Source organism: Streptomyces sp. NPDC006711, from assembly GCF_042869775.1.
Classification (GTDB): domain Bacteria; phylum Actinomycetota; class Actinomycetes; order Streptomycetales; family Streptomycetaceae; genus Streptomyces.
In genome coordinates this window covers 1-110,748 of sequence record NZ_JBIAGO010000008.1, presented here as the reverse complement: position 1 = coordinate 110,748, position 110,748 = coordinate 1, and the positions used below count along the sequence as shown (strand labels likewise).

Genomic DNA, 110,748 nt, shown 5'->3' with positions numbered 1-110,748 from the left:
ACTGGGATTCGTACGCGGTGACCAAGGGCGTGGACCAGATCATCCCGGTCGACGTCTACGTGCCCGGCTGCCCGCCCCGGCCCGAGGCGCTGCTCCAGGGCATCCTCAAGCTCCAGGAGAAGATCGCCCGCGAATCGCTCGGCGAGCGGTACGCCGACGCGGCCACCCCGGCCCAGCTGACCAGCGGGCTCGTCGCCGCGCCGCCCGTGCCCGGGGAGGGGCGGGCGTGAACGCGTACGACACCCTGCCCGACGGCGTCGCCGAGATCTTCGGGGCCGGGGCCACGGCGGCGCGGGCGTACGACCTGCTCACCGTGGACGTGCCCGCCGACTTCTGGATCGCCGCCCTCGAAACCGCCCGCGACCGGCTGGGCTGCACCTACTTCGACTGGCTGAGCGCGGTCGACGAGCCCGGCGCGGGCTTCCAGGTCTGCGCGCATGTCGTCGCCCTGGCCGACGGCGCGGTCCGCCGGCTGCTCCTGCGCACGACCGTTCCGCACGCCGCCGCCGTACTGCCGTCCGCCGTCGATGTGTACGCGGGCGCGGCCTGGCACGAGCGCGAGACCCACGAGATGTTCGGTGTGGACTTCACCGGCCACCCGCACCTGGTGCCGCTGCTCCTGCCGGAGAACTTCGAGGGCCACCCGCTGCGCAAGGACTTCGTGCTCGCGGCCCGGGTCGCGAAGGCGTGGCCGGGCGCGAAGGAGCCGGGGGAGCCGGCGGCGGGGGCGCAGGGCCCCAAGCGCCGCCAGATGCTTCCGCCCGGCGTCCCCGACCCCAACGAGTGGGGCCCTTTGAAGGGCCAGCTCCCCCCGGCCCCGGCCCGCCCGGCCCGCGCGGCTCGTGCGGCGGGGGAGCGTCCGGCCCGCGCGGCGGGAGAGCGTCCGGTGCGGCGCGCGCGCAGCGTGTCGGAGGGCTCGGCGTCCCAGGCGCCGGGCACGGAGACGGCGCGGGGTACTGCTGTGACCCCGGGTACTGCTGTGACCCCGGGTGCGCCGGTGACTCCGGGTGCGCCGGTGTCTCCGGGTACGGCTGCGACTCCGTCGGCCCCGGATGCCCAGGCCGGTCCGGGTGTTTCCGCGACCCCGGCGGCCCTGGATGCCCAGGCCGGCCCGGGTGTTTCCGCGACCCCGGTGGCGCCCTCGGGCTCCGACGCCGCCCCGGCCGTACGCCCGCGCCGCAACAGGAGCGCGAGCGAGGGGTCCGCCTCGCAGGCGGCTCCCGACGCGGCGCCCCGGGAAGCCGACGCGAACGCCGAGGCCGAGCCCGCCCCGCCGGCCAGGACGCGCGGTTCGGACGCCCCCTGGCACAACCCGAAACCGGCCTTCGACGAGACGGACCCGGGCCCGGCGGGCGAACCCCGCCCCCGATCCGCGCCCGAGGCCGCGCCCGAGGCCGCACCGGAGTCCGCGCCCGAACCGTCCGGCCCCGCCGAACCCGACCCCACCAAACGATCCGACCCCACCAAACGATCCGACCCCACCAAACGATCCGACCCCGCCGAACCAACCGACCCCGCCGGAGGCGACCCGCGTGAATGACGCACTCGACGTCGCCCTCCGGATCGTCGTCGTCTTCGTCGTCTTCCTCGTCCTCCCGCTGGTCGTCGGGCAGGCCGAGCACAAGGCGATGGCGCACATGCAGGGCCGGCTCGGCCCGATGTACGCGGGCGGCTTCCACGGCTGGGCCCAACTCGTCGCCGACGGCGTGAAGTTCGCGCAGAAGGAGGACATCGTTCCGGCTGCGGCCGACCGGCGGATCTTCCAGCTCGCGCCCGCCGTCGCGCTGCTGCCCTACCTCCTCGTCCTCGTCGCCGTCCCCATCGGCCCGAGCCAGGGCGCGGTCGGCCAGGCCGTCGACGCGGGCATCTTCTTCGTGCTCGCCGTGATGGGCGTGGGCGTACTCGGCTCGCTCATGGCGGGCTGGGCATCGGCCAACAAGTTCTCCCTGCTGGGCGGGTTGCGCACCGCCGCCCAGCTCCTCGCGTACGAGCTGCCGATGCTGCTGGCCGCCGCCTCCGTGGCGATGGCGGCCGGCACGGTCTCGCTGCCCGGCATCCTCAACGCCTTCCACTGGTGGTGGCTGCCCTGGCAGATCGTCGGCGCGCTCGTCTTCTTCGTCGCGGGGCTCGCCGAACTCCAGCGCCCGCCCTTCGACATGCCCGTCGCCGACTCCGAGATCATCTTCGGCGCGTACACCGAGTACACCGGCCTGCGCTTCGCGCTGTTCCTGCTCGCCGAGTACGCGGGCATCGTCGTCCTGTGCGGCCTGACCACCGTCCTGTTCCTGGGCGGCTGGCACGGCCCTGGCGGCGCCGACGGCCTGGGCTGGGTGTGGACGCTGCTCAAGACGGCCGTACTCGCCTTCGTCGTCATCTGGCTCCGGGTCAGCTATCCCCGCCTGCGCGAGGACCAGCTGCAAAAGCTCGCCTGGACCACGCTCATTCCGCTCGCGCTCGCCCAGATCGCGCTCACCGGCATCGTGAAGGTGGCGATCAGCTAATGGCTGTCCCCGGTTCCGGCCTCGCCAAGGGCCTCGCTGTCACGCTGCGCACGATGACGAAGAAGACCGTCACCGCGCAGTACCCCGACGTCCAGCCCGAACTCCCGCCCCGCAGCCGGGGCGTGATCGGCCTGTTCGAGGAGAACTGCACGGTGTGCATGCTGTGCGCCCGCGAGTGCCCCGACTGGTGCATCTACATCGACTCCCACAAGGAGACGGTCCCGGCGGCGGTCGAAGGCGGCCGCGAACGCAGCCGCAACGTCCTCGACCGGTTCGCGATCGACTTCTCGCTCTGCATGTACTGCGGCATCTGCATCGAGGTGTGTCCCTTCGACGCGCTCTTCTGGTCGCCGGAGTTCGAGTACGCCGAGACGGACATCCACGAACTCACCCATGAGCGCGACAAGCTGCGTGACTGGATGTGGACGGTCCCGGCCCCGCCCGCGCTCGACCCCGGCGCCGAGGAGCCCAAGGAGGTCGCCGCCGCCCGCAAGGCCGCCGACAAGCTGGCCGCCGCGCAGGCCGCGGAAGCCGCCCAGGCTGCGGAAGCAGCCCAGGCCGCGGATGCCGCGCACGGCGCGGATGCGGCGCACGGCGCGGATGCCGCGCACGGCGCGGATGGCGCCCAGGCCGCCGATGCCGCGCAGGCTGCGGAAGCAGCCCAGGCCGCCGATGCCGCCCAGGCCGCCGATGCCGCCCAGGCCGCCGATGGCGCCCAGGCCGAGACCCGCTCCGCCCCGGATGCCACCCCCGGCCCCGACGCCGGCCCCGACTCCGCCCCCGAGGGAGGACAGGCATGAGCGCCGTTCTCGCCCAGGCGGCCCTCACCGCGCCGCACGGCTTCCTGTCGCCGACCGGCGTGGAGATCGCGTTCGTCCTCGTCGGCGTCGCCACCCTCGCCGCGGCCGTCCTGACCGTCACGACCCAGCAGCTCGTGCACGCGGCGCTGTGGCTGGTCGTGGCGCTCGGCGGCCTCGCCGTCGAATACCTCCTGCTCACCGCCGAGTTCATCGCCTGGGTGCAGGTCCTCATCTACGTCGGTTCGATCGTGGTGCTCCTCCTGTTCGGGCTGATGCTCACGCGGGCCCCCATCGGCCGCTCCCCGGACGCCGACTCCGGCAACCGCTGGGCCGCGCTCACCGTGGCCGTGGCCGCCGCCGGCGCCCTGGTCTGGGTCGTCGTGGACGCCTTCCGCACGAGCTGGATCGACCTGGACGGAGCGGCCCAGGGCTCCACCAAGGTGACCGGAGAGATCCTGTTCCGGCACTGGGTGCTGCCCTTCGAGGCGCTGTCCGTCCTGCTCCTCGCGGCCCTGGTGGGCGCGATCGTGCTCTCCCGCAAGAGTGGTCCAGGGGACGCCACGGGCTCACCCGCCGACGACGCTTTCGGCGCGGCCCCCGGTCCCGCCGCCCCCCGTGAGACGGAGACGCGCTGATGCACCTCGCCTATCCCGCCGTGCTCGCCGTCCTCCTGTTCTGCGTCGGCCTCTACGGTGTGCTCGCGCGGCGCAACGCGATCCTGGTCCTGATGTCCGTCGAGCTGATGCTCAACGCCGTCAACCTCAACCTCGTCGCCTTCGACGTCTGGCTGCGTGACAGCCTGCACGCTGGCCAGGCGCTCACCCTGTTCACCATCGCCATCGCCGCCGCCGAGATCGGCATCGGTCTGGCGATCGTGCTCGCGGTGTACCGCAACAGAGGCACCGCCGACATCGACAAGCTCCGCGACGCCGCCGAAGGCCCCGGCCCGGCGGACCCCGAAGACCCCGCCGCCCCGGCGCAGAAGGCTGAGGCCGCCGCGTGACCACCACGACCCTCGCCGTCTTGGTCCCCGTCCTGCCGTTCCTGGGCGCCGCGGCCGCCCTGCTGCTCGGCCGCCGCGTTCCCGGCTTCGTCCGTCCGCTCGCGGTGCTCCCGACGCTCGCCGCGTTCGGACTCGCGATCGCCGTCGCCGTCGACCAGGGCGGCGGCAAGGCGATCGACGCCGTCACCCGGCTCACCCCGACCGGCTCCGTACCGATCGAACTCGCCCTCCACCTGGACGGGTTCGCGGTCCTCGTCGCCGTCCTCGTCGGGCTCGTCGCCACCTGCGTCCAGCTCTACTCGACGGGCTATCTGCGCGACGACCCGCGCTACACCTCCTACGCCGCGCTCGTCTCCCTGTTCACCTCCGCGATGCTCCTCGTCGTCTACTCCGGCGACCTCATGGTGCTCCTGGTCGGCTGGGAGATCATGGGCATCTGCTCGTACTTCCTGGTCGGCCACTACTGGGAGACCCCCGAGGCGCGCGCCGCCTCCCTGAAGGCCTTCCTGGTCACCAAGCTCGGCGACGTCCCCTTCCTGATCGCCCTGTTCGCGCTGGCCACCGACGCCGGTACGTTCCGGATCACCGGCGTCGTGCAGGCCGCCCTGACCGGCGGGATCGGCCACCCCACCCTCATCGCGCTGCTGCTGCTCGCCGGGGTGGCCGGCAAGTCCGCCCAGTTCCCGCTGCACACCTGGCTGCCCGACGCGATGGCCGGCCCCACCCCGGTCTCCGCGCTGATCCACGCGGCGACCATGGTGGCCGCCGGCATCTACTTCGTGGCCCGGCTGCTGCCCGTCTTCGCCGCGTCGGCGGCCGCGATGACCGTGCTCGCCGTGATGGCCGCGATCACCATGGTCGGCTCGGCGCTCGCCGCGCTCGCCCAGGACGACATCAAACGGGTCCTCGCCTACTCGACCATCGGTCAGCTCGGCTACATGTCGGGTGCCCTGGCCGTCGGCGACCGCGGCGCGGCCGTCTTCCACCTCCTGTCGCACGGCGCCTTCAAGGCGCTGCTCTTCCTCGCCGCCGGCGTGATCATCCACGCCTCCGGCACCAACTCCCTGACCGCCATGTCCCGCATGGGGGGCCTGGCCAAGAGGATCCCCGACGCGTACTGGACGATGACCGTCGCGCTGCTCGCGCTCGCCGCGATCCCGCCCTTCGCCGGCTTCTTCTCCAAGGAGGCCGTGCTGTCCGCCGCCGAGCACACCGCGCTCGGCGAGAGCCACCTCGCCCCGTCCGGCGCCGGGTGGACCGTGCTGATCGCCGGCCTGGTCACCGCCCTGCTCACCGCCGCCTACGCGACGCGCCTGTGGCTGCTCGCCTTCCGGGGCAGGGAAGCCGAGGCCCCGGACCTTCCCCACGCTCTCCACTCCGTTCGAGCAGGGGAGACCCCGCGGCGGCAGCCGGTCGTCATGAACGCCGTGCTCTGGGTGCTCGCCGTCCCCTCCCTCGCGTTCGGACTCACCACGGGACGTCTCGCCGGCTGGTTCGACGGGCGGCCCCTCACGCCGGCCCTCACCACCGCCGTGCTGTCCACGGGTGTCGCGCTCATCGGCGCTCTGGTCACCTACGCCGCCTGGCGCCACACCTCGGCGCGGGCCGCCCTTACCCCGATGGGCGCCGTCGCCGCCCACCCCGAGGGCGGCGCCGGCCTGGTCGAGGAGGAGGCCATCGCCAGCCACACCGAGGTCTACGGGTCCATCGCCTCCGCCCCCGACCCCGCCGACCCCGGCCGGCTCCTGCTCGGCCCACTGCACCGCCACGCGGCCAACGGCTTCCACCTGGACGCCGTGTACTCCGCCCTGTTCGTCCGCCCGGTCCTCGCGGCGGCCGGCCTGGTCCGCTTCCTTGACCGGGAAGTCGTCGAGACCTACGTACGCGCCGCGAGCGCCGGGCCACGCGGGCTCGGCTGGGCCGTGCGCCGCGCGCAGAACGGCAATGTGCAGCGCTACCTCGGCGCGCTGCTGGCCGGCTCCCTCGTCCTGGCGGCCGCCGTGGTCGTCCTTGCCAACGTCACCTCGGGGTCCTGAGCCGTGATCGATATCAGCGAGTCCGTGATGCGGTTCCTTCTGGCGTTCATCGTCGTCGTCCCCCTGATCGGGGCCGTGGCGGCGCTGCTGCCCGCGCCGCCCGGCCTGAAGGGCCGCAGCCCCGAGCAGGCCGTGCTGCGCCACGGCGTGACCGTGACCGGCGTGATCCTCATCGCCGCGATCGTCCTCGCGCTGGGCTTCGACCGGGGCCACCCGTCGAAGATGCAGGCCACGACGGACATCCAGTGGATCCCGGCTCTCAACGTCCACATCCATCTCGGCATCGACGGCATCTCCCTCCCCCTCCTCGTCCTGACCGCGCTGTTGACCTTCCTCTGCGCGCTGTACAGCTACGGATCGCCCCCGCGTGGGCGGGGAACGAACCCGAAGGCGTTCGTCGCGCTCCTGCTCGTCCTGGAGTCCGGCACCCTCGCCACCTTCGCCGTCCTCGATCTCGTGCTGTTCTTCCTCGCCTTCGAGATGGTCCTCATCCCGATGTACTTCCTCATCGCCCGCTGGGGCGGGGCCGAAAGGGCCGCCGCCGCCTGGAAGTTCATCCTCTACACGCTGCTCGGTTCGGTCGTCATGCTGCTCGGCCTGCTCCTGATCGGGGTCAAGGCGGGCACGTTCGACATGGTGGCACTCGCCACTGACAACGGCCGGGGACTGACCACGTCGGTGCAGGTCGTCGCCGTTCTGGCGATCGGGATCGGGCTCGCGGTCAAGACCCCGATGTTCCCGCTGCACAGCTGGCTCCCGGACGCCCACACCGCCGCCCCGACCGTCGGCTCGGTGCTGCTCGCCGGCGTGCTCCTGAAGATGGGCACGTACGGGTTCGTACGCATCGTGCTGCCGATCGCCCCGCACGGCATGCACACCTTCGCGCCCTACCTCGCGGCCTTCGCGGTCGCCGGGATCATCTACGGGTCGCTCGCCTGCCTCTCCCTGGCCAAGGAGGGCAACAAGGGCGACCTGAAGCGGCTGATCGCGTACTCCTCCGTGGGCCACATGGGCTTCGTGCTGCTCGGCATCGCCTCGATGACCCCGACCGGCGTCAACGGCGCGCTCTTCGCCAACATCGCGCACGGCCTCATCACCGGCCTGCTGTTCTTCCTGGTCGGCGCCCTCAAGGACCGCTACGGCACCGCCGACCTCGACACCCTGGCCGGGGCCACCGGAGCCGCGCTCTACGGCCGGGCCCCGCGCCTCGGCGGCCTGCTCGCCTTCGCGGCGGTCGCCTCGCTCGGGCTGCCGGGACTCGCCGGATTCTGGGGCGAGATGCTGTCGATGTTCGGCGCCTTCGACCCGGCGGCCGGACTCAGCCGCCCCGCCTACCTCACCTTCGTGGCCATCGCGGCCCTCGGCACCCTGCTCACCGCCGCGTACCTGCTGGTCGTCGTGCGCCGGGTCTGCATGGGCGCCAAGCCCGCCGAAGGGCCCGTGCTCGCCGACATCCAGGGCCATGAGTTCGCCGCCTGGAGCCCGCTCGTCGCGCTCACCGTCCTCGCCGGGCTCTGGCCCGCGGTCCTCCTCGGCCTCACCGACCCGGCCGTCCAGAAGCTCCTCGCAGGAGGCAAGTCGTGACCCCCGACGTCACCACCGCGGCGGCCGGCACCGCGAGCCTGGTCCAGTCCGTCGACTGGACCGCGATCGCGCCACCCCTGATCACGGCGGTCCTGGCCCTGGTCGTGCTGCTCGCCGACCTGTTCCTGCCTGCGCGGCGCAAGCCGCTCCTCGGCTGGATCACCGTCGCCGGGCTCGTCGTGGCGCTCGCCTCGCTCGCGCCGCTGCGCACGGGCAGCCGCTCCACGTTCTGTCTGACCGCCGACCCCGACGCGTGCAGCTACACCGCCGACCAGTTCGCCTTCGTCATCCAGGCGCTGGTCCTCGGCGGCGCCCTGCTCACCGCGCTGCTCGCCATGAAGGACACCGAGGACAGGCTCCCGGCCGGCGAGTTCTGGTTCCTGCTGCTCTCCTCGGCGGCCGGCGCGGCCCTGCTGGCCGCCGCCCGCGACCTGGCCACCCTCGTCGTGGCCCTGGAAGTCGCCTCGCTGCCCGCCTTCGCGCTCGTCGGCCTCAAGAGGGGCGACCGGCTCTCCTCCGAGGCGGCCCTGAAGTTCTTCCTGTCGTCGGTGACGGCGACGGCCGTGATGCTGCTCGGCGTCAGCTTCGTGTACGCGGCGACCGGCACCCTGCACCTCACCGAACTCGCCACCCAACTGGCCGCCGTTCCCGGCCAGTTGGCGACCGTCGCCGAGGTGGGCGTCGTCCTGACCCTGGTCGGCTTCGCCTTCAAGACGGCGGCGGCGCCCTTCCACTTCTGGGTGCCCGACACCTATGTGGGCGCCCCGCTGCCCATCGCCGCCTACCTCTCCGTCGTCGGCAAGGCGGTCGGCTTCTCCGGGCTCATCCTGGTGACGGTCGTCGCCTTCCCCGCGTACGCCGACGTGTGGGGCCCGGCGCTCGCCGTGTTCGCCGCGCTGACCATGACGCTCGGCAACGCGGCCGCCCTGCGCCAGTCCGCCACCCGCGCCCACAGCGCGGTCCGGCTGCTCGCCTGGTCCTCGGTGGGCCAGGCCGGCTACCTCCTGGTGCCGATCGCGGCCGCCGCGTACTCCAGCGACAGCAAGGTCGGCGCGACCGTCGCGTACGCCCTGATGTACGCCGTCGTGAACCTGGGCGCGTTCGCGGTCGCGGCCCTGGTGGCCCGCGAGCGGCCCCTGAACCGCCTCGGCGACTACCAGGGCCTGTACGCCGAGCGCCCCCTGGCCGCGCTCGCGCTCGCCTTCTTCCTGCTGTGCCTGGCAGGGCTCCCGCCGGGCATCATCGGCCTGTTCGCCAAGGTCACCGTCTTCTCGGCGGCCGTCGACGCGGGCCTGGGATGGCTCGCGGTCGTCATGGCGCTCAACGTGGTCGTCGCCCTCTATTACTACCTGCGCTGGACCGCGCTCCTGTTCCGCCCGGCGCGGACCGCCGACGAGTCCGCGAACGCGTCCGCGAAGGAGACCACGAACCCGTCGGTGAACGAATCCGCGCACGAATCCGGGCCCGGGTCCCCGGCCGAGCGGCCCGTCCGCGCCCGTGTCCCCGCCCCCCTCTCGCTCGCCATCGGGCTCACCGCCGTCGCCGGGGTCGTCCTGTCCGGCCTGCCCCAGCTGGTTCTGCACTTCGCCACGGTGGCCCTCTTCTAGGGTCGCCGGGGCCCGGCGACCCTGGCACGGTTTGGCGCCCGCGCCCTGGAGACGGCACTGTCGTACGCGTACATCCCGGCGCGCACGCGCGTGCGACGGCGCGGAACACGACGAGAGACATCAGGGAGCAGAGCGGTGCTGAGCGGGTTCAAGGACTTCATCCTGCGCGGGAACATCGTGACGATGGCGGTCGGTCTGGCCGTCGGATCGGCCTTCACGGCGGTGGTCACGGGCTTCAGCACCGCGTTCATCACCCCGCTGATCGGTATGGCCACCCGCTCGACCGGCGACTTCAGCACGGCGACCTTCACCGCCGACGGCGTGACGTTCCCTTATGGCAAGTTCGTCGGCGCGGCCATCGCCTTCGTGATCACGGCGGCGGTGCTCTACTTCGTCGTCGTCGTGCCCATGATGAAGGTGCAGGCCCGCTTCGACCGCAAGGACAAGCCGGTGGACATCAAGGCCGCGCTGCGCGACTGCCCCGCCTGCTACTCCCAGGTCCCCGGCATCGCGACCCGCTGCGCGCACTGCACGAGCGAGCTGGAGCCCGACCCGAAGGCGCTGGAACTCGCCGGGCTGCCCGCGCCGCGCTGATCGGACACGGACGGCGTAACCGCCCTTCGGCGCGCACAAGGGAACCAGCGTCCCCCGCCTGGCGTTGACCAGTACGGGAGAGTCCACTGGACATCGGAAGGACCACCTGCGAAGGCTCCCCACCGCACCACTTGGAGGGCGTACCGTGCACCGCCGGCACAACGGGCTGAAGACCGCTGTCCTTCTCGGAGGACTGTCCGCGCTCATCATCGTCATCGGCAGCTTCTTCGGGCGCACCGGGCTGATCGTCGCGCTCCTGGTCGCGCTGGGCACCAACGCGTACGCGTACTGGAACAGCGACAAGCTGGCGCTGCGGGCCATGCGCGCGCGCCCGGTCAGCGAGTTCGAGGCCCCGGAGCTCTACCGGATGGTCCGCGACCTCTCGACGCAGGCGCGCCAGCCCATGCCCCGGCTCTACATCTCGCCCACCCAGGCGCCCAACGCCTTCGCGACGGGCCGCAACCCGCGCAACGCGGCGGTGTGCTGCACGGACGGGATCCTGCGGATCCTGGACGAGCGCGAGCTGCGGGGCGTGATCGGCCATGAGCTCAGCCACGTCTACAACCGCGACATCCTCATCTCCTCGGTCGCGGGCGCCCTGGCCTCGGTGATCATGTTCCTGGTCAACTTCGCGTGGCTGATCCCGTTCGGCCGCTCCAACGACGACGAGGGGCCCGGCATCTTCGGCATGCTGCTGATCATGCTGCTGGGACCGCTGGCCGCCTCGGTGATCCAGCTCGCGGTCAGCCGTTCCCGGGAGTACGAGGCGGACGCGTCCGGGGCGCAGCTCACCGGCGATCCGCTGGCCCTGGCCAGTGCGCTGCGCAAGCTCGACGCGGGCACCAAGCAACTGCCGCTGCCGCCGGAGCCGGCGATCGAGACGGCCAGCCACATGATGATCGCCAACCCCTTCCGCCCCGGTCAGGGAGTGTCCAAACTGTTCTCGACCCATCCGCCCATGGCGGAACGCATCGCCCGACTCGAACAAATGGCAGGTCGCCGCCCGTGAAGACAATCCTGAACATCATCTGGCTGATTCTGTGCGGCTTCTGGATGTTCCTCGGCTACCTCCTGGCCGGCGCGCTGCTGTGCGTCACGATCATCGGCATCCCCTTCGGGGTGGCCGCCTTCCGCATCGGCAGGTACGCGCTCTGGCCGTTCGGCTACACCGTGGTGGACCGGCGCGGCGCGGGCGCGCCCTCCTGTGTCGGCAACGTCCTGTGGCTGGTCCTTGCGGGCTGGTGGCTCGCGCTCGGCCACATCGTCACCGGCATCGCGCTGTGCGTCACGATCATCGGCATCCCGCTGGGCATCGCCAACTTCAAGCTCATCCCGGTGTCCCTGCTGCCCCTGGGCAAGGAGATCGTTGCCACGGACGAGCCGTTCGCCGCGCGCTGAGAGCCGCAACCGCGCGGGCCCTTCGGGCGTCTTCCCCGGCGAAGACGTCAGTTGCGGAGTTACGCAACACGGCAAGTGCCCGTGAGCGCGTACGCACGAAAGGCAGGTTCCCGCCATGGGCATGGTCAGCTGGATCGTCCTCGGTCTGATCGCCGGGGTCATCGCCAAGGTCCTGCTCCCCGGTCGCGACCCGGGAGGTCTCGTGGGCACGACGCTCATCGGGATCGCGGGGGCGTTCGTCGGCGGCTGGATATCGGCCCGCTGGCTGGACCGGCCCGTCGCCCACAGCTTCTACGACGGAGCGACCTGGATGGCCGCGATCGGCGGCTCGCTCGTCCTGCTGATCATCTACCGCATCCTGTTCGGCAATTCACGCAGCCGCTGACCAACAGGGGGCGGGCCAGGGTGAATTGGGGCGTTCACCCGGCAAGTCCCGTTTCGCGCAAGGTGATATTGAGCCGCCCACGGACGAGGCCGGCCGCCGGATCGCCGGTGCCCGGGAGCACCTTGGGGACGCCGTGGTACGCGAAACGGGACGGCCCTCCGAAGACGAACAGATCGCCGGAGACCAGCTCCACATCCGTATAGGGCCGGCCCCGGTTCTCGCTGTTGCCGAAGCGGAAGACACAGCTGTCGCCGATGCTCAGCGAGACGACGGGCGCGTCGGACCGCTCGTCCTTGTCCTGGTGCAGGCCCATCGTCGCGGCGTCGTCGTAGAAGTTGATGAGCGCGGTGTCGGGCCGGTAGCGCGCTCCGGCGTCCGGGTCGCCATAGGCGGCGGCGACCGCCGAGCGTCCCAACTCCCGCAGCCACTCCGGAAACGCGGCGACCGCGTGCCCGTTCACGTCCGTCGCCGTGCGCGTGTAGCGGTAGGGCTGCCAGTGCCATCCGACGCACACCGTCCGCACCGACATGACGCCGCCGCCGGGCAGCACGGTGTGCCGGATGGGCACCGGCCCGCGCGCCCACTCCCGGCAGGCGGCGACCAGCTCGCGCCGGCCCTCCAGCGGCAGCCAGTCCGGCACATGGACCGCGCCGGGCGCGATCTCGGCCCGCCCGGGCCGCGGCAGCCGGAACAGCCCCTCGCTCATGACGCGAGCGCGCCCTCGAGCCCGAGCAGCGCCGCCTTGCGCTCCAGGCCGCCGGCGTACCCCTTGAGGGAGCCGTCGGAGCCGATCACGCGATGGCAGGGCCGCACGACGAGCAGGGGGTTGCGCCCGATCGCGGTGCCGACCGCGCGCACCATCACCGGGGAGGCGCCGAGCCGCCGCGCGATCTCCCCGTACGACGTCGTCGTCCCGTACGCGATCGCGTCCAGCTCGGCCCAGACCCGGCGCTGGAAGGCGGTGCCGGGCGCGTCCGCGGCGTACTCGATGTCGAAACGGGTCAGCTCACCGGCGAAGTACGCCCGCAGCTGCGCGGAGATCGCGGCGAAGGCCGCAGGCGCCCGCCGCCACCCGTCCCGGACGACGGCGCCGCCCTTCTGCCCCGGCACGGAGAGCGAGACCAGCGCGGTCCCGCCCGGCGCGGTCGTCGACTCCTGCCCCACGAGCAACAGCGCACCCAGGGGGCTTTCGAGGGTCGCGTAAACAGTCATCGCACTTTCCCTTCTTCGCGTACGACACCGAGTCTGCGACCCCGACTGCCCCTCGCGCTGGCGGAAATCAGACACCACGACCGGACGCCCCGAACGGGGGCGGACCGGGCCGGCGGCAGGGGTCAGCGGTAGTTCACGAACTGGATCGCGAAGTCGAAGTCCTTGCCCTTGAGCAGGGCCTGGACGGCCTGGAGGTCGTCGCGGCTCTTGGAGGAGACGCGCAGCTCGTCGCCCTGGACCTGGGCCTTGACGCCCTTGGGGCCCTCGTCGCGGATGGCCTTGGCGACCTTCTTGGCGTTCTCCTGGGAGATGCCCTCCTCGATGGAGGCGAAGATCTTGTACTCCTTGCCGGACAGCTGCGGCTCGCCCGCGTCCAGCGACTTCAGGGAGATACCGCGCTTGATCAGCTTGGACTCGAAGATGTCGAGGATCGCCTTGACCCGCTCCTCGCCGTTCGCCTGCATGAGGATCTTCTCGCCGGACCACGAGATCGAGGCGTCGGTGCCCTTGAAGTCGTAACGCTGCGAGATCTCCTTGGCGGCCTGGTTGAGGGCGTTGTCGACCTCCTGCCGCTCGACCTTCGAGACGATGTCGAAACTGGAGTCGGCCATGTCCTGTGGCTCCTTGGATCGGGGTGTGTCGGGGGTGCGCACGAGCCGGCGGCCGGGCGCGCGGCGACCCGGCCCCACTGCCGAACCACCGTCCCAAAGCCTAGTCACCCCTCGCGCGGGAGAGCGCTGATCAATGGGGTGGCGAAGCACCCCTGAGCATCAGGTATCGTTTACGTCGTTGCCACGGAGCGCCGCCCCACAGCGGAGATCCGGTGGCGACATCCCATGGCGGTGTGCCCGAGTGGCCAATGGGAACGGACTGTAAATCCGTCGGCTCTGCCTACCCAGGTTCGAATCCTGGCGCCGCCACACTGGGTGAAACCCCCGGTGATCCGCAGTAACGCGGATCACCGGGGGTTTCTTCGTGTTCCGACGTGGTTGTCCCGCCCCCCGGCGTCCACCGGCCGGGTGGCCGGGGCCCGCTCAGTTGCCCGCCACGCCCTTGACCGCGACCGTCACCGGTGTGGAGCCCGCGATGAGTTCCAGGGTCAGGCCGGACGTGGCCGGGGTGTCCACGAGTTCGGCCAGGACCGCCGCCACGTCGTCGCGGGGGATGGCGCCGCGGCCGGTCGAGGCGGCGAGGGAGACCAGGCCCTTGCCCGCGTCGTTGGTCAGCGATCCGGGGCGCAGGACCGTCCAGTCCAGGCTCGCGCGGGAACGTACGGCGTCGTCGGCCGCGCCCTTCGCGCGCAGGTAGGCGTCGAAGACGCCGTCGCCCGCGTGCGAGGCGTCCGCGCCCATCGACGACACGATGACGTAGCGGCGTACGCCCGCCCGCTGCGCCGCGTCGGCGAGCAGGACGGCCGCCGCGCGGTCCACGCTCTCCTTGCGGGCCGCGTCGCTGCCCGGGCCCGCGCCGGCCGCGAACACCACCGCGTCCGCGCCCTTGAGCACGTCGGCGACCTCGTCCACGGAGGCGGACTCCAGGTCGAGCACGACCGGCTCGGCGCCCGCCTCCCGCAGGTCGTCCGCCTGTTCCCGCTTGCGGATGATGCCCGCCACCTCGTCGCCGCGCGCCGCGAGCAGCCGCTCAAGGCGCAGCGCGATCTGACCATGACCTCCAGCGATGACAATGCGCATGGTCACGACGGTACGCGGAGATGGCGCGGTCCGCTGGCGGGACGGGGCGGGGCACGGGCTGCGGCCCGGGTGGCCGCCGGCTCAGCCGGGTTCGCCCCGTGAGGACTCGGCCCGGCCCTGCCGGGGGAGGTCGAGGGCGACGGCCGCCGCCGAGTCGCAGTACTCACGCACCGCGCTGGTACGGGCCACCACGCGGCCCCGGTGGATGACGATGCGGCTGTAGGCGAGGGAGAGGGCGCCGGCGACGCGTTCGCCGCGTACGGCGAGCAGTTCGGCGGGGAAGCCCGCCTCCACGCGCACCTCCGGCAGGCCCATCGTCTCGCGCGCCACCGTGCTGACCGCCGCGTACGCGTCCTCGGGGCGCAGCCCGGCCTGCGAGGCGAGGAGGTAGGCGGCCTCCAGGGGGTCGCCGCGCCCGACCGGGTTGGAGACGTCGCGCAACGCCCCGCTCCCGGCGGCAAGTCGCACCCCGGCCGACCTCAACAGGCGTACTGGCGCCACGGATTGACGGTCCGTCATGCCGCAGCCGCCTTGGGGCAGGCAGGTCACCGCGACGCCAGCCGTGGCGAGTTGGTCGGCGGCCCGGGCGGCGGTCTCGCGCGGGAGGCGGGACAGGCCGCCGCAGGGGCCGATCACGACACCCGGGCGCAGACCGCCGGACATGGCCGCCAGCCGGGCGAGGCGCGCCGGGTCGGTGCCGTCGGTGTGCAGGTCCACCGCGCAGCCGTGCTCGGCGGCGAGCTCGAAGACGGCCTCCGCGTAACCGGCGGGGTCGGCGTCCAGATCGGGGCAGCCGCCGACCACGGAGGCGCCCATCTTGACCGCGTCGCGCAGCATCGCGAGCCCGTCGGCGCCGGCCACCCCGGTCAGGAGCCGGGGCACGGCGACCACGGCGAGCTCGGTGAGGCCGCGCAGGGAGCGGCGGGTCTGGAGCACCGCCTCCAGCGGGTCGAGCCCGCTCACCTCGTCGATGCGTACGTGCGAGCGCAGCGCGGTGGCGCCGTGCCCGAGCTGGAGCAGCGCCGCTTCGGTGGCCCGGCGCTGGACCTCCTCGACCGCGTAGGAGACCGGGCCCTCCGCGCCCAGGGCGGTCAGGGCGGTGTCGCTGTGGGCGTGCGGCTCGGCGGGGGCGGGCAGCAGCAGGAACCCGTTCAGGTCGACGCGCGAGGAGCCGTGGGCGGCCAGGCTGCCGGCCGTGCCCACCGCCTCGATGCGACCGCCGCCGAGCCGCACGTCCACGCCGCGTCCGTCGGCGAGCAGCGCGCCGCACAGCAGCAGCGAGGAGCCGGAGGCGGGGTCGGGGCCCTCGCCGGTGCCGGGGGAGTGGGCCGGCTGCTGGTGGCTGTCGGACATCGCGCTCCTGCGTCGGGCTCGGGCTCGGGTGAGCGGGCTCGGGTGATCGGGCTCGGGCGGGCAGATCACGCAGCGTGAGGCGAGCCTAGGGGTGGCTGCGGCACGCATCGAGGAGGAGCGAAATAGTCGTACCGGTGTGGCCCTGAGTGGCCTACGGGACCGCTGGGAGGGGCCCTCGGGAGACCGCTGGTGCGGCGGCGCGAAACGGATTTGGGCGATCGGCGAGGGACCGTGTAATGTCTTCCTCGCTCGCCCCAATAGCTCAGTCGGTAGAGCGTCTCCATGGTAAGGAGAAGGTCTACGGTTCGATTCCGTATTGGGGCTCTGGTGCGGAAGCCCTCACCTTCGGGTGAGGGACTCCGTGTCAAAGCGGTGTAGCTCAGTCGGTAGAGCAAGCGGCTCATAATCGCTGTGTCACCGGTTCAAGTCCGGTCACCGCTACACACAGTAGCCGATTGTGGGGTCGGTCCTTCGATCGGCTACTCTTTCATGCGTTCATCCGTCAACCCGTCCGTCAAGGAGCACTCACGTGGCTGCCACCGACGTCCGCCCGAAGATCACGCTGGCCTGCGTGGAGTGCAAGGAGCGGAACTACATCACCAAGAAGAACCGGCGTAACAACCCGGACCGTCTTGAGATGAAGAAGCACTGCCCGCGCTGCAACTCGCACACCGCGCACCGCGAGACCCGCTAACAACGGCGTCTGGCATTCAGGCTCGTTCGAGAGGCCGTTCCCCACACCGGGGGGCGGCCTCTCGGCGTTGACGTGCGCGAGGCCGACGTGCGTGAGCTGACGTGTGCGAGGTTGACGTGCGTGAGGCTCACGTGCGCGAGCCGATGTTCCCCTCTCACCCTCATCCGCAGGAGGTAGCCAGCCGATGGCGCTCGACCAGTCCTTCGTGGGGCGGACCTATCCGCCCACCGCCCCGTACGAGGTGGGCCGCGAGAAGATCCGCGAGTTCGCCGTGGCGGTCGGGGACGAGAACCCGGCCTACACCGACCCCGAGGCGGCCAAAGCGCTCGGGCACACCGATGTGATCGCGCCGCCGACCTTCGTGTTCACCATCACGTTCGCGGCGGCGGGCCAGGTCGTCCAGGACCCCCAGCTCGGCCTCGACTACAGCCGGGTGGTCCACGGCGACCAGCGGTTCGCCTACAGCCGTCCCGTCCGCGCGGGCGACCGGCTCACCGTCACCTCGACCATCGAGGCGATCAAGTCCCTTGCGGGCAACGACATCCTGGACATCCGGGGCGAGGTCCACGACGAGGACGGCGAACACGTCGTGACCGCGTGGACCAAGCTGGTGTCCCGAGCGGCCGAGGGGGCCTGAGATGACCGCGAAGATCCGTTACGAGGACGTCGAGCCCGGCACCGAGCTGCCCGCCGCGTCCTTCCCCGTGACCCGTGCCACGCTCGTGCGGTACGCGGGCGCGTCCGGCGACTTCAACCCGATCCACTGGAACGAGAAGTTCGCCAAGGAGGTCGGCCTCCCGGACGTCATCGCCCACGGGATGTTCACGATGGCGGAATCCGTGCGCGTGGTGACGGACTGGGCGGGTGACCCCGGCGCCGTCGTCGAATACGGCGTCCGCTTCACCAAGCCGGTGGTCGTCCCGAACGACGACGAGGGCGCGCTGATCGAGGTCACCGCCAAGGTGGCGGCCAAGCTCGACGACGAGGCGCGCACGGTCCGCGTGGACATCACCGCGATGAGCGCGGGACAGAAGGTGCTCGGGATGTCCCGGGCCGTCGTGCGACTGGCCTGACGACGCGGGCCGCCCTGGTCGCCGTCCCCCGGCGGTCACGGGCGGCCGCGCCGCCCGGGCCCCCGCACCCCGGCCCGCCCGCACCCGTACGCTGGACCCCGTGCAGGAACTCCACGACGCCCCCCTCGCCCCCCTGACCACCCTCCGCCTCGGCGGCCCGGCCGACCGTCTGATCACGGCCACCACCGATGCCGAGATCGTCGCCGCCGTGCGCGAGGCCGACGACAGCGGCACCCCGCTCCTGATCATCGGCGGCGGCAGCAATCTGCTCATCGGGGACAAGGGCTTCGCCGGGACCGCCCTGCGCATCGCCACCCGGGGCTTCGACCTCGACGGCACCCGTCTCGAACTCGCCGCGGGCGAGGTGTGGAGCGACGCCGTGGCGCGCAGCGTCGAGGCCGGGCTCGCCGGCATCGAATGCCTCGCCGGCATCCCCGGCTCGGCCGGCGCCACCCCGATCCAGAACGTCGGGGCGTACGGCCAGGAGGTCTCCAGCACCCTCACGCACGTCGTCGCCTACGACCGGCTCGACCGTGCCACGGTGACGCTCACCAACGCCGAGTGCGCCTTCTCCTACCGACACAGCCGCTTCAAGCAGCACCCCGAGCGCTATGTCGTGCTCCGTGTCGTCTTCGAGCTGGAGGACGCGGGCGGCCTGTCCGCGCCGGTCAAGTACGCCGAGACCGCGCGCACCCTCGGAGTCGAGCCCGGCGACCGTGTCCCGGCCGCCGTCGCCCGCGAGACCGTCCTGAAGCTGCGCGCGGGCAAAGGGATGGTGCTCGACCCCGAAGACCACGACACCTGGTCGGCGGGGTCGTTCTTCACCAACCCGATCCTCACCAACGAGGCGTACGCGGCCTTCCTGGCCCGCGCCGAGGACCGGCTCGGCGCGGACGTGACGCCCCCCGCCTGGCCTGTCGGCGGCGACCGCACCAAGACCTCGGCGGCCTGGCTGATCGACAAGGCCGGGTTCACCAAGGGGTACGGGAGCGGCCCGGCCCGCATCTCCACGAAGCACACCCTGGCGCTGACCAACCGGGGCGGCGCCACGACCGAGGACCTGCTCGCGCTGGCCCGCGAGGTGGTGGCCGGGGTGGAGCGGGCGTTCGGTGTGACGCTGGTGAACGAGCCGGTGGGCGTCGGCGTGGAACTCTGACGCCCCGCGCGCCCTCTAGTACGCCACCCCCACCCCCTGCTTGACCGTGGCCGGGTCGTCCAGGCAGGCCAGCATGGCGTGCGCCACATCGGCCCGCGCGATGGTCCGCGCGGCTCGGGGGGTGCCGCCGACGACGCGGCGGTAGACCCCGGTCAGGGGCTTGTCGGTGAGCTTGGGCGGGCGTACGGAGGTCCAGTCCGTGGCGGAGGCCGCCAACGCGGCCTCCATGGCGCGCAGATCGGCGTACACGTCCTTCAGGATCGCGCTGATCATGGACCGCATGCCCCGGTCGAGCAGGCCGTCGCCGGGTGCCTCGGGCCCGACCGGCGCGGCGCTCACGACGACCAGGCGGCGTGTCCCCTCGGCCTCCATCGCGCCCAGCACCGCCTGGGTGAGCCGGGTCGTGATGCCGGCGTCGGACCGCTTGCGGGCGCCCAGGCCCGACAGCACCGCGTCGCGGCCCGCGACCGCCTCGCGCAGGGGGGCCGGGTCGGTCAGGTCGGCGCGGAAGACCGTGAGGCCCGTGCCGAGGCCCGTGCCGGTGGCGGCGAACCTGGCCGGGTCGCGGACGACCGCCGTGACGTCGTGCCCCGCCGCAAGGGCCTGCGTGACGATTTCCTGGCCGATGCCGCCGGTGGCACCGAAAACCGTGAGCCTCATGGCGTCACTCCACTCCTTGGATGGGTAAGCGTTCACTCACCCCCTAGAGTGAGTAAGTACTCACCCACCCGTCAAGTCCCGATGGAGCGCCCATGCAGTCGTCGCCGTCGCCATCGCCGTCGCCCTCGCCTTCGCAGTCCTCGCGCCCGACCGCGCCCGCCCGCGTCCGCATCGTCGACGCCGCGCACGAGCTGATGCGCACCATCGGGCTCGCCCGCGCCACGACGAAGGAGATCGCCAAGGCGGCGGGGTGTTCGGAGGCGGCGCTCTACAAGCACTTCGCGAGCAAGGAGGACCTGTTCGTCGCGGTCCTCAAGGAGCGGCTGCCCCGGCTCGGGCCGCTGATCGAGGGGCTGGCCGAGGCGCCCGGCGAGCGCACAGTGGAGGAGAACCTGACCGAGATCGCCCGGCAGGCGGCGCTGTTCTACGCGGAGAGCTTCCCGATCGCGGCGTCCCTGTACGCGGACCCCCAGCTCAAACGCCGCCACGACGAGGCGCTGCGGGAGCTGGGGGCGGGGCCGCACATGCCGATCGAGTGGGTCGACGCGTATCTCCGTGCGGAGCGGGGGGCGGGGCGGGTCGGGGCGGACGCGGATACGTATGCGGCGGCGTGCCTGCTGCTCGGCGCGTGCGCGCAGCGGGCGTTCGCGTACGACATGACCCCGTCCGGGGTGGGCCCCCGTGGCCTGGAGGAATTCGCGCGGTCGGTCGCACGGACGGTCATACGTGGCATCGCTTGACCCGCGCGGTTTCCTGCGGCCCTGGGGTATCCGGTGCCGGCCGGGGTGGCGGGCTTGGCCGGGGTGTTGCGCAGTTCCCCGCGCCCCTGAGTGGCTGGTGCTGGCCGGTGCGACAGCCCTGACCCAACCCCGCGCGGTTCCCCGCGCCCCTGAGTGGCCGGTGCTGGCCGGTGCGACAGCCCTGACCCAACCCCGCGCAGTTCCCCGCGCCCCTGAGTGGCCGGTGCTGGCCGGTGCTACAGCCCTGAGCCAACCCCGCGCAGTTCCCCGCGCCCCTGAGTGGCCGGTGCCGGCCGGTGCTACAGCCCTGAGCCAACCCCGCGCAGTTCCCCGCGTCCCTGGGGGGTTCGGGGCTGGCCGGGGTGGCGGGGTGGGGCGTACCCCGGGTCTGGGTGGAGCTCAGGGTGACTACGCGGCCTGCCCGGCCGGCCGCGCCCACCCCCGCCCCGGCGTCACGACGACAGCCACTGATCGACCCCGGCCAGAAGCTTCTCCTGGACGTCACCAGGCGCGGCCGACCCACGGATCGACTGCCGCGCCAACTCCGCCAGCTCCACGTCGTCGAACCCGTGGTGGCGACGCGCGATCTCGTACTGCGCCGCCAAGCGCGAACCGAAGAGCAGAGGATCGTCCGCACCCAGCGCCATCGGAACACCGGCGTCGAACAGGACCCGCAACGGCACGTCCTCGGGCTTCTCATAGACACCGAGGGCGACGTTGGACGCGGGGCACACCTCGCAGGTGACACCCTTCTCGGCGAGGCGGCGCAGCAGACGCGGATCCTCCGCCGCCCGCACCCCGTGCCCCACGCGCCGCGCCCGCAGATCGTCGAGACAGTCCCGCACGGACGACGGCCCGGACAGCTCGCCCCCGTGCGGAGCCGCGAGCAGCCCGCCCTCGCGCGCGATGGCGAAGGCACGGTCGAAGTCCCTTGCCATGCCCCGGCGTTCGTCGTTGGACAGGCCGAATCCGACCACCCCGCGATCGGCGTAGCGGACCGCGAGCCGGGCCAGGGTGCGCGCGTCCAGAGGGTGCTTCATACGGTTCGCCGCGACCACGACCCGCATGCCGAGCCCGGTCTCGCGCGACGCCGCGCCGACCGCGTCCAGGATGATCTCCAGGGCCGGGATGAGCCCGCCGAGCAGCGGAGCGTACGAGGTGGGGTCCACCTGGATCTCCAGCCAGCCGGAACCGTCCTTGACGTCCTCCTCGGCGGCCTCGCGCACCAGGCGCTGAATGTCCTCGGGCGAGCGCAGACACGACCGGGCCGCGTCGTACAGGCGCTGGAAGCGGAACCAGCCCCGCTCGTCGGTGGCCCGCAGCTTCGGAGGCTCCGCGCCGGTCAGCGCGTCGGGCAGCCGCACGCCGTACTTGTCGGCGAGCTCAAGCAGGGTGGCGGGCCGCATCGACCCCGTGAAGTGCAGATGCAGATGGGCCTTCGGCAGATCTCGTACGTCGCGAACGTGCTCCATCCCAAGATCCTGCCGCACGCCTCACCGCACCGGTAGGCCTTTCCCTGAAGGTGGACTCGCTCGTACACAAAAACGGGGCTCACCCACGATTTCCGTAGGTGAGCCCCGGAGCGGAGTGGACCCTAGTCCTTGGCCTCCGCCAGCAGCTTCTGGATCCGCGAGACACCCTCGACCAGGTCCTCGTCGCCGAGCGCGTACGACAGCCGCAGGTAGCCCGGGGTGCCGAAGGCCTCGCCGGGGACGACCGCGACCTCGGCCTCGTCCAGGATGAGCGCCGCGAGCTCCGCGGAGGTCGCCGGGCGCTTGCCGCGGATCTCCTTGCCGAGCAGGCCCTTCACCGACGGATAGGCGTAGAACGCGCCCTCCGGCGTCGGGCAGACGACGCCCTCGATCTCGCTCAGCATGCGCACCATCGTCTGGCGCCGCCGGTCGAACGCCTCGCGCATTTTCGCGACCGCGTCCAGGTTCCCGGTGACGGCGGCGAGCGCGGCGACCTGCGCCACATTGCTCACGTTGGACGTGGCGTGCGACTGGAGGTTGGTGGCCGCCTTCACGACGTCCTTCGGACCGATGATCCACCCGACCCGCCAGCCGGTCATCGCGTAGGTCTTGGCGACGCCGTTGACGACGACGCACCGGTCGCGCAGCTCGGGCAGGATCGCGGGCAGCGAGGTGAACGTGGCGCTGCCGTAGACCAGGTGCTCGTAGATCTCGTCGGACATGACCCACAGGCCGTGCTCGACGGCCCAGCGTCCGATCGCCTCGGCCTCGGACTCGCTGTAGACCGCGCCCGTGGGGTTGGAGGGGGAGACGAACAGCACGACCTTCGTGCGCTCGGTGCGGGCCGCCTCCAGCTGCTCCACCGACACCCGGTACCCGGTCGTCTCGTCGGCCACGACCTCCACCGGGACACCGCCCGCCAGGCGGATCGACTCGGGGTAGGTCGTCCAGTACGGGGCCGGCACGATGACCTCGTCACCCGGGTCGAGGATCGCCGCGAACGCCTCGTAGATCGCCTGCTTGCCGCCGTTGGTCACCAGGACCTGCGAGGCGTCGACCTCGTAGCCCGAGTCGCGCAGCGTCTTGGCGGCGATCGCCGCCTTGAGCTCGGGCAGCCCGCCGGCCGGGGTGTACCGGTGGTACTTCGGGTTGCGGCAGGCCTCGACGGCGGCGTCGACGACGTAGTCGGGCGTCGGGAAGTCGGGCTCACCCGCGCCGAAGCCGATCACCGGGCGCCCGGCGGCCTTGAGGGCCTTGGCCTTGGCGTCGACGGCGAGGGTCGCGGACTCGGAGATCGCGCCGACGCGCGCGGAGACCCGGCGCTCGGTGGGGGAGGAAGGCGGGGGAGTTGCAGCGCTCATACCGGCCATGGTCCCAGACCCGCCCCGAGGGGGGCACGCGCGTTTCACGGACCGGTCAGCATGTGGACAGGCGTCCGACAGCGGCGACGGACGGCGGCGGGCCGACGGCGTTCGCGGGGAAGCTGTTCGACGCCGGGCCGCCGACCACGTACACTCACTGCCTGTTGGCCCTCACCGACCACACCACCACATGCGGTAGGTTGGGGGGAACCACAAAGGGTCGTAGCTCAATTGGTAGAGCACTGGTCTCCAAAACCAGCGGTTGGGGGTTCAAGTCCCTCCGGCCCTGCTACACACACCTTCGCCAGGTTGTGTGCGCATGTACGTACTTCAATGCACCGCCGTGCGGCTCCACCGGGCGCGGCACGGCCATGACCCGGAATCAGGTGAGTAGCGTGACGGACGCCGTGGGCTCCATCGACATGCCTGATGCCCAGGACGAGGCAGCGGAGTCCAAGGATTCGAAGAAGAAGGCCCGCAAGGGCGGTAAGCGCGGAAAGAAGGGCCCTCTGGGCCGTCTCGCGCTCTTCTACCGGCAGGTCGTCGCCGAACTCCGTAAAGTTGTCTGGCCGACACGCAGCCAGCTGACGACGTACACCTCCGTGGTGATCGTGTTCGTCGTCATCATGATTGGCATCGTGACGTTGATTGACTCCGGCTTCTCGCAGGTAGTCAAGTACGTCTTCGGCTGATCCGCGAAGGGCGCCCCTTTTGGCGCCCCTTTCGCATGTTCCACCGCCATCTGTAGCCAGGAAGAAGCAGCCACCGTGTCTGACCCGAACCTGAACGACGCCATCGAGTCGGTCGAGTCCGTCGAGGACGAGCTCGACATCGTCGAGGCGGCCGACGAGGACGAGGCCGAGGCTGCCGACGCCGCTGCGGGCGAAGCGGCCGAAGAGGCTGCCCTGCACGTCGAGTCCGACGACGCCGAGGCCGCCGACGCCGACGCCGAGGCCAACGACGCTGAGGCCGATGAGGCCGAGGCCGTCGAGGCGAGCGCCGCCGCCGACTCCGACGAGGACACCGACTCCCACGAGGACGACGCCGCCGAGTCGGACGAGGAGTCCGCCGACGAGGACGAGTCCGCCGCCGACGAGGCCGAGGAGCCGGCGGAGCCCGCCGCCCCGGTCGACCCGGTCGAGGCCCTGCGCCAGGAGCTCCGCTTCCTGCCCGGCGAGTGGTACGTCATCCACACGTACGCCGGTTACGAGAAGCGCGTGAAGGCCAACCTCGAACAGCGTGCCGTCTCGCTGAACGTCGAGGAGTTCATCTACCAGGCCGAGGTCCCCGAAGAGGAGATCGTCCAGATCAAGAACGGCGAGCGCAAGAACGTCCGGCAGAACAAGCTGCCCGGTTACGTTCTCGTCCGCATGGATCTGACGAACGAGTCCTGGGGCGTCGTCCGCAACACCCCGGGTGTCACCGGCTTCGTGGGCAACGCCTACGACCCGTACCCGCTGACCCTGGACGAGATCGTCAAGATGCTCGCCCCCGAGGCCGAGGAGAAGGCCGCCCGCGAGGCCGCAGAGGCCGAGGGCAAGCCGGCTCCGCAGCGCAAGGTCGAGGTCCAGGTCCTGGACTTCGAGGTGGGCGACTCGGTCACCGTCACCGACGGCCCCTTCGCGACGCTCCAGGCGACCATCAACGAGATCAACGCCGACTCGAAGAAGGTCAAGGGTCTCGTCGAGATCTTCGGCCGCGAGACCCCGGTCGAGCTCAGCTTCGACCAGATCCAGAAGAACTGACGCCTCCGGGCGACGCCTTCGGGCACCGGCTTCTGGAACCCGCACTTCCGAGCAGGTCAGAAGGGCTCTCGCAGCCCCTCTGACCTGCTCGGTTTTTAGCCGCGCAGCTATACCCGTTATCGTTGTGCGGTATGCCTCCATCCGGTTGATCGGATGAAGGCGGTTCACTCTCACTAGGACCCGGAGAGAGCAATGCCTCCCAAGAAGAAGAAGGTCACGGGGCTTATCAAGCTCCAGATCAACGCCGGTGCGGCGAACCCGGCTCCGCCGGTCGGCCCCGCGCTCGGCCAGCACGGCGTCAACATCATGGAGTTCTGCAAGGCCTACAACGCCGCGACCGAGTCGCAGCGTGGCTGGGTGATCCCGGTGGAGATCACGGTCTACGAAGACCGCTCCTTCACCTTCATCACCAAGACGCCGCCGGCCGCGAAGATGATCCTCAAGGCCGCTGGTGTCGAGAAGGGCTCCGGCGAGCCCCACAAGACCAAGGTCGCGAAGATCACCGAGGCTCAGGTGCGCGAGATCGCCACGACGAAGCTCGCCGACCTGAACGCCAACGACCTCGACGCCGCGTCGAAGATCATCGCTGGCACCGCCCGTTCCATGGGCATCACGGTCGAGGGCTGATCTCAGCTCACCCCCGTTTGACCTCCAGTGGTAGGGCCAAGCGCTGGCCCGCACCACGACTCCATGCCTGAACACTTACAGGAGCAGAAGTGAAGCGCAGCAAGACTCTCCGCGCTGCGGACGCCAAGATCGACGCGGAGAAGCTGTACGCGCCGCTCGAGGCGGTCCGTCTCGCCAAGGAGACCTCCACGACCAAGTTCGACGCCACCGTCGAGGTCGCCTTCCGCCTGGGTGTCGACCCGCGCAAGGCCGACCAGATGGTCCGTGGCACCGTGAACCTCCCGCACGGCACCGGTAAGACCGCCCGGGTCCTGGTCTTCGCGACCGGCGACCGTGCCGAGGCCGCGCTTGCCGCGGGCGCCGACATCGTCGGCTCCGACGAGCTCATCGACGAGGTTTCGAAGGGCCGTCTGGACTTCGACGCCGTCGTCGCCACCCCGGACCTCATGGGCAAGGTCGGCCGCCTCGGCCGCGTGCTCGGTCCCCGTGGCCTGATGCCGAACCCGAAGACCGGTACGGTCACCCCCGACGTCGCCAAGGCGGTCGAGGACATCAAGGGCGGCAAGATCGAGTTCCGCGTCGACAAGCACTCGAACCTGCACTTCATCATCGGCAAGGTGTCCTTCGACGACACCAAGCTGGTGGAGAACTACGGTGCGGCTCTGGAGGAGATCCTCCGTCTGAAGCCGTCCGCCGCCAAGGGCCGGTACATCAAGAAGGCGACCCTCACCACCACGATGGGCCCCGGTATCACCCTGGACCAGAACCGCACCCGCAACCTCCTCGTCGAGGAGGACCCGGCCGCCGTCTGATCCCACGGATCACCGGCAGTCGCGGGTTCGCGTACGGAGACGTACGCACGTCCGTCCTGAGACCGGCCCCCGCACCTCGTCAGAGGCGCGGGGGCCGGTTTTTTGTGAGCGGGCTGTCAGTGCGCTGAGTTACTTTGGCAGAACAGTTCATCGATGGATCAATGGGGTGGGGACACATGAGCAGGACCGTCAAGCGCGCCGGTATTTCTTTGGCGGCGGTCGCGGTGCTGGTGGCGGGGGCCACCGCGTGCCAGAGCGGGGGGGACTCCAAGAAGGCCGACGGGGCGCCGAAGCAGGCCGCTCGGCAGGCGAGCCCCAAGGACGCGCGCACGGCGCTCCAGGCGGCGTACAAGAAGACGTCGGCGGCCAAGTCGGCCAAGGTCACCCTGAAGATGTCGATCTCGGGCGTGGCCACGGGCGTCCCTGGCGGCGGCAGTGGCGACATAGAGATGTCCGGCGTCCAGTCGTGGGACCCGGCCGCGATGGACATGACGATGAGCGGTTCCGCCTTCGCGAAGGCGGGTGAAGACGCGCCGGACAAGATCCGGATGGTCCAGCTCGACAACGTCATGTACATGGACATGGGTGCCGCGGCGGCCAAGGACATGGACGGCAAGCACTGGATGAAGATGGACCTCGGCGCCATGGCCGCGGGCGCCGGCCAGGGGGCCACCTCGTCGCTGGCAGGCGGCGCCCAGAAGCAGGACCCGTCCCAGCAGCTCGCGATCCTGACGGACTCGCCGAATGTGAAGCACCTCGGCACGGAGCAGATCGACGGCGCCCCGGCCGAGCACTACAAGGGCACCCTGACCATCGATGAGATGGCCGCCGGCAACCAGGCGCTGGACGGCATGTCCGCCCAGGACCGTCAGAAGCTCATCGACAGCGCGAAGAAGGCCGGCATCTCGGGCTACGACACCGAGCTCTGGCTGAACAAGGACGGCTACCCGGTCCAGATGAACGTCGGCATGACCATGCCGCAGGGCAAGTTGACCATGAGCGCGCACTACTCGGACTACGGCACCAAGGTTGCGGTCACCGCGCCGCCGGCCGGCGAGTCGTTCGACTTCGCCGACATGGTGAAGGGCGCGGGCGCGGGCCAGAGCGCCTGACGGAGCACGCCGGGCCGCAGGGCCGTTCGGGCGGATTTGCCTGACACGGACGACGTAACGTACGCTTTCCCAGAAGCCAAAGACCGCTGGTCGTTGCCGTGCCTTCATTCGAGGGGGCGGTGGCCGAAGGATCCGCTGGATGCGGACGACCCGCGCAGGTGACCGTGGAAAGTTCCCGGATGTCTCTCTTCTGAGTGCAGCTGGTTGAGCTACGCCCCGTGCGCCTGCGCCGGGGCGTTTCGTTTGTTCAGCCCCTTCTGAGCGGTCCTCATCACCCGGAAGGAGGCCGACGCTCTATGGCAAGGCCCGACAAGGCTGCCGCGGTAGCCGAGCTCGCGGACCAGTTCCGCAGCTCGAACGCCGCCGTGCTGACCGAGTACCGGGGTCTCACCGTGGCGCAGCTCAAGACGCTGCGTCGTTCGCTCGGTGAGAACGCCCAGTACGCCGTGGTGAAGAACACGCTGACCAAGATTGCGGCCAACGAGGCCGGGATCACTTCGCTGGACGACCAGTTCACTGGTCCGACGGCGGTTGCCTTCATCACCGGTGACCCGGTGGAGTCGGCGAAGGGTCTTCGTGACTTCGCCAAGGAGAACCCGAACCTGATCATCAAGGGCGGTGTCCTTGATGGCAAGGCGCTGTCCGCCGATGAGATCAAGAAGCTTGCGGACCTCGAGTCCCGCGAGGTTCTGCTCAGCAAGCTGGCCGGCGCGTTCAAGGGCAAGCAGTCGCAGACTGCCTCGCTCCTCCAGGCGCTGCCGTCGAAGTTCGTCCGCACCGCGGAAGCGCTTCGCGTCAAGCTCGCCGAGCAGGGCGGTGCCGAGTAATTCGGCTCGCGCATTGATCGCGGCCCTCTAGGGACGCGGTCGCAGCGGGCCGAACGTACGCCCGCCTACATGTACATCCGGCACCCGCCGAATTAGTGGAAGGATCGCCCATCATGGCGAAGCTCAGCCAGGAAGACCTGCTCGCCCAGTTCGAGGAGATGACCCTCATCGAGCTCTCCGAGTTCGTGAAGGCCTTCGAGGAGAAGTTCGACGTCACCGCCGCCGCGGCCGTCGCCGTCGCCGGCCCCGCGGGCCCGGGCGCCCCGGTCGAGGCCGCTGAGGAGCAGGACGAGTTCGACGTCATCCTCACCGGTGCCGGCGAGAAGAAGATCCAGGTCATCAAGGTCGTGCGCGAGCTGACCTCCCTGGGTCTGAAGGAGGCCAAGGACCTCGTCGACGGCGCCCCGAAGCCCGTCCTCGAGAAGGTCGCCAAGGAGGCCGCGGAGAAGGCCGCCGAGTCCCTCAAGGGCGCCGGCGCCTCCGTCGAGGTCAAGTAACACCTCGCGGGTCCGCACGGTCCCGCACCCGCCCGGCAGGCGCGCTCGCGCGCCGCTGGGCACCGCCAAGGGCGATCACCCATCCGGGTGGTCGCCCTTCGGCGTACCCGCGACGCGTGCCTTGCACGGGCCTCCTCGGGGAGTATGGTGATCTTCGCCGTCTGCTCGGCGAGACGCAGGCGCAGGCTCCGCGACGGCTCCCGCGGCATCTCCGGGGAGCGGAGGGGTCTTGACGAACCGCACGCAGCGCGCAATTCTCAGGACGCGTCGTCACAACGATCCGCATCCGAGGCATGGATCGACGGCGAAGAGGGCAGTACTAATCTGCGTCTGCGCGGCGCACGGCCGACCGAGGTACCGAGGTACTTGAGAAGAGCAACGCGGGTGTCGAAGAATCCGCCCTGGACATCAGTGAGCCGAGTGGCTACACTGACCCTTTGCGCTGCCTGTTAGCTGTCCCCTGCCCGTCACCAGGGACATGCCCTCGCTTGAGCACCTTGGATTGAACCGACCTGACCTGGCCTTTCCGGCCGAATCAGAAACGTCTCTCCCTGTGCCCACGTGGGACCGGTACGCGCGTAGTGAGTCCGAGCCCTCGGAAGGACCCCCTCTTGGCCGCCTCGCGCAACGCCTCGACCGCCAATACGAACAACGGCGCCAGCACCGCCCCGCTGCGCATCTCCTTTGCAAAGATCAAGGAACCCCTCGAGGTTCCGAACCTTCTTGCGCTGCAGACCGAGAGCTTTGACTGGCTGCTCGGCAATGCCGCTTGGAAGTCTCGCGTCGAGGCCGCTCTCGAGAGCGGGCAGGACGTCCCCACCAAGTCCGGTCTGGAGGAGATCTTCGAAGAGATCTCGCCGATCGAGGACTTCTCCGGGTCGATGTCCCTGACCTTCCGCGACCACCGCTTCGAGCCGCCGAAGAACTCGATCGACGAGTGCAAGGAGCGCGACTTCACGTTCGCGGCCCCGCTCTTCGTCACCGCGGAGTTCACCAACAACGAGACCGGCGAGATCAAGTCCCAGACGGTCTTCATGGGTGACTTCCCGCTCATGACCAACAAGGGCACCTTCGTCATCAACGGCACCGAGCGTGTCGTCGTGTCGCAGCTGGTCCGCTCGCCGGGTGTCTACTTCGACTCCAACATCGACAAGACGTCCGACAAGGACATCTTCACGGCCAAGATCATCCCGTCCCGGGGTGCCTGGCTCGAGATGGAGATCGACAAGCGCGACATGGTCGGTGTCCGCATCGACCGCAAGCGCAAGCAGTCCGTCACCGTCCTGCTCAAGGCTCTCGGTTGGACGACCGAGCAGATCCTCGAGGAGTTCGGCGAGTACGAGTCGATGCGCGCCACCCTGGAGAAGGACCACACCCAGGGCCAGGACGACGCGCTGCTCGACATCTACCGCAAGCTGCGCCCGGGCGAGCCGCCGACGCGCGAGGCCGCTCAGACGCTGCTCGAGAACCTCTACTTCAACCCCAAGCGCTACGACCTCGCCAAGGTCGGCCGCTACAAGGTGAACAAGAAGCTCGGCGCGGACGAGCCGCTTGACGCCGGCGTGCTCACCACCGACGACGTCATCGCGACCATCAAGTACCTGGTCAAGCTGCACGCCGGTGAGACCGAGACGGTCGGCGAGTCGGGCCGGAACATCGTCGTCGAGACCGACGACATCGACCACTTCGGCAACCGTCGTCTGCGTAACGTCGGCGAGCTCATCCAGAACCAGGTCCGCACGGGTCTGGCTCGTATGGAGCGCGTCGTGCGTGAGCGCATGACGACCCAGGACGTCGAGGCGATCACGCCGCAGACCCTGATCAACATTCGCCCGGTCGTGGCGTCGATCAAGGAATTCTTCGGCACCTCGCAGCTGTCGCAGTTCATGGACCAGAACAACCCGCTGTCGGGTCTCACCCACAAGCGCCGCCTGTCGGCGCTCGGCCCGGGTGGTCTCTCCCGTGAGCGGGCCGGCTTCGAGGTCCGTGACGTGCACCCCTCGCACTACGGCCGCATGTGCCCGATCGAGACCCCTGAAGGCCCGAACATCGGTCTGATCGGTTCGCTCGCCTCGTACGGCCGCGTCAACGCGTTCGGCTTCATCGAGACGCCGTACCGCAAGGTCGTCGACGGCCAGGTCACCGACGAGGTCGACTACGTCACCGCCGACGAGGAGGACCGCTTCGTCATCGCGCAGGCCAACGCCGCGCTCAGCGACGACATGCGGTTCACCGAGCCGCGCGTCCTGGTCCGCCGTCGTGGCGGCGAGGTCGACTACGTGCCCGGCACCGAGGTCGACTACATGGACGTCTCGCCGCGCCAGATGGTGTCGGTCGCGACGGCCATGATCCCCTTCCTCGAGCACGACGACGCCAACCGTGCCCTCATGGGCGCGAACATGATGCGTCAGGCCGTGCCGCTGATCACGTCCGAGGCGCCGCTCGTCGGCACCGGCATGGAGTACCGCTGCGCGGTCGACGCCGGTGACGTCATCAAGGCGGAGAAGGCGGGTGTCGTCCAGGAGGTCTCCGCGGACTACATCACCGTCGCCAACGACGACGGCACGTACACCACGTACCGGATCGCCAAGTTCGCCCGCTCCAACCAGGGCACCTCGGTCAACCAGAAGGTTGTCGTGGACGAGGGCGCCCGCGTGATCGAGGGCCAGGTCCTGGCCGACGGTCCCGCCACCCGCGAGGGTGAGATGGCGCTGGGCAAGAACCTGCTCGTGGCGTTCATGCCGTGGGAGGGTCACAACTACGAGGACGCGATCATCCTGTCGCAGCGCCTCGTGCAGGACGACGTCCTCTCCTCGATCCACATCGAGGAGCACGAGGTCGACGCCCGTGACACCAAGCTCGGCCCGGAGGAGATCACCCGGGACATCCCGAACGTCTCCGAGGAGGTCCTCGCCGACCTCGACGAGCGCGGCATCATCCGTATCGGTGCCGAGGTCGTCGCCGGCGACATCCTCGTCGGCAAGGTCACGCCCAAGGGTGAGACCGAGCTGACGCCGGAGGAGCGCCTGCTGCGCGCGATCTTCGGTGAGAAGGCCCGCGAGGTGCGTGACACCTCGCTGAAGGTGCCGCACGGCGAGATCGGCAAGGTCATCGGCGTCCGCGTCTTCGACCGTGAAGAGGGCGACGAGCTGCCGCCGGGTGTGAACCAGCTGGTTCGCGTCTACGTGGCGCAGAAGCGCAAGATCACGGACGGTGACAAGCTCGCCGGCCGTCACGGCAACAAGGGTGTCATCTCGAAGATCCTTCCGATCGAGGACATGCCGTTCCTCGAGGACGGCACTCCGGTCGACATCATCCTCAACCCGCTCGGCGTCCCGTCCCGAATGAACCCGGGACAGGTCCTGGAGATCCACCTCGGCTGGCTCGCCAGCCGCGGCTGGGACGTCTCCGGTCTCGCCGACGACTGGGCGCAGCGACTCCAGGCGATCGGCGCCGACCAGGTCGCCGCCGGCACCAACGTCGCCACCCCGGTCTTCGACGGCGCCCGCGAGGACGAGATCACCGGTCTCTTCGAGGCCACGATCCCCAACCGCGACGGCGACCGTCTGGTCCAGCCCTCGGGCAAGGCCAACCTGTTCGACGGCCGCTCCGGCGAGCCGTTCCCGGACCCGATCTCGGTCGGGTACATGTACATCCTGAAGCTGCACCACCTGGTCGACGACAAGCTGCACGCTCGCTCGACCGGTCCGTACTCGATGATCACCCAGCAGCCGCTGGGTGGTAAGGCCCAGTTCGGTGGCCAGCGCTTCGGTGAGATGGAGGTGTGGGCGCTGGAGGCATACGGCGCCGCGTACGCACTCCAGGAGCTGCTGACCATCAAGTCCGACGACGTGACCGGCCGTGTGAAGGTCTACGAGGCCATCGTCAAGGGCGAGAACATCCCTGAGCCCGGCATTCCCGAGTCCTTCAAGGTGCTCATCAAGGAAATGCAGTCGCTCTGCCTCAACGTGGAGGTGCTGTCCTCGGACGGCATGTCCATCGAGATGCGCGACACGGACGAGGACGTCTTCCGCGCTGCGGAGGAGCTCGGTATCGACCTGTCCCGGCGCGAGCCGAGCAGCGTCGAAGAGGTCTGACGGGTCTGACGGGGGCTCGCTAAGAGCCCCCGTCTTCCCCGGGACCCCCCTCAGACCATCTTGAAGAATCGACCCCGAAAGAGGGATTGACGACAAGTGCTCGACGTCAACTTCTTCGACGAGCTGCGGATCGGCCTCGCCACTGCTGACGACATTCGTCAGTGGTCACACGGTGAGGTCAAGAAGCCGGAGACCATCAACTACCGCACCCTCAAGCCCGAGAAGGACGGACTCTTCTGCGAGAAGATCTTCGGTCCTACCCGGGACTGGGAGTGCTACTGCGGCAAGTACAAGCGCGTCCGCTTCAAGGGCATCATCTGTGAGCGCTGTGGCGTAGAGGTCACGCGTGCCAAGGTGCGCCGCGAGCGGATGGGCCACATCGAGCTTGCCGCTCCCGTGACCCACATCTGGTACTTCAAGGGCGTCCCGTCGCGTCTTGGCTACCTGCTCGACCTCGCGCCGAAGGACCTCGAAAAGGTCATCTACTTCGCCGCGTACATGATCACGTTCGTGGACGAGGAGCGCCGTACGCGCGACCTGCCGTCGCTGGAGGCGCACGTCTCCGTCGAGCGCCAGCAGATCGAGAACCGCCGCGACTCCGACCTCGAAGCCCGCGCCAAGAAGCTCGAGAGCGACCTCGCCGAGCTGGAGGCCGAGGGTGCCAAGGCCGACGTGCGCCGCAAGGTGCGCGAGGGTGCCGAGCGTGAGATGAAGCAGCTGCGCGACCGTTCGCAGCGCGAGATCGACCGTCTCGACGAGGTGTGGAGCCGCTTCAAGAACCTCAAGGTCCAGGACCTCGAGGGCGACGAACTGCTCTACCGCGAGCTGCGTGACCGCTTCGGCACGTACTTCGACGGCTCGATGGGCGCCGCCGCTCTTCAGAAGCGCCTGGAGACGTTCGACCTCGACGAGGAGGCCGAGCGCCTTCGCGAGATCATCCGCACCGGCAAGGGCCAGAAGAAGACCCGTGCGCTCAAGCGCCTCAAGGTCGTCTCCGCGTTCCTCCAGACCAGCAACAGCCCCAAGGGCATGGTGCTGGACTGCGTGCCGGTCATCCCGCCGGACCTGCGTCCGATGGTGCAGCTGGACGGTGGCCGCTTCGCGACCTCCGACCTGAACGACCTGTACCGCCGCGTGATCAACCGCAACAACCGCCTCAAGCGACTCCTTGACCTCGGCGCCCCCGAGATCATCGTGAACAACGAGAAGCGCATGCTTCAGGAGGCCGTCGACGCGCTCTTCGACAACGGCCGTCGTGGTCGCCCGGTCACGGGCCCCGGCAACCGTCCGCTGAAGTCGCTCTCCGACATGCTCAAGGGCAAGCAGGGCCGCTTCCGTCAGAACCTGCTCGGCAAGCGTGTGGACTACTCCGCGCGTTCCGTCATCGTCGTCGGCCCGCAGCTCAAGCTGCACCAGTGCGGTCTGCCGAAGGCCATGGCGCTCGAGCTCTTCAAGCCGTTCGTGATGAAGCGCCTGGTCGACCTGAACCACGCACAGAACATCAAGAGCGCCAAGCGGATGGTCGAGCGCGGCCGCACGGTCGTGTACGACGTCCTCGAAGAGGTCATCGCCGAGCACCCGGTTCTGCTGAACCGTGCGCCCACGCTGCACCGCCTCGGCATCCAGGCCTTCGAGCCCCAGCTGGTCGAGGGCAAGGCCATCCAGATCCACCCGCTCGTGTGCACCGCGTTCAACGCGGACTTCGACGGTGACCAGATGGCCGTCCACCTGCCGCTCTCCGCGGAGGCGCAGGCCGAGGCCCGCATCCTGATGCTGTCCTCGAACAACATCCTGAAGCCGGCCGACGGTCGTCCCGTCACCATGCCGACCCAGGACATGGTGCTCGGCCTCTTCTTCCTCACCACGGACGAGGAGGAGCGCGAGGTGAAGGGCGCAGGCCGCGCCTTCAACTCGACCGCCGAGGCGATCATGGCGTTCGACGCCCGGGAGCTCTCGCTCCAGGCGAAGATCGACATCCGCTTCCCGATCGGCACCGTCCCGCCGCGTGGCTGGACCCCGCCGCTCGACGAGGACGGCGAGACGACCTGGCAGCAGGGCGACTCGTTCCGTCTGCGGACCTCCCTGGGCCGCGCGCTCTTCAACGAGCTGCTGCCCGAGGACTACCCGTTCGTCGACTACTCGGTCGGCAAGAAGCAGCTCTCCGAGATCGTCAACGACCTCGCCGAGCGCTACCCCAAGGTCATCGTGGCGGCGACGCTCGACAACCTGAAGGCGGCCGGCTTCTTCTGGGCGACCCGTTCCGGCGTCACCGTCGCCGTCTCGGACATCGTCGTCCCCGAGGCCAAGAAGGCCATCGTCCAGGGCTACGAGGCCCAGGACGAGAAGGTGCAGAAGCAGTACGAGCGCGGTCTGATCACCAAGGACGAGCGCACGCAGGAGCTCATCGCGATCTGGACCAAGGCGACCAATGAGGTTGCCGAGGCGATGAACGCGAACTTCCCCAAGACGAACCCCATCTTCATGATGGTTGACTCGGGTGCCCGAGGAAACATGATGCAGATGCGTCAGATCGCCGGTATGCGTGGTCTGGTGTCGAACGCGAAGAACGAGACCATCCCGCGTCCGATCAAGGCCTCGTTCCGCGAGGGCCTGACCGTGCTCGAGTACTTCATCTCGACCCACGGTGCCCGTAAGGGTCTGGCCGACACCGCCCTGCGTACCGCCGACTCGGGTTACCTGACCCGTCGTCTGGTGGACGTCTCGCAGGACGTCATCATCCGCGAGGAGGACTGCGGCACCGACCGCGGCCTCAAGCTCAAGATCGCGGAGCGGGGCGCCGACGGCGTGCTGCGCAAGACCGAGGACGTCGAGACCTCCGTCTACGCCCGCATGCTCGCCGAGGACGTCGTCGTCGACGGCAAGGTCATCGCGCCGGCCAACGTGGACCTCGGTGACGTGCTCATCGACGCCCTCGTGGGCGCGGGTGTCGAGGAGGTCAAGACCCGCTCGGTCCTGACCTGTGAGTCCGCGGTCGGCACTTGTGCCTTCTGCTACGGACGCTCGCTCGCCACCGGCAAGCTGGTCGACATCGGTGAAGCGGTCGGCATCATCGCCGCCCAGTCCATCGGTGAGCCCGGTACCCAGCTGACGATGCGTACCTTCCACACCGGTGGTGTGGCCGGTGACGACATCACGCAGGGTCTGCCGCGTGTCGTCGAGCTCTTCGAGGCCCGTACGCCCAAGGGTGTCGCGCCGATCTCGGAGGCCAAGGGCCGGATCCGCATCGAGGAGACCGAGAAGACCAAGAAGATCGTCGTCACCCCGGACGACGGCAGCGAGGAGACGGCGTTCCCGATCTCCAAGCGTGCCCGTCTCCTGGTCGGCGAGGGCGACGCGGTCGAGGTGGGCCAGAAGCTCACCGTCGGTGCCACCAACCCGCACGACGTGCTGCGGATCCTCGGTCAGCGCGCGGTCCAGGTCCACCTGGTCGGCGAAGTCCAGAAGGTCTACAACAGCCAGGGCGTGTCGATCCACGACAAGCACATCGAGATCATCATCCGGCAGATGCTGCGCCGCGTGACGATCATCGAGTCCGGCGACGCGGAGCTGCTGCCGGGCGAGCTCGTCGAGCGCTCGAAGTTCGAGACCGAGAACCGTCGTGTGGTCACGGAAGGCGGCCACCCGGCCTCCGGCCGTCCGCAGCTGATGGGTATCACCAAGGCCTCGCTTGCGACGGAATCCTGGCTGTCGGCCGCCTCCTTCCAGGAGACGACCCGAGTCCTGACGGATGCGGCGATCAACGCCAAGTCCGACAGCCTCATCGGCCTCAAGGAGAACGTCATCATCGGTAAGCTCATCCCGGCCGGTACGGGTCTGTCCCGCTACCGCAACATCCGGGTCGAGCCCACCGAAGAGGCCAAGGCCGCGATGTACTCGGCCGTCGGCTACGACGACATCGACTACTCGCCGTTCGGCACGGGCTCCGGCCAGGCCGTCCCGCTGGAGGACTACGACTACGGTCCGTACAACCAGTAAGGCGTACGTCTGACGTACTGAAGGGCGCCCATCCCGCTGCGTGCGGGGTGGGCGCCCTTCGGGGTTCTCAGTTTGAAGTGCCGCCGCCGAGGTATCGCTGAAGGCGTTGAAGCCTCGTGTGGTGGTCCGGGTGGGAGGAGAGCAGTGCTTTGGAGGGACGGTGATGATCGCTGATGCGTGACGGCGGCTTGGCCGCCTCCTCATCGGTGATGAAGCGCTGCAGCACGTCGACGAGCTGTGGACCATAGCCGTGCCGGGCGGCAGCGCGGTCGGCACGCAGTTCGGCCCTCCGATTCACCGCTGCGATCAGCCACGGTGTCAGGATGAGCAGTAGGAGCCAGGGGAACACCAGCACCGTCACCAGCGCGGCCGAGCCGGCGATGAGCACGGCCCGAGCCCGGAAGCGTTCGGCTCGGTAGGGAGAGGTTGGCCTGGTCAGACGGTGCAGGGCCCGGATGCCGCGCCAGGTGAGTCTGCCGGGCAAGGCGTACCACGAGGTCAGCAACGTGGCCCACGAGTGCCCGGCGATGTGGTGGCTGAGCTCGTGCGCCAGGACGGCGGAGAGCTGACCCGGTGGGAGCCGCAGCGCTGCCGAGGTCACGGCCACGATGTGGCCCGCGGCCGCCTCCGCGTTGAGGGCCGGGCTCTCGTCGATCCAGAGCTGATATGCGCGGGCGTCGGCGCCGAAACGAGCTGCGACGTTGCGCCAGACAGGTCCGAGCTGTTCCATCTCCACGAGGGACGGCGGGCGGTGACCCAGCAAGTGGCGGGCGAGAAATGTCTCGGTCGGGTGGTGAAAGACCAGCGCCCCGCTGAGCAGCCACGCGACGGCAACGGCCCAGATGGGCATGCCGGTCCAGCTCCGCAACACGTACCCCAGGCACGCCACGACCGCGAGACCTGCGGCTGTGTGCGGCAGATGGAGTGCGAGCGATCCGATGGCGGCGGCGTCGACACCTCTGCGCCGGGCCGGGATGTGGACACGCCCGGTGCCCGCATGCCAAGACGTCGAACCGGCAGGTTCTTCAGGGGACTCGGTGCGCTGGGCCTCCACCGGGGGAGCGGCCGACGGAGACGGAGACGGGGATACGGGCGAGGACGTGGGCTCAGGGTATTGCGGCTCGTACGGTTCGGACATGGTGCTCCTTCCTATGCCGGGGTGGCCCTCATTTGAGGAGCAGGGCGGTGGGCAGCAGCAGGGTGGTGCAGGAAAGCGCGGCGAGCGCGCAACGAATCCAGAAGTACTTGCGCGCGGCGATACCGCTCGTGGCCGCGAGCGCCGCGACGATCAATGGCAGCGGATCCTGCTCGGCCGCTCGCAGCGCCTCGGACAGACCGCCCAGGGCTGCGGCACGCTGGATGTCGCCGAAGTTGCCGAGCGGTTGCCCGGGCTCCCATGTGCTTTTGCGGTAGCGCGGCAGAACAGCGAGAAATATCGCGAACAGCGCGGCGGCCAGGGTGGCGATACCGGCCCACCACAAGGCGCCCGCAGGGGCGGAGAGGCGCGCCGGGCTCCACCCGTGACCTACCGCAAGCCCTGTGAACAGGCCCGTGGCCATGGCGATGACCGCGATCAGTGCGCCGGCCTTGCTGTCGGCACGGCCTATCTCGGTCCGGACCTCGGACAACAGCCTGACACCGGACTGCTGATCCCGCCGGCTCATGGCTTTCCGCCTTGGCTTCCAGGCTTTGACGTCCCCGCCAGTTTGCGCAGAGGAACCGCAGGGGGTGGTGCGGCTGGTCCCCCGTCGGCAAGCAGGGAGCGGAAGAGCGCCAGTACCAGCTGCTGTGGTTCCTCCAACTGGTACTGCTCCAGAGCCTCGTCAGGCAGAACGCGGTTGATGAGCTGGAGTTGGTTCTCGATCCGTTTGATGTCCCTGTCACGCAGGCTGTCCACCACGAGTTGGGTGTCCTCGGCGTGCTGGGACAGATGCAGCAGGAGGGAGCTGAGCCCGCCCTCGGCCAAGTGGTGGCGGTAGAACGCGATCTTCTGTGCCCTGAGGTCCTGCTCCTGCCGTAACTTCAGCGCCGCCGCGTCATGTTCGGGTAATGCTGCGGCCGCGTCGTACCGGGCCGTTCGCAACCTGCCTTGATGAGCCCGGGCGTCGGCATCGCGGCGCAACTGTACGGTGCCTGCCAGCCGCAGTCCCTGAGCAGCCGCGAGATCGGTGGAAGCGTCGAGCAGCTGCTGTACGCAGGCTTCGGCGTCGGCGCTCGACGCGCTCGGAAACTTCCGCGTCACGGGGCGTACGAGACGCTGGACCAGGCGGTGCAGGAGAGCCGGAACATCGCGTTCCTGGCTGACCACGAACCGCTCCGGGTCCACCACCTGCCAGGTGAAATCGAAGAGCGTGTCGAACTCGAAACTGTCCACATCGCTGGGGAGTTTGGCGGCCAGCAGCACCGGCTGGACTCCCAGTTCCACCTCGTACACGGCGGTGCAGCCTCGAAGGTTGCCCGGGCGCCGTGGCGGCAGGTATGTCTCGTACGCACCGAAGGCATTGGCTATGACCAGGGCGCAGTCCGCGCGCCCCAGGTAGCGTCGTGCTGGGAGCTCGTAACGCGAGAGATGCCGCACAGCGAGCACGGGGTCCCGCATCCCGATGGGACGTCCCGTCGGCTCTTGCCAGTCCGAGCGCCGCTCGTCTTGAGGTGTCGGGACCGTCCGTGTTTCCGGCCCTTCCCGGCTGTCGTCCACTGAAAATCCTCTCCGCGTCATGTGTGCTCCGCTACGACGGGCCGCAGGCGGTCGGCGACGTCCAGGGGACCGCCGTCCTTCTCGTGTGCGGTGCGCAGGAGATGGCTGAGCCGCAATTGATTGACTCGCGTGGTGGCGAGGGCACCGAGCAGCGTGGCGAGAGGCAGCTCCACACGCGGGTCGTGCTCCCCCGCGCGTATCCAGTCCCGCAACGTCTCCAGAGCTGAGTCGGTGTGGGCTCGATCGGCCAGCCAGGCGCGCCACATTCCGGTCAGGAGGGCATCCGCGTCGCTGTCGGGGCAGGAGTAAGCCTCGAAGAACCATTCGAGAACAAGGGGACGACCGGTCCCTTCCGCGTATTCACGGCAGGAGAGCGCGAAGGCACGCATGACGTGATCGTGGATGGCGCGGTCGTCGTGGAGCAGAGACGCGAGCTCACGCAGTACGGGTTCGCGGGCCGCGAGCAGCAGGAGCTGGGTCGCCTCTGCGAGCTGATTCACCTCCTCTTCCTCCTCGTTCTCCAGCCGAACGGCGTCGAGCAGGGCGCGTAGCGCCTCCAAGGGGTTCAAGGGGCCCAACAGGCCGTAGGTACGGATGGCGGTCCATCGGCGGCTGGGATGTTCACCAGTGCACCAGGCGTGCAGGATCCGGGACACGGCCGTCACGTCGAGCAGCCGTGCCAGACTGAGGGCATTGGCGGCACTCAGCCATCCGGTGTAGGACTTGCCGCTGGCCCAGGGCTCGATCAGAAGCGCCATGGCGGAAGGGAGATCTGCCTCCGCGAGGTAGGCGGTGGCGGCGGCGGCGCGCGTGCGGACCATGGGGCGTCCATCGACGGCGAGCTGCTGCAACCAGCGCACCAACGCGACGCGGGCGGAAGGATGGACGGTCCACACTTCGCGCAGCAGGAGCCGCGCCGTCTGATCGTCCTGAAACTCGGCCATGTACTGGGGGACAGGCCCCCACTCGGTGACCTCGTCCCGCACACACCCTGAAGCCTGGGCGAGCTCAAGACGAGATGACAGCGAACTGCCGAAGATGGGGATACGAGGAGACTCGTGCGGGTTGGCGGTCTTTTGGAGCAGGACGAACAAGGCGTCCCCCAGTTCGGCGGCAACGGCGTAGGGAGCGCCGTCGAACACCGCGAGAGAGACGAGGAACGCCTTGTCTCGCAGTTCCTCGCCGTTCTCCTTCTCGGGTTCGGTGAGCCACTGCGTGATCCGATCCGCCAGCGCGGAGCGGGTCAGCTCGGTCAGCCTCTCGGCGGAGAGTTCACCTCGATGGTGTGCGGCGAGCTGACCGGCGAACTTCGCCGTCTCGCCGGGCTGGTGAGGGCGACTCAGGAATTCCTCCACGACAGGCAGACGCTTCAGTTGCGCCCATGCGTCCCGCCCCACCATCCTCTGGACGTGGGCGGAGAGAATATCCCTCGCGGCAGGCGGCTCCCACTGGACACACGGAATGTTCTTCAGCGCGGCGGAGGCCTCCACGGTGATGACGAGCCGGGCACCGTCCCGTCGTAACGCGTCCCGCATGGCCAGTAGATGGGGCTCCAGGAGCGGACGGCTCCGGCTGGTGGTCAAGTCGCGCAGGAGGAAACCCGGGGACCCCTCGAGCACATCGGTCACCGCGCCCGGGGCGGTACCGGGATCGAGCAGGCGGATCGGACTGGCACCCGACTGGTGCAGCAACGCCACGGCGGCGGCCCGGCGCCCGGACGCACGGCTCCCCATGAGAACGACGACGTGTTCGTCGCGCAGGCGTGCCAGCGCGTCCTCAAAGCTTGGGCAGCCCTGGAAGACGGCCGTGAGCTGTGCCACGTCGTGGTCGCGGAGGAAGCCGGAACTTGCCAGATGGCTGGGGCCTGAGCCCCTGGCGCCGAACTGGAAGACGACGTCGCCGGCGACGTGGCCGCCGCTGAGTCCGTACTGGTCACCAGAGATCAGGCTGCCCAGGGAACCGGGGGTGAGGTCGATGAGATCGCGCCGAGCCGCCCACGCGGGCTGCCGTTCCCCGGGGCCCTCCTTCTCCTGTCCCCCCTGCTCCTGACCGGCGTCGGCCGACGCCGCGTCCTCCGGACGGTCAGAAGATCCGGCTGCCGCTTTCGGCGCTTTCTCGGCCTTCACGGCCGCGTTCTCGCTCACGGGCGTTCACCTCGGAGGTCGAAGCTGACATCGCCGTTGACCTCGCCGCCCGCGATCCCGTACTGCGAGCCCATGATGTGAGTGCCGCCCGAGGCCCGGTCGGACCCTGCCGAAGGAGGCGTATCGGGGGTGCTGAGTGACAGGAGCGGAGCCGTCTTGTGCAGCCACGCGATCGTGGGCCCTTCCTTGGCTTGTACCGTGATCTGCCGGAACTCCTCGCTCCGCACTCCGTGATGGCCATGGCGTACCACGCCCTGGTACACGGTGTCCGATACACACAGCACGCTGTTGTCGGCGCTGTTCCGCAAGGCCTCGCGCAGAGGTTCGGCGTCGAGCAGCCGGAAGGCATGGTTGAGATCGGAGCCGATCCAGCCCTTCTCGTCCACGGCGACATAGCCGGCGGCGAGCACGACACGCAGCCGCATCCGGTTGCTTGCGGCGCTCAGCCGGTTCTTCGCGTGGAGCAGCATCGGGGTCTCGGTGAGCAGCGCCTTCACCAGTGTCGACACCGGCACGGTGGCGTCGATCAGCTCGACGACGGAATCTCCCCGGTCCGCACGGAGGCGAGACGTCTCGTTGATGTGCGCCGCGCGCAACGTGCCGTCGGCGACGTCGTAGAGCAGCCGTCGGAGAAAAGCCTGTTCGACATCGTCCCGGGTACCGAACTTCTCGATGTCGAAGAGCAGGATGGTGCGGTGCAGAGCTTCGGTCATGACTGCCTCTCGTGCGGGGGCGGATCCGTGTCCGGAGCACGGTCTCGCTTGCACGACGGGGCGACGAGGGCGGATGACGCTGATGAACTGTGACAGCGTGCACAGAGTGGCCCAGCGTCACGAATTGATCACAGAGGGGGCTCGCCGCCGCTGATCCGGCGCAGCAGGTCCGGCCGCACGATGACCAGCCGGCGGCGGCTGGTCACCACGGCACGTCTGTCCCGTAAGTCCTTGAGCAGCCGGGCGACAGCCTCTCGTGACGCCCCGATGGAACCGGCTATCTCGTACTGGCTGAGCGGCACGGTCAGTTCGAGCCCTTCGGGCGTACGGTGGCCGTGGGTGCGCGCGAGGTCCAGAAGCAGCACGGCCAGACGCTCTCGCACGGTGAGGGCGGCCGTCTCCAGGCGCCGCTGATCACCGGAGCGCAGCCGGTCCGTCGTCAAGCTGAGCAGTTGCAGGGCGACCTGGGGGCTGTGGTGCAGAAACCCGATGAAGCGCCTCTGCTCGATGGCGACGGTCTCCAGACGTTCGAGCGAGGTGACGGTAGCGGCCCGAGGGCGTCCGCTGAGCGCCGCACCCTCGCCCACGATGTCACCGGGACCGCGCAGGGCCAGGAGTACCTCGTATCCGTTGACCGCAGCGGCGGTGACCTTGGTCCAGCCGTGGAGGATCAGCAGCACATGGGTGGACGGCTCATCCTGGTGGATCACCACGGTGCGGGCGGGGAAGCGAAGGGCGCGCCCCAGGGCCAGGAGAGCGGTGCGCGCCTCCGGGTCCAGCCGGGCGAGGAAGGGGACCTGATCGTCCAGGCCGCCTCCGTCGGTGGAACGCACTTCTGTCCTTGCCATGATCCGCCCCCCTGTGTCCGTCTCCCGAGCGGGGCGGACGCGTGACCCTTCAACGTACTAAAGCGCGACGGCGGGGGCGGGGGGATCGATCACCTTGGGGACCGGCCGCAGCGGCGCGCGGTCACCGGCGTGTCGTCCTGGACGGCATTTGTTTTGACCCAAGTCGATGCGGTAGGTACGCTCAGACCTTGTGCCTGGGGTGTGCCTGGGCTCCGCTGCGTGCCTACGTCCGCAGCGCGAGCTTCTGGACCGGCCACCGCAATCTGCGCTTCTCCCGCCCTCGGGCGGGGTCCGCAGTATTCGACACACCCGACCGCGTGGGTCGGAGACGTGTTTCAGGTTAGTTTTACTACGGCACACAGAAACCGGAGAAGTAGTGCCTACGATCCAGCAGCTGGTCCGGAAGGGCCGGCAGGACAAGGTCGAGAAGAACAAGACGCCCGCGCTCGAGGGTTCGCCCCAGCGCCGCGGCGTCTGCACGCGTGTGTTCACGACCACCCCGAAGAAGCCGAACTCGGCGCTCCGTAAGGTCGCGCGTGTGCGTCTGACCTCCGGCATCGAGGTCACGGCCTACATCCCGGGTGAGGGACACAACCTGCAGGAGCACTCCATCGTGCTCGTGCGTGGTGGCCGTGTGAAGGACCTGCCGGGTGTTCGCTACAAGATCATCCGCGGTTCGCTCGACACCCAGGGTGTCAAGAACCGCAAGCAGGCCCGCAGCCGCTACGGCGCCAAGAAGGAGAAGTAAGAATGCCTCGTAAGGGCCCCGCCCCGAAGCGCCCGGTCATCATCGACCCGGTCTACAGCTCTCCTCTTGTCACCTCGCTGATCAACAAGATCCTGCTGGACGGAAAGCGCTCCACCGCCGAGCGCATCGTCTACGGCGCCATGGAGGGCCTGCGCGAGAAGACCGGTGCTGACCCGGTCATCACGCTCAAGCGCGCTCTGGAGAACGTCAAGCCGTCTCTTGAGGTCAAGTCCCGCCGTGTCGGTGGCGCCACCTACCAGGTGCCGATCGAGGTCAAGCCCGGTCGCGCCGCCACCCTCTCGCTTCGCTGGATCGTGGGTTACTCCCGCGCCCGCCGTGAGAAGACCATGACCGAACGCCTCATGAACGAGCTGCTCGACGCCTCCAACGGCCTCGGCGCCGCGGTCAAGAAGCGTGAGGACACCCACAAGATGGCCGAGTCCAACAAGGCCTTCGCGCACTACCGCTGGTAGTCGCTACCCACATCGAGACCGAGAGAAGACTGAGCCGATATGGCTACCACTTCACTTGACCTGGCCAAGGTCCGCAACATCGGGATCATGGCTCACATCGACGCGGGCAAGACGACCACCACCGAGCGGATCCTGTTCTACACCGGTGTGTCGTACAAGATCGGTGAGGTCCACGACGGCGCTGCCACGATGGACTGGATGGAGCAGGAGCAGGAGCGCGGCATCACGATCACGTCCGCCGCGACGACCTGCCACTGGCCGCTCGAGGACGTCGACCACACCATCAACATCATCGACACCCCGGGTCACGTGGACTTCACGGTCGAGGTGGAGCGTTCGCTCCGCGTCCTCGACGGTGCGGTCACCGTGTTCGACGGTGTCGCCGGTGTGGAGCCGCAGTCCGAGACGGTCTGGCGTCAGGCCGACCGTTACGGCGTTCCGCGCATCTGCTTCGTCAACAAGCTCGACCGTACCGGCGCCGAGTTCCACCGCTGCGTCGACATGATCGTGGACCGCCTCGGCGCCACCCCGATCGTGATGCAGCTGCCGATCGGTGCCGAGGCCAACTTCGAGGGCGTTGTGGACCTGGTCCGCATGAAGGCCCTCGTGTGGTCCGCGGAAGCGACCAAGGGCGAGATGTACGACGTCGTCGACATCCCGGCCACGCACGTCGAAGCCGCTGAAGAGTGGCGCGGCAAGCTGGTCGAGACCGTCGCGGAGAACGACGACCAGATCATGGAGCTCTTCCTCGAGGGCGTCGAGCCCACCGAGGAGCAGCTGTACGCCGCGGTGCGTCGCATCACCATCGCGTCCGGCAAGGGCGGCGACACCACCGTCACCCCCGTGTTCTGTGGCACCGCGTTCAAGAACAAGGGCGTCCAGCCCCTGCTCGACGCGGTCGTCCGCTACCTGCCTTCCCCCCTGGACGTCGAGGCCATCGAGGGCCACGACGTCAAGGACCCGGAGGTCGTGGTCAAGCGCAAGCCGTCCGACGAGGAGCCCCTCTCGGCGCTGGCGTTCAAGATCGCGTCCGACCCGCACCTGGGCAAGCTCACCTTCATCCGGATCTACTCCGGACGCCTTGAGGCCGGCACCGCTGTGCTGAACTCGGTCAAGGGCAAGAAGGAGCGCATCGGCAAGATCTACCGCATGCACGCGAACAAGCGTGAGGAGATCGAGTCGGTGGGCGCCGGTGACATCGTGGCCGTCATGGGCCTGAAGCAGACCACCACCGGTGAGACGCTTTCGGACGAGAAGAGCCCGGTGATCCTGGAGTCCATGGACTTCCCGGCGCCGGTCATCGAGGTCGCGATCGAGCCCAAGTCCAAGGGTGACCAGGAGAAGCTGGGTGTCGCCATCCAGCGTCTCGCGGAGGAGGACCCCTCCTTCCAGGTGCACACCAACGAGGAGACCGGCCAGACCGTCATCGGCGGTATGGGCGAGCTTCACCTCGACGTCCTCGTCGACCGTATGCGTCGCGAGTTCAAGGTCGAGGCGAACGTCGGCAAGCCGCAGGTCGCGTACCGCGAGACGATCCGCAAGACCGTCGAGCGCGTGGACTACACCCACAAGAAGCAGACCGGTGGTACCGGTCAGTTCGCCAAGGTGCAGATCGCGATCGAGCCCATCGAGGGCGGCGAAGCGGCGTACGAGTTCGTGAACAAGGTCACCGGTGGCCGCATCCCCCGGGAGTACATCCCGTCGGTGGACGCGGGTGCGCAGGAGGCCATGCAGTTCGGCATCCTGGCCGGCTACGAGATGACGGGCGTCCGCGTCACGCTTCTCGACGGTGGCTACCACGAGGTCGACTCCTCCGAGCTCGCGTTCAAGATCGCCGGTTCGCAGGCCTTCAAGGAGGCCGCGCGCAAGGCTTCGCCCGTGCTCCTCGAGCCGATGATGGCCGTCGAGGTCGTCACGCCCGAGGACTACATGGGTGAAGTCATCGGTGACATCAACTCCCGCCGTGGCCAGATCCAGGCCATGGAGGAGCGCAGCGGCGCCCGCGTCGTGAAGGGCCTCGTGCCCCTCTCGGAGATGTTCGGCTACGTCGGCGACCTCCGCAGCAAGACCTCGGGTCGCGCAAGCTACTCGATGCAGTTCGACTCCTACGCCGAGGTTCCGCGGAACGTCGCCGAGGAGATCATCGCGAAGGCCAAGGGCGAGTAACTCTCCCAAGTTCACGCTTTAGGCTTGTCACCGGAGCCACTGGGGCATTCGGCGTAAACCATCAGGTTTACGGTGAGTGCCCCGGGCCCCGGCATCCCAGCAAAGATCACCTGGCGCCGATGAAGCAAGGCGTACAGAACCACTCCACAGGAGGACCCAGTGGCGAAGGCGAAGTTCGAGCGGACTAAGCCGCACGTCAACATCGGCACCATCGGTCACATTGACCACGGTAAGACGACCCTCACGGCCGCCATTACCAAGGTGCTGCACGACGCGTACCCGGACCTGAACGAGGCCTCGGCCTTCGACCAGATCGACAAGGCTCCCGAGGAGCGCCAGCGCGGTATCACGATCTCGATCGCGCACGTCGAGTACCAGACCGAGTCGCGTCACTACGCCCACGTCGACTGCCCCGGTCACGCGGACTACATCAAGAACATGATCACGGGTGCCGCGCAGATGGACGGCGCGATCCTCGTGGTTGCCGCCACCGACGGCCCGATGCCGCAGACCAAGGAGCACGTGCTCCTGGCCCGCCAGGTCGGCGTTCCCTACATCGTCGTCGCCCTGAACAAGGCCGACATGGTGGACGACGAGGAGATCCTGGAGCTCGTCGAGCTCGAGGTCCGTGAGCTCCTCTCCGAGTACGAGTTCCCGGGCGACGACCTGCCGGTCGTCAAGGTCTCGGCGCTCAAGGCGCTCGAGGGCGACGAGGAGTGGGGCAAGTCCGTCCTGAACCTCATGGCCGCCGTCGACGAGGCGATCCCGCAGCCCGAGCGTGACGTCGACAAGCCGTTCCTGATGCCGATCGAGGACGTCTTCACGATCACCGGTCGTGGCACCGTCGTCACCGGTCGTATCGAGCGTGGTGTCCTGAAGGTCAACGAGACCGTCGACATCGTCGGTATCAAGACCGAGAAGACCACCACCACGGTCACCGGCATCGAGATGTTCCGCAAGCTGCTCGACGAGGGCCAGGCCGGTGAGAACGTCGGTCTGCTGCTTCGTGGCATCAAGCGCGAGGACGTCGAGCGCGGCCAGGTCATCATCAAGCCCGGTTCGGTCACCCCGCACACCGAGTTCGAGGCCCAGGCGTACATCCTGTCCAAGGACGAGGGTGGCCGTCACACGCCGTTCTTCAACAACTACCGCCCGCAGTTCTACTTCCGTACGACTGACGTGACCGGTGTCGTTACCCTCCCCGAGGGCACCGAGATGGTCATGCCGGGCGACAACACCTCGATGACGGTCGCGCTGATCCAGCCGGTCGCCATGGAGGAGGGCCTGAAGTTCGCCATCCGTGAGGGTGGCCGGACCGTGGGCGCCGGCCAGGTCGTCAAGATCGTCAAGTAAGTACCTGACGAGTGACCTGGTAGCTCGCTGAGCTGTCACAAGAGCCCCGCACCTTTCGAGGTGCGGGGCTCTTGGCGTTGTACGCGGGGACGCGGGCGCGTCGGGGTTCTTTACGGGCGCCAGCTCCAGGGCGCGGCGTCGACCCCGAGTCCGAGCGCGAGGGGTCGCCCGTCGCGGAAGTACAGCGTGGGCACACCGACCGGAACGGGGCCGCTGGTCCGCTTCAACAGCCGCCCGGCGTCCGCCAGTTGGAGCCGCCCCTGCTCGTCCGTGCCCAGCACCTGACCCCCGGCCGCGGCGACCGGACCGTACCCGTCGAGCGTCACAGACCGCGCCGCGCTGCCGTCCAGGTGTACGGAGGTGAGGTGCGGGGAGGCGGGGGAGCCGGGGTCCTTGCGGGCCTTCGCCGGATCGGCCGAGGTGCGGTACAGGAGCTGTACGCCGCTGCCCTCGCCCTCGCCGAGCGCGACCGGGGCCACCGGGTCCACGGCGAGCGGCAGCCGGGAGGCGACGGGGGCGAGCGGCTTGTCCGGGGCGTCCTGGGTCCAGTGGTGGACCGTGTCGGCGCCGGCCGCGAAGACGTGCACGCGCCCGCGCCCGTCCACCACGGCGCTCAGCCCCTCCTGCACATCGCCGCCGCCCAGATCGCGCCAGCGCGACCACGTGCCGTCCGCCTCCCGCACCCGGGTGCTGACGCCCCGGTCCGCGTTGCGCACGAAGAGGTGGACGCGTCCGCCCGGCGCGGTCACGGCGAGCGGCGGTCCGATCCGCCGCCCCCGGTCGTCCCCGCGCTCGGGGTTGCCCAGGCCCTTCCAGGCGCCGAACTCGCCCTCGGGGGCGGCCTGTTCGAGCAGGATGATCTCCCGCGTGTTGGCGCCGGCGCGCCCTTGCAGCGAGGAGAAGCGCAGCGCGAACAGCAGCTGCCGGCCGTCGGGCAGGGTGGCGCCGCCGAGGACGGGCGCCAGCGGAGAGCCGCCCAGGTCCTCGGGCGCCCCCCAGCTGTCGTCGGCGCCCCGCTTCCAGCGCACGGCCCGCAGACCGAGTACGCCGTAGGCGTGGGCGCCGTCGGCCGGGACGAGCAGCCGGGCGCCGGGGTGGCGGTAGTGGGTGGAGCGCACCCACCCCTTCCAGTTGGTCAGCGGCCGCTTCCCGCCGACGTTGTAGTCCCCGCATCCGCCGGGGTTGCCGCACTGCCAGTCCTCGGCGCCGCCGTACGGCACGAGGTGCGCGGCCTTCTCGGCGAGGACGCCCGCCGGGAGGTTCTTGGGCCAGTGCCGGTTGTAGTAGGCGCGGTAGGCGGTGGCGAGGAAGGCGTGGCCCTGCTCGGCGTGCCGGATGAGCGCGGCCCAGGCGAAGGAGGCGGCGGCGGTGTGGTCGGCGTGGTCGGAGTAGCCGGGCTGCTCGGAGTCGTGCGCGCGATTCGCGGGGGAGCTGTGCTGGATGTCCGGGTCGGGGTCGAGGGTCTGGACGAGGGTGGGGGAGTGGTCGGCGAGCAGCCCGGCCAGCACGTCGACCAGCTCGTCGTACGTGTACGACGTGGCCTCGGTCAGCGGGGAGCCTTCGGCGATGACGACGGGCAGGCGCAGGCTGTGGTCCTCCCAGAGGCTCGGCAGGCCCATGCGTCCGCCGAGCGGGGTGTGCATCGCGGTGTTCAGGAACACCAACTCCACGCTGCGGCCCCGGTGTTGGAGCCGGTTGACCTCGGCGCGGTGGCCGCCGCGCAGCTCGGCGACGGACTTCTCCCAGGGGGCGTACTTGTCGAGCCCGAGCAGTGTGGCGTACGCCTGGCGCAGCCCCTGGTGCCGGGCGGACGAATAGGCGGCCTTGTCGTACACATGCGGCCCGGTGTCGCTCGTGACCCGGTTGTCGCCGTTGGCCTCACCGCCGGTGACGTACACGCTGACCAGCGGAACGCCGGAGTCCAGGGCGTGCTGGGTGTCCGGGTTCATGAAGTACAGGTCGTCGTCCGGGTGGGCGAGGATCTGGAGCAGCAGGGGGTCGCGGGGTGCGGCGGCGAGCGCGCCGACCTGGGCCGGCTTGCCGGCCCGGCCCGGCGCGGGTACGCCGCACCCCGCGACGGTGACGGCCAGCCCCGCGGCGGCGGCACCCCCCAGCACGGCCCGTCGCCTTGGCCCCGCGGGCCTTGCTCGCTCGTCCACGTCCGCCCTGTCTCCCTCGCTCGCTCGTCCTGGTCCACGCGTCCAGGGCGGGCGCGCCCAGTGAGACGGGGGAGCGGGCGGCGGGGTTGCCTATGGGGGGCGGCGCATGCCTGCGGCGCGGGTCGGCCTCCCGGCCAAGGCCCCGGCTACTCGTCCCTGAAGATGTCTTCAGCCGCCGGAGCCGTGACGGCGCGCCGGAGCCAGCGGCGCAGGGCCTCGGGATCATCACAGTCGGTGATGCGTTCACGGGCTTCTTCGGGCACGTCGATGCCGCGCTCGGCCAGGACCGCCAGGACGTCCTCGGCGGCCCGTTGCGTCTCGCCCTCGACCCGGCCCTCGACCCGGGCTTCGTCACGGATTTCCTCGACGAGGGGCGACTTGTAGAAAGAAAGGTCCACGGCCACCAGGTTCCTCCATAGCGCTGCGGCGGGACCGCGTGCCCAGTGGGGTGAGCAGCGGGGACGGGCTTGCGTACCGGGGTACGTCAGGGGTAGCGGGGCAGCGATTCGGTGGAGATCGTCCAGTCGGCGATGGTGACGTCCTCGCCGTAGACGAAGTCCTTGCGGGTCGCGTAACGCGGGCCGTCGGGGGTGGAGTGGATCTCGGACAGGACGGCCCCGGTCCCCGTGCGGGGGTCGAAGATCGCGTAGACGGGGACGCCGAGCAAGGGGTAGTCCCGCATCTTGCCGACCCAGTCGTTGTCGGGGTTGGAGCGGGAGACGACTTCGATGGCGGCGATGAGGGTGCGGGGGTCGAATGACGCCGGAACCTCCATATCCGCTTCAGCGATCACCATGATGTCCGGATGCCGCAGGATTCTCTCGTTCTCGATCTCCACATCGGGTGTGCCCGTATGGGCGACGAACTCGTCCGGCATCACCTTCTCCAAGCGCTTGCGCACGCGTAGGGCGGTGAGTTCATGGGGGCCGACGGGCGCCATCATGTCGTGGACGATCCCTTCCTTGGTGATCTCGAACTTGCCGGGGAGGGTGTCGTCCATCGACTCAACGAACTCCCGCATCGTCCGGTACAGGTGGTGTGTGTCCCGCCGTGCGTTGTCCGGGGCGATGCTCATGGCGTGCGCTCCTCGTGGTCGCTGCCCAAGGGCAAGGGTCGTCACGTTCATGCTAGGTGCCGCCCTGGTGGTCGGGGCGGCAGCCGCCACAAGGCCCGGGCTCGGGTGCGCGAAAGGCCCGGTCGCAGGATTCGCAGGTTTGGAGGGGGTGCGGGCGCGGCTCGGTCGCTGGAGGTGGGGGCGGCAGCAGTGCGGCGAGGCGGTGGGCCAGCAGGGCTGCCGGGCGGCGCAGGTCGTCGGGTGGCGGCAGGTCTCTGGTCAGGGCGCGGCGTACGTCGACGGGGGTGACCTCGCGTTCCAGCCAGGCGACGACGCCGGGGGCGAGGTGCTCGGTGTCGGTGGCGGAGAGGAGCAGGAGGGGGTTCTGGCGGCGCAGGCCGGCGAGGAGGTCGGTGGCGGTCTGGAGGAGGGAGGGCGAGGGCTGCGCGGGCTGGGGTACGGCGGGGAGAAGCTTGCGGGGCGGGGGCTTGCCCGGGGCGGCCCTGCGCACGGCGGGAGCGGCGTCCTGGCGGGGCGCGCCGGGCTGGTTGCAGGAGACCGTGCGGGTGATGATTCGCCCGCCGGGGACGCGCTCACGGGTGCGGCGGAGGTAGCCGTGGGCTTCCAGTTCGCGCAGGGCGGCGGCGATACGGGTTGAGCCCTCGGGGAAACGCGCGGCGAGGGTCTTGATGTCGGCCGGGGCGCCGGTGGGCAGCGACTGGATGTAGACCGCGAGCCCGATCGCGAGCCCCGACAGCTCGGTGTGCTGGGCGAGGTGGTTGCCGATCACCGTGAAGCGGGTGGTGTGGCGGGTGTTGTCGTGGACGACGCCGCCTGCGTGGGGGCGTCGCTGGGGGTGGTTTTTGCCCCTGGTGGGGGACTGTGCGCGCGGGGGCGCGCTAGGGTTCTGCACATCCATCGGGAAGGTCCTTCTTCCTCGGTGGTCAGGCCCTCGCTTTGGGATGCCAGTCCCGGCGGGGGCCGTCGCATGTCTGGGGTGTTTTGTGCTGTGTCGCGCTGAGCGTAGAGCAGGCAACCTGCCCTGGATCCAGCCCAGTTGACGATGTTCACCCGCGTGAGTGAGTTTGCGCGGTGGGCGGACGGATGTGCGGGGAGGGGGGTGGGGTTTGGTGGGGTTCTTTCCCTCAAACGGTTCTAGAGGAGATGTCCCGCCGGGCCGGAACACGGGCCGCCGTGCTCCGGTGGCGCCGGTGGTCGCGGTTGCGGGAGCAGATCGATTTCGGCCCAGACGGTCTTGCGGGGTACGGGGCCGAGGCTGACGCCCCACCGGTCGGCGAACGCCTCCACGAGGATCAGGCCGCGTCCCGATTCGGCGCCGGGGGAGGGTGGCCGGCGCCGGGGCAGGTCGTCGCCGCGCGTGTCCGTCACCTCGATGCGCAGCACGTCGGCGGTGGCCCGGAGGGCGAGCCGGAAGTTGCGCCCCGGGAGCCGGCCGTGGGTGACGGCGTTCGCGGCGAGTTCGGCGACGAGGTGTTCGGCGGTGCGGATGGTGCGGGGCGCGAGGCGCCAGTCGCGCAGCCACGAGACAGCGAGGATGCGGGCGAGCCGGGCGCCGCGTGGAGTGGACGACAGCAGAACGCTGAAGTGCCGTGCGGGGGCGGGGAGTTGGGTGGAGCTTTCCTGGTTCACGTGACTGAGCGTGGCGGCACGTGCGTACCGTGAACAGTGACTCAGCCGGTCCGTATGGTCACTGTCCGGAGCTCGTCCGGGGCTGTCCTGACTGTCGGCACGGGCCGCACGGGTAAGGGGCGCTGCGGCATGGACGTGCGACGAAGGGGTGCGGAATGGAGCAGGCGGATGGTGCGGCGGGTCGGCTGAAGGGTGAGGCGGACGAGCCGGGCTGGGAGGTGGATCCGGACGACGACTGGGGTGTGGCGGTCGTCGCGACGGTGGGGCGCCAGCTGCGGCTGCGGCGCGAGGCGAAGGGGATGCGGGCGGCCGAGTTCGGGGTGGCGGTGGGGTATGGCGAGGACATGGTCTACAAGATCGAGGGAGGCAAGCGGATCCCGCAGCCGGAGTACCTGGACAAGGCGGACGAGGTGCTGGGGGCGGGCGGGTTGATCTCGGCGATGAAGGAGGACGTGGCGAAGGTTCGGTATCCGAAGAAGGTTCGGGAACTGGCTAAGTCAGAGGCGCAGGCGGTGGAGGTTGGGTTGTACAGCAACCACAACATCCATGGCCTGTTGCAGACTGAGGAGCACATGCGGGCGCTCTTCGACGCGTGGCTTCCCGCCTACTCGGACGAGGAGACGGAGCGCATGGTGGCCGCAAGGATGGCCCGTCGGTCGGTCTTCGAGAGGTCGCCCGCGCCGACTCTCGGTTTCGTCCAGGAAGAGGTGACGCTCCGCCGTCCGGTTGGAGGCAGAATGGTTTGGCGTAGGCAGCTCGAACGGCTCCTGGAGCTGGGGCAGTTGCGGAACGTATCGATCCAGGTGATGCCGACAGACTCGGAGGACCACTTCGGCACAGGTGGGCTGATCGAAGTGCTTAAATTTTCGGACGGTACAGCGGTGGGGCGTACTGAGGGGGCGTTCAGCGGCCGACCCGTGTCCGATCCGAAGCAGCTCAGGATCCTGGAACTGCGCTATGGCATGATCCGGGCCCACGCCCTCACGCCCCGAGAGTCACGGGCCTTCATCGAGCAGATGCTTGGAGAAACATGATCGGCACCCCCACCACCCGGGACGCCTCCGCACTGGTGTGGTTCAAGAGCAGCTACAGCAGCAGCGGTGACGGCAACGACTGCATCGAGGTCGCGGGCGCTCCCGGCGTGGTGCACGTCCGCGACTCCAAGAACACAGAGGGGCCACAGCTGGCGCTTGCGCCGGAGGCGTGGGCCGACTTCGTGACGTACGCGTCGGGGAGCTGACCGCCCAACTGCTCACGCCCCATGGGGTTAATGCTGAGGGTGGGGGTGCGTTGGCGTAGGAGATCATAAGACGGCGTCCGGCTGCGGGGACAGGCCGTCGCTGAAGTTTCGCGACGTCCGGGTTCGCCTCGGTGGTGAAGCTGGTTGGCCTCAGCGCAATGATCGCCGCGGAGCTAGGCGCCGTACTTCTCCCAGGGAGCGCGGGCGGCGCTACGCGTCAGGGGGCTACCGCGATGGGCCTCCGCCAGGCAACAACGGCTGATGGTGGCTTTCGTGGGATTGGTTGACCGCGGGAAGCACCTGCTGAACAAGGGCCGGGGCAAGGTCGAGAAGCGGATCGACGCCGGTAAGAAGGCGGTCGAGGTGCCGTCGACGACGGAGCGCATGCCGACAGCGGTCTTCTGGATCAGGTTGGCGCGCACCATCTGGCCGATCAGGTCGACGACTTCGGCGATGCCGTCGCGCCGGACCTCCGCGCCATGTTTACGAGAAGCAGCGCGGTCAGACCGACCTGTTCAATTGGTTCACCGCGACCAGGTCCGCCGGGGTCGCCGTGTGGTGGCGCTGTTGCGATAGCCCGCTGCCGTCCGCGTGTTGGGTACGCGGATCCAAGACGCAGCCCATGCCCTGGCTGGGGGTTTCACGGCGTGCATGGCTCAGTCAACGCCGCGCGTGCCCAGCAGCGTTGGGAAGGCGGGCCTGGGCCTTCGATACGGTGCGCCGAAGTACCCGTGACGAATGAGTAGCAGTACTCACGTTGCGGTGCGAGAGGTTCCCTAGGCTTGCCGGGACGTGAAACCGGCCTGGGCATGGGGGATTGGGGAGATGACGTCCTTCGCGGCGGAGTGGGCACAACTGAAGGCGGCGGCAGCGGAGCGGTCCTCCATGCGGCTTGCGAGCGCGAACGCCGGCAACGACGGTGCGGGGCTGCGGTCCGACCGGTCCGTGTGGAATGCCGCCGGCAGCGATGTGGCCCTGCTCGCAGGAGACACCACGAAGGCGCTGGCGGGGCTGGATGGCGGGCAGCGGGGTCTGGGCGCGGACGCGGGGGTCGAGAGTGCGGCCGCGCAGCGGGAGCTGCACCAGTCCTGGCAGAAGTACCTGCATGCGCTGGGCGACCGCTGTGACGGATTGCAGGACCTTCTGCGGAAGGCCGGCTCGGATCAACACAAGAGCGACCACGAGATTGAGGCTGCGCTGGCTGCGGTGAAGGTCCAGTACAAGGACACGCCCGCAGTCGGTGGCCAGGAAACGGGTCGGTGAGCGCGATGGACTTGGCAGCGCTCAAAGCCCTCAAGCCGTCGGAGTTCGAGGAGGCAGCGGGCGGGTACCGATCGGCCGGCGACATAGCCGCGCAGGCGACGGAGCATCTGAACAACGTGGTTGTTCCCGGGATGCGAAAGGGCCTGAAGGGCGAGGCGACAGACGCGGCGGTGGAGCAGCTTCAAGAACTGTCGAAGGACTACCAGTACGTCCAGGTCGAGTGCGGCCTGGTCGGCGTTGCCCTGGACGCCTTTGCCGCCGAGATGCGCTCCGCGCAAGCGACATTGAATGCCGCGATCGCGGATGCCGAGGCCAAGCACTTCTCGGTCGGCTCCGACGGTTCGGTTGCCTACCCGGCGGCAGGTGACAACCCTGGGGGCGCGCCACCAGGGGCAGGCACCGCACATGGAACGCTTTCGGACCAGGCCCGCGCTCTCAACCGGCAGGCGGCCCACTTCGACCCCAACCCCAACTTCGGTCCCGCACAGGAGATAGCCGACCGCATCGCCGAGGCGCTCAAGGCGGCCACGGAGACCGATCAGAAGTGGGCCCCCGCGCTGCGAAAGCTCAAGGCCGATGACGATCTGACGGTGTCGGACGGAGACTGGCGCGACACCCAGGGCGACATGGAGCTGGTCCACAAGGATGCGGAGGGATATCTGGGGCATTTGAAGCCCCCGCCCAAGGACGGCGCCCCAGCGCACAACAGGGACTGGTGGAAGGGGCTCTCCGATCAGGAGAGAGATGACTACATTGCCATGTATCCGGCGAGCATCGGGGCATTGGACGGAATTCCCGTATCAGTCCGTGACGAGGTGAATCGCGTTGTGCTGGCAGAAACGCACAGCAGTGTGCAGAGTCAACTTGATGCCTGGATGAAAAAGGAACCCGCTGACCACCTCCGCCCCTACATCGATCCCTACACTGGAGCCGTATTGAAGGGTGTGCAAGTCGAAACCGACGAATGGAAGAAGTGGAATGAGAGGACAGAGGAGCTCCAAGACAGGCTGCACGGGATGGACAGCATCACCTCCCGGATGGAGCCGTCGTCCGACGGTGCGGAGCGCGGCTATCTTCTCGGATTCGACAACAACAAGCTGGGACATGCCATAGTTTCGTTCGGGAACCCCGACACGGCAGACAACGTGGTGACGTACGTGCCGGGAACGGGGGCGAAACTGAGTTCTGTTGACGGCGACCTGCACCGTGCCCAACTGATGAACGAGAGAGCCCAGTACATCGATCCCGGGCACAAGACGGCCTCCGTCATGTGGTTGGGATACGACGCTCCGCAAAGCATTCTCGGCGACGCCACTGAGACGAAGTGGGCCGATGACGCTAGGGAACCGCTGAGTAAGTTCCTCGCCGGGGTCGGCGCCGGCAACGGCGGCAATGTGAACTCGACGGTGATGGGCCACAGTTATGGCACCTTGGTCGCAGGTGAGACTCTGCGGGATCATCCCGGGCTGCCTGTGGACAATGCCATTTTCGTGGGCAGCCCGGGTGTCGGTGTCGAGCATGCCGAGGATCTGCACCTGCCGGCCGACCACGTATGGTCGGCGACGGCAAAGAATGACCTCATCAACTTGGCCCCGCCGAGCCCCGGCCGGCTCGCTCCGCTGAATCCACTTGCGTATGAGAAATTCTTCGATGATCATTCGGTGCTGTATGGGAATGACCCCACGTCGGACGAGTTTGGTGGGCAGGTATTTTCTGTTCCCGACGGGGAGGACTGGGGCTTGAATGGCATACCAGCACACTCGCAGTACTGGGAAAACGCGCCCCTCACTTCCACGGCGAAAATCGCGACCGGAGGAAAGCCATGAATCTGCGAGGAGCGCGCTGGGCCGTCGCGCTGGCGGCAGTCGCCCTCATCCTGACGGGATGCGGGATGCAGAAGAACGACGGAACGATACCGGGGCAGGTCAGCATGGACGACCAGCAGGCGATCGCGCGTGCGGAAGAGATCCTTCATCAGGCGGTGGACGGTATGACACCGCGACCGACTCTGAAGGTCGTCAGGCCGGCGTCCGTGGGTCCGTGCCTGGCTTATGACGACCACACCGAGGACGATCGCGTCCAGGTCCGGCTCGGATACCAGCTGACCGGGGTGCCGGGGACCGCGGCGAAAAGCCTCGTGAAGCAGGCCGCCGAGGCTTGGCGGAAACTGGGATACGCATATCAGTCGTCGGCCGGTGCGCCCGACTGGTCCGACCCCTTCCCCACGGTCTTCCTGCGAACGAAGAACGACGACTTCTGGATGGACGCGACCGCGGGCGTGCTCGATCGGGCCAAGGGTGAAGGGCTGGCCGCCATCACGGTTACGTCGCCGTGCTTCCAAGCATCAGGGGGTTCGGCCACACCTGCCACGCACGTCGCATCTCTTCATGCCCCCTTGGTCGACCCCACTGCCGAGCGCCGGGCACTGGGCCACTCCAGCCGTATTTACGACGCCCTCCGCACCCCACATGCTCAGATCCCGGGGGATGGGCTGAGGCCGGTCAACGACCACCGTGGACGCGCCTTCCTTCATCACACGTGGTCCGCAAAGGTGACTGGACGCGACGAAGCCACTCGAGCCGTGGCGCGGGGACAGGCGTACTTCGAAGCAGCAGGATGGGTCGTGCGCAGGCAGAGTGCAGCGGCGCTGAGGGGGCTCAATCCTGATGATCACAGCGTGGCGCAGATCGCGGCAGACGACACCGGGATGATCCGCGTTGCAGTCACCACCCCTGTGCTACCGGTGGCCAGCCCTCGGGTTTGACCGGCTCCATCTCTCACATACGGCTGCACATGAGTCCCGGCGAAGGCCCACTTGCGCGACCCCGGAGCATCGGCGTCGGGGCGCGGAATGATCCCGGACGGCAGGGAGTGCGGCCTGTCCGGCAGCTGCCGGCGCAGAGCCGCCGCGTGCCGAATGCGTGAGCCCATGTGACGTGGGGTACGCTTCCCGGCTGCGATTGGCCAGGTGCTGTCCTGGTATGGCAGACTGTCGGGGTTGCTCGGTTGAGTGCCGATGCTGCGCGTCTCCCGCCGGGAGGACCGGAAGCGAGTCCCACAGTACTCGTCGCCCCTGATGGGGCGGACGTACGGGAATCTTCCGGGAAGTGTCAGCGGGGCTCCGGCCAGGCGTCCGGTGGGTGTTCTGCCCCCCGCTTGCGAGGTCCTGTGGCCCGCATCCCCTTGGTTGGGAAATCCCGTATGGGACTTCTGCGTAGAGGGAGTGCGACACGCCCGACCGCGTGGGTCGGAGGCGGAAGACAGCAGAACCCCCGGGTTCCAGAGCGTTACGAGACAAAGGACTACTAGGTAGCCATGGCGGGACAGAAGATCCGCATCCGGCTCAAGGCCTACGACCACGAGGTCATCGACTCCTCGGCGAAGAAGATCGTCGAGACGGTGACGCGCACTGGTGCGTCGGTCGCGGGCCCGGTGCCGCTGCCCACTGAGAAGAACGTGTACTGCGTCATCAAGTCGCCGCACAAGTACAAGGACTCTCGCGAGCACTTCGAGATGCGCACCCACAAGCGCCTCATCGACATTCTCGACCCCACGCCGAAGACGGTTGACTCGCTGATGCGCCTCGACCTTCCGGCCGGTGTCGACATCGAGATCAAGCTCTGAAGGGACGGGCCGAGATGAGCAAGAACATCAAGGGCGTCCTGGGCGAGAAGCTCGGCATGACCCAGGTCTGGGACGAGAACAACCGGGTCGTCCCGGTCACCGTCATCAAGGCCGGGCCGTGTGTCGTGACGCAGGTCCGCACGAACGACGTCGACGGCTACGAGTCGGTCCAGATCGCCTTCGGCGAGATCGACCCGCGCAAGGTGAACAAGCCCCTCAAGGGTCACTTCGCCAAGGCCGACGTGACCCCGCGCCGCCACCTGGTGGAGCTCCGCACCCCTGACGCCAGCGAGTACACGCTGGGCCAGGAGATCACTGCCGAGGTGTTCGAGTCCGGCGTCAAGGTCGACGTCACGGGCAAGAGCAAGGGCAAGGGCTTCGCCGGTGTCATGAAGCGTCACAACTTCAAGGGCCTCGGCGCCGGTCACGGCGTCCAGCGCAAGCACCGCTCGCCCGGTTCCATCGGTGGCTGCGCCACCCCTGGCCGCGTGTTCAAGGGCGTCCGCATGGCGGGCCGCATGGGCAACGAGCGTGTCACCACCCAGAACCTGACCATCCACGCGGTTGACGCGGAGAAGGGTCTGCTCCTCATCAAGGGCGCGGTCCCCGGTCCGAACGGCGGCCTCGTCCTGGTCCGTACCGCGGCCAAGGGGGCTTGAGGTAATGAGCACCATTGACATCCTTTCGCCGGCAGGCGACAAGGCCGGTACCGTCGAGCTCCCCGCGGAGATCTTCGACGCGAAGACCAGCGTTCCGCTGATCCACCAGGTCGTCGTCGCACAGCTGGCAGCTGCCCGTCAGGGTACGCACAAGACCAAGACCCGCGGCGAAGTCCGTGGTGGTGGCCGCAAGCCGTACCGCCAGAAGGGCACCGGCCGCGCGCGCCAGGGTTCGACCCGCGCGCCGCAGTTCGCCGGCGGTGGCGTCGTCCACGGCCCGCAGCCGCGTGACTACTCGCAGCGCACCCCGAAGAAGATGAAGGCCGCCGCCCTGCGCGGTGCCCTCTCCGACCGGGCGCGCCACTCCCGCATCCACGTCGTCACCGGCGTGGTCGAGGGCACGGCTTCCACCAAGGCCGCCAAGACGCTGTTCGGCAAGATCTCGGAGCGCGCCAACCTGCTCCTGGTCGTCGAGCGCGCCGACGAGGCCGCGTGGCTGTCCGCCCGCAACCTGCCCCAGGTCCACATCCTGGAGCCGGGCCAGCTGAACACGTACGACGTGATCGTCTCCGACGACGTGGTCTTCACCCAGGCCGCTTTCGAGTCCTTCGTGTCTGGCCCCAAGGCCGATGACAACGAGGGGAGCGAGGCCTGATGGCCGAGATCACCAGCAAGACCTTCACGGACCCGCGCGACATTCTTGTCAAGCCGGTTGTGTCCGAGAAGAGCTACGCGCTGCTCGACGAGAACAAGTACACGTTCATCGTGAAGCCGGGCTCCAACAAGACCCAGATCAAGCAGGCCGTGGAAGCGGTCTTCTCGGTCAAGGTCACCGGGGTCAACACGATCAACCGCCAGGGCAAGCGCAAGCGCACGAAGACCGGTTTCGGCAAGCGTGCCGACACCAAGCGCGCCATCGTGACCCTTGCTGAGGGCGACCGTATCGACATCTTCGGCCAGGCCTCCTAACGGAGCGCCCTGGTCCGAATATCGGACGAGGACTGAGAAATGGGTATCCGCAAGTACAAGCCGACGACTCCGGGCCGTCGTGGCTCCAGCGTCGCCGACTTCGTCGAGATCACGCGGTCCACGCCGGAGAAGTCGCTGGTCCGCCCCCTGCACAGCAAGGGCGGCCGTAACAACACCGGTCGTGTGACCGTCCGACACCAGGGCGGTGGCCACAAGCGCGCCTACCGCGTGATCGACTTCCGTCGTCACGACAAGGACGGCGTGCCGGCCAAGGTCGCTCACATCGAGTACGACCCGAACCGCACCGCGCGCATCGCGCTCCTGCACTACGCGGACGGCGAGAAGCGCTACATCATCGCGCCCCGTGGCCTGAGCCAGGGTGACCGCATTGAGAACGGCCCCGGGGCCGACATCAAGCCGGGCAACAACCTGGCGCTGCGCAACATCCCGGTCGGTACGACCATCCACGCCATCGAGCTGCGTCCCGGTGGCGGTGCGAAGTTCGCCCGCTCCGCGGGTGCTTCGGTGCAGCTGCTGGCGAAGGAGGGCACGATGGCCCACCTTCGTATGCCGTCCGGTGAAATCCGCCTGGTCGACGCCCGCTGCCGCGCCACCATCGGCGAGGTCGGCAACGCCGAGCAGTCGAACATCAACTGGGGCAAGGCCGGCCGCATGCGCTGGAAGGGCGTCCGCCCGACCGTCCGCGGTGTCGCGATGAACCCGGTTGACCACCCGCACGGTGGTGGTGAGGGCAAGACCAGTGGTGGTCGCCACCCGGTCTCCCCGTGGGGTCAGAAGGAGGGTCGTACTCGCTCGCCGAAGAAGGCATCGAGCAAGTACATCGTCCGCCGCCGCAAGACGAACAAGAAGCGCTAGGAGCGGGTTTAGATGCCGCGCAGTCTCAAGAAGGGACCCTTCGTCGACGGACACCTCATCAAGAAGGTGGACGCTCAGAACGAAGCTGGTACCAAGAACGTCATCAAGACCTGGTCCCGTCGCTCGATGATCATCCCGGCCATGCTCGGCCACACGATCGCGGTGCACAACGGCAAGACCCACGTCCCGGTGTTTGTCTCCGAGTCGATGGTCGGCCACAAGCTCGGTGAGTTCTCGCCGACTCGCACCTTCCGCGGCCACGTCAAGGACGACCGGAAGTCGAAGCGCCGCTAACGCGGGGTGGAATGACCATGACAGACACTGGAAGGACAACCATGGAAGCCAGGGCCCAGGCGCGGTACATCCGCGTTACGCCCATGAAGGCCCGCCGAGTGGTGGACCTTATCCGTGGCATGGATGCCACGGAGGCTCAGGCGGTCCTGCGTTTCGCCCCGCAGGCCGCGAGCGTGCCGGTAGGCAAGGTGCTTGACAGCGCCATTGCCAACGCCGCGCACAACTACGACCACACGGACGCCTCTTCGCTGTTCATCAGCGAGGCGTTTGTGGACGAGGGCCCGACCCTGAAGCGGTTCCGTCCGCGTGCTCAGGGCCGTGCCTACCGGATCCGTAAGCGGACCAGCCACATCACCGTGGTCGTCAGCAGCAAGGAAGGAACCCGGTAATGGGCCAGAAGGTTAACCCGCATGGGTTCCGGCTCGGTATCACCACGGACTTCAAGTCCCGCTGGTACGCCGACAAGCTGTACAAGGACTACGTCAAGGAAGACGTCGCCATCCGTCGGATGATGACGTCCGGCATGGAGCGCGCCGGCATCTCGAAGGTTGAGATCGAGCGCACCCGTGACCGCGTGCGGGTGGACATCCACACCGCGCGTCCCGGCATCGTCATCGGCCGCCGTGGCGCCGAGGCCGACCGCATCCGCGGCGACCTCGAGAAGCTCACGGGCAAGCAGGTCCAGCTGAACATCCTCGAGGTCAAGAACCCCGAGATGGACGCTCAGCTGGTCGCGCAGGCCGTTGCCGAGCAGCTCTCCTCCCGCGTCTCCTTCCGTCGTGCCATGCGCAAGAGCATGCAGGGCACGATGAAGGCCGGCGCCAAGGGCATCAAGATCCAGTGCGGCGGCCGTCTCGGCGGCGCCGAGATGTCCCGCTCGGAGTTCTACCGTGAAGGCCGTGTGCCGCTGCACACCCTGCGCGCGAACATCGACTACGGCTTCTTCGAGGCCAAGACGACCTTCGGCCGCATCGGCGTGAAGGTCTGGATCTACAAGGGCGACGTCAAGAACATCGCCGAGGTTCGCGCCGAGAACGCAGCGGCCCGTGCGGGTAACCGCCCGGCCCGTGGTGGCGCCAACGACCGTCCGGCCGGTGGCCGCGGTGGTCGTGGCGGCGAGCGTGGCGGTCGCGGCCGCAAGCCGCAGCAGGCTGCGCCGGCTGCCGAGGCCCCCAAGGCCGAGGCTCCCGCCGCCGCCGCTCCGGCTGAGAGCACCGGAACGGAGGCCTGACCGAAATGCTGATCCCCCGTAGGGTCAAGCACCGCAAGCAGCACCACCCCAAGCGCCGCGGTATGGCCAAGGGTGGTACGACGGTTGCGTTCGGCGAGTACGGCATTCAGGCCCTCACGCCGGCGTACGTGACCAACCGCCAGATCGAGGCGGCTCGTATCGCGATGACCCGCCACATCAAGCGTGGCGGCAAGGTCTGGATCAACATCTACCCGGACCGCCCCCTGACGAAGAAGCCTGCCGAGACCCGCATGGGTTCCGGTAAGGGTTCTCCGGAGTGGTGGGTCGCGAACGTTCACCCGGGCCGGGTGATGTTCGAGCTGTCCTACCCGAACGAGAAGATTGCTCGTGAGGCGCTCACCCGAGCCGCTCACAAGCTCCCGATGAAGTGCCGCATCGTCCGGCGCGAGGCAGGTGAGGCGTGATGTCGGCCGGAACCAAGGCGTCCGAACTGCGCGAGCTGGGTGACGAGGAGCTTCTCGGCAAGCTCCGCGAAGCCAAGGAAGAGCTGTTCAACCTCCGCTTCCAGGCGGCGACGGGCCAGCTCGAGAACCACGGGCGGCTCAAGTCCGTCCGCAAGGACATCGCCCGGATCTACACCCTGATGCGCGAGCGCGAGCTGGGCATCGAGACGGTGGAGAGCGCCTGATGAGCGAGAAGAATGTGACTGAGACGACTGAAGCGCGCGGTTTCCGCAAGACCCGTGAGGGTCTGGTCGTCAGCGACAAGATGGACAAGACCGTCGTCGTCGCTGTCGAGGACCGTGTGAAGCACGCGCTGTACGGCAAGGTCATCCGCCGTACGAACAAGCTCAAGGCGCACGACGAGCAGAACGCTGCCGGCGTCGGCGACCGCGTCCTCATCATGGAGACGCGTCCGCTGTCGGCGAGCAAGCGCTGGCGCATCGTCGAGATCCTCGAGAAGGCCAAGTAAGAAATTCTCTGGGGGGTTTCCCTCAGAGTGGTTCCGCCAGGCTCGGTGGGGGCCGCACCTCGTGAGAGGTCCGTGGCCCCCGCCGGGAACCGGCAGACGATCAGGAGATAGACGTGATCCAGCAGGAGTCGCGACTGCGCGTCGCCGACAACACTGGTGCAAAGGAAATCCTTTGCATCCGTGTGCTCGGTGGCTCCGGTCGCCGCTACGCGGGTATCGGTGACGTCATCGTCGCCACCGTCAAGGACGCGATCCCCGGTGGCAACGTGAAGAAGGGCGACGTCGTCAAGGCTGTCGTCGTGCGCACCGTCAAGGAGCGTCGTCGTCAGGACGGCTCGTACATCCGCTTCGACGAGAACGCGGCCGTCATCCTCAAGAACGATGGCGACCCCCGCGGCACCCGCATCTTCGGCCCGGTGGGCCGGGAGCTGCGCGAGAAGAAGTTCATGAAGATCATCTCGCTCGCGCCGGAGGTGCTGTAAGCATGAAGATCAAGAAGGGCGACCTGGTTCAGGTCATCACCGGTAAGGACAAGGGCAAGCAGGGCAAGGTCATCGCGGCCTTCCCCCGCGAGGACCGCGTCCTGGTCGAGGGTGTCAACCGGGTCAAGAAGCACACCAAGGCCGGCCAGACCGCTCGCGGTTCGCAGACCGGTGGCATTGTGACGACCGAGGCCCCGATCCACGTGAGCAACGTTCAGCTCGTCGTGGAGAAGGACGGCAACAAGGTCGTCACCCGCGTCGGTTTCCGCTTCGACGACGAGGGCAACAAGATCCGCGTTGCCAAGCGGACGGGTGAGGACATCTGATGGCTACCACCACCACTCCGCGTCTCAAGACGAAGTACCGCGAGGAAATCGCGGGCAAGCTGCGTGAGGAGTTCTCGTACGAGAACGTCATGCAGGTTCCCGGCCTCGTCAAGATCGTGGTCAACATGGGTGTCGGCGACGCCGCCCGCGACTCCAAGCTGATGGACGGCGCGGTTCGCGACCTCACCACGATCACCGGACAGAAGCCGGCCGTCACCAAGGCCCGCAAGTCCATCGCGCAGTTCAAGCTGCGCGAGGGTCAGCCGATCGGCTGCCACGTCACCCTCCGCGGTGACCGCATGTGGGAGTTCCTGGACCGTACGCTGTCGCTCGCGCTGCCGCGTATCCGTGACTTCCGCGGTCTGTCGCCGAAGCAGTTCGACGGCCGTGGCAACTACACCTTCGGTCTCACGGAGCAGGTCATGTTCCACGAGATCGACCAGGACAAGATCGACCGTACCCGGGGTATGGACATCACCGTGGTCACCACGGCGACCAACGACGACGAGGGCCGTGCCCTCCTTCGTCACCTCGGCTTCCCCTTCAAGGAGGCGTAAGCGAGATGGCGAAGAAGGCTCTCATCGCGAAGGCTGCCCGCAAGCCCAAGTTCGGTGTGCGTGGCTACACCCGCTGCCAGCGCTGCGGTCGTCCCCACTCCGTGTACCGCAAGTTCGGCCTGTGCCGCGTGTGCCTCCGTGAGATGGCTCACCGTGGCGAGCTGCCGGGCGTGACCAAGAGCTCCTGGTAATTCCCCCCAGTCCCTTGGGACTTGGGAATTACCGGACGCTCTCGGTAAGTATCTGGTCGGCGGAGGCCCGACTCCCCATGCCGTAGGCTTGTGGGGTTGGGCGTCCGCCGCCCATAACGACTTACTACGCCGTAGGTCCCCGCACCGCACCCGTCCCGCCACTGAGTGGGGAGAGGGATGGCGCATACAGGAAACCGCGGCGAGAGAGGCCGAAGGCCGATTCATGACCATGACTGACCCGATCGCAGACATGCTCACTCGTCTGCGCAACGCTAACTCGGCGTACCACGACTCCGTCGTGATGCCGCACAGCAAGATCAAGTCGCACATCGCGGAGATCCTCCAGCAGGAGGGCTTCATCACCGGCTGGAAGGTCGAGGACGCCGAGGTCGGCAAGAACCTCGTCCTCGAGCTGAAGTTCGGGCCGAACCGTGAGCGCTCCATCGCGGGCATCAAGCGGATCTCGAAGCCCGGTCTGCGTGTGTACGCGAAGTCCACCAACCTGCCGAAGGTGCTCGGCGGCCTGGGCGTGGCGATCATCTCCACGTCCCACGGTCTGCTCACCGGCCAGCAGGCAGGCAAGAAGGGCGTAGGTGGGGAAGTCCTCGCCTACGTCTGGTAGTAGGGAACGGAGGAAAAGCAATGTCGCGAATCGGCAAGCTCCCCATCCAGGTTCCCGCCGGTGTGGACGTCACCATCGATGGGCGCACGGTTCACGTGAAGGGCCCCAAGGGCTCCCTCACGCACGCCGTTGCGGCTCCCATCGAGATCGTGAAGGGTGAGGACGGCGTTCTGAACGTCACCCGCCCCAACGACGAGCGTCAGAACAAGGCCCTGCACGGCCTGTCCCGCACGCTGGTGGCCAACATGATCACCGGTGTGACCCAGGGATACATCAAGGCGCTCGAGATCAGCGGTGTCGGTTACCGCGTCCAGGCGAAGGGCTCCAACCTGGAGTTCGCGCTCGGATACAGCCACCCGATCACCGTCGAGGCCCCCGAAGGCATCACCTTCAAGGTCGAGTCGCCCACGAAGTTCTCGGTCGAGGGCATCGACAAGCAGAAGGTCGGCGAGGTCGCCGCGAACATCCGCAAGCTGCGCAAGCCCGACCCGTACAAGGCCAAGGGTGTCAAGTACGCCGGCGAAGTCATCCGCCGCAAGGTCGGAAAGGCTGGTAAGTAAGCCATGGCATACGGTGTGAAGATCGCCAAGGGCGACGCTTACAAGCGTGCCGCCAAGGCACGTCGCCACGTCCGCATCCGCAAGCACGTGTCGGGTACGGCGGAGCGTCCGCGCCTCGTCGTGACGCGTTCCAACCGCGGTATCACCGCTCAGGTCATCGACGACCTCAAGGGTCACACCCTGGCGTCGGCGTCGAACCTGGACGCTTCGATCCGCGGCGGCGAGGGCGACAAGTCCGCGCAGGCCAAGCAGGTCGGTGCCCTGGTCGCTGAGCGCGCCAAGGCCGCCGGCGTCGAGGCCGTCGTGTTCGACCGTGGTGGCAACAGGTACGCCGGGCGCATTGCCGCTCTGGCTGACGCCGCCCGCGAAGCCGGGCTGAAGTTCTAAGCCCCGGTTCCGGGACTAACGGACGTAACAGAGAGAGGTAAATCCAATGGCTGGACCCCAGCGCCGCGGAAGCGGTGCCGGTGGCGGCGAGCGGCGGGACCGGAAGGGTCGCGACGGTGGCGCTGCCGCCGAGAAGACCGCTTACGTTGAGCGCGTTGTCGCGATCAACCGCGTTGCCAAGGTTGTCAAGGGTGGTCGCCGCTTCAGCTTCACCGCGCTGGTCGTGGTGGGCGACGGTGACGGCACCGTAGGTGTCGGTTACGGCAAGGCCAAGGAAGTTCCCGCGGCCATCGCCAAGGGTGTCGAGGAAGCCAAGAAGAACTTCTTCAAGGTTCCGCGCATCCAGGGCACCATCCCGCACCCGATCCAGGGCGAGAAGGCGGCCGGCGTTGTCCTGCTGAAGCCTGCTTCCCCCGGTACCGGTGTTATCGCCGGTGGCCCGGTGCGCGCGGTGCTCGAGTGCGCCGGCGTTCACGACATCCTGTCGAAGTCGCTCGGCTCCGACAACGCGATCAACATCGTGCACGCGACCGTGGCGGCCCTCAAGGGCCTGCAGCGTCCCGAGGAGATCGCGGCCCGCCGCGGTCTGCCCCTCGAGGCCGTCGCCCCCGCGGCTCTGCTTCGTGCGCGTGCGGGAGCGGGTGTCTGATGGCCCGCCTCAAGATCACGCAGACGAAGTCGTACATCGGCAGCAAGCAGAACCACCGCGACACCCTGCGTTCGCTCGGGCTCAAGCGCCTGAACGACGTGGTTGTCAAGGAGGATCGCCCCGAGTTCCGCGGCATGGTGCAGACCGTCCGCCACCTCGTGACGGTTGAGGAGGTTGACTGACATGGGTGAGAACAGCCCGCTGAAGGCCCACAACCTCCGTCCTGCCCCGGGCGCCAAGACCGCCAAGACCCGTGTGGGTCGTGGTGAGGCGTCCAAGGGTAAGACCGCTGGTCGTGGTACCAAGGGTACGAAGGCCCGTTACCAGGTTCCGCAGCGCTTCGAGGGTGGCCAGATGCCCCTCCACATGCGCCTGCCGAAGCTGAAGGGTTTCCGTAACCCGTTCCGCACCGAGTTCCAGGTCGTGAACCTGGACAAGCTCGGCGCTCTCTACCCCGAGGGTGGAGAGGTCACGGTGGCCGACCTGGTCGCCAAGGGCGCGGTGCGCAAGAACAGCCTCGTCAAGGTCCTGGGCCAGGGCGAGATCTCCGTGGCGCTGCAGGTTTCGGTTGACGCCGTCTCCGGCTCCGCCAAGGAGAAGATCACCGCCGCCGGCGGTACCGTCACCGAGCTTGTCTGAGACAGCTTGATGGCTTGAACATCCGACCGGGGATGCCTCTCAAATGGGGCATCCCCGGTTGGTCGTTCCTAGGGGGGCACGGTCGCCGGTATGGTGGCGTGCACTGTCTAAGTTCCGTGCTGTGTGCCTGGACGGCTCCGGCGCGGTTTTTTGGCAGATCAAGACCTTCACTCCTTCATTCGTCGAACCTCAAGACCGTCACCCTGACGCACGTGCGCGGGGGTCGCAGGAGGCACCGTGCTCACCGCGTTCGCCCAGGCGTTCAAGACGCCTGACCTGCGCAAGAAGCTGCTCTTCACACTCGGCATCATCGTGATCTACCGGCTCGGTACGCATGTACCCATGCCCGGCGTGAACTACAAGAACGTGCAGACCTGTGTGGACCAGGCACAGCAGAACAGCGGTCTGTTCGGCCTGGTGAACATGTTCAGCGGCGGTGCGCTGCTACAGATCACGATCTTCGCGCTCGGCATCATGCCGTACATCACGGCGAGCATCATTCTGCAGCTGCTGACCGTGGTGATCCCACGCCTGGAAGCCCTCAAGAAGGAGGGCCAGGCGGGTACGGCCAAGATCACGCAGTACACGCGTTATCTGACCGTGGCGCTGGCGATCCTCCAGGGCACCGGTCTCGTGGCCACGGCCCGCAACGGCGCGCTCTTCAGCGGCTGCCAGGTCGCCACCGAGATCATCCCGAACCGTTCGATCTTCACCACGATCACGATGGTCATCACGATGACCGCCGGTACCGCCTGCGTCATGTGGCTCGGTGAGATCATCACCGACCGCGGCATCGGCAACGGCATGTCCATCCTGATGTTCATCTCGATCGCCTCCAGCTTCCCGAGCTCCCTGTGGGCCATCAAGAAGCAGGGCCACCTGGCCGGCGGCTGGATCGAGTTCGGCACCGTGCTGCTTGTCGGCCTGGTCATGGTCGGGCTCGTGGTCTTCGTCGAACAGGCGCAGCGCCGGGTCCCGGTGCAGTACGCCAAGCGCATGATCGGGCGCAGGTCGTACGGCGGCACCTCGACGTACATCCCGCTGAAGGTCAATCAGGCCGGTGTGATCCCCGTCATCTTCGCCTCGTCGCTGCTCTACATCCCGGCGCTGATCGTCCAGTTCTCGAACTCGACGGCCGGCTGGGCGACGTGGGTCAAGGACAACTTGACCAAGGGCGACCACCCTTACTACATCGTCAGCTACTTCCTGCTGATCGTGTTCTTCGCGTTCTTCTACGTGGCGATCTCGTTCAACCCCGAGGAAGTCGCCGACAACATGAAGAAGTATGGTGGCTTCATCCCGGGCATCCGGGCTGGCCGACCGACCGCTGAGTACCTGAGCTACGTACTCAACCGGATCACCTGGCCGGGGTCGCTGTATCTGGGGCTGATCGCGCTCGTACCGACAATGGCGTTGATCATCTTCGGCGGCGTCCAGAGCTTCCCGCTGGGCGGGACGAGCATCCTGATCATCGTGGGTGTGGGTCTGGAAACCGTTAAGCAGATCGAGAGCCAGCTTCAGCAGCGCAATTACGAAGGGTTCCTCCGCTGATGCGAATCGTCCTCGTCGGACCGCCCGGTGCCGGCAAGGGAACGCAGGCCGCGTTCCTTGCCCAGAACCTGGCGATCCCGCACATCTCCACGGGCGACCTCTTCCGTGCCAACATCAGCCAGGGCACGGAACTCGGCAAGCAGGCCAAGGCGTACATGGACGCCGGCAACCTGGTGCCCGACGAGGTCACCATCGGGATGGCCAAGGACCGCATGGAAGCACCGGACGCCGTGAACGGCTTCCTGCTCGACGGCTTCCCGCGCAATGTGGTGCAGGCCGAAGCGCTGGACGAGGTGCTGAAGGCGGACGGCGTGAAGCTGGACGCGGTGCTCGACCTGGAAGTCCCGGAGGACGAGGTCGTCAAGCGGATCGCCGGCCGGCGGATCTGCCGCAACAACAGCGCGCACGTCTTCCACGTGGTGTACAACGCCCCGAAGCAGGCCGGCGTCTGCGACGAGTGCGGCGGCGAGCTGTACCAGCGTGGGGACGACACCGAGGACACCGTGCGCAAGCGGCTCGAGGTCTACCACAGCGAGACCGAGCCGATCATCGACTACTACCGGGCGCAGGGGCTGGTCATCACGATCACCGCGCTGGGCAAGGTGGATGAGGTGACGAAGAAGGCGATGGACGCGTTGCGCCGCGAGGCGGCGTAGTCGCGGTAGCCGGCGTCGGCGACGGCCGCGGTGCCCCTTGGCGGGGTGCCGCGGCCGTCGCACGTCCTGGCCCGGTGAAGGAGCCCGTCCTCAAACGCCGGACGGGCTGAGGGGACCGGTCCTGGTCAGCGCCGAGTAGTTGGGGGTGCGGGGAACTGCGTGCTCAGCCACGCACGGTTCGCAGTCGGGGTCCCTGGGGCTCGGCACCAGACCCCGTTTCGCGCCTGAAGGGCGCTCGTCCTCAATCTCCCCCAAGGCCTTGAGGGCCAGGGGGGACCCCCATGACGGGCTGGGTATGCACATGTGGGCCGGCGCGCACCCTGCCGGGGCGGACGGGCTGTGAGGATGTGCATGCGGGCCAGCACCAGCCCAGACAGGGGTGCGGGGAACTGCGCGCTCAGCCACGCACGGTTCGCAGCCGGGGTCCCTGGGGCTCGGCCCCAGACCCCGTTCGCGCCTGAGGGGCGCTCGTCCTCAATCTCCCCCAAGGCCTTAAGGGCCAGGGGGGACCCCCATGACGGGCTGGGTATGCACATGTGGGCCGGCGTGCACCCTGCCGGGGCGGACGGGCTGAGGGCGCTCATGCTGGCCCGCACAGGATGCTCAGCCACGCACGGGCTCCGGGCTCCGGGCCGGGGCCGGGGGGCGAAGCCTTATCGTGGAGGGTGACCCGTACCTGACCAGAAAGGCGTGAGCCGCACATGGTGGAGATCAAGACCCCCGAGCAGATCGCGAAGATGCGCGAGGCGGGGCTGGTCGTCGCCGCGATCCACGCCGCCACCCGCGAGGCCGCGGTGCCGGGCGCCACGACGAAGGACCTGGACGAGGTCGCCCGCAAGGTGATCGCCGAGCACGGCGCGAAGTCCAACTTCCTGGGATACGGCGGCTTCCCCGCCACCATCTGCACCTCGGTCAACGAGGTCGTCGTCCACGGCATCCCGGACGACAAGACCGTCCTGAAGGACGGCGACATCATCTCCATCGACGCCGGCGCGATCATCGACGGCTGGCACGGCGACGCCGCGTACACCGCGTTCGTGGGCTCCGGGCACGCGCCCGAGCTGGTCGAGCTCTCCCGGGTCACCGAGGAGTCGATGTGGGCCGGGATCGCCGCGGTGAAGAAGGGCAACAAGCTCATCGACGTCTCGCGCGCGATCGAGTCCTACATCCGCCGCCAGCCCCGCCCCTCGACCGGCAAGTACGGCATCGTCGAGGACTACGGGGGCCACGGCATCGGGTCCGAGATGCACATGGACCCGCACCTCCTGAACTACGTCGACAAGCGCCGCATGCTGGGCCGCCACAACCCCAAGCTGATCCCCGGCTTCTGCCTGGCCATCGAGCCGATGGTCTCGCTCGGCACCCCCCGCACCGAGGTCCTTGAGGACGACTGGACGGTCATCACGACGGACGGGTCCTGGTCCTCGCACTGGGAGCACTCGGTCGCTCTGACCGAGAACGGTCCGCTGGTCCTGACGATGCCGGACGGCGGCAGGGCGAAGCTGGCCGAGTTCGGGATCACGACCGCGCCCGACCCGCTGGGCTGAGCGCGGCGCCCGTCGCCGGTCGGAGGCCGGCGCAGCTGGTCGAAGCTTGTGAGGCGCCCCGGCGCCGAACCCGCGAGACCGGCGTGGGGGATGGGTCGGCGGCAAGGCGAAGCTGGCCGAGTTCGGGATCACGACCGCCCCCGACCCGCTGGGCTGAGCGCGGCGCCCGTCGCCGGTCGGAGGCCGGCGCAGCTGGTCGAAGCTTGTGAGGCGCCCCGGCGCCGAGCCCGCGAGACCGGCGTGGGGGATGGGTCGGCGGCAGGGCCAAGCTGGCCGAGTTCGGGATCACGACCGCCCCCGACCCGCTGGGCTGACCGGCGCGCGACTTGCTGGCTCGGACACGTACGTCCGGCGGCTTAAGGATCTACCATGGCGGGCAAACTCCCCGGATTCGTCTTTTCGAGTGGCCTGTCGTAGACTGATGCGTCGGCTCTCGTGTACCCGTGTGTCCACACACGGCTGCGGGAGTCGATCAAGGTAGCCGATTCGAAAGGCGAAGCGTGGCCAAGAAGCAAGGTGCCATCGAAATCGAGGGCACCGTGATCGAGTCCCTCCCGAACGCCATGTTCAAGGTGGAACTCCAGAACGGTCACAAAGTCCTCGCGCACATCAGCGGCAAGATGCGGATGCACTACATCCGCATCCTCCCGGATGACCGGGTCGTGGTGGAGCTCTCTCCGTACGACCTGACGCGTGGCCGGATCGTCTACCGGTACAAGTAGATCTTGCCCACGTCGCCCTCAGCGGCGGCGGTGGCACTGACCCGGAGAACCTGACATCCCATGAAGGTCAAGCCGAGCGTCAAGAAGATCTGCGACAAGTGCAAGGTGATCCGCCGTCACGGCCGGGTCATGGTCATCTGCGACAACCTGCGCCACAAGCAGCGCCAGGGCTGACGCACGCCGACCGACCTGCACTGCGCAGTTCTTCAAGCGACGCGAGCAAAACGTACATACGCAGCATCCACCTGGCCGGCACCCCCGGCTGGTGACACCTCCGGCGGGGGCCGGGGACCCGAAACGTACCTAGTACGGCGGTCGGGAACGGTGCTGTGGAAGACCCCCGAAATCAACTGGAGCCAGTAAATGGCACGCGTTTCCGGTGTCGACATCCCGCGCGAAAAGCGCGTGGAGATCGCACTCACCTACGTCTTCGGTATCGGGCGTACCCGGTCCAAGGAGATCCTCGCCTCGACCGGCGTGAACCCGAACACCCGCGTTCGTGACCTGGCCGAAGAGGACCTGGTCAAGATCCGCGAGTACGTGGACGCCAACCTCCGCACCGAGGGTGACCTGCGCCGTGAGGTCGCCGCCGACATCCGCCGCAAGGTCGAGATCGGCTGCTACCAGGGTCTGCGCCACCGTCGTGGTCTGCCGGTCCACGGCCAGCGCACCAGCACGAACGCTCGTACCCGCAAGGGCCCGCGTCGCGCCATCGCCGGTAAGAAGAAGCCGGGCAAGAAGTAGTCCACAGCGGACGCTTTTCAGCGGTCTTCGCTGTAGGACCGATCACCTCCCCTCCATCTGGAGTAAGACATGCCCCCCAAGGGTCGTCAGGGCGCTGCCAAGAAGGTGCGCCGCAAGGAAAAGAAGAACGTCGCTCACGGCCACGCGCACATCAAGAGCACGTTCAACAACACCATCGTCTCGATCACGGACCCCTCGGGCAACGTGATCTCCTGGGCGTCCGCCGGCCACGTCGGCTTCAAGGGCTCCCGCAAGTCGACTCCGTTCGCCGCGCAGATGGCCGCCGAGTCGGCCGCCCGCCGCGCGCAGGAGCACGGCATGCGCAAGGTTGACGTCTTCGTCAAGGGCCCGGGCTCCGGTCGCGAGACCGCGATCCGCTCCCTCCAGGCCACTGGCCTCGAGGTCGGCTCGATCCAGGACGTCACCCCGACGCCGCACAACGGCTGCCGTCCCCCCAAGCGCCGCCGCGTCTGACGCACGTCGCTTGACCTGAGGTTCTGGGCGGTACGGCTCTTTCGAGGCGTGCCGCCCGTACCCTTGCAGTACGCAGTACCCCGCAGTACCCAGCAGGGCATCAAATAGTGGGTGCCCATGACTGAAGGATCTCCCCATGCTTATCGCTCAGCGCCCTTCGCTGACCGAAGAGGTCGTTGACGAGTACCGCTCGCGGTTCGTCATCGAGCCCCTGGAGCCCGGCTTCGGCTACACGCTCGGCAACTCCCTGCGTCGTACGCTCCTCTCCTCGATCCCCGGTGCCGCTGTCACCAGCATCCGGATCGACGGTGTCCTGCACGAGTTCACCACCGTGCCGGGCGTCAAGGAGGACGTCACCGACCTCATCCTGAACATCAAGCAGCTGGTCGTCTCCTCGGAGCACGACGAGCCGGTCGTGATGTACCTGCGCAAGCAGGGTCCCGGCCTGGTCACCGCTGCTGACATCGCCCCGCCGGCCGGCGTCGAGGTGCACAACCCCGACCTGGTGCTCGCCACGCTCAACGGCAAGGGCAAGCTGGAGATGGAGCTGACCGTCGAGCGCGGTCGCGGCTACGTCTCCGCCGTGCAGAACAAGCAGCTGGGCCAGGAGATCGGCCGCATCCCGGTCGACTCCATCTACTCCCCGGTGCTCAAGGTCACGTACAAGGTCGAGGCGACCCGTGTCGAGCAGCGCACCGACTTCGACAAGCTGATCGTCGACGTCGAGACCAAGCAGGCCATGCGTCCCCGCGACGCCATGGCGTCGGCCGGCAAGACCCTGGTCGAGCTGTTCGGTCTGGCGCGCGAGCTCAACATCGACGCCGAGGGCATCGACATGGGCCCGTCCCCGACGGACGCCGCGCTCGCCGCCGATCTCGCCCTGCCGATCGAGGAGCTTGAGCTCACCGTTCGGTCGTACAACTGCCTCAAGCGTGAGGGCATCCACTCCGTGGGTGAGCTCGTGGCGCGCTCCGAGGCCGACCTGCTCGACATCCGCAACTTCGGTGCGAAGTCGATCGACGAGGTCAAGGCGAAGCTGGCCGGTATGGGCCTCGCGCTGAAGGACTCGCCGCCCGGATTCGACCCGACCGCCGCGGCTGACGCCTTCGGCGCCGATGACGACGCGGATGCGGGTTTCGTGGAGACCGAGCAGTACTGACGGTCTTCGACTGCGGGCCCGCTGTGGCTGGTCGCGCAGTTCCCCGCGCCCCTGACGGGGCGCGGGTCTCCGACAGGCGGCCGCCTGCTCGGACACTGACATCGGTACCTCATACGGCCGGTGCAGATCACTAGGAGAATCACCATGCCGCGTCCCGCAAAGGGTGCCCGTCTGGGCGGCAGCGCCGCGCACGAGCGTCTGCTCCTCGCCAACCTGGCGAAGTCGCTCTTCGAGCACGGCCGCATCACGACGACCGAGGCCAAGGCCCGCCGCCTGCGTCCGGTCGCCGAGCGCCTGATCACCAAGGCGAAGAAGGGCGACATCCACAACCGTCGCCTGGTGCTCCAGACGATCACCGACAAGGGCATCGTCCACACCCTCTTCACCGAGATCGCGCCCCGCTACGAGGAGCGTCCGGGTGGTTACACCCGTATCACCAAGATCGGCAACCGTCGTGGCGACAACGCCCCGATGGCCGTGATCGAGCTGGTCGAGGGCGAGATCGCCAAGAAGGCGACCGTCGCCGAGGCCGAGGCCGCCACCGTGCGCGCCGTCAAGGAGTCCGAGGCCAAGGCCGACGACACCGAGTCGGCCGACGAGGCGAAGGACGCGTAAGCGTTCCGAAGGCTGATTGGACGGGCCCGTTCCCTTCGGGGGGCGGGCCCGTTCCGCTGTGTGGATGCTTTGAGAGGAACGGTTACGTGAGCGATGAGGTGGAGCCCGGCCGCGTCCGGGTGCGTCTTGACCTGTCCTACGACGGCAAGGACTTCTCCGGCTGGGCCCGGCAGCCGTTCGGCCGGCGGACCGTGCAGGGCGAGATCGAGGACGCGCTGCGCACGGTGACGCGGTCCGAGGAGAACTACGACCTGACCGTCGCCGGGCGTACGGACGCCGGGGTGCACGCGCGCGGCCAGGTCGCGCACGTCGACCTGCCCGAGGACGTGTGGGCCGAGCACCGCGACAAGCTGCTGCGGCGCCTGGCGGGGCGGCTGCCGCACGATGTGCGGATCTGGCGGGTGGCCGAGGCGCCGAGCGGGTTCAACGCGCGCTTCTCGGCGATCTGGCGGCGGTACGCCTACCGGGTGACCGACAACACCGGCGGCGTCGACCCGCTGCTGCGGGGTCATGTCCTGTGGCACGACTGGGAGTTGGACGTCGAGGCGATGAACGCGGCCTCCTCGGCGCTGCTCGGGGAGCACGACTTCGCGGCGTACTGCAAGAAGCGCGAGGGTGCCACCACCATCCGCACCCTCCAGGAGCTGTCCTGGACGCGCGGCGAGGACGGGATCATCACCGCCACCGTGCGCGCGGACGCCTTCTGCCACAACATGGTGCGCTCCCTGGTGGGCGCGCTCCTGCACGTCGGCGACGGGCACCGGGGCGTGGAGTGGCCCGGCACGGTCCTGGCGGCGGCGGTGCGTGACTCCTCCGTGCACGTGGTGAAGCCGCACGGGCTCACCCTGGAGGAAGTCGGTTACCCCGCCGACGAGTTGCTTGCCGCGCGCAGCAAGGAGGCGCGCAACCTGCGGACGCTGCCCGGCGGTTCAGCCGGCGGGCCTGGCGGCTGCTGCTGAGGCCTGGTTGCGGCCACGGGCGACGATCTGGTTGAAGACGAACTGCGCGAGGTCGTCGCCCGCGCTGAAGACGCCGGCGTCGTCCTTCGTCACGTTCTTGCCGTTGGCGAAGCCGCCGGTGGTGAAGTAGGCATAGCGGCCATAGGAGTTGGTGGTCCTGCGGCAGACCGAGCCGTCCCGGCAGAAGGTGGCGACCCCCGCGCCGGACAGCGACTCGATGCCGCCAGCCGCCTGCTCCTTGGCCTTCTTGGCGGCGGTGTCCGTGTCGAAGACGGCGACGCCCACGGTGACCGCGACGCCGTCCTTGGTGAAGGTGGCCCTGATGACCTGGCGGCAGCCGTTGTTGGTGAGCGCCGGGCCGAGCGCGCCCTGGGTCGCCGCGGCGCAGGCGGTCACCTTGTCGGTGGGGCCCTTGGCGTAGACGCCGCTGCCCAGGGTGACGTCCTTGCCGGGGAAGAGGGTGTCGGCGCTGAGCGGAGCCGTGTCCTTCTTGGCGTCCGAGACGTAGTCGTAGGGGTTGGGCGGGGGCGGCGGGGCCACCCGCGAGAACGAGGGCTGGGGCCGCGCGCTGTCGCTGGGCAGCGCGGGGGCGGAGGGCAGCGCGCTCGTGGACTTGCCGTCGTCCTTGCCGCCGGCCTGGACGATCACGGTGGCCACCACCGCGACGACCACCGCCGTCGCGAGTGCGCCGCCGCCGAGGAACAGCCACTTGCGGCGCCTGTTGCGTGCGGCCGACGCGTCGGCGAGCGCCGCCCAGTCCGGTGTCTGCTGATCCCCCGGGCCCCATCCGGGTCCCCCGTGCCCAAAGCTCATGCCGCGCATCCTAATTCGATTGTTCAAGCGGGCGGCGGGTGGGCGACAATCCGCCCATGGGACATCTGGAGGCCGCACACCTGGAGTACTACCTGCCGGACGGGCGGGTGCTGCTCGGCGACGCGTCGTTCCGGGTGGCGGAGGGCTCGGTGGTGGCCCTGGTCGGCGCCAACGGGGCCGGCAAGACGACGCTGCTGCGCATGATCTCCGGCGAGCTCCAGCCGCACGGCGGCTCGGTGTCGGTGAGCGGCGGGCTCGGCGTCATGCCGCAGTTCGTCGGTTCGGTGCGCGACGAGCGTACGGTGCGTGACCTGCTGATTTCTGTGGCGCAGCCGAGGATCAGGGCGGCGGCTGCCGAGGTGGACGCGGCGGAGCATCTCATGGGGGTCCGGGGGTGTCCCCCGGATGAGCACAGCATGACGGTGGACGACGAGGCCGCGCAGATGAAGTACGCGCAGGCGCTCAGCGACTGGGCGGAAGCGCACGGCTACGAGGCCGAGACGGTGTGGGACATGTGCACCATGGCCGCGCTCGGGATGCCGTACGACAAGGCGCAGTTCCGCGAGGTGCGCACGCTCAGCGGTGGTGAGCAGAAGCGGCTCGTGCTCGAAGCGCTGCTGCGGGGGCCGGACGAGGTGCTGCTCCTGGACGAGCCGGACAACTATCTGGACGTACCCGGCAAGCGCTGGCTGGAGGAGCGGCTGCGGGAGACCCGTAAGACGGTCCTGTTCGTCTCGCACGACCGGGAGCTGCTGTCGCGGGCCGCCGAGCGGATCGTGAGCCTGGAGCCGAGCCCGGCGGGGACGGACGTGTGGGTGCACGGCGGCGGCTTCGACACCTACCACGAGGCGCGCCGCGAGCGGTTCGCGCGCTTCGAGGAGCTGAAGCGCCGCTGGGACGAGGAGCACGCCCGCCTCAAGGCGCTGGTGCTCAGGCTGCGCAACCAGGCCGCCAGCAGCCCCGACATGGCCTCGCGCTACCACGCGATGCAGACCCGCTTCAAGAGGTTCGAGGACGCGGGGCCGCCGCCCGAGCCGCCGCGCGAGCAGGAGATCCGGATGCGGCTGCGCGGCGGCCGCACCGGCGTACGGGCGCTGACCTGCGAGAACCTTGAGCTGACCGGTCTGATGAAGCCGTTCTCGCTGGAGGTCTTCTATGGCGAGCGCGTCGCGGTCCTCGGCTCCAACGGCTCGGGCAAGTCGCACTTCCTGCGGCTGCTCGCGGGGCAGGACGTGGCCCACACCGGCACCTTCAAGCTCGGCGCGCGCGTGGTGCCGGGGCACTTCGCGCAGACCCACGCCCACCCGGAGCTCCTTGGGCGCACCCTGGTGGACATCCTGTGGTCCGAGCTCGCCAAGGACCGCGGGGCCGCGATGGCGGTGCTGCGCCGCTACGAACTGGAGCGCCAGGGCGACCAGCCCTTCGAGAAGCTGTCCGGCGGCCAGCAGGCCCGCTTCCAGATCCTGCTCCTCGAACTGGCCGGCACCACCGCGCTGCTCCTGGACGAGCCCACCGACAACCTGGACCTGGAGTCGGCGGAAGCGCTCCAGGACGGCCTTGAGTCCTACGACGGGACGGTGCTCGCCGTCACCCACGACCGCTGGTTCTCGAAGTCGTTCGACCGCTATCTGGTCTTCGGCTCGGACGGCGTGGTGCGCGAGACGCCGGAGCCGGTGTGGGACGAGCGCCGGGTGGAGCGGGCGCGCTAGCCGTTCGCGGAGGCCAGGGCGGGTGCCGCCGGATCCGGGTCCGGTGGCGCCGGGGTGGTTTTGACCCACCCGGGTGCGCCCGGGTAGTCTTCTGGTTTGTTATGCGTATTGGCTCAGGCGGTTGCACGCTAGGGGCCTCTACGCAGGTTCTCTGGAGCAGTTACCAGTGACTCGCATACGGGCAGCGTCCCCGGCACTGTGAGTCCCAGCTGCATATCGCTTCAGGGTGCAATGTGTCTGGACCCCATCCACTGAAGAAGCGAAGGCTACTAAGTGCGTACGTACAGCCCCAAGCCCGGCGACATCTCTCGCCAGTGGCACGTCATTGACGCCCGGGACGTCGTCCTGGGTCGTCTGGCGACCACCGCCGCGAACCTCCTCCGGGGCAAGCACAAGCCCGTGTATGCGCCCCACATGGACATGGGTGACTTCGTCATCATCATCAACGCCGACAAGGTTCACCTGTCCGGCAACAAGAAGACCCAGAAGATGGCCTACCGTCACTCCGGCTACCCGGGCGGTCTCCGCGCGGTCCGCTACGACGACCTCCTGGCGAACAACCCGGAGAAGGCCGTCGAGAAGGCCATCAAGGGCATGATCCCCAAGAACACCCTGGGCCGTCAGATGCTCTCGAAGCTGAAGGTCTACTCGGGCGACCAGCACCCCCACGCTGCCCAGCAGCCGGTGCCGTTCGAGATCACCCAGGTCGCGCAGTAGTTCCGGCCACACCCCCTAAGACAGAAAAGAATCTGAGGAGCATCGTGGCCGAGACCACTGTCGAGACCCCCATCGAGGGCGAAGAGACCTACGCGGAGGTCACCACCTTCGAGTCCGAGGTCCCCGTCGAGGGCGAGTACACCACCGAGTCGATGGCGTCCCGCTTCGGCGACCCGCAGCCGGCCGCCGGCCTGGGCCGTCGCAAGAACGCCATCGCGCGTGTCCGGATCGTTCCGGGCACCGGCAAGTGGAAGATCAACGGGCGTACGCTCGAGGACTACTTCCCGAACAAGGTCCACCAGCAGGAAGTCAACGAGCCCTTCAAGGTGCTCGAGCTCGACAACCGCTACGACGTCGTCGCCCGCATCTCGGGTGGTGGCGTGTCCGGTCAGGCCGGCGCCCTGCGCCTCGGCGTGGCCCGCGCGCTGAACGAGGCCGACGTGGACAACAACCGCGCCACCCTGAAGAAGGCCGGCTTCCTCTCCCGCGACGACCGTGCGGTCGAGCGCAAGAAGGCCGGTCTCAAGAAGGCCCGCAAGGCTCCGCAGTACAGCAAGCGCTAAATCCGCGCCTGCCACTACGGCTCTCGTTCGCCCCGGCAGCACTCTCCGTGCTGCCGGGGCGTTCGTCTATTCACCCCCCGCAGTTATCTACCCCGCATTTTCAGTTTCTCGGAGGACAGACGTGGGACGACTCTTCGGCACGGACGGCGTGCGCGGTGTCGCCAACTCGGATCTGACGGCTGAGCTCGCGCTCGGTCTGTCGGTCGCGGCGGCACATGTGCTCGCCGAAGCGGGGACCTTCGAGGGGCATCGGCCGACCGCCGTGGTCGGGCGTGACCCCCGGGCGTCCGGAGAGTTCCTTGAGGCCGCGGTCGTGGCGGGCCTGGCGAGCGCGGGCGTGGACGTCCTGCGGGTCGGTGTGCTGCCCACCCCCGCGGTGGCGTACCTCACCGGTGTGCTGGGCGCCGACCTCGGCGTGATGCTCTCCGCCAGCCACAACGCCATGCCGGACAACGGTGTCAAGTTCTTCGCGCGCGGCGGCCACAAGCTCGCCGACGAGCTGGAGGACCGCATCGAGTCGATCTACGAGCAGCACCGCACGGGCGAGCCGTGGGAGCGGCCGACCGGCGCGGGCGTGGGCCGGGTCCGCTCGTACAAGGAGGGCTTCGACCGGTACGTCGCCCACCTCATCGGGGTGCTGCCCAACCGTCTCGACGGCCTGAAGGTCGTCCTGGACGAGGCGCACGGCGCGGCCGCGCGGGTCTCGCCCGAGGCGTTCGCGCGGGCCGGCGCGGAGGTCGTCACGATCGGCGCCGAGCCGGACGGGCTCAACATCAACGACGGCTGCGGCTCCACCCACCTCGACCTCCTGAAGGCGGCCGTCGTGGAGCACGGCGCCGACCTCGGCATCGCGCACGACGGCGACGCCGACCGCTGCCTGGCTGTGGACGCCGACGGCAACGAGGTCGACGGCGACCAGATCCTCGCGGTGCTCGCGCTCGCCATGCGCGAGGCGGGCACGCTGCGGGGCAACACCGTCGTCGGCACCGTGATGTCCAACCTCGGCTTCAAGCTCGCCATGGAGGCCGAGGGCATCCAGCTCGTCCAGACCGGCGTGGGCGACCGCTACGTCCTGGAGTCGATGAAGGAGCACGGGTACGCGCTGGGCGGCGAGCAGTCCGGCCACGTGATCATCCTGGACCACGCCACCACCGGCGACGGCACGCTGACCGGTCTGATGCTGGCCGCCCGCCTCGCCGCGACCGGCCGTACGCTGGCCGACCTCGCCGGGGTCATGACGCGCCTGCCGCAGGTCCTGGTCAACGTCCCCGACGTGGACAAGTCCCGCGTGGCCACCTGCGCCGAGCTGGGCGTCGCGGTCAACGAGGCCGAGCGCGAGCTGGGCGCCACCGGGCGGGTGCTGCTGCGCCCCTCGGGCACCGAGCCGCTGGTACGCGTGATGGTCGAGGCCGCCGACATCGAGCAGGCCCGCGCGGTCGCCGGGCGCCTCGCGGATGTGGTCAAGTCGACGCTGGGCTAGGTGAGTCGACGAAGCGTCGGCCCTCCCCGGGAACCCCCGGCGAGGGCCGGCGCTTTCGTACCTGACGAGGCGTCAGAAGATCTCGCGCCGTCAGAGCTTGCGCAGGGAGATCTTCTGGATCTTGTGATCGGGTCCCTTGCGCACGACGAGGTTGGCCCTGCCGCGCGTGGGCGCCACGTTCTCCACCAGGTTGGGCCGGTTGATGGTCCGCCAGGTCGTACGGGCGTAGTCGAGGGCTTCCTCCTCGGAGACCTGGGTGTACTTGCGGAAGTACGAGAACGGGTTCTGGAAGGCGGTGTCGCGCAGCTTGCGGAACCGGTTGAGGTACCAGGTCTCGATGTCCTCGGTGCGGGCGTCCACGTAGACGCTGAAGTCGAAGTAGTCCGCGAGGCCCACCCGGGTGCGGCCGTCCTGGCCGGGCAGCGCGGGCTGGAGGACGTTGAGGCCTTCGACGATGAGGATGTCGGGCCGGCGCACCACAAGGCGCTCGTCGGGCACGATGTCGTAGATGAGGTGCGAGTAGACGGGGGCGGTGACCTCGTCCTTGCCCGCCTTGATGTCCGCGACGAACCGGGTGAGCGCCCGGCGGTCGTAGGACTCGGGGAAGCCCTTGCGCGACATCAGGCCGCGCCGCTCCAGCTCCGCCATCGGGTACAGGAAGCCGTCCGTGGTGACCAGCTCGACCCGCGGGTGCTCGGGCCAGCGGGCGAGCAGCGCCTGCAAAAGACGCGCCACCGTCGACTTGCCGACCGCCACGGAGCCCGCGACCCCTATGACGAACGGGGTGCCGCGCTGGGTGCCGTGCCCGTTGCCCGCGTCGCCCAGGAAGGTGTTGAGGGTGCCGCGCAGATGGGCGGTGGCCTCCACGTACAGGTTCAGGAGCCGCGACAGGGGCAGATAGATGTCGCGCACCTCGTCGAGGTCGATGACGTCGCCGAGCCCGCGCAGCCGCTCGACCTCCTCGGCGGTCAGCGGCAACGGCGTCTTGTCGCGCAGCGCGCTCCACTCTGCGCGCGTCAGGTCCACGTAGGGAGTCGCCTCCGGCTTGCGGTGGGCGCTCCGTGGCGGCGAAGTGATCACGCCTCCATTGTTGCGGCTGTATGACGTGCGTGGGGGGTGGGGTGGGTCACTTGCCGTACGCCACGAAATCCGGACGAAGGGCCGGACTGGCTCGGCTGCGGCCGAAACGGGGGGCGGCGGTCGTAGGCTGCCGCCATGTGCGGAATCGTGGGTTATGTGGGCGGGCAGTCGGCGCTTGACGTCGTGCTCGCGGGCCTGAAGCGCCTTGAGTACCGCGGGTACGACTCGGCGGGTGTCGCGGTGCTCTCCGACGGCGGGCTCGCCGGGGCGAAGAAGGCCGGGAAGCTGGTCAACCTGGAGAAGGCGCTCCTGGAGGCGCCGCTGCCCGCCGGGGCGGCCGGCATCGGGCACACCCGCTGGGCCACGCACGGCGGGCCGACGGACGCCAACGCGCATCCGCACCTGGACAACGCCGGGCGGGTCGCCGTCGTGCACAACGGGATCATCGAGAACTTCGCGGCGCTGCGGGCCGAACTGGCCGAGCGCGGCCACCAGCTGGAGTCCGAGACGGACACCGAGGTCGTGGCGCACCTGCTCGCCGAGTGCTGCTCCTCCGCGCAGGACCTGGCCGAAGCCATGCGCCAGGTGTGCCGCCGCCTGGAAGGCGCGTTCACGCTGGTGGCCGTGCACGCCGACGAGCCGGACGTGGTGGTGGGCGCGCGGCGCAACTCGCCGCTCGTGGTGGGCGTCGGCGAGGGCGAGGCCTTCCTCGCCTCCGACGTCGCCGCGTTCATCGCGCACACCCGCTCCGCGATCGAGCTGGGCCAGGACCAGGTGGTGGAGGTGCGCCGGGACTCGGTGGTGGTCACCGACTTCGAGGGCGCGCCGGCCGAGACCCGGGCCTACCACGTGGACTGGGACGCGAGCGCCGCCGAGAAGGGCGGCTACGACTACTTCATGCTCAAGGAGATCGCCGAGCAGCCCAAGGCCGTGGCCGACACCCTGCTCGGGCGGATCGACGGGGCGGGCTCGCTCACCCTGGACGAGCTGCGCATCCCGCACGCGGTGCTGCGCGAGGTGGACAAGGTCGTCGTCGTGGCGTGCGGGACCGCCCACCACGCGGGCATGATCGCGAAGCTGGCCATCGAGCACTGGACGCGGATCCCCTGCGAGACGGAGCTGGCCAGCGAGTTCCGCTACCGCGACCCGATCCTCGACCAGCGCACCCTGGTCATCGCCATCTCGCAGTCCGGCGAGACCATGGACACCCTGATGGCGCTGCGCCACGCCCGCGAGCAGGGCGCCAAGGTGCTCGCGATCTGCAACACCAACGGCTCGACCATCCCGCGCGAGTCGGACGCCGTCCTGTACACCCACGCGGGCCCCGAGGTGGCGGTCGCCTCGACGAAGGCGTTCCTGACCCAGCTGGTGGCCTGCTACCTCGTCGCGCTGTACCTCGGCCAGGTGCGCGGCACCAAGTGGGGCGACGAGGTCGGGGACGTCGTGCGCGACCTCGCCGAGATCGCCACCGAGGTCGACCGGGTGCTCGAAACCATGGAGCCCGTACGGGAGTTGGCGCGCTCGCTGGCCGCGAAGAACACGGTGCTCTTCCTCGGCCGGCACGTGGGCTACCCCGTCGCCCTCGAAGGCGCGCTCAAGCTCAAGGAGCTGGCGTACATGCACGCGGAGGGGTTCGCGGCGGGGGAGCTCAAGCACGGGCCGATCGCGCTGATCGAGCCGGACCTGCCGGTGGTCGTGGTCGTTCCCTCACCGCGCGGGCGCTCGGTCCTGCATGACAAGATCGTCTCCAACATCCAGGAGATCAGGGCGCGCGGGGCAAGGACGATCGTGATCGCCGAGGAGGGCGACGAGGCGGTCGTCCCGTACGCCGATCACCTCATCCGCGTCCCGGCGACGCCCACGCTGCTCCAGCCGCTGGTGGCCACGGTGCCGCTCCAGGTCTTCGCGTGCGAGCTGGCGACGGCGCGCGGCAACGAGGTGGACCAGCCGCGCAACCTGGCCAAGTCCGTGACGGTGGAGTGAGCGGCGGGGCGACGCGGGAGTTGGACGACGTGGTTGAGGGAGGGGTCGAGTGATCATCGGGGTCGGGATCGACGTGGCCGAGATCGAGCGGTTCGGGGCGTCCATCGCGCGGACGCCCGCGATGCTGCGGCGGCTGTTCGTGGAGAGCGAGTTGCTGCTGCCCGGGGGCGAGCGGCGCGGCGTCGCCTCGCTGGCGGTCCGCTTCGCGGCGAAGGAGGCGCTGGCGAAGGCGCTGGGGGCGCCGGCGGGGCTGTTGTGGACGGATGCGGAGGTGTATGTGGAGGGGAGTGGGCAGCCGCGGCTTCGCGTCCGCGGGTCGGTGGCGGCGCGGGCGGCGGAGCTGGGGGTTCGGCATTGGCATGTTTCGCTCAGCCATGATGCGGGGGTGGCGTCCGCGGTGGTGATCGCGGAGGGTTAGGTTCCCCACCCCGCCCCTTCCCCAGACCCTCCGGGGGTCCGTGGGCCCGCGGACCGTGCGTGGTTGCTCGCGCCCCTGGAGGGGTTGGTGCTGGCCCGGGCCGGCATCCTCAGCCTGTCCGGCGTTTGAGGACGAGCGCGTTCAGCGCGAACGGGGTCTGGGGCGGAGCCCCAGGGGGCTCGGCTGCGGGTGGTGGTCGCTTCTCGCGCAGTTCCCCGCGCCCCTGGCGGGGTTGGTGCCGGCCCGCATCGGCAACTTCAGCCTGTCCGGCGATTGAGGACGAGCGCGTTCAGCGCGAATGGGGTCTGGGGCGGAGCCCCAGGGACCCTGGCTGCGGGCCGTGGTCGCTCCTCGCGCAGTTCCCCGCGCCCCTGACTACTCGGCGCTGGCCCGGACCGGCATCCTCAGCCTGCCCCCTCCGCGCCCCTGGAGGGGTCCGTGCTGGTCCGCGTGGGCGACCTCAGCCTGCTCTCCGTGCCCCCCGGCAGGGTTGCGGCGGGCGGCGTGGATATGGTCGCCGGGTCGGACGGGGTAAGAGTGGGCTTATGCGTACTGCTTATCGCGTGGACATCGTTCGGGCCGCCGAGGCCGACCTCATTCGGCGCCTCCCCGCCGGCACCCTCATGCACCGCGCCGCCGCAGGCCTCGCCGCGGCCTGCGCCGATCTGCTGGGCCGGGTCTACGGCGCCCGCGTCGTGCTGCTCGTCGGCAGCGGGGACAACGGCGGCGACACGCTGTACGCGGGAGCTCGCCTGGCCCGCAGGGGCGCCGCCGTGCACGCCGTGCTGCTCAGCCCCGACCGCGCCCACCCCGACGGCCTCGCCGCCCTGAAGCGGGCCGGCGGCCGCGTCGCCGACGACCCGTTCGACGTCCTGGCCGCCCCCGACCTCGTACTGGACGGCATCACCGGCATCGGAGGCCGCGGCGGCCTGCGTCCCGACGCCGTCCCCCTGGCCCGGGCCGCCCGCGGCTCCGGCGCGCTGGTCGTCGCCGTCGATCTGCCCAGCGGCGTGGACGCCTCCACCGGCGAGGTGGCGGGCGAGGCGCTGCGGGCGGACGTGACCGTCACGTTCGGCGCGTACAAGCCGGGCCTGCTCATCGACCCCGCACGGGAGTACGCGGGGACCGTACGGCTGATCCCCATCGGGCTCGACCTGCCCTCCGTACCGGACATCGAGGCGCTGCAACACGCCGACGTGGCCGGCCTGTTGCCCACGCCGGGCGGCGAGAGCGACAAGTACCGCAGGGGGGTCGTCGGGATCGTCGCCGGGTCCGCGCGCTACCCGGGGGCGGCCGTGCTCGCGGTGGCCGGCGCGCTGCGGGGCGGCGCGGGGGCGGTGCGGTATGCCGGGCCCGGCGGCGACGCGGTGATCGCCCGCTTCCCCGAGACCCTGGTGTCGGACGGCTCGCCCGCCAAGGCCGGGCGGGTGCAGGCGTGGGTGGTGGGGCCGGGGCTCGGCGAGGGCCAGGGGCAGGCCGTGGCCGAAGTCCTGGCGTCGGACGTGCCGGTCCTGGTGGACGCGGACGGGCTGCGCGGGCTGGACCCCGAGACGGTACGGGCCCGCTCGGCGGCCACCCTGCTCACGCCGCACGCGGGGGAGGCGGCGGCGCTGCTCGGGGTCGCGCGCGAGCGGGTCGAGGCGGAACGGCTGGCGTCGGTGCGGGAGCTGGCCGAGCGGTTCGGCGCGACGGTGCTCCTGAAGGGGTCGACCACGCTGGTCGCAGAGGCGGGTTCGCCGGTGCGGGCCAACGCGACGGGGACGGCGTGGCTGGCCACGGCGGGCAGCGGGGACGTGTTGTCCGGGCTCGCGGGATCGCTGCTCGCGGCGGGGCTCGGGGGACGGGACGCCGGGGCCGTGGCGGCGTATCTGCACGGGCTGGCCGGACGGCTGGCGGCGCGGGGCGCGCCGACGAGCGCGTACGCGGTGGCGGAGGCGGTTCCGGACGCGTGGCGGGACGCGGCCTCGGCCCTCGACCGGCGGTAGGCCCCGCCCGCGAGGACTCCCAGGGTGACATCTGCCGCGCGGCTTCCGCGACACGCCGTACGCCCGGGGTTCTCTGGGCATATGAGAAAAGAACATCTGCGTACAAAGGGCAGGAAATGGGGCGCCTGCGGCCTCGTGCTCGCCGCCGCCCTCGCCCTCGGCGCCGCAGCGCCCGCCCCCGGCGACCCCCCGCCCCCGGCCAACCTCAGACCCGTGGCCCCCGCCCCGCCGAACCCCGGCACCACCGCGCCGAACAGCACCGCCCCCGGCGCCACCGCGCCGAACGCCACCACGCCCCCGGCCGGCACCGCGCCGAATGCCGCCAAACCCGGCACCGCACCCGCCCCCGGCACCGCACCCGCACCCGCCCCCGGCACCGCGGCGGGCGACGTGCTCGTGCCGGGCGTGCCGCAGGACGCGTCCGCGGGGCCGCTCGACACGCCCGACCAGGCGCTGGCGCCGGTCGTCTACCAGCCGAGCTCCGACGAGGACCGGGCCGAGCCCGCCGAGGCGGCGGCGGACGCCTACCGGCTCGTCGAGTACGTGCCGGCCAGTGAGACGGCCGCCAAGCCGGGCAGCTGCACCGCCAAGACCGGGCCGCACCAGCGCCAGATCGAGCGCTGGCTCGGGCTCAGGGCGGACGGCCGGCAGTCGCCCGCCGACTGCGCCGCCATCCGCAAGTTCCAGCTGGCGCAGCACATCTCACCGGCCATCGGATTCGCGGGCCCGGTCACCTGGTCGCGGATGCAGTTCCTGTCCGCGCGCAAGAACCCCAACGCCGCCCACAAGTGCCCCGTGAAGAAGACCCGGGTGGCGTGCGTCGACCTCGCGCGGCAGCTGATGTGGGTGCAGACCGGCAAGAAGGTGACGTTCGGTCCCGTCCCCATCCGCAGCGGACGGGCCTCCCTGCCCACCCGTGGCGGCTGGCACAAGATCTACTGGCGGCACAAGAACCACTGGTCGACGATCTACCACCAGTCGATGCCGTACGCCCAGTTCTTCGACGGCGGCCAGGCCTTCCACGCGATCTACCAGAGCGTGTACACGACCGTCGGCAGCCAGGGCTGTGTGAACCTCACGCTGCCCGACGCGCGCGGCCTGTGGGGCGCCCTGCGCACCGGTGACGGCGTCTATGTCTGGGGGCATCGCGAGGGCACCTGAGCGGGTGTGGCCCGGGGCACAGGCCTAGTCCTCGTACGCTCTGAGAGACTGGGCGCGATGACCGCGATGACTCAATACCCCGCCGCGCGCGCCCGCGCCGAGATCGACCTGGGCGCGCTGCGTGCCAACGTCCGGACGCTGCGCGCCTGTTCACCGGGCGCGCGGCTCATGGCCGTGGTGAAGGCGGACGGCTACGGGCACGGCGCGCTGCCGTGCGCACGGGCGGCCCTCGCGGCCGGCGCCGACTGGATCGGCACCGCGACGCCCCAGGAGGCGCTGGCGCTGCGCGCGGCCGGAGTGACCGGCCCCATGATGTGCTGGCTGTGGACGCCGGGCGACCCCTGGCGCGACGCGATCGAGGCGGACATCGACGTCTCGGTGAGCGGGCTGTGGGCGCTGCGCGAGGTGACGGACGCCGCCCGCGCCGCCGGACGCACGGCCAGGGTCCAGCTCAAGGCCGACACCGGCCTCGGCCGCAACGGCTGCCAGCCCGCCGACTGGCCGGAACTGGTGCACGCGGCCCTGGCCGCCCCCGGCGTCGAGGTCACCGGCCTGTGGTCGCACTTCGCGTGCGCCGACGAGCCGGGCCACCCCTCGATCGCGGCCCAGCTCGCGGTGTTCCAGGAGATGACGGCGTACGCGGAGAAGGCGGGCGTCACCCCCGAGGTGCGGCACATCGCCAACTCCCCGGCCACCCTCACGCTCCCCGAGTCCCACTTCGACCTCGTCCGCACCGGCATCGCCCTGTACGGCGTCTCCCCGTCGCCCGAGCTCGGCACCTCGCGCGAGCTGGGCCTGCGGCCCGTCATGACGCTCTCGGCGTCCGTCGCGCTCGCCAAGCACGTACCGGCGGGTCACGGCGTCAGTTACGGGCATCAGTACGTCACCGAGGGCGAGACCACCCTCGGTCTGGTCCCGCTCGGGTACGCCGACGGCATTCCCCGGCACGCGTCGGGCCGGGGCCCGGTCCTGGTGGGCGGAAAGGTGCGCACCGCGGCGGGCCGCGTTGCCATGGACCAGTTCGTGGTCGACCTTGAGGGGGACATGGTCGAGCCGGGCGCGCGCGCCGTCCTGTTCGGCCCGGGCGATCAGGGGGAGCCGACGGCCGAGGACTGGGCGCGGGCGGCCGGCACCATCGCGTACGAGATCGTCACGCGCATCGGCGCCCGGGTTCCGCGCGTCTATGTGAACGAGACGGCGGACCAGTCGGTGGACGAGCAAGCGTAAGAGCGGCGACGAGCAGGAGCGGAGCGGCACGGTGAGCGAGACCAGCACGGGGGACGCCGTCGTATCCGCAGTCAAGGACGTCCAGACGGTGGCCGGCAGCTGGCGCCGCGCCGGTATCGCGGGCGCCGCGATAGGCGTGGTCGCGGCCGGGGCCGCGGCGGGCGTCGCCATGGAGCGGCTGACCGTGGGGCGCGGCATGCGCAGGAAGGCACGGCTCGCGCTGGACGCGACGGGCCCCTACGGCGCGCTGCGCGGGATGCCGGGCAAGGCGGTGGCCGACGACGGCACCGTCCTCTACTACGAGAGCGACGAGGTCGAGCCGGAGCCGGGCGCCAACGCCCCGCGCAAGCGCCGCCTGTTCGGGCGCAAGGCGCCGGCCCCGGTCACCGTGGTGTTCTCGCACGGCTACTGCCTCAGCCAGGACTCCTGGCACTTCCAGCGGGCGGCGCTGCGCGGAGTGCTGCGCACGGTCCACTGGGACCAGCGCAGCCACGGCCGCTCCGACCGGGGCAAGGCCCAGCGCGAGGGCGTGCCCATCGGCATCGACCAGCTCGGCCGCGATCTGAAGGCCGTCATCGACGCGGCGGCGCCCGAGGGCCCGCTCGTCCTGGTCGGCCACTCCATGGGCGGCATGACGATCATGGCGCTCGCCGAGCAGTACCCCGAGCTCATCCGCGACCGGGTGGTCGGCGTCGCCTTCGTCGGCACGTCTTCGGGCAGGCTCGGCGAGGTCAATTACGGGCTCCCGGTAGCCGGTGTCAACGCGGTGCGCCGGGTGCTGCCGGGGATACTCAGGGCGCTCGGCTCGCAGGCCGAACTGGTCGAGCGGGGGCGGCGGGCGACGGCCGACCTGTTCGCGGGCATGATCAAGCGGTACAGCTTCTCCTCCAAGGACGTCGACCCGGCGGTCGCCCGGTTCGCCGAGCGGATGATCGAGGGCACCCCCATCGACGTCGTCGCGGAGTTCTACCCGGCCTTCTCCGAGCACGACAAGACCTCGGCGCTCGCCGTCTTCGCCGAGGTGCCCGTCCTGGTCCTGGCCGGCGACCGCGATCTGGTCACGCCCAGCTCGCACAGCGAGGCCATCGCGGATCTGCTGCCCGACGCCGAGCTGGTCATCGTGCCGGACGGCGGCCATCTGGTGATGCTGGAGCACCCCGAGACGGTCACCGACCGCCTCGCCGACCTCCTCGCCCGGGTCGGCGCGGTCCCCGGGGCCGCTAACGTTGGGACGTATGGAAGCACCGCACACCAGCCCGGCGGCTGACGCCGGCACCCGCCTGACCCTCGACTCCCCTTCCGAAACGCAGGAGTTGGGCCGCCGTATCGCCAAGCTGCTCCGCCCCGGCGACCTCGTGATGCTCACCGGGGAGCTCGGCGCGGGCAAGACGACCCTGACCCGGGGCCTCGGCGAGGGCCTTGGCGTACGGGGGGCCGTGACGTCGCCCACCTTCGTCATCGCCCGGGTCCACCCCTCCCTGACCGGCGGTCCCGCCCTGGTGCACGTGGACGCGTACCGGCTGGGCGGGGGGCTCGACGAGATGGAGGACCTGGATCTGGACGTGTCGCTGCCGGAGTCCGTGGTGGTCGTCGAGTGGGGCGAGGGCAAGGTCGAGGACCTGTCCGAGGACCGGCTCCAGGTGCTCATCCACCGGGCCGTGGGCGACAGCGACGACGATCGCAGGACGGTCACCGTCACCGGGATCGGGTCCCGCTGGGCCGGCGCGGGCATCGAGAACCTGTAGCGCGGCGGCCGCGTCCGGCCACCCGGCGCCGTACATTCCGACAAGACGTCGGCAAAATGTTGCGCCGGTCCCACCGGGCGTGGTCACATGGAGGAAGAGACCTGGTTAGGTCTACCTAACCGCGCCTTCTTCCGCAGCCTCAGGAGGCCGCCATGACCGTGCCGGAACGCGAAGCGAAGCCGGGGGCCCCGCAGGGCGTGCCGGTGCCGTCCGGGGTGTCGATACACGATCTGCTCGCCTCGTGCGCCGCGGCGAGCGCGGTGTCCACCCCGCCGCGCGGGAAGACCGGGACCGCCCACGAGGGCGACGAGGATGACGCCCGGCGGGACGCCGCGTAGCTCCATCGGGTGGCGTCCCGTGCGTCCATCGAGTGGCGCCCCGGCGCGCCCATCGGGTGGCGGCCCGGCGCGCCGCGCCCGCTAGGGGGTGTCTGGTGGACCATGGCCGGGGGCGCGGCGTCTGGCACGGCACCTCGCGGCGTTGCCGAATCGCCCCGATAGCTCCGCTATCGAGACGCTCCGGCGCCTTGCGATGCACCGCACCAGACGCCGCGCCCTGACCGACCCTGATCCACCAGACACCCCCTAGGGGACGACGACGACCTTGGAGTTGTGCGTCGCGAACGCCCACATCGCGTCGCCGTCCGCCCGCTTCATGCGGATGCCGCCGGTCTTCTTCGCCGTCGTGGGGCTCGCCATCGAGTCGTCCACCGCCGCGCTGAAGCCGACCACCACGTTCTGGGCCGTCGTGAACACCACGACGTGCTCGATGGCCACGCCGTCCGAGCCGGTGGTGTGGCCGGTGCGCGAGGTCACGACGTACGTGCCGGGCTTCGGGCTGATCGCGGACGGCATGACGGCGAACGTCCTCGGCGTCTTCGTCACGCCCGCCAGCCACACCCGCTTCGCGCCGAGCGAGTACACGACGCGTACGCCCGTGCCCGAGTTGGCCGGGAGCGAGAGATCGGGCTTGGTGGCGGGGGAGCCCGCCGGCGGCAGGTTCGAGGGCTTGGCGGACGCCGACGCCTTCCCGGTGGGGGCGGCCAGCTGGGCGGCCGGAGGCGCGCTCGCCGACGCCTGGTAGGCGAGGAAGCCGACCACCGCGAGAGCGGCCGCGGTGAGCCCGGCCACGAACCCCGTGCTGCTCCTTGCCACCTGGGCTTCCCCTTTCGTACGTACGTGCATGCCTACGGTCATACCTGCGGCTGACGGTAGCAGCAGGTGACGGCTCGGGCGGGACGCCGTGCCTCCGCCGGCTTGGTCGTAGGCTGTTCGCGTGCTCTTGCTCGCCGTTGATACCGCCACCCCCGCCGTCACCGTCGCCCTGCACGACGGCACCTCCGTGCTCGCCGAGGCCCGGCAGGTCGACGCCCGCCGGCACGGGGAGCTGCTGCTGCCCGCCGTCGACCGGGTGCTCGCCGAGGCCGGCCTGAAACTGGACGCCGTGACGGACCTGGTCGTGGGCGTCGGCCCCGGCCCCTACACCGGGCTGCGCGTCGGCCTGGTCACCGCCGCGACCTTCGGCTCGGTGCTCGGCGTCCCCGTCCACGGTCTGTGCACCCTGGACGGGCTCGCCCACGCCTCCGGCATCGAGGAGCCGTTCGTGGTCGCCACGGACGCCCGCCGCAAGGAGGTCTACTGGGCCCGCTACGACGACTTCCGTACGCGCGTGGGCGAGCCCGCCGTCGACCGGCCCGGCGACATCGCGCAGCAGTTGAGCGGCCTGCCCGTCGTCGGCGCGGGCGCCCTCCTGTACCCGGAGGCATTCCCCGACGCCCGGGACCCCGAGCACCAGTCGGCGGCCGCGCTCGCCTCGCTCGCCGCCGCGAAGCTGGCCGAGGGCTCGCCCTTCCTGCCGCCCACGCCGCTCTACCTGCGCCGTCCGGACGCGCAGGTGCCCAAGAACTACAAGGTGGTCACGCCCCAGTGAGCGGGGCCGAAGCGGGCGGGACCGGAGTGGACGAGGCCCGGGCGAGCGAGGTCGTGCTGCGCGAGATGCGCTGGTGGGACATCGCGCCCGTACTCGACCTCGAACACGAACTGTTCCCCGAGGACGCCTGGTCGGCGGGGATGTTCTGGTCCGAGCTCGCCCACGCGCGCGGCCCCGGCGCCACCCGCCGCTATGTGGTCGCGGAGTCCTTCGAGGACGGCCGGGCCCGGCTCGTGGGGTACGCGGGGCTCGCCGCCGCCGGTGACCTCGCCGACGTCCAGACCATCGCCGCCGCCCGCGACCAGTGGGGCACCGGGCTCGGCGCGCGCCTGTTGAGCGACCTGCTCAAGCACGCCACCGCCTTCGAGTGCGACGAGGTCCTGCTCGAAGTGCGCGTGGACAACACCCGGGCCCAGAAGCTCTACGAGCGCTTCGGCTTCGAGCCCATCGGCTTCCGGCGCGGCTACTACCAGCCGGGCAACGTGGACGCGCTCGTCATGCGACTGACCGTCCAGGAATACGTCCAAGGAACAGAAGAGACTGACTGATGGCTGACGAACCGCTCGTACTGGGCATCGAGACCTCCTGCGACGAGACCGGCGTTGGCATCGTGCGCGGGACGACGCTGCTCGCCGATGCCGTGGCCTCCAGCGTGGACACCCACGCCCGGTTCGGCGGGGTGGTGCCCGAGATCGCCTCCCGGGCCCACCTCGAAGCGATGGTGCCGACCATCGAGCGCGCCCTGAAGACCGTCGGGATCTGCGCGCGCGACCTCGACGGCATCGCGGTCACCGCGGGCCCCGGGCTCGCGGGCGCGCTGCTCGTCGGCGTCTCGGCCGCCAAGGCGTACGCGTACGCCCTGAACAAGCCGCTGTACGGGGTCAACCACCTCGCCTCGCACATCTGCGTCGACCAGCTGGAGCACGGGCCGCTGCCCGAGCCCACGATGGCGCTGCTCGTCTCCGGCGGCCACTCCTCCCTGCTGCTCGCCCCCGACATCACCGCCGACGTGCGCCCGCTCGGCGCCACCATCGACGACGCCGCGGGCGAGGCCTTCGACAAGATCGCCCGGGTGCTCGACCTCGGCTTCCCCGGCGGCCCGGTCATCGACCGGCTCGCGCGCGAGGGCGACCCGAAGGCGATCGCGTTCCCGCGCGGCCTGACCGGCTCGCGCGATCCGCTGTACGACTTCTCCTTCTCCGGTCTGAAGACGGCGGTGGCCCGCTGGATCGAGGCCAAGCGCAACGCGGGCGAGGAAGTGCCGGTGCGCGATGTGGCGGCGTCCTTCCAGGAGGCCGTGGTGGACGTGCTGACCCGCAAGGCCGTACGGGCCTGCAAGGACGAGGGCGTCGACCACCTGATGATCGGCGGCGGGGTGGCCGCCAACTCCCGGCTGCGCGCGCTCGCCGAGGAGCGCTGCGAGCGGGCCGGGATCCGGCTGCGGGTGCCGAGGCCGGGTCTGTGCACCGACAACGGCGCGATGGTCGCCGCGCTCGGCGCGGAGATGGTGGCCAGGAACCGGCCCGCCTCCGACCTGGAGCTCTCGGCCGACTCCTCGCTGCCGGTGACCGAGCCGCACGTGCCGGGCGAGGCGCACGCCCAGGGTCACGCGCACGGCGACGGTCACGCGCACGGCCACGATGGCGGGCACAGTCACGACCACGACCATGTGCACGAGGTCAGCAAGAAGAACCTGTACTGATGACCGTCGCCTTGATGTGGGAGGCCCGGGCCGCCGACGGCCGGGGCGCCGACCTGCTGGCCTGGGTGCGCGAGCAGCCGTCGGGGACGCCGGAGCGCCGGGAGATCCTGCGCGCGCCCGGCGACCGGGTCCTCGTCATCACCTGGTGGGACGCGCCCTTCGATGCCGACCTGCCCGAACTCCCGGACCCGGAGGCCGAGTTGGTGGCCCGGCCGGTGCACCGCTGGCGCTTCGAGGCGCTGGGGCCGGAGCCCTGCTGACGGCCTCCGATCAATTCAAGCAACCCTCTGACCGTTTCTGGCATCAAGCTAGGAGTAGCTGATGACAGAAACGGGCGGTAAGTGGACATGGGTTGGCTCGTACGCAGGAAAGCGGTCGGCGCGGCGCTCCTCGGCCTGCTGATGGTCGCGGGCTGCTCCTCCGGCGGGGGATCGGGCAGCGCCCCCTCGGCCACCACCCCGTCCGGCACGGCCGGCGGCGCGTCCTCGAAGGCGTCCCCGGGCGACGACGCGGCCGCCACCGAGGCCGCGTACCGCAAGTGGGGTCTCAAGCCGTTCGCCGCACCGCCCGCGCCGCCGGCCGAGAAGCCGGTGAAGACGAAGCCGGGCGACGTCCCGGTGGTGAGCGACATTCCCACCACCGAGAAAATCGTCTTCGTGACGTTCGACGACGGGGCCGAGAAGGACCCCAAGTTCGTCGAAATGATGCGGGACCTGAAGGTCCCGTTCACGATGTTCCTGACCGACGACATCATTCGCAGTGATTACGGCTACTTCAAGCCGCTCCAGGATCTCGGCAACTCCATCGAGAACCACACGCTCTCGCACCCCAATCTGCGCACGCTCGGTGCGGCCGCGCAGAAGAACGAGATATGCGCCCAGGAGACGAAACTGGGCAAGGAGTACGGCAAGGCGCCCGGCCTCTTCCGGCCCCCGTACGGCAACTGGAACGAGAACACGCGCACCGCGGCCAAGTCCTGCGACATCCGCGCCATCGTGCTGTGGCGCGAGACGATGCAGATCACGAACATGCAGTACCAGCGCGGCGACAAGAAGCTGCACCCCGGCGACATCATCCTGGCGCACTTCCGGGGCCCCAAGGAGCTCAAGGGCACATCCATGACGCAGATGACGGCCAATATGCTCCGCCACATCCAGGAACAGGGCTTCACGGTGGCACGCCTGGAGGACTACGTCTGAGCGGCGGACGGGGCGAGGCCCCGTCCGGAACGCGCACGCGGAATCGGAATAACAAAAAGGCAAGGAGCGCGTGCTCTCCTTGCCACTATCAAGATATAGCGCACTGGGGGGCTTGCGGCAAGGCCCCCATCGTGCCGCAGAATCACTGGCCTCGGGCCAGTACCTGCGGAAATGGGAGTTTCACGAAGTGCGTGGGCAGTTGTCGGTTTCTGAATCCTCCAGCGCGTTCGACCTTCCCGACCGTCTCGCGGCCAAGGCCGATCCGGCGCTGATCGGGGGCGACGAGCGGCACTTCGCCGCCATCGCCCGCACCCTCGACCAGACGATCACCGAACTCTCCGGCCGCCTCGACGAACTGCGCCGGGCACCCGGTGGCGTCGGCCGGGCCGCCATGGACCGCGACAACGAGGTCCACCAGCTCACCGCGCGGCTGCGCACCCTGCGCCGCTTCGGCCTCGACCTCTGCCTCGGGCGCGTGGTCGCGGCCGACGCACCCGAACCCCTCTACATCGGCCGGCTCGGCCTCACCGACAGCGAGGGCCGCCGCCTCCTGATCGACTGGCGCTCCCCGGCCGCCGAACCGTTCTTCGCGGCGACCCACGCCGGTCCGATGGGCCTGGCGAGCCGGCGCCGGTACCGCTGGACGCGCGGCCGGATCAGCGACTACTGGGACGAGGTGTTCACCGCCGACGGGCTCGAAGGGCACGCCGCCCTCGACGACCAGTCCGCGTTCATCGCCAGTCTCGGCACCAACCGCTCGGCGCGCATGCGGGATGTGCTCTCCACCATCCAGGCCGACCAGGACGCCATCATCCGCGCGGGCTCGCGCGGCGCGCTCGTCGTCGACGGCGGCCCCGGCACCGGCAAGACCGTCGTCGCCCTGCACCGTTCCGCCTACCTGCTCTACTCCGACCCGCGCCTGGGTCACCGGCGCGGCGGTGTCCTCTTCGTCGGCCCGCACCGCCCCTACCTGGACTACGTCGGGGACGTGCTGCCGAGCCTCGGCGAGGAGGGCGTACAGACCTGCGTCCTGCGCGACCTGGTGGCCGAGGGCGCCGGCGCCAAGGAGGAGGACGACCCGGAGGTGGCCCGCCTCAAGGCGTCCGTCGCCATGGTCGGGGCCGTCGAGAAGGCCGTCGCCTTCTACGAGGAGCCGCCCACCTCGGCGCTGACCCTCACCACCCCCTGGGGCGACCTGCGCCTCACCGCCGACGACTGGGCCGAGGCCTTCGCGGCGCCCGGCCCCGGCACCCCGCACAACGAGGGGCGCGAGCTGGTGCGGGAGGCGCTGGTCTCGATCCTGGTCGACCAGTACGACGGTGACGACGTCACCCCCGCGCAGCTGCGCGGGACCCTGCTCAAGGACCCGGAACTGGCCCAGGCGCTGGGCGGCGCGTGGCCGCTGCTCGAAGCGGCCGACGTGGTCGGCGACCTGTGGACGGTCCCCGCCTACCTGCGCCTGTGCGCGCCCTGGCTCGGGCTCGACGACGTACGCCTGCTGCGGCGCACGAACGCGCAGGCCTGGACCGTGTCCGACCTGCCGCTCCTGGACGCCGCCCGGCAGCGGCTCGGGGACCCCGAGGCGGAACGGCGCAAGCAGCGCCACCACGCGCTGGTCGCCGCCGAGCGGGAGCGGATGTCCGGCGTCATCGACGAGATCCTTTCGGCGTCCGACTTCCAGTCCGGCGGAGACGAGAGCGAGGGCGCGCTGCGGATGCTGCGCGGCAAGGACCTCCAGAACGCCCTGATCGACGAGAGCGCCCTGCCCGCCGCCGAGCCCGACCTGCTCGCCGGGCCGTTCGCGCACGTCGTCGTGGACGAGGCGCAGGAGCTCACCGACGCGGAGTGGCAGATGCTGCTGGTGCGCTGTCCCTCGCGCAGCTTCACCATCGTCGGGGACCGGGCCCAGGCCAGGCACGGCTTCACCGAGACGTGGCCCGAGCGTCTGGCGCGGATCGGGCTCGACCGGGCCGAGGTGGCCACGCTCGGCATCAACTACCGCACCCCGCGAGAGGTGATGGCGGCAGCCGAGCCGGTCATCCGGGCCGCCCTGCCCGACGCCAACGTGCCGGCCTCGGTGCGCGGCAGCGGCGTCCCGGTGACGTACGGGTCGGTCGCGGAGCTCGACGCGGTCGTCGAGGGCTGGCTCGCCGACCACGCGGACGGGATCGCCTGCGTGATCGGCCACCCCGGCTTCCGTGCCACGCCCCGCGTACGTTCGCTGAGCCCGGAGCTGTCCAAGGGCCTCGAATTCGACTTGGTGGTGCTCGTCGACCCGGAGGAGTTCGGCACCGGGATCCAGGGGGCGGTGGACCGCTATGTCGCGATGACCAGGGCGACGCAGCGGCTCGTCGTGCTGACGTCCTGACGGCGTGCGGTGTTTCGACGGAATACCGGGGTGGTGTCGATCCGGTGGGCCCCCGTTCGACGTAGAACTGAGAGGCGGGGAGAACCACCCGCGTTCCGTACGAGCCGTACACAACCGAGCCGTACACAACCGAACGGAGGCCGGCCATGCCGCGCTACCTGACGATGATCCGCGTCGACGAGAACAACGGCCCCGAGGGTGGGCCCAGCCCCGAGCTCATGGAGCGGATGGGCGCGCTGATCGAGGAGATGACCAAGGCCGGGGTCCTGCTCGACACCGCCGGACTCACCTCGACCGCCGAGGGCGCCAGGCTCCGCTGGAACAAGGGTGAACTGACCGTCACGGACGGGCCGTTCACGGAGTCCAAGGAGGTCGTGGGGGGTTACGCGATCATCCAGGCGAAGGATCGGGGGGAGGCGTTTGAGTGGACGAAGCGGTTTCTCCGTATTCACGGGGAGGAGTGGGACATCACGTCGGAGCTCCGCGAGATCGCGGAGGGCTAGGGGGTGTCTGGTGGCTGGGGGTGCGGGGTCCCGCGCGCCCAGCCACTCGGCGCCCTGCGGTGCGCCGCCGTCACCGTCCACGGCGGAGCTGTGGTCAGTGTTCGCGGTCCGGGTAATCGGAAGGCAACCGCGCCGGACCGCACGCGATGACCTCTTCGTTGTCCGTGCCGCGGTATTCCGAGAAGGTGATCGTCGCGAACTGTTCCATGTGCAGGTGAGGGGCCACCGGACCCTCATCGCGGAGGCGGTGGATCGTCGGCAGCCGCCTGTTCTGATATCCCATGGTCAGTTCGGGGCAGTCGGTGACCCACTTCGCGAAGAAGGCGCTCGCGTGCAGCCAGCGGCCCGCCAGATTGATCACCAGACTGGTGGTGCTGCCCGTTTCCTCGGCCCACGAGAGCGATCCCATGCCGGCGCCGAGGTTGGCCGCGGCAGCCGCCTGATCTTTGAGCCAGCGTCCCGCCAGGGGGCCCTCGTGAAGTCGGTAATCGATGGTGGACTCGTTCTTGACGTAGAGCTCGGCTCTCACACCTCCGGTGTATTCGTAGATCAGGTGTTGACCCAGGAGGAATGAAATATCCTGAATCGGGTATTTCGCGGGCATGTGAGTCTCCTTGCCGTGGCGCGTGGCGCGTGGGGCGGGCAGGTCAGGAGCCGGCAGTCGACACGATCTCCTGGCAGAGGCGGTCGACGTGCTCGTGGGTCACGTGCGGCATGGTGATCAGATGTGCTTGCCCGTCCACGTGCAGCAGGTTCCACCGCTCGCACACCGCCTGGGCCGGGGCGTCGAAGAGAACGGTGTTCGTCCCCGGTGGGTGGACCGGGTGGCGTCCGCAGGCGCGCAGGCGGTCGGTGGCGTAGTCGGCCACCCGCAGGCACCGGCGTACGCGCCGTTCAAGCCCTTGCCGGCCCAGTGCGCGGAGCTCCTGCCAGAGCATGATGGGGGAGAGCGCGTCCCGCGAGCCGCTGATCGTGTCGTCGTCCGCGCCCACCGCCGCGTCGTGCAGACGGATGACCTCGACGTGCTGGGGACGAGCCAGGGCAATACCGCAGGGGATGGGGGAGCCGATCATCTTGTGTCCACTGATGGCGATGCTGTCGGCCCCGTCGGCGAAGCCCCACGGCACCGGGTGGGGCCCCAGCGCGGCCAGCAGCCCGCCGAACGCCGCATCCGAGTGCAGGTGCGTCCGCCCTATGCCCACCTCATCAAGCACGCCGCGGATCCCCGGCAGATCGTCCACCGCTCCCTTGCCCGTACTGCCGATGGTGACCACGACGACGGCGGCGCGCGCGCTGTGCCGCCGGCATGCGGTGCGCAAGGCTCCCAGATCCATCGCACCGGCGGGATCCGTGGGCACCGGTTCGTGGTCCATGCGCAGTAGTCGTGCGATCTTGGGAACGGAGTAGTGGGCCTGCGCCGACGCGTAGAGGACGGCGTCGGGATGCCGCTCCCTGCCGAGGTAGGTCCCGTAGATGTTGCTTTCGGTGCCTCCGTTGCTCACGTAGCCGAAGGCGGCTCCGGCGGGTGCCCCCGCGAGCTTCCCGAAGAAGTCGATCACGGCCCGCTCGAAGTGCTTGCTGTGCAGGTGGTATTCGCTGCTCCCGCAGGGGCTGCCGGCGTTGTTGCCGTGGACGGCGAGGTACTCGGCCAGGTGCCGGTAGTCGAAGTCGAGGTTGACCGGGAAGCCGACCATGTGTTCGCGGGCTTGGCGCATGTGGTTGGCGACCGTTTTGAGCAACGCTTTGTCCGCCGCGCTGTCTTCCGCGCTGCGGGGTTCGTCACCGATGGCCAGATCGCTTTCAAGGGAAATCCGCACGTGGGGCTCCTCGTGGTGTGGTGCGGCCCTGCTCCGTGTGGCGGTCAGTCCCGCACGTCCCCCGCCGCCGCGCGGCCCGCCGCGTCCAGTACGGACAGGGCCTGGCGGGGGTTGAGGCGCGGGTCGCACAGGGTGGTGTACCGCTCGTGCTCGGGCTCGGCACCGGTCTCCTCGCCGACGCATTCGGCCACGTCCGCCGACGTGGCTTCCAGATGGACTCCACCGGGAACGCCGCCGGATTCGGTGACACAGCGCCGGAACTGCTGGAGTTCCGAGGTGATCGCTTTCGTCAGGCGGGTCTTGAAGCCTCCGCTTCGGTAGGTGTTGGCGTGCATGGGGTCGCACAGCCACAGCACGGGATGCCGTGCGGCAACGGCCGCTTCGACCAGCGGGGGCAAGGCGTCGCCCACCCGGTCCTCACCCATGCGGGCGATCAGCGTCAGCCGGCCCGGCTCCCGCTCAGGGTTGAGGGCCTGACAGAGCGCCAGTACGTCGTCGGGGGTGGCGGCGGGCCCGATTTTGCAGGCCACCGGGTTGATGACCGAAGCCAGCAACCGCACATGAGCGCCGCCGGGCTGGCGCGTACGTTCGCCGATCCAGGGCCAGTGTGTCGATGTCAGGAGCGTACGACCGGTGTCATCGCGGCGCAGCAGCGCCAGCTCGTAGTCGAGCACCAGCGCCTCGTGGCTGGTCCAGATCCGCGGCTGGCAGGCCGGTGCCGTCCTCAGCCGTTCCAGTTCGGCCAGCACCTGGCTCGCGCTCCGGTAGCAGTGGAGCATGTGATCGGGAACGTGCCGGCGGTCCGCCTCCGTGGTATCGGGGCGGTTGACCATGTGTCCGCGGTAGACGGCGAGGGGGCGTCCGTCGACCGTCTCCGTCGGCTCCGACCTGGGTTTCGCGTACTGTCCGGCTATCCTGCCGACCCGCACGACCGGGTTTCCCGTGGTCAGTTGCCACATGCCCGCCAGTGCGTCGATCAGCCCCATCGTGCGTCCGACCGCGTCGGGGGCCGACTGCTCCGGGTCTTCCGCGCAGTCGCCCACCTGGACGATGTCGAGCCCGCCGAGCGCGCACCGCGACAGGATGCCGCGCAGCTCGTCGACCTCCGCCGCGGTGACGAGCCCCGGGGACTTGGCCAGGACGCGCCTGCACTCCCTGGCTCGTTCCCCGTCCTCCCACACCGGCTGCTGCCGCGCGGGCAGCCGGCGCCACTCGTCCATCTCCGCTTCGCTCAGGGGGAGTGTGAAGCCCGAGTCGTTCTTGTCGTGGTGCGCGGGGCGGGACGTCTTCATCATCGGGCGCCCTTGGGGATGTCGCGGGCGGCAGCGCCCTGGGTGGACGCGCTCTCATGTCCTCGGCACAGCCGCAGGACGGCCACGGCGACGCCCTCGCCCGCTGCGCCGAGCCGGTCGCGGAAGTGACCGCGCACCTCGCTCTCGCGTCCGTGGGCGAGGCGCCGTCCGTGGTCGGCGATCCGGGCCTGCTGTACCTGCGCGGAAAGGCGGGCGCGCTGGCCGAGCAGGTCGATGAGCACGGTGTCGATCTCGTCGATGCGCGAACGCAGGTGCGCGATGCGCCCGTTGTCGGACATGGCGAATCCTCCCTGAACGGGTGGCCGGGGGCGGGGGCACCGGACATCCGGTGCGGTGATGTATTCCGGCTACCCTGGCCGAAGTCGCGTAGAAGGGCGTACAGCGGGACGCGGAAGCATCCGTGTACCACCGCCCGGTGCGCATGGTTTGCCCCTGTGATGAAAGAGGCCCGGAGGTGGCGGTGCTCACCGGGCTGCCGCGGTGTGGCTCTGCCCGGGCCCTGCCACGGGGGCACGGGGGCACGGGGGCACGCCCCCCCCCGCGAGGCCCTGCGCGGGGTTCTTCCGGGGGGACGGCGGAAGGGGCCGGCCGTGGCGCGATGAGTTTCGTGGACCGGGGCGGTCTTATGTGTCGCAGCCGCCCACCCCGGGTCCGGCACCGCCGAGGAGGCAGACGATGACCGCGAAGATCACCCAGAAGATCACCCCCTTCCTCTGGTTCGACAGCCAGGCCGAAGAGGCGGCGAACCACTACATCGCCATCTTCGGCGGCGACTCCCGGATCCTGGGGATCACCCACTACGCCGCCTCCGCCCCCGGCGATACCGGCACGGTCATGACCGTCGACTTCCAGCTCGCCGGCCAGCGGTTCACCGCGCTCAACGGCGGCCCCCAGTTCACCTTCACGGAGGCGGTCTCGCTCGCGGTGAGCTGCGCGGACCAGGAGGAGATCGACCGGTTCTGGACGGGACTGGGCGAGGGCGGCGAGGAAGGACCCTGCGGCTGGCTCAAGGACAAGTACGGGCTGTCCTGGCAGATCGTCCCCGCCGAGCTGCCCGAGCTGCTGGGCTCCGGCGCGGAGAAGGCCGACCGGGTCATGGCCGCCGTGATGGACATGAAGAAGCTGGACCTGAAGACGCTGCGGGACGCGTAGGCGCAAGCGCGAGGGGCGGGGCGCGCGGGCCGGGCCCGGCGGACGACGGGATCCGGCCGACCGCGCTGAGCATGACCCAGGGTGGGCGCCCGTGTCAGGGGCGCCCCGGATAACCTCTGGCGCATGTCGCCGAGTTCGCCCCTGCCCCCCTCTCCGCCCCCGGTCGCACTGCGCACCTGGCGCGACCGCAACGCGCTGCTCGCCGACCGGGCCCAGGCCCTGGAGGTGCTGCTCCGGGGGTACTTGGGCGCGGGCCGGCTGTGGCTGCTCTGGCTGTGGGCGGCGCTCTTCGCGCTGGGCTGGTCGCTGGTCGGCGCTGCGCTGACCTCCCTCACCGATGTGCTGAGCGCGATCGTGGGAGGGCTCTTCCTGCTGCTGGGTCTCGGCGTGATGATCCCGGCCGGACTCGCCGTCGGGTTCGGCCTGCGCAAGGACCGACGTATACGCCAACTCATGCGCCAGTGGGCCGAGTTGGACCGCGATCCGGTGCTCGACCGGAACCTGGTCAGGCCCGCCCTGAGCCTGGCGTGGCTCATACCATCGGTGCTGCTGTGCGGGGCGGGTCTCGCCGTCTGCCTCGTGCTGCCCGCGACCGCGGATCCGGGCCACGACACGTACGCCCTCGTCGCCTACGGCATGGGGCTCGGCCTGATCTGCTGGCTCACCGGGCTCGTGGGCGTGGCCAAGGCGGCGGCGTACCGGCGCTGGGTGCAGCGCTGCCTCGGGGCGCGCACCACGCTGGGCCTGCGCGGGTGACCCGGCTCTATTCTGGGGAGGCCGCGGCGTCACGCGGTGACACATTCCGGGGGAAGGGCAGCCGCTGTGCAGTGGTACTGGTGGATTCTGATCGTGTTCTGGATGGGCGGGTTCGGGTGGGCGATCGACAACGCCCGTACCGCTCTGCGTACGCGGCACGAGCGCAAGATGGAGCGTCTTGAGGCGGCGAAGCAGGAACGTCTCGCCCTGGAATCCGCGCACAAGGCGCCCGAGCCGGTGTGCGGCTGCACGCACCATTTGGCCAAGCACGACAAGGCCGGCAAGTGTCATGAGCGGGTGGAGGTTCCGGTCGCGTGGGACGAGAGCAAGAAGCCGCTGCGGTTTGAATCCGGCCAGTGCAACTGTCAGCAATACGTCGGGCCGCAGCCCCTCTCCCAGGTCTACGCGGATCCCCTGACCGACCTGTCCTGACCCGCGTCGCCTCGCGTCAGGGGCGTATGGGCGCGTCGCCTCGCGTCACGGGCGTACCGGATTGCCGATGAGCATCGTGGGGGCGCCGGCCACCCTGGTCAGGAAGACCGTGGCCGAACGCGGTCCCGCCGGCTTCACCCGTCGGCGTACCTCCTCCGGCTCCACCGCCGACCCCCGCTTCTTCACGGTCAGCACCCCCACCTCCCGCTCCCGCAGCAGCCCCTTCAACTTCTTGAGGTTGAAGGGGAGTTGGTCGGTGATCTCGTACGCGGAGGCGTAAGGAGACGCGTACGGCTCGTCACTCGTCACGTACGCGATCGTCTCGTCGATCAGCCTCCCCCCGCACCGCTGTGCGATCTCGGCGACCAGATGGGCGCGGATGACCGCGCCGTCCGGCTCGTACAGATAGCGCCCCACCGGCCCCACCGGCGGCGCGGCGAGCGGCGCGGCCGTCCACAGCGAGGCGGACGCGGGCAGCAGCGTCGCGCGGACCGCGCCGGGCGTCACGCCCGTGCCGAACCACAGCACCGCCTCCTTCACGTCGCCCCCGTCCGAGATCCACTCCGCCTCGGCCCGCGGCGGGATCGCCTCGTGCGGGATGCCGGGGGCGACCTTCAGCGCCGCGAAGGGCGCGGCGAGGGCCGCCGAGGTCGCCCAGGACAGCGGCGGCGAGTACGCCTCAGGGTCGAAAATCCTGCCCCGCCCGCCTCGTCGCGCCGGGTCCACGAAGACCGCGTCGTAGGGCGCCGTGTCGATGTCGGTCACGTCCGCGCAGCGCACCTCGATCAGGTCTCCGAGGCCAAGTGCCTCCGCGTTGGCGCGGGCCACCGCCGCCGTCAGCGGGTCGCGGTCGACCGCGAGGACGCGGATTCCGGCCCGCGCGAGCGCCAGCGCGTCGCCGCCGATGCCGCAGCACAGATCCGCGACCGCGCGCACTCCCCGTGCGCTGAACGTCTTCGCGCGGTGCGTGGCCACCGAGGCGCGGGTGGACTGCTCGACGCCGTTGGGCGTGAAGAACATCCGGTACGCGTCCGCCGCGCCGAACTTCGCCACCGCGCGCTGCCGCAGCCGCGCCTGCCCCAGCGCCGCCGACACCAGCCCCGCGTCGTGCTCGCGGCGCAGCCGGGTGGCCACCGCCAGCTCCTGGGCCGGGTCGTACGCGCGCAGGGACGCGAGCAGCGCCCGGCCCTCGTCGGTCAGGAGCAGGGCGAAGGTGTCGAGGTCGTTCACCCCGTCATTGTCGTCCAGCGCGCGACCCGCTGTGGGCCAGGCGGGCGATGGTGGGGTCCGTGGCGGCGGTGTCGCCGGGGCCGGCGGGCGCGCGCCTGACAGGATGCGGCGCCATGCAACTAGTACGACAAAAGGGAAAAAACAGGACCAAGGCCGCCTGTGCCGTCCTGGGGCTCGCCGCCGCCCTGCTCGCCTCCGGGTGCTCCTCCGAGGACGCGGGCCACGGCCGGCCCGGGCCGGGGGCCGCCAAACAGGGGCCCGCCGGCGCGCTCGCCGACTACTCCGCGCAGCTCAAGCAGGCCGAGGCCGCCCGGCTCGCGGCCGTCAAGAAGTGGGGTCTCGCCAAGCCGCCCCTGCTCGCGCCCCCCGTGCCCGCCGTCAAACCGAAGATCACCAACCGCCCGGGGTTCGAGACCGACGGCGGCGACTCGCTGCCGCCCGTCTTCACCACCGTCCCCACCAAGGACAAGATCGTCTTTCTGACGATCGACGACGGCGCCGAGAAGGACCCCACCTTCCTGAAGATGATGCAGGAACTGCGCATCCCCTACAGCGCGTTCCTCAGCGACTACCTGGTCAAGGACGACCACGAGTACTTCAGGAAGATGCAGAGCCTCGGCGTCACGCTCAACAACCACACCCTCAACCACCGGTACATGCCCGCGCTCTCCTACGACGAGCAGCGGCGCGAGATCTGCGACCAGCAGGACAAGATCGGCAAGTGGGCGGGCAAGCGGCCCCGGCTGTTCCGGCCGCCGTACGGCAACTACAACGAGGACACCCTCAAGGCCGCCCAGTCCTGCGGGATCCAGGCCGCGCCGCTGTGGGCCGAGGAGGCCTTCACCGACCACATGGAGTGGCGCGAGTGGGACCGCGACCTGCACCCCGGCGACATCATCCTGACCCACTTCCGCGGCCGTCAGGACTGGAACGGCACCATGCCCGACATGGTCCGCCAGGTGATGAAGGTGATCACCGACAAGGGGTACGCCGTGGCCCGGCTCGAGGACTACGTGTGACCCGGTCCCGGGAGACGGGATGAGGCGGGCGCACCGGCTGCGGGGCGCCCTGGCCGGGCTGCTCGCGGTCGGTGCGCTGCTCGGCCCGCTGGCCGGGTGCTCGGAGCCGAGCGCGCCCGTCGCCCCCTTCCAGCGGCTCGGGCGCAGGGCCGCCCACCCCACCTCGGTGCCGCGCGCCGGGGCCGCCGCGCGGGTGGCCGCCGCCCGGCGCTGGGGTCTTGCCGCCCCGCTCGCCCCCGCCCCGCGCCCGCCGTCCGGCGGCGCCGGCGCGCGCCTGCCCTTCGTCGTGGACCGGGTGCCGGTACGGGCGAGAGTGGTCTTCCTGACCTTCGACGACGGGCCGGTGACCGACCCCGGCTTCCCGCGGATGATCCGCGATCTTGAGCTGCCCGTCGCGCTGTTCCTCACGAGCGCGAACCCCGGCGGCGCCCTCGCCCCCGACGCCGCGACGCGCGAGCGCCTGGACGAGCTGCGCGCCCTGGGCGCCGGGCTCTACAACCACACCCTGGACCACCGCGACCTGCGGACCCTGGACCACGCGGGCCAGCGGGCGCAGATCTGCGGGCAGCGGGACCGGATCGCCGCCCGGTTCGGCAGCCGTCCGAGACTGTTCCGGCCGCCCTACGGTGCCTACGACGCCACCACGCTGCGGGCCGCGAAGGAGTGCGGGGTGGGCGCGGTCGTCCTGGCCCGCGTCACGATGACGGCCGACGGCCCGCGCTATGCCCGAGGCGCCCGGTCCCTGCGGCCCGGCGACATCGTGCGGGTGCGGCTCGGGCCCGGCGCGGACGCGACCCGGCGGACCGCGCGGGCGCTGGACTACATCCGGACGCGGGGCTTCACGGTGGGCCGGATCGAGGACTACCTCTGACCCACACGGCTGCGACCGGCCCCCGCCTCTTGACCCCCGGCTGCGACCGGCCCCAGCCCCTTGACCCCCGGCTGCGACCGGCCCCCGCTTCTGGTCCGGCCACGCGCCCGCCTCTGCCCCCGCTTCTGACCCGACCGCGCCCCCGCCTCTGGCCCGGCCGCGCCCCTCCGCGCGTCCCGGTCCGATCCGCCGCAGGGGCGCGAGATTGGCACTCCGCTTGACCGAGTGCTAACCGTCGTCCTAGTCTCGCTTCTGGCACTCCCCACCGGAGAGTGCCAACACAGCGACGGGCAGGTCCGGCACCCGCGACGACGGATCCACCTGGTCGCCACCCCAAACAGTTAACCCCGTGAGATCTCCGAAGGGGGAGACCGGATCGTGACGACCGTCAGCTCCAAGGTTGCCATCAAGCCGCTTGAGGACCGCATCGTGGTCCAGCCGCTCGACGCCGAGCAGACCACGGCCTCCGGCCTGGTCATTCCGGACACCGCGAAGGAGAAGCCCCAGGAGGGCGCCGTCCTCGCCGTTGGTCCGGGCCGCTTCGAGAACGGCGAGCGCCTGCCGCTCGACGTCAAGGTCGGCGACGTCGTGCTCTACAGCAAGTACGGCGGCACCGAGGTGAAGTACAACGGCGACGAGTACCTCGTCCTCTCGGCTCGCGACGTGCTCGCGATCATCGAGAAGTAATTACCGAAGCCATTCGGTAATTCATCGAAGTACTTCTTCGAAGCACCTGCTTTGAAAGCTGCGCCCCTGGTCACCCCGCTGATTGCCGGGCGGCGAGGGGCGCAGTGTCATTAACCCGAGTTTTCGAGAGGGCTGAACCGCTCCCATGGCGAAGATCCTGAAGTTCGACGAGGACGCCCGTCGCGCCCTTGAGCGTGGCGTCAACAAGCTTGCCGACACGGTGAAGGTGACGATCGGCCCGAAGGGCCGCAACGTCGTCATCGACAAGAAGTTCGGCGCCCCCACCATCACCAACGACGGTGTCACCATCGCGCGCGAGGTCGAGCTCGACGACCCGTACGAGAACCTGGGTGCCCAGCTCGTCAAGGAGGTGGCGACCAAGACCAACGACATCGCGGGTGACGGCACCACCACCGCCACCGTGCTGGCCCAGGCGCTGGTGCGCGAGGGTCTGCGCAACGTCGCCGCCGGTGCCTCCCCGGCCGCCCTGAAGAAGGGCATCGACGCCGCGGTCAAGGCCGTCTGCGACGAGCTCCTGGCGACCGCGCGTCCCATCGACGACAAGACCGACATCGCCGCCGTCGCCGCGCTGTCCGCCCAGGACAAGCAGATCGGCGAGCTCATCGCCGAGGCGATGGACAAGGTCGGCAAGGACGGTGTCATCACCGTCGAGGAGTCCAACACCTTCGGCGTGGACCTGGAGTTCACCGAGGGCATGGCCTTCGACAAGGGCTACCTCTCGCACTACATGGTCACCGACCAGGAGCGCATGGAGGCCGTCCTCGACGACCCGTACATCCTGATCAACCAGGGCAAGATCTCCTCGATCCAGGACCTGCTGCCGCTCCTGGAGAAGGTCATCCAGGCCGGCGCCTCCAAGCCGCTCCTGATCATCGCCGAGGACGTCGAGGGCGAGGCCCTTTCGACCCTGGTCGTCAACAAGATCCGCGGCACGTTCAACGCCGTGGCCGTCAAGGCCCCGGGCTTCGGCGACCGCCGCAAGGCCATGCTCCAGGACATCGCCACCCTCACCGGTGCGACCGTCATCGCCGAGGAGGTCGGCCTCAAGCTCGACCAGGCCGGTCTTGAGGTGCTGGGCACCGCGCGCCGCGTCACCATCACCAAGGACGACACCACGATCGTCGACGGCGGCGGCAACAGCGCCGACGTCGAGGGCCGCGTCAACCAGATCAAGGCCGAGATCGAGGCCACGGACTCCGACTGGGACCGCGAGAAGCTCCAGGAGCGCCTCGCGAAGCTGGCCGGCGGCGTGTGCGTGATCAAGGTCGGTGCCGCCACCGAGGTCGAGCTCAAGGAGCGCAAGCACCGTCTGGAGGACGCCATCTCCGCGACCCGCGCCGCGGTCGAGGAGGGCATCGTCTCCGGTGGTGGCTCCGCCCTGGTGCACGCCGCCAAGGTCCTGGAGGGCAACCTCGACAAGACCGGCGACGAGGCCACCGGTGTCGCGGTCGTGCGCCGCGCCGTCGTCGAGCCGCTGCGCTGGATCGCCGAGAACGCCGGCCTCGAGGGCTACGTCATCACCTCCAAGGTGAGCGAGCTCGACAAGGGCTTCGGCTTCAACGCCGCCACCGGTGAGTACGGCGACCTGGTCAAGGCCGGCGTCATCGACCCGGTCAAGGTCACCCGCTCCGCCCTGGAGAACGCCGCCTCCATCGCCTCCCTGCTGCTCACGACCGAGACCCTGGTCGTCGAGAAGCCGGCCGAGGAGGAGCCCGAGGCCGGCCACGGCCACGGTCACGGCCACTCCCACTGACCCCAGGTCAGCGGTAGCTCCGCACAGCTGAGGCCCGGCATCCCCTTCGGGGGGCTTGGGTTCAGGGGGTTGTCGCAACACCACTGGGTTTCAGGTGGTGAGTAGATCACGTAGACGCTCGGCTGGGGTATCCCAGTCGAGCGTCTT

120 protein-coding genes, 4 tRNA genes and 1 pseudogene (1 of these 125 only partly in view) are annotated in these 110,748 nt (G+C 69.6%); 98 read left to right on the top strand and 27 right to left on the bottom strand.

Annotated features, from left to right (window positions below; genetic code table 11):
- The 13 genes from ACFYM2_RS18450 to ACFYM2_RS18390 all read left to right on the top strand — a co-directional run.
- Window positions 1-230 carry the end of an NADH-quinone oxidoreductase subunit B family protein gene (locus ACFYM2_RS18450; protein ID WP_359000955.1) on the top strand. 376 nt of this gene lie to the left of the window's left edge, so the window shows 230 of its 606 coding nt (coding positions 377-606); the start codon falls outside the window, past its left edge; its stop codon occupies window positions 228-230.
- Entirely contained in the window at window positions 227-1,540 is a 1,314-nt protein-coding gene (locus ACFYM2_RS18445) for an NADH-quinone oxidoreductase subunit C (RefSeq protein ID WP_388837257.1), read from the top strand. Before ACFYM2_RS18450 ends, ACFYM2_RS18445 begins: the two co-directional genes overlap by 4 nt.
- Window positions 1,533-2,501, top strand: a complete 969-nt coding sequence (locus ACFYM2_RS18440) for a complex I subunit 1 family protein (RefSeq protein ID WP_350232100.1) — start codon at window positions 1,533-1,535, stop codon at window positions 2,499-2,501. The genes ACFYM2_RS18445 and ACFYM2_RS18440 overlap by 8 nt, the downstream gene beginning before the upstream one ends.
- Window positions 2,501-3,301, top strand: a complete 801-nt coding sequence (locus ACFYM2_RS18435) for a NuoI/complex I 23 kDa subunit family protein (RefSeq protein ID WP_388837254.1) — start codon at window positions 2,501-2,503, stop codon at window positions 3,299-3,301. Before ACFYM2_RS18440 ends, ACFYM2_RS18435 begins: the two co-directional genes overlap by 1 nt.
- Entirely contained in the window at window positions 3,298-3,936 is a 639-nt protein-coding gene (locus ACFYM2_RS18430; protein WP_359000946.1) for an NADH-quinone oxidoreductase subunit J, read from the top strand. The genes ACFYM2_RS18435 and ACFYM2_RS18430 overlap by 4 nt, the downstream gene beginning before the upstream one ends.
- Window positions 3,936-4,304 carry an NADH-quinone oxidoreductase subunit NuoK gene (gene nuoK, locus ACFYM2_RS18425; RefSeq protein ID WP_359000943.1) on the top strand — a complete coding sequence of 123 codons (369 nt, stop codon included), beginning with the start codon at window positions 3,936-3,938 and terminating at the stop codon, window positions 4,302-4,304. Before ACFYM2_RS18430 ends, nuoK begins: the two co-directional genes overlap by 1 nt.
- Complete coding sequence (locus ACFYM2_RS18420) at window positions 4,301-6,340, top strand: NADH-quinone oxidoreductase subunit L (protein ID WP_359000940.1); 2,040 nt, start codon at window positions 4,301-4,303, stop codon at window positions 6,338-6,340. Before nuoK ends, ACFYM2_RS18420 begins: the two co-directional genes overlap by 4 nt.
- A 3-nt stretch (window positions 6,341-6,343) precedes the next feature.
- On the top strand, window positions 6,344-7,924 hold the full coding sequence (locus tag ACFYM2_RS18415; RefSeq protein WP_359000937.1) for an NADH-quinone oxidoreductase subunit M: 1,581 nt from the start codon (window positions 6,344-6,346) through the stop codon (window positions 7,922-7,924).
- Window positions 7,921-9,531, top strand: coding sequence for an NADH-quinone oxidoreductase subunit N (locus ACFYM2_RS18410; RefSeq protein ID WP_388458679.1), 1,611 nt, complete (start codon window positions 7,921-7,923; stop codon window positions 9,529-9,531). The genes ACFYM2_RS18415 and ACFYM2_RS18410 overlap by 4 nt, the downstream gene beginning before the upstream one ends.
- A 135-nt stretch (window positions 9,532-9,666) precedes the next feature.
- On the top strand, window positions 9,667-10,125 hold the full coding sequence (locus ACFYM2_RS18405; protein WP_359000930.1) for an MscL family protein: 459 nt from the start codon (window positions 9,667-9,669) through the stop codon (window positions 10,123-10,125).
- 145 nt (window positions 10,126-10,270) lie between these two features.
- Entirely contained in the window at window positions 10,271-11,134 is an 864-nt protein-coding gene (htpX, locus tag ACFYM2_RS18400; RefSeq protein WP_359000928.1) for a zinc metalloprotease HtpX, read from the top strand.
- The gene (locus ACFYM2_RS18395) at window positions 11,131-11,523 is read left to right on the top strand and encodes a YccF domain-containing protein (RefSeq protein WP_388837251.1); all 393 of its coding nucleotides are present in this window, start codon (window positions 11,131-11,133) and stop codon (window positions 11,521-11,523) included. Before htpX ends, ACFYM2_RS18395 begins: the two co-directional genes overlap by 4 nt.
- Window positions 11,524-11,638: 115 nt before the next feature.
- Complete coding sequence (locus ACFYM2_RS18390; protein ID WP_388837248.1) at window positions 11,639-11,908, top strand: GlsB/YeaQ/YmgE family stress response membrane protein; 270 nt, start codon at window positions 11,639-11,641, stop codon at window positions 11,906-11,908.
- A gap of 34 nt (window positions 11,909-11,942) precedes the next feature.
- Here the strand turns inward: ACFYM2_RS18390 and ACFYM2_RS18385 are convergent, their stop codons facing one another.
- From ACFYM2_RS18385 to ACFYM2_RS18375, 3 genes are all read right to left on the bottom strand, one after another.
- Complete coding sequence (locus ACFYM2_RS18385; RefSeq protein ID WP_388837245.1) at window positions 11,943-12,614, bottom strand: alpha-ketoglutarate-dependent dioxygenase AlkB family protein; 672 nt, start codon at window positions 12,612-12,614, stop codon at window positions 11,943-11,945.
- Window positions 12,611-13,120: a methylated-DNA--[protein]-cysteine S-methyltransferase gene (locus ACFYM2_RS18380; protein WP_388458686.1), complete on the bottom strand. Its 510-nt coding sequence runs from the start codon at window positions 13,118-13,120 to the stop codon at window positions 12,611-12,613. The genes ACFYM2_RS18385 and ACFYM2_RS18380 overlap by 4 nt, the downstream gene beginning before the upstream one ends.
- A gap of 122 nt (window positions 13,121-13,242) precedes the next feature.
- Entirely contained in the window at window positions 13,243-13,731 is a 489-nt protein-coding gene (locus ACFYM2_RS18375) for a YajQ family cyclic di-GMP-binding protein (protein ID WP_350232113.1), read from the bottom strand.
- Between the two features lie 227 nt (window positions 13,732-13,958).
- Here ACFYM2_RS18375 and ACFYM2_RS18370 point away from each other — a divergent pair.
- Window positions 13,959-14,040, top strand: a tRNA-Tyr gene (locus ACFYM2_RS18370).
- Window positions 14,041-14,154: 114 nt separating this feature from the next.
- Here the strand turns inward: ACFYM2_RS18370 and ACFYM2_RS18365 are convergent.
- Together ACFYM2_RS18365 and ACFYM2_RS18360 are read right to left on the bottom strand one after the other, a co-directional pair.
- Entirely contained in the window at window positions 14,155-14,811 is a 657-nt protein-coding gene (locus ACFYM2_RS18365) for an SDR family oxidoreductase (RefSeq protein ID WP_359000917.1), read from the bottom strand.
- A gap of 81 nt (window positions 14,812-14,892) precedes the next feature.
- Window positions 14,893-16,164 (bottom strand): amidohydrolase family protein, encoded by a 1,272-nt coding sequence (locus tag ACFYM2_RS18360; protein WP_359000914.1) that lies wholly within the window; start codon window positions 16,162-16,164, stop codon window positions 14,893-14,895.
- 251 nt (window positions 16,165-16,415) lie between these two features.
- Here ACFYM2_RS18360 and ACFYM2_RS18355 point away from each other — a divergent pair.
- The 6 genes from ACFYM2_RS18355 (at window position 16,416) to ACFYM2_RS18330 (ending at window position 19,087) form a co-directional block, all read left to right on the top strand.
- Window positions 16,416-16,488 (top strand) — tRNA-Thr (locus ACFYM2_RS18355).
- Window positions 16,489-16,532: 44 nt separating this feature from the next.
- Window positions 16,533-16,605 (top strand) — tRNA-Met (locus ACFYM2_RS18350).
- A gap of 88 nt (window positions 16,606-16,693) precedes the next feature.
- Complete coding sequence (rpmG, locus tag ACFYM2_RS18345) at window positions 16,694-16,858, top strand: 50S ribosomal protein L33 (RefSeq protein WP_003956487.1); 165 nt, start codon at window positions 16,694-16,696, stop codon at window positions 16,856-16,858.
- 184 nt (window positions 16,859-17,042) lie between these two features.
- Window positions 17,043-17,495, top strand: coding sequence for a MaoC family dehydratase N-terminal domain-containing protein (locus tag ACFYM2_RS18340; protein ID WP_350232117.1), 453 nt, complete (start codon window positions 17,043-17,045; stop codon window positions 17,493-17,495).
- Between the two features lies 1 nt (window position 17,496).
- A complete protein-coding gene (locus ACFYM2_RS18335) occupies window positions 17,497-17,931 on the top strand; it encodes a MaoC family dehydratase (protein ID WP_359000912.1) in 435 nt (144 codons plus the stop codon).
- Between the two features lie 100 nt (window positions 17,932-18,031).
- Window positions 18,032-19,087, top strand: a complete 1,056-nt coding sequence (locus ACFYM2_RS18330) for a UDP-N-acetylmuramate dehydrogenase (RefSeq protein WP_388837241.1) — start codon at window positions 18,032-18,034, stop codon at window positions 19,085-19,087.
- A gap of 15 nt (window positions 19,088-19,102) precedes the next feature.
- Here ACFYM2_RS18330 and ACFYM2_RS18325 read toward each other — a convergent pair whose 3' ends face one another.
- On the bottom strand, window positions 19,103-19,747 hold the full coding sequence (locus ACFYM2_RS18325) for an NAD(P)-dependent oxidoreductase (RefSeq protein WP_388837238.1): 645 nt from the start codon (window positions 19,745-19,747) through the stop codon (window positions 19,103-19,105).
- A 92-nt stretch (window positions 19,748-19,839) separates the two neighbouring features.
- Between ACFYM2_RS18325 and ACFYM2_RS18320 the strand changes: the two genes are divergently transcribed.
- On the top strand, window positions 19,840-20,487 hold the full coding sequence (locus ACFYM2_RS18320; RefSeq protein WP_388837235.1) for a TetR/AcrR family transcriptional regulator: 648 nt from the start codon (window positions 19,840-19,842) through the stop codon (window positions 20,485-20,487).
- Window positions 20,488-20,939: 452 nt separating this feature from the next.
- Here ACFYM2_RS18320 and ACFYM2_RS18315 read toward each other — a convergent pair whose 3' ends face one another.
- Window positions 20,940-21,959, bottom strand: coding sequence for an adenosine deaminase (locus ACFYM2_RS18315; protein ID WP_388837232.1), 1,020 nt, complete (start codon window positions 21,957-21,959; stop codon window positions 20,940-20,942).
- 122 nt (window positions 21,960-22,081) lie between these two features.
- On the bottom strand, window positions 22,082-23,320 hold the full coding sequence (locus ACFYM2_RS18310) for a pyridoxal phosphate-dependent aminotransferase (RefSeq protein WP_388837229.1): 1,239 nt from the start codon (window positions 23,318-23,320) through the stop codon (window positions 22,082-22,084).
- Between the two features lie 216 nt (window positions 23,321-23,536).
- Between ACFYM2_RS18310 and ACFYM2_RS18305 the strand changes: the two genes are divergently transcribed.
- The 10 genes from ACFYM2_RS18305 (at window position 23,537) to ACFYM2_RS18260 (ending at window position 37,033) form a co-directional block, all read left to right on the top strand.
- A tRNA-Trp gene (locus tag ACFYM2_RS18305) sits at window positions 23,537-23,609 on the top strand.
- A gap of 106 nt (window positions 23,610-23,715) precedes the next feature.
- Window positions 23,716-24,012, top strand: coding sequence for a preprotein translocase subunit SecE (gene secE, locus ACFYM2_RS18300; RefSeq protein WP_053731183.1), 297 nt, complete (start codon window positions 23,716-23,718; stop codon window positions 24,010-24,012).
- 75 nt (window positions 24,013-24,087) lie between these two features.
- Window positions 24,088-25,065: a transcription termination/antitermination protein NusG gene (nusG, locus tag ACFYM2_RS18295; RefSeq protein WP_388837226.1), complete on the top strand. Its 978-nt coding sequence runs from the start codon at window positions 24,088-24,090 to the stop codon at window positions 25,063-25,065.
- Between the two features lie 192 nt (window positions 25,066-25,257).
- On the top strand, window positions 25,258-25,692 hold the full coding sequence (gene rplK / locus ACFYM2_RS18290; RefSeq protein ID WP_053731185.1) for a 50S ribosomal protein L11: 435 nt from the start codon (window positions 25,258-25,260) through the stop codon (window positions 25,690-25,692).
- An 89-nt stretch (window positions 25,693-25,781) separates the two neighbouring features.
- Window positions 25,782-26,504 carry a 50S ribosomal protein L1 gene (gene rplA, locus ACFYM2_RS18285; protein WP_359000895.1) on the top strand — a complete coding sequence of 241 codons (723 nt, stop codon included), beginning with the start codon at window positions 25,782-25,784 and terminating at the stop codon, window positions 26,502-26,504.
- A gap of 176 nt (window positions 26,505-26,680) precedes the next feature.
- A complete protein-coding gene (locus ACFYM2_RS18280) occupies window positions 26,681-27,616 on the top strand; it encodes a hypothetical protein (protein WP_359000892.1) in 936 nt (311 codons plus the stop codon).
- 296 nt (window positions 27,617-27,912) lie between these two features.
- Window positions 27,913-28,443 (top strand): 50S ribosomal protein L10, encoded by a 531-nt coding sequence (rplJ, locus tag ACFYM2_RS18275; protein WP_359000889.1) that lies wholly within the window; start codon window positions 27,913-27,915, stop codon window positions 28,441-28,443.
- Between the two features lie 113 nt (window positions 28,444-28,556).
- The gene (rplL, locus tag ACFYM2_RS18270; RefSeq protein ID WP_350232126.1) at window positions 28,557-28,940 is read left to right on the top strand and encodes a 50S ribosomal protein L7/L12; all 384 of its coding nucleotides are present in this window, start codon (window positions 28,557-28,559) and stop codon (window positions 28,938-28,940) included.
- Window positions 28,941-29,551: 611 nt separating this feature from the next.
- Window positions 29,552-33,037, top strand: coding sequence for a DNA-directed RNA polymerase subunit beta (gene rpoB, locus ACFYM2_RS18265; RefSeq protein ID WP_350232127.1), 3,486 nt, complete (start codon window positions 29,552-29,554; stop codon window positions 33,035-33,037).
- A 96-nt stretch (window positions 33,038-33,133) separates the two neighbouring features.
- Window positions 33,134-37,033 carry a DNA-directed RNA polymerase subunit beta' gene (locus ACFYM2_RS18260; protein ID WP_359000885.1) on the top strand — a complete coding sequence of 1,300 codons (3,900 nt, stop codon included), beginning with the start codon at window positions 33,134-33,136 and terminating at the stop codon, window positions 37,031-37,033.
- 67 nt (window positions 37,034-37,100) lie between these two features.
- Here the strand turns inward: ACFYM2_RS18260 and ACFYM2_RS18255 are convergent, their stop codons facing one another.
- From ACFYM2_RS18255 to ACFYM2_RS18230, 6 genes are all read right to left on the bottom strand, one after another.
- A complete protein-coding gene (locus tag ACFYM2_RS18255; protein WP_388837223.1) occupies window positions 37,101-37,883 on the bottom strand; it encodes a M48 family metalloprotease in 783 nt (260 codons plus the stop codon).
- A 316-nt stretch (window positions 37,884-38,199) separates the two neighbouring features.
- Window positions 38,200-38,697 (bottom strand): Pycsar system effector family protein, encoded by a 498-nt coding sequence (locus ACFYM2_RS18250; RefSeq protein WP_388837220.1) that lies wholly within the window; start codon window positions 38,695-38,697, stop codon window positions 38,200-38,202.
- On the bottom strand, window positions 38,694-39,467 hold the full coding sequence (locus ACFYM2_RS18245) for a hypothetical protein (RefSeq protein ID WP_388837217.1): 774 nt from the start codon (window positions 39,465-39,467) through the stop codon (window positions 38,694-38,696). Before ACFYM2_RS18245 ends, ACFYM2_RS18250 begins: the two co-directional genes overlap by 4 nt.
- Window positions 39,468-39,748: 281 nt before the next feature.
- The gene (locus ACFYM2_RS18240; protein WP_388837214.1) at window positions 39,749-41,875 is read right to left on the bottom strand and encodes a hypothetical protein; all 2,127 of its coding nucleotides are present in this window, start codon (window positions 41,873-41,875) and stop codon (window positions 39,749-39,751) included.
- The gene (locus tag ACFYM2_RS18235; protein ID WP_388837212.1) at window positions 41,872-42,588 is read right to left on the bottom strand and encodes a hypothetical protein; all 717 of its coding nucleotides are present in this window, start codon (window positions 42,586-42,588) and stop codon (window positions 41,872-41,874) included. The genes ACFYM2_RS18240 and ACFYM2_RS18235 overlap by 4 nt, the downstream gene beginning before the upstream one ends.
- Window positions 42,589-42,716: 128 nt before the next feature.
- Window positions 42,717-43,436 (bottom strand): Crp/Fnr family transcriptional regulator, encoded by a 720-nt coding sequence (locus ACFYM2_RS18230; RefSeq protein WP_388837209.1) that lies wholly within the window; start codon window positions 43,434-43,436, stop codon window positions 42,717-42,719.
- Window positions 43,437-43,812: 376 nt separating this feature from the next.
- Between ACFYM2_RS18230 and rpsL the strand changes: the two genes are divergently transcribed.
- From rpsL to tuf, 4 genes are all read left to right on the top strand, one after another.
- The gene (gene rpsL, locus ACFYM2_RS18225) at window positions 43,813-44,184 is read left to right on the top strand and encodes a 30S ribosomal protein S12 (protein ID WP_003948652.1); all 372 of its coding nucleotides are present in this window, start codon (window positions 43,813-43,815) and stop codon (window positions 44,182-44,184) included.
- Between the two features lie 2 nt (window positions 44,185-44,186).
- The gene (gene rpsG / locus ACFYM2_RS18220; RefSeq protein ID WP_014154599.1) at window positions 44,187-44,657 is read left to right on the top strand and encodes a 30S ribosomal protein S7; all 471 of its coding nucleotides are present in this window, start codon (window positions 44,187-44,189) and stop codon (window positions 44,655-44,657) included.
- Between the two features lie 39 nt (window positions 44,658-44,696).
- Window positions 44,697-46,823, top strand: coding sequence for an elongation factor G (fusA, locus tag ACFYM2_RS18215; RefSeq protein ID WP_350232136.1), 2,127 nt, complete (start codon window positions 44,697-44,699; stop codon window positions 46,821-46,823).
- Window positions 46,824-46,982: 159 nt separating this feature from the next.
- The gene (gene tuf / locus ACFYM2_RS18210) at window positions 46,983-48,176 is read left to right on the top strand and encodes an elongation factor Tu (protein ID WP_350232137.1); all 1,194 of its coding nucleotides are present in this window, start codon (window positions 46,983-46,985) and stop codon (window positions 48,174-48,176) included.
- 110 nt (window positions 48,177-48,286) lie between these two features.
- Here tuf and ACFYM2_RS18205 read toward each other — a convergent pair whose 3' ends face one another.
- From ACFYM2_RS18205 to ACFYM2_RS18185, 5 genes and pseudogenes are all read right to left on the bottom strand, one after another.
- A complete protein-coding gene (locus ACFYM2_RS18205; RefSeq protein ID WP_388837205.1) occupies window positions 48,287-50,293 on the bottom strand; it encodes a PIG-L family deacetylase in 2,007 nt (668 codons plus the stop codon).
- 188 nt (window positions 50,294-50,481) lie between these two features.
- Window positions 50,482-50,766, bottom strand: a pseudogene (locus ACFYM2_RS18200) (hypothetical protein); the annotation flags it as partial.
- A 53-nt stretch (window positions 50,767-50,819) separates the two neighbouring features.
- The gene (locus tag ACFYM2_RS18195) at window positions 50,820-51,410 is read right to left on the bottom strand and encodes a Uma2 family endonuclease (RefSeq protein ID WP_359000875.1); all 591 of its coding nucleotides are present in this window, start codon (window positions 51,408-51,410) and stop codon (window positions 50,820-50,822) included.
- Window positions 51,411-51,462: 52 nt separating this feature from the next.
- Complete coding sequence (locus tag ACFYM2_RS18190) at window positions 51,463-52,308, bottom strand: helix-turn-helix domain-containing protein (protein ID WP_388837202.1); 846 nt, start codon at window positions 52,306-52,308, stop codon at window positions 51,463-51,465.
- Between the two features lie 236 nt (window positions 52,309-52,544).
- Window positions 52,545-53,039, bottom strand: coding sequence for an ATP-binding protein (locus ACFYM2_RS18185; protein ID WP_388837199.1), 495 nt, complete (start codon window positions 53,037-53,039; stop codon window positions 52,545-52,547).
- Window positions 53,040-53,194: 155 nt separating this feature from the next.
- On the opposite strand from ACFYM2_RS18185, the gene ACFYM2_RS18180 reads away from it, so the two are divergent.
- The 37 genes from ACFYM2_RS18180 (at window position 53,195) to truA (ending at window position 76,968) form a co-directional block, all read left to right on the top strand.
- Window positions 53,195-54,073 carry a helix-turn-helix transcriptional regulator gene (locus tag ACFYM2_RS18180; RefSeq protein WP_388837196.1) on the top strand — a complete coding sequence of 293 codons (879 nt, stop codon included), beginning with the start codon at window positions 53,195-53,197 and terminating at the stop codon, window positions 54,071-54,073.
- Window positions 54,070-54,279 carry a DUF397 domain-containing protein gene (locus ACFYM2_RS18175; protein WP_388837193.1) on the top strand — a complete coding sequence of 70 codons (210 nt, stop codon included), beginning with the start codon at window positions 54,070-54,072 and terminating at the stop codon, window positions 54,277-54,279. Before ACFYM2_RS18180 ends, ACFYM2_RS18175 begins: the two co-directional genes overlap by 4 nt.
- A 273-nt stretch (window positions 54,280-54,552) precedes the next feature.
- Window positions 54,553-54,855: a hypothetical protein gene (locus ACFYM2_RS18170; RefSeq protein WP_388837190.1), complete on the top strand. Its 303-nt coding sequence runs from the start codon at window positions 54,553-54,555 to the stop codon at window positions 54,853-54,855.
- A gap of 249 nt (window positions 54,856-55,104) precedes the next feature.
- Complete coding sequence (locus tag ACFYM2_RS18165) at window positions 55,105-55,542, top strand: hypothetical protein (protein ID WP_388837187.1); 438 nt, start codon at window positions 55,105-55,107, stop codon at window positions 55,540-55,542.
- Between the two features lie 5 nt (window positions 55,543-55,547).
- Complete coding sequence (locus ACFYM2_RS18160) at window positions 55,548-57,368, top strand: alpha/beta hydrolase (protein WP_388837448.1); 1,821 nt, start codon at window positions 55,548-55,550, stop codon at window positions 57,366-57,368.
- Window positions 57,365-58,306 (top strand): hypothetical protein, encoded by a 942-nt coding sequence (locus tag ACFYM2_RS18155; RefSeq protein ID WP_388837184.1) that lies wholly within the window; start codon window positions 57,365-57,367, stop codon window positions 58,304-58,306. The genes ACFYM2_RS18160 and ACFYM2_RS18155 overlap by 4 nt, the downstream gene beginning before the upstream one ends.
- Window positions 58,307-58,857: 551 nt before the next feature.
- Window positions 58,858-59,166, top strand: a complete 309-nt coding sequence (gene rpsJ / locus ACFYM2_RS18150; RefSeq protein ID WP_003948644.1) for a 30S ribosomal protein S10 — start codon at window positions 58,858-58,860, stop codon at window positions 59,164-59,166.
- A gap of 14 nt (window positions 59,167-59,180) precedes the next feature.
- The gene (rplC, locus tag ACFYM2_RS18145; protein WP_120721902.1) at window positions 59,181-59,825 is read left to right on the top strand and encodes a 50S ribosomal protein L3; all 645 of its coding nucleotides are present in this window, start codon (window positions 59,181-59,183) and stop codon (window positions 59,823-59,825) included.
- A 4-nt stretch (window positions 59,826-59,829) separates the two neighbouring features.
- A complete protein-coding gene (gene rplD, locus ACFYM2_RS18140) occupies window positions 59,830-60,480 on the top strand; it encodes a 50S ribosomal protein L4 (RefSeq protein WP_100578119.1) in 651 nt (216 codons plus the stop codon).
- Window positions 60,480-60,794 (top strand): 50S ribosomal protein L23, encoded by a 315-nt coding sequence (gene rplW, locus ACFYM2_RS18135; protein ID WP_053727606.1) that lies wholly within the window; start codon window positions 60,480-60,482, stop codon window positions 60,792-60,794. The genes rplD and rplW overlap by 1 nt, the downstream gene beginning before the upstream one ends.
- A gap of 39 nt (window positions 60,795-60,833) precedes the next feature.
- Window positions 60,834-61,670 (top strand): 50S ribosomal protein L2, encoded by an 837-nt coding sequence (rplB, locus tag ACFYM2_RS18130; RefSeq protein ID WP_350232145.1) that lies wholly within the window; start codon window positions 60,834-60,836, stop codon window positions 61,668-61,670.
- 12 nt (window positions 61,671-61,682) lie between these two features.
- Window positions 61,683-61,964 carry a 30S ribosomal protein S19 gene (gene rpsS, locus ACFYM2_RS18125; RefSeq protein ID WP_053727608.1) on the top strand — a complete coding sequence of 94 codons (282 nt, stop codon included), beginning with the start codon at window positions 61,683-61,685 and terminating at the stop codon, window positions 61,962-61,964.
- Window positions 61,965-62,005: 41 nt separating this feature from the next.
- Window positions 62,006-62,353, top strand: coding sequence for a 50S ribosomal protein L22 (gene rplV, locus ACFYM2_RS18120; RefSeq protein WP_030359020.1), 348 nt, complete (start codon window positions 62,006-62,008; stop codon window positions 62,351-62,353).
- Entirely contained in the window at window positions 62,353-63,195 is an 843-nt protein-coding gene (gene rpsC, locus ACFYM2_RS18115) for a 30S ribosomal protein S3 (RefSeq protein WP_053727609.1), read from the top strand. Before rplV ends, rpsC begins: the two co-directional genes overlap by 1 nt.
- Window positions 63,196-63,200: 5 nt before the next feature.
- The gene (rplP, locus tag ACFYM2_RS18110; protein WP_053727610.1) at window positions 63,201-63,620 is read left to right on the top strand and encodes a 50S ribosomal protein L16; all 420 of its coding nucleotides are present in this window, start codon (window positions 63,201-63,203) and stop codon (window positions 63,618-63,620) included.
- On the top strand, window positions 63,620-63,844 hold the full coding sequence (gene rpmC / locus ACFYM2_RS18105) for a 50S ribosomal protein L29 (protein ID WP_100578218.1): 225 nt from the start codon (window positions 63,620-63,622) through the stop codon (window positions 63,842-63,844). Before rplP ends, rpmC begins: the two co-directional genes overlap by 1 nt.
- A complete protein-coding gene (rpsQ, locus tag ACFYM2_RS18100) occupies window positions 63,844-64,128 on the top strand; it encodes a 30S ribosomal protein S17 (protein ID WP_100578124.1) in 285 nt (94 codons plus the stop codon). Before rpmC ends, rpsQ begins: the two co-directional genes overlap by 1 nt.
- Window positions 64,129-64,241: 113 nt before the next feature.
- Window positions 64,242-64,610: a 50S ribosomal protein L14 gene (rplN, locus tag ACFYM2_RS18095; RefSeq protein ID WP_053727611.1), complete on the top strand. Its 369-nt coding sequence runs from the start codon at window positions 64,242-64,244 to the stop codon at window positions 64,608-64,610.
- A gap of 2 nt (window positions 64,611-64,612) precedes the next feature.
- Window positions 64,613-64,936 carry a 50S ribosomal protein L24 gene (gene rplX, locus ACFYM2_RS18090; protein WP_053727612.1) on the top strand — a complete coding sequence of 108 codons (324 nt, stop codon included), beginning with the start codon at window positions 64,613-64,615 and terminating at the stop codon, window positions 64,934-64,936.
- Complete coding sequence (gene rplE, locus ACFYM2_RS18085) at window positions 64,936-65,493, top strand: 50S ribosomal protein L5 (RefSeq protein WP_053727613.1); 558 nt, start codon at window positions 64,936-64,938, stop codon at window positions 65,491-65,493. Before rplX ends, rplE begins: the two co-directional genes overlap by 1 nt.
- 5 nt (window positions 65,494-65,498) lie before the next feature.
- Window positions 65,499-65,684: a type Z 30S ribosomal protein S14 gene (locus ACFYM2_RS18080; RefSeq protein WP_003948630.1), complete on the top strand. Its 186-nt coding sequence runs from the start codon at window positions 65,499-65,501 to the stop codon at window positions 65,682-65,684.
- Between the two features lie 223 nt (window positions 65,685-65,907).
- Window positions 65,908-66,306, top strand: coding sequence for a 30S ribosomal protein S8 (gene rpsH / locus ACFYM2_RS18075; RefSeq protein WP_003966947.1), 399 nt, complete (start codon window positions 65,908-65,910; stop codon window positions 66,304-66,306).
- Between the two features lie 20 nt (window positions 66,307-66,326).
- Window positions 66,327-66,866: a 50S ribosomal protein L6 gene (gene rplF / locus ACFYM2_RS18070; protein WP_350232146.1), complete on the top strand. Its 540-nt coding sequence runs from the start codon at window positions 66,327-66,329 to the stop codon at window positions 66,864-66,866.
- A gap of 3 nt (window positions 66,867-66,869) precedes the next feature.
- The gene (gene rplR / locus ACFYM2_RS18065; RefSeq protein ID WP_114037183.1) at window positions 66,870-67,253 is read left to right on the top strand and encodes a 50S ribosomal protein L18; all 384 of its coding nucleotides are present in this window, start codon (window positions 66,870-66,872) and stop codon (window positions 67,251-67,253) included.
- 46 nt (window positions 67,254-67,299) lie between these two features.
- Window positions 67,300-67,902, top strand: coding sequence for a 30S ribosomal protein S5 (gene rpsE / locus ACFYM2_RS18060; RefSeq protein WP_350232147.1), 603 nt, complete (start codon window positions 67,300-67,302; stop codon window positions 67,900-67,902).
- The gene (rpmD, locus tag ACFYM2_RS18055; RefSeq protein WP_053682614.1) at window positions 67,902-68,084 is read left to right on the top strand and encodes a 50S ribosomal protein L30; all 183 of its coding nucleotides are present in this window, start codon (window positions 67,902-67,904) and stop codon (window positions 68,082-68,084) included. Before rpsE ends, rpmD begins: the two co-directional genes overlap by 1 nt.
- Before the next feature lies 1 nt (window position 68,085).
- Window positions 68,086-68,541: a 50S ribosomal protein L15 gene (rplO, locus tag ACFYM2_RS18050; RefSeq protein ID WP_350232148.1), complete on the top strand. Its 456-nt coding sequence runs from the start codon at window positions 68,086-68,088 to the stop codon at window positions 68,539-68,541.
- A 237-nt stretch (window positions 68,542-68,778) separates the two neighbouring features.
- Window positions 68,779-70,092, top strand: a complete 1,314-nt coding sequence (gene secY, locus ACFYM2_RS18045; RefSeq protein WP_350232149.1) for a preprotein translocase subunit SecY — start codon at window positions 68,779-68,781, stop codon at window positions 70,090-70,092.
- The gene (locus ACFYM2_RS18040) at window positions 70,092-70,748 is read left to right on the top strand and encodes an adenylate kinase (protein ID WP_359000838.1); all 657 of its coding nucleotides are present in this window, start codon (window positions 70,092-70,094) and stop codon (window positions 70,746-70,748) included. The genes secY and ACFYM2_RS18040 overlap by 1 nt, the downstream gene beginning before the upstream one ends.
- A gap of 701 nt (window positions 70,749-71,449) precedes the next feature.
- Complete coding sequence (map, locus tag ACFYM2_RS18035) at window positions 71,450-72,295, top strand: type I methionyl aminopeptidase (protein ID WP_350232151.1); 846 nt, start codon at window positions 71,450-71,452, stop codon at window positions 72,293-72,295.
- Between the two features lie 500 nt (window positions 72,296-72,795).
- A complete protein-coding gene (gene infA, locus ACFYM2_RS18030; RefSeq protein ID WP_003956442.1) occupies window positions 72,796-73,017 on the top strand; it encodes a translation initiation factor IF-1 in 222 nt (73 codons plus the stop codon).
- A gap of 60 nt (window positions 73,018-73,077) precedes the next feature.
- Window positions 73,078-73,191 carry a 50S ribosomal protein L36 gene (rpmJ, locus tag ACFYM2_RS18025; protein WP_003956441.1) on the top strand — a complete coding sequence of 38 codons (114 nt, stop codon included), beginning with the start codon at window positions 73,078-73,080 and terminating at the stop codon, window positions 73,189-73,191.
- A gap of 189 nt (window positions 73,192-73,380) precedes the next feature.
- Window positions 73,381-73,761, top strand: coding sequence for a 30S ribosomal protein S13 (gene rpsM / locus ACFYM2_RS18020; protein WP_053727621.1), 381 nt, complete (start codon window positions 73,381-73,383; stop codon window positions 73,759-73,761).
- A 69-nt stretch (window positions 73,762-73,830) separates the two neighbouring features.
- Window positions 73,831-74,235 (top strand): 30S ribosomal protein S11, encoded by a 405-nt coding sequence (gene rpsK, locus ACFYM2_RS18015; protein WP_003956432.1) that lies wholly within the window; start codon window positions 73,831-73,833, stop codon window positions 74,233-74,235.
- 136 nt (window positions 74,236-74,371) lie between these two features.
- Window positions 74,372-75,394, top strand: coding sequence for a DNA-directed RNA polymerase subunit alpha (locus ACFYM2_RS18010; protein ID WP_010473911.1), 1,023 nt, complete (start codon window positions 74,372-74,374; stop codon window positions 75,392-75,394).
- A gap of 144 nt (window positions 75,395-75,538) precedes the next feature.
- The gene (rplQ, locus tag ACFYM2_RS18005) at window positions 75,539-76,009 is read left to right on the top strand and encodes a 50S ribosomal protein L17 (protein WP_350232152.1); all 471 of its coding nucleotides are present in this window, start codon (window positions 75,539-75,541) and stop codon (window positions 76,007-76,009) included.
- Window positions 76,010-76,095: 86 nt separating this feature from the next.
- The gene (truA, locus tag ACFYM2_RS18000) at window positions 76,096-76,968 is read left to right on the top strand and encodes a tRNA pseudouridine(38-40) synthase TruA (protein WP_359000833.1); all 873 of its coding nucleotides are present in this window, start codon (window positions 76,096-76,098) and stop codon (window positions 76,966-76,968) included.
- Here the strand turns inward: truA and ACFYM2_RS17995 are convergent.
- Complete coding sequence (locus tag ACFYM2_RS17995) at window positions 76,939-77,781, bottom strand: hypothetical protein (protein ID WP_359000830.1); 843 nt, start codon at window positions 77,779-77,781, stop codon at window positions 76,939-76,941. The genes truA and ACFYM2_RS17995 overlap by 30 nt on opposite strands.
- A gap of 56 nt (window positions 77,782-77,837) precedes the next feature.
- On the opposite strand from ACFYM2_RS17995, the gene ACFYM2_RS17990 reads away from it, so the two are divergent.
- The 4 genes from ACFYM2_RS17990 (at window position 77,838) to glmM (ending at window position 82,250) form a co-directional block, all read left to right on the top strand.
- Window positions 77,838-79,490 (top strand): ABC-F family ATP-binding cassette domain-containing protein, encoded by a 1,653-nt coding sequence (locus tag ACFYM2_RS17990; RefSeq protein ID WP_388837180.1) that lies wholly within the window; start codon window positions 77,838-77,840, stop codon window positions 79,488-79,490.
- Between the two features lie 273 nt (window positions 79,491-79,763).
- Complete coding sequence (gene rplM / locus ACFYM2_RS17985; RefSeq protein ID WP_350232156.1) at window positions 79,764-80,207, top strand: 50S ribosomal protein L13; 444 nt, start codon at window positions 79,764-79,766, stop codon at window positions 80,205-80,207.
- Window positions 80,208-80,251: 44 nt separating this feature from the next.
- On the top strand, window positions 80,252-80,770 hold the full coding sequence (gene rpsI, locus ACFYM2_RS17980; protein ID WP_350232157.1) for a 30S ribosomal protein S9: 519 nt from the start codon (window positions 80,252-80,254) through the stop codon (window positions 80,768-80,770).
- A 121-nt stretch (window positions 80,771-80,891) separates the two neighbouring features.
- Window positions 80,892-82,250, top strand: coding sequence for a phosphoglucosamine mutase (glmM, locus tag ACFYM2_RS17975; RefSeq protein ID WP_388837177.1), 1,359 nt, complete (start codon window positions 80,892-80,894; stop codon window positions 82,248-82,250).
- Window positions 82,251-82,340: 90 nt separating this feature from the next.
- Here glmM and coaA read toward each other — a convergent pair whose 3' ends face one another.
- The gene (gene coaA / locus ACFYM2_RS17970; RefSeq protein WP_350232159.1) at window positions 82,341-83,330 is read right to left on the bottom strand and encodes a type I pantothenate kinase; all 990 of its coding nucleotides are present in this window, start codon (window positions 83,328-83,330) and stop codon (window positions 82,341-82,343) included.
- Window positions 83,331-83,465: 135 nt separating this feature from the next.
- On the opposite strand from coaA, the gene glmS reads away from it, so the two are divergent.
- The 8 genes from glmS (at window position 83,466) to ACFYM2_RS17930 (ending at window position 92,187) form a co-directional block, all read left to right on the top strand.
- Window positions 83,466-85,313, top strand: coding sequence for a glutamine--fructose-6-phosphate transaminase (isomerizing) (gene glmS / locus ACFYM2_RS17965; RefSeq protein ID WP_388837174.1), 1,848 nt, complete (start codon window positions 83,466-83,468; stop codon window positions 85,311-85,313).
- Window positions 85,314-85,362: 49 nt separating this feature from the next.
- Window positions 85,363-85,731: a holo-ACP synthase gene (locus ACFYM2_RS17960; RefSeq protein WP_350232162.1), complete on the top strand. Its 369-nt coding sequence runs from the start codon at window positions 85,363-85,365 to the stop codon at window positions 85,729-85,731.
- Window positions 85,732-86,276: 545 nt separating this feature from the next.
- Window positions 86,277-87,716, top strand: coding sequence for an NAD(P)H-hydrate dehydratase (locus ACFYM2_RS17955; RefSeq protein ID WP_388837171.1), 1,440 nt, complete (start codon window positions 86,277-86,279; stop codon window positions 87,714-87,716).
- 81 nt (window positions 87,717-87,797) lie between these two features.
- Complete coding sequence (locus ACFYM2_RS17950; RefSeq protein WP_388837168.1) at window positions 87,798-88,877, top strand: L,D-transpeptidase family protein; 1,080 nt, start codon at window positions 87,798-87,800, stop codon at window positions 88,875-88,877.
- Between the two features lie 57 nt (window positions 88,878-88,934).
- Entirely contained in the window at window positions 88,935-90,104 is a 1,170-nt protein-coding gene (gene alr, locus ACFYM2_RS17945; RefSeq protein ID WP_388837165.1) for an alanine racemase, read from the top strand.
- Window positions 90,105-90,135: 31 nt separating this feature from the next.
- Complete coding sequence (locus ACFYM2_RS17940; RefSeq protein ID WP_359000811.1) at window positions 90,136-91,371, top strand: alpha/beta hydrolase; 1,236 nt, start codon at window positions 90,136-90,138, stop codon at window positions 91,369-91,371.
- Entirely contained in the window at window positions 91,340-91,849 is a 510-nt protein-coding gene (gene tsaE, locus ACFYM2_RS17935) for a tRNA (adenosine(37)-N6)-threonylcarbamoyltransferase complex ATPase subunit type 1 TsaE (protein ID WP_359000808.1), read from the top strand. The genes ACFYM2_RS17940 and tsaE overlap by 32 nt, the downstream gene beginning before the upstream one ends.
- A 152-nt stretch (window positions 91,850-92,001) precedes the next feature.
- The gene (locus ACFYM2_RS17930) at window positions 92,002-92,187 is read left to right on the top strand and encodes a hypothetical protein (RefSeq protein ID WP_359000805.1); all 186 of its coding nucleotides are present in this window, start codon (window positions 92,002-92,004) and stop codon (window positions 92,185-92,187) included.
- Between the two features lie 246 nt (window positions 92,188-92,433).
- Here the strand turns inward: ACFYM2_RS17930 and ACFYM2_RS17925 are convergent, their stop codons facing one another.
- The gene (locus ACFYM2_RS17925; RefSeq protein WP_359008823.1) at window positions 92,434-92,979 is read right to left on the bottom strand and encodes a hypothetical protein; all 546 of its coding nucleotides are present in this window, start codon (window positions 92,977-92,979) and stop codon (window positions 92,434-92,436) included.
- 145 nt (window positions 92,980-93,124) lie between these two features.
- Here ACFYM2_RS17925 and tsaB point away from each other — a divergent pair, with 145 nt between their 5' ends.
- From tsaB to ACFYM2_RS17890, 7 genes are all read left to right on the top strand, one after another.
- Window positions 93,125-93,778 (top strand): tRNA (adenosine(37)-N6)-threonylcarbamoyltransferase complex dimerization subunit type 1 TsaB, encoded by a 654-nt coding sequence (tsaB, locus tag ACFYM2_RS17920; RefSeq protein ID WP_388458784.1) that lies wholly within the window; start codon window positions 93,125-93,127, stop codon window positions 93,776-93,778.
- 65 nt (window positions 93,779-93,843) lie between these two features.
- Window positions 93,844-94,326 carry a ribosomal protein S18-alanine N-acetyltransferase gene (gene rimI, locus ACFYM2_RS17915; protein WP_359008821.1) on the top strand — a complete coding sequence of 161 codons (483 nt, stop codon included), beginning with the start codon at window positions 93,844-93,846 and terminating at the stop codon, window positions 94,324-94,326.
- Window positions 94,323-95,480 (top strand): tRNA (adenosine(37)-N6)-threonylcarbamoyltransferase complex transferase subunit TsaD, encoded by a 1,158-nt coding sequence (gene tsaD, locus ACFYM2_RS17910; protein ID WP_388837445.1) that lies wholly within the window; start codon window positions 94,323-94,325, stop codon window positions 95,478-95,480. Before rimI ends, tsaD begins: the two co-directional genes overlap by 4 nt.
- Window positions 95,480-95,740 (top strand): hypothetical protein, encoded by a 261-nt coding sequence (locus ACFYM2_RS17905; RefSeq protein ID WP_359008813.1) that lies wholly within the window; start codon window positions 95,480-95,482, stop codon window positions 95,738-95,740. The genes tsaD and ACFYM2_RS17905 overlap by 1 nt, the downstream gene beginning before the upstream one ends.
- An 87-nt stretch (window positions 95,741-95,827) precedes the next feature.
- Window positions 95,828-96,679 carry a polysaccharide deacetylase family protein gene (locus ACFYM2_RS17900; RefSeq protein WP_359008811.1) on the top strand — a complete coding sequence of 284 codons (852 nt, stop codon included), beginning with the start codon at window positions 95,828-95,830 and terminating at the stop codon, window positions 96,677-96,679.
- Between the two features lie 199 nt (window positions 96,680-96,878).
- Entirely contained in the window at window positions 96,879-99,047 is a 2,169-nt protein-coding gene (gene helR / locus ACFYM2_RS17895) for an RNA polymerase recycling motor ATPase HelR (protein WP_388837160.1), read from the top strand.
- Between the two features lie 146 nt (window positions 99,048-99,193).
- Window positions 99,194-99,550, top strand: coding sequence for a YciI family protein (locus tag ACFYM2_RS17890; protein ID WP_388458790.1), 357 nt, complete (start codon window positions 99,194-99,196; stop codon window positions 99,548-99,550).
- Between the two features lie 94 nt (window positions 99,551-99,644).
- Here the strand turns inward: ACFYM2_RS17890 and ACFYM2_RS17885 are convergent, their stop codons facing one another.
- Genes ACFYM2_RS17885 through ACFYM2_RS17870 form a run of 4 tightly spaced genes read right to left on the bottom strand, consistent with a single transcriptional unit; the run spans window position 99,645 to window position 102,958 of the window.
- Entirely contained in the window at window positions 99,645-100,154 is a 510-nt protein-coding gene (locus tag ACFYM2_RS17885; protein ID WP_388458792.1) for a phenolic acid decarboxylase, read from the bottom strand.
- 43 nt (window positions 100,155-100,197) lie between these two features.
- On the bottom strand, window positions 100,198-101,367 hold the full coding sequence (locus tag ACFYM2_RS17880; RefSeq protein WP_388458794.1) for a histidine decarboxylase: 1,170 nt from the start codon (window positions 101,365-101,367) through the stop codon (window positions 100,198-100,200).
- Window positions 101,368-101,411: 44 nt separating this feature from the next.
- Window positions 101,412-102,662 carry a 3-deoxy-7-phosphoheptulonate synthase gene (locus ACFYM2_RS17875; protein WP_388837157.1) on the bottom strand — a complete coding sequence of 417 codons (1,251 nt, stop codon included), beginning with the start codon at window positions 102,660-102,662 and terminating at the stop codon, window positions 101,412-101,414.
- Window positions 102,659-102,958 (bottom strand): chorismate mutase, encoded by a 300-nt coding sequence (locus tag ACFYM2_RS17870; protein ID WP_388458798.1) that lies wholly within the window; start codon window positions 102,956-102,958, stop codon window positions 102,659-102,661. Before ACFYM2_RS17870 ends, ACFYM2_RS17875 begins: the two co-directional genes overlap by 4 nt.
- Before the next feature lie 397 nt (window positions 102,959-103,355).
- Here ACFYM2_RS17870 and ACFYM2_RS17865 point away from each other — a divergent pair, with 397 nt between their 5' ends.
- From ACFYM2_RS17865 to ACFYM2_RS17855, 3 genes are all read left to right on the top strand, one after another.
- Window positions 103,356-103,832 carry a VOC family protein gene (locus ACFYM2_RS17865; RefSeq protein ID WP_388458800.1) on the top strand — a complete coding sequence of 159 codons (477 nt, stop codon included), beginning with the start codon at window positions 103,356-103,358 and terminating at the stop codon, window positions 103,830-103,832.
- Window positions 103,833-103,955: 123 nt separating this feature from the next.
- The gene (locus ACFYM2_RS17860; RefSeq protein WP_359008803.1) at window positions 103,956-104,588 is read left to right on the top strand and encodes a hypothetical protein; all 633 of its coding nucleotides are present in this window, start codon (window positions 103,956-103,958) and stop codon (window positions 104,586-104,588) included.
- 66 nt (window positions 104,589-104,654) lie between these two features.
- Window positions 104,655-105,020, top strand: a complete 366-nt coding sequence (locus tag ACFYM2_RS17855; protein ID WP_350232177.1) for a hypothetical protein — start codon at window positions 104,655-104,657, stop codon at window positions 105,018-105,020.
- A gap of 45 nt (window positions 105,021-105,065) precedes the next feature.
- Here the strand turns inward: ACFYM2_RS17855 and ACFYM2_RS17850 are convergent, their stop codons facing one another.
- On the bottom strand, window positions 105,066-106,268 hold the full coding sequence (locus ACFYM2_RS17850) for a methyltransferase domain-containing protein (protein WP_388837442.1): 1,203 nt from the start codon (window positions 106,266-106,268) through the stop codon (window positions 105,066-105,068).
- Window positions 106,269-106,363: 95 nt separating this feature from the next.
- Here ACFYM2_RS17850 and ACFYM2_RS17845 point away from each other — a divergent pair, with 95 nt between their 5' ends.
- The 4 genes from ACFYM2_RS17845 (at window position 106,364) to groL (ending at window position 110,601) form a co-directional block, all read left to right on the top strand.
- Window positions 106,364-107,269 carry a polysaccharide deacetylase family protein gene (locus tag ACFYM2_RS17845; RefSeq protein ID WP_388458802.1) on the top strand — a complete coding sequence of 302 codons (906 nt, stop codon included), beginning with the start codon at window positions 106,364-106,366 and terminating at the stop codon, window positions 107,267-107,269.
- Between the two features lie 19 nt (window positions 107,270-107,288).
- On the top strand, window positions 107,289-108,140 hold the full coding sequence (locus tag ACFYM2_RS17840) for a polysaccharide deacetylase family protein (protein ID WP_359008799.1): 852 nt from the start codon (window positions 107,289-107,291) through the stop codon (window positions 108,138-108,140).
- Window positions 108,141-108,518: 378 nt separating this feature from the next.
- Window positions 108,519-108,827: a co-chaperone GroES gene (groES, locus tag ACFYM2_RS17835; RefSeq protein ID WP_309053476.1), complete on the top strand. Its 309-nt coding sequence runs from the start codon at window positions 108,519-108,521 to the stop codon at window positions 108,825-108,827.
- 145 nt (window positions 108,828-108,972) lie between these two features.
- A complete protein-coding gene (groL, locus tag ACFYM2_RS17830; protein WP_350232180.1) occupies window positions 108,973-110,601 on the top strand; it encodes a chaperonin GroEL in 1,629 nt (542 codons plus the stop codon).
- The last annotated feature ends 147 nt before the right edge of the window (window positions 110,602-110,748 follow it).

Bases quoted from the DNA above. Each gene is read 5' to 3' on its own strand.
- ACFYM2_RS18435 (WP_388837254.1), top strand. From the start codon at position 2,501: ATGGCTGTCCCCGGTTCCGGCCTCGCCAAGGGCCTCGCTGTCACGCTG.
- ACFYM2_RS18430 (WP_359000946.1), top strand. From the start codon at position 3,298: ATGAGCGCCGTTCTCGCCCAGGCGGCCCTCACCGCGCCGCACGGCTTC.
- nuoK (WP_359000943.1), top strand. From the start codon at position 3,936: ATGCACCTCGCCTATCCCGCCGTGCTCGCCGTCCTCCTGTTCTGCGTC.
- ACFYM2_RS18390 (WP_388837248.1), top strand. From the start codon at position 11,639: ATGGGCATGGTCAGCTGGATCGTCCTCGGTCTGATCGCCGGGGTCATC.
- ACFYM2_RS18385 (WP_388837245.1), bottom strand. From the start codon at position 12,614: ATGAGCGAGGGGCTGTTCCGGCTGCCGCGGCCCGGGCGGGCCGAGATC.
- ACFYM2_RS18380 (WP_388458686.1), bottom strand. From the start codon at position 13,120: ATGACTGTTTACGCGACCCTCGAAAGCCCCCTGGGTGCGCTGTTGCTC.
- ACFYM2_RS18375 (WP_350232113.1), bottom strand. From the start codon at position 13,731: ATGGCCGACTCCAGTTTCGACATCGTCTCGAAGGTCGAGCGGCAGGAG.
- ACFYM2_RS18365 (WP_359000917.1), bottom strand. From the start codon at position 14,811: ATGCGCATTGTCATCGCTGGAGGTCATGGTCAGATCGCGCTGCGCCTT.
- ACFYM2_RS18360 (WP_359000914.1), bottom strand. From the start codon at position 16,164: ATGTCCGACAGCCACCAGCAGCCGGCCCACTCCCCCGGCACCGGCGAG.
- ACFYM2_RS18340 (WP_350232117.1), top strand. From the start codon at position 17,043: ATGGCGCTCGACCAGTCCTTCGTGGGGCGGACCTATCCGCCCACCGCC.
- ACFYM2_RS18335 (WP_359000912.1), top strand. From the start codon at position 17,497: ATGACCGCGAAGATCCGTTACGAGGACGTCGAGCCCGGCACCGAGCTG.
- ACFYM2_RS18325 (WP_388837238.1), bottom strand. From the start codon at position 19,747: ATGAGGCTCACGGTTTTCGGTGCCACCGGCGGCATCGGCCAGGAAATC.
- ACFYM2_RS18320 (WP_388837235.1), top strand. From the start codon at position 19,840: ATGCAGTCGTCGCCGTCGCCATCGCCGTCGCCCTCGCCTTCGCAGTCC.
- ACFYM2_RS18315 (WP_388837232.1), bottom strand. From the start codon at position 21,959: ATGGAGCACGTTCGCGACGTACGAGATCTGCCGAAGGCCCATCTGCAT.
- ACFYM2_RS18310 (WP_388837229.1), bottom strand. From the start codon at position 23,320: ATGAGCGCTGCAACTCCCCCGCCTTCCTCCCCCACCGAGCGCCGGGTC.
- rplK (WP_053731185.1), top strand. From the start codon at position 25,258: ATGCCTCCCAAGAAGAAGAAGGTCACGGGGCTTATCAAGCTCCAGATC.
- ACFYM2_RS18280 (WP_359000892.1), top strand. From the start codon at position 26,681: ATGAGCAGGACCGTCAAGCGCGCCGGTATTTCTTTGGCGGCGGTCGCG.
- rplJ (WP_359000889.1), top strand. From the start codon at position 27,913: ATGGCAAGGCCCGACAAGGCTGCCGCGGTAGCCGAGCTCGCGGACCAG.
- rplL (WP_350232126.1), top strand. From the start codon at position 28,557: ATGGCGAAGCTCAGCCAGGAAGACCTGCTCGCCCAGTTCGAGGAGATG.
- ACFYM2_RS18255 (WP_388837223.1), bottom strand. From the start codon at position 37,883: ATGCCCATCTGGGCCGTTGCCGTCGCGTGGCTGCTCAGCGGGGCGCTG.
- ACFYM2_RS18250 (WP_388837220.1), bottom strand. From the start codon at position 38,697: ATGAGCCGGCGGGATCAGCAGTCCGGTGTCAGGCTGTTGTCCGAGGTC.
- ACFYM2_RS18235 (WP_388837212.1), bottom strand. From the start codon at position 42,588: ATGACCGAAGCTCTGCACCGCACCATCCTGCTCTTCGACATCGAGAAG.
- ACFYM2_RS18230 (WP_388837209.1), bottom strand. From the start codon at position 43,436: ATGGCAAGGACAGAAGTGCGTTCCACCGACGGAGGCGGCCTGGACGAT.
- rpsG (WP_014154599.1), top strand. From the start codon at position 44,187: ATGCCTCGTAAGGGCCCCGCCCCGAAGCGCCCGGTCATCATCGACCCG.
- fusA (WP_350232136.1), top strand. From the start codon at position 44,697: ATGGCTACCACTTCACTTGACCTGGCCAAGGTCCGCAACATCGGGATC.
- ACFYM2_RS18195 (WP_359000875.1), bottom strand. From the start codon at position 51,410: ATGAGCATCGCCCCGGACAACGCACGGCGGGACACACACCACCTGTAC.
- ACFYM2_RS18190 (WP_388837202.1), bottom strand. From the start codon at position 52,308: ATGGATGTGCAGAACCCTAGCGCGCCCCCGCGCGCACAGTCCCCCACC.
- ACFYM2_RS18180 (WP_388837196.1), top strand. From the start codon at position 53,195: ATGGAGCAGGCGGATGGTGCGGCGGGTCGGCTGAAGGGTGAGGCGGAC.
- ACFYM2_RS18175 (WP_388837193.1), top strand. From the start codon at position 54,070: ATGATCGGCACCCCCACCACCCGGGACGCCTCCGCACTGGTGTGGTTC.
- ACFYM2_RS18165 (WP_388837187.1), top strand. From the start codon at position 55,105: ATGACGTCCTTCGCGGCGGAGTGGGCACAACTGAAGGCGGCGGCAGCG.
- ACFYM2_RS18160 (WP_388837448.1), top strand. From the start codon at position 55,548: ATGGACTTGGCAGCGCTCAAAGCCCTCAAGCCGTCGGAGTTCGAGGAG.
- ACFYM2_RS18155 (WP_388837184.1), top strand. From the start codon at position 57,365: ATGAATCTGCGAGGAGCGCGCTGGGCCGTCGCGCTGGCGGCAGTCGCC.
- rpsJ (WP_003948644.1), top strand. From the start codon at position 58,858: ATGGCGGGACAGAAGATCCGCATCCGGCTCAAGGCCTACGACCACGAG.
- rplC (WP_120721902.1), top strand. From the start codon at position 59,181: ATGAGCAAGAACATCAAGGGCGTCCTGGGCGAGAAGCTCGGCATGACC.
- rplD (WP_100578119.1), top strand. From the start codon at position 59,830: ATGAGCACCATTGACATCCTTTCGCCGGCAGGCGACAAGGCCGGTACC.
- rplW (WP_053727606.1), top strand. From the start codon at position 60,480: ATGGCCGAGATCACCAGCAAGACCTTCACGGACCCGCGCGACATTCTT.
- rplB (WP_350232145.1), top strand. From the start codon at position 60,834: ATGGGTATCCGCAAGTACAAGCCGACGACTCCGGGCCGTCGTGGCTCC.
- rpsS (WP_053727608.1), top strand. From the start codon at position 61,683: ATGCCGCGCAGTCTCAAGAAGGGACCCTTCGTCGACGGACACCTCATC.
- rplV (WP_030359020.1), top strand. From the start codon at position 62,006: ATGGAAGCCAGGGCCCAGGCGCGGTACATCCGCGTTACGCCCATGAAG.
- rpsC (WP_053727609.1), top strand. From the start codon at position 62,353: ATGGGCCAGAAGGTTAACCCGCATGGGTTCCGGCTCGGTATCACCACG.
- rplP (WP_053727610.1), top strand. From the start codon at position 63,201: ATGCTGATCCCCCGTAGGGTCAAGCACCGCAAGCAGCACCACCCCAAG.
- rpmC (WP_100578218.1), top strand. From the start codon at position 63,620: ATGTCGGCCGGAACCAAGGCGTCCGAACTGCGCGAGCTGGGTGACGAG.
- rpsQ (WP_100578124.1), top strand. From the start codon at position 63,844: ATGAGCGAGAAGAATGTGACTGAGACGACTGAAGCGCGCGGTTTCCGC.
- rplX (WP_053727612.1), top strand. From the start codon at position 64,613: ATGAAGATCAAGAAGGGCGACCTGGTTCAGGTCATCACCGGTAAGGAC.
- rplE (WP_053727613.1), top strand. From the start codon at position 64,936: ATGGCTACCACCACCACTCCGCGTCTCAAGACGAAGTACCGCGAGGAA.
- ACFYM2_RS18080 (WP_003948630.1), top strand. From the start codon at position 65,499: ATGGCGAAGAAGGCTCTCATCGCGAAGGCTGCCCGCAAGCCCAAGTTC.
- rpsH (WP_003966947.1), top strand. From the start codon at position 65,908: ATGACCATGACTGACCCGATCGCAGACATGCTCACTCGTCTGCGCAAC.
- rplF (WP_350232146.1), top strand. From the start codon at position 66,327: ATGTCGCGAATCGGCAAGCTCCCCATCCAGGTTCCCGCCGGTGTGGAC.
- rplR (WP_114037183.1), top strand. From the start codon at position 66,870: ATGGCATACGGTGTGAAGATCGCCAAGGGCGACGCTTACAAGCGTGCC.
- rpsE (WP_350232147.1), top strand. From the start codon at position 67,300: ATGGCTGGACCCCAGCGCCGCGGAAGCGGTGCCGGTGGCGGCGAGCGG.
- rpmD (WP_053682614.1), top strand. From the start codon at position 67,902: ATGGCCCGCCTCAAGATCACGCAGACGAAGTCGTACATCGGCAGCAAG.
- rplO (WP_350232148.1), top strand. From the start codon at position 68,086: ATGGGTGAGAACAGCCCGCTGAAGGCCCACAACCTCCGTCCTGCCCCG.
- ACFYM2_RS18040 (WP_359000838.1), top strand. From the start codon at position 70,092: ATGCGAATCGTCCTCGTCGGACCGCCCGGTGCCGGCAAGGGAACGCAG.
- map (WP_350232151.1), top strand. From the start codon at position 71,450: ATGGTGGAGATCAAGACCCCCGAGCAGATCGCGAAGATGCGCGAGGCG.
- rpmJ (WP_003956441.1), top strand. From the start codon at position 73,078: ATGAAGGTCAAGCCGAGCGTCAAGAAGATCTGCGACAAGTGCAAGGTG.
- rpsM (WP_053727621.1), top strand. From the start codon at position 73,381: ATGGCACGCGTTTCCGGTGTCGACATCCCGCGCGAAAAGCGCGTGGAG.
- rpsK (WP_003956432.1), top strand. From the start codon at position 73,831: ATGCCCCCCAAGGGTCGTCAGGGCGCTGCCAAGAAGGTGCGCCGCAAG.
- ACFYM2_RS18010 (WP_010473911.1), top strand. From the start codon at position 74,372: ATGCTTATCGCTCAGCGCCCTTCGCTGACCGAAGAGGTCGTTGACGAG.
- rplQ (WP_350232152.1), top strand. From the start codon at position 75,539: ATGCCGCGTCCCGCAAAGGGTGCCCGTCTGGGCGGCAGCGCCGCGCAC.
- ACFYM2_RS17995 (WP_359000830.1), bottom strand. From the start codon at position 77,781: ATGAGCTTTGGGCACGGGGGACCCGGATGGGGCCCGGGGGATCAGCAG.
- ACFYM2_RS17990 (WP_388837180.1), top strand. From the start codon at position 77,838: ATGGGACATCTGGAGGCCGCACACCTGGAGTACTACCTGCCGGACGGG.
- glmS (WP_388837174.1), top strand. From the start codon at position 83,466: ATGTGCGGAATCGTGGGTTATGTGGGCGGGCAGTCGGCGCTTGACGTC.
- ACFYM2_RS17955 (WP_388837171.1), top strand. From the start codon at position 86,277: ATGCGTACTGCTTATCGCGTGGACATCGTTCGGGCCGCCGAGGCCGAC.
- ACFYM2_RS17950 (WP_388837168.1), top strand. From the start codon at position 87,798: ATGAGAAAAGAACATCTGCGTACAAAGGGCAGGAAATGGGGCGCCTGC.
- alr (WP_388837165.1), top strand. From the start codon at position 88,935: ATGACCGCGATGACTCAATACCCCGCCGCGCGCGCCCGCGCCGAGATC.
- tsaE (WP_359000808.1), top strand. From the start codon at position 91,340: ATGGAAGCACCGCACACCAGCCCGGCGGCTGACGCCGGCACCCGCCTG.
- ACFYM2_RS17930 (WP_359000805.1), top strand. From the start codon at position 92,002: ATGACCGTGCCGGAACGCGAAGCGAAGCCGGGGGCCCCGCAGGGCGTG.
- rimI (WP_359008821.1), top strand. From the start codon at position 93,844: ATGCGCTGGTGGGACATCGCGCCCGTACTCGACCTCGAACACGAACTG.
- ACFYM2_RS17905 (WP_359008813.1), top strand. From the start codon at position 95,480: ATGACCGTCGCCTTGATGTGGGAGGCCCGGGCCGCCGACGGCCGGGGC.
- ACFYM2_RS17900 (WP_359008811.1), top strand. From the start codon at position 95,828: ATGGGTTGGCTCGTACGCAGGAAAGCGGTCGGCGCGGCGCTCCTCGGC.
- ACFYM2_RS17890 (WP_388458790.1), top strand. From the start codon at position 99,194: ATGCCGCGCTACCTGACGATGATCCGCGTCGACGAGAACAACGGCCCC.
- ACFYM2_RS17885 (WP_388458792.1), bottom strand. From the start codon at position 100,154: ATGCCCGCGAAATACCCGATTCAGGATATTTCATTCCTCCTGGGTCAA.
- ACFYM2_RS17875 (WP_388837157.1), bottom strand. From the start codon at position 102,662: ATGATGAAGACGTCCCGCCCCGCGCACCACGACAAGAACGACTCGGGC.
- ACFYM2_RS17870 (WP_388458798.1), bottom strand. From the start codon at position 102,958: ATGTCCGACAACGGGCGCATCGCGCACCTGCGTTCGCGCATCGACGAG.
- ACFYM2_RS17865 (WP_388458800.1), top strand. From the start codon at position 103,356: ATGACCGCGAAGATCACCCAGAAGATCACCCCCTTCCTCTGGTTCGAC.
- ACFYM2_RS17860 (WP_359008803.1), top strand. From the start codon at position 103,956: ATGTCGCCGAGTTCGCCCCTGCCCCCCTCTCCGCCCCCGGTCGCACTG.
- ACFYM2_RS17845 (WP_388458802.1), top strand. From the start codon at position 106,364: ATGCAACTAGTACGACAAAAGGGAAAAAACAGGACCAAGGCCGCCTGT.
- ACFYM2_RS17840 (WP_359008799.1), top strand. From the start codon at position 107,289: ATGAGGCGGGCGCACCGGCTGCGGGGCGCCCTGGCCGGGCTGCTCGCG.
- groL (WP_350232180.1), top strand. From the start codon at position 108,973: ATGGCGAAGATCCTGAAGTTCGACGAGGACGCCCGTCGCGCCCTTGAG.